The organism is Brevundimonas sp. AJA228-03 (genome assembly GCF_017795885.1).
Classification (GTDB): Bacteria; Pseudomonadota; Alphaproteobacteria; order Caulobacterales; family Caulobacteraceae; genus Brevundimonas.
The window spans coordinates 54,529-164,993 of record NZ_CP059297.1 but is presented as its reverse complement, the minus strand read 5'-3'; the positions used below and the strand labels follow the sequence as shown (position 1 = coordinate 164,993).

At 67.7% G+C, this 110,465-nt stretch carries 113 protein-coding genes, 3 tRNA genes, 1 pseudogene and 1 riboswitch (2 of these 118 only partly in view); of the genes and pseudogenes, 64 read left to right on the top strand and 53 right to left on the bottom strand.

Translation table 11 applies throughout. From position 1 onward, the window contains the following. Positions 1-547, bottom strand: partial view of a hydrogen peroxide-inducible genes activator gene (locus HZ989_RS00855; RefSeq protein ID WP_209321772.1) — the 5' portion only. It extends 341 nt beyond the left edge of the window; only the first 547 of its 888 coding nucleotides appear in the window; the start codon lies at positions 545-547; the stop codon falls past the left edge of the window. Between the two features lie 153 nt (positions 548-700). Here HZ989_RS00855 and HZ989_RS00850 point away from each other — a divergent pair, with 153 nt between their 5' ends. Beyond that, positions 701-1,255: a peroxiredoxin gene (locus HZ989_RS00850; protein WP_209321771.1), complete on the top strand. Its 555-nt coding sequence runs from the start codon at positions 701-703 to the stop codon at positions 1,253-1,255. Between the two features lie 155 nt (positions 1,256-1,410). After that, positions 1,411-1,944 carry a carboxymuconolactone decarboxylase family protein gene (locus tag HZ989_RS00845; protein ID WP_209321770.1) on the top strand — a complete coding sequence of 178 codons (534 nt, stop codon included), beginning with the start codon at positions 1,411-1,413 and terminating at the stop codon, positions 1,942-1,944. Here the strand turns inward: HZ989_RS00845 and HZ989_RS00840 are convergent. Then, on the bottom strand, positions 1,935-2,462 hold the full coding sequence (locus HZ989_RS00840; RefSeq protein ID WP_209321769.1) for a hypothetical protein: 528 nt from the start codon (positions 2,460-2,462) through the stop codon (positions 1,935-1,937). The two genes, HZ989_RS00845 and HZ989_RS00840, sit on opposite strands and share 10 nt — an antisense overlap. 49 nt (positions 2,463-2,511) lie before the next feature. Continuing rightward, positions 2,512-3,363 carry a glutamate racemase gene (locus HZ989_RS00835; protein ID WP_209321768.1) on the bottom strand — a complete coding sequence of 284 codons (852 nt, stop codon included), beginning with the start codon at positions 3,361-3,363 and terminating at the stop codon, positions 2,512-2,514. A gap of 123 nt (positions 3,364-3,486) precedes the next feature. Here HZ989_RS00835 and HZ989_RS00830 point away from each other — a divergent pair, with 123 nt between their 5' ends. After that, a complete protein-coding gene (locus tag HZ989_RS00830) occupies positions 3,487-5,652 on the top strand; it encodes a M3 family metallopeptidase (RefSeq protein WP_209321767.1) in 2,166 nt (721 codons plus the stop codon). A gap of 78 nt (positions 5,653-5,730) precedes the next feature. Here HZ989_RS00830 and HZ989_RS00825 read toward each other — a convergent pair whose 3' ends face one another. Continuing rightward, the gene (locus HZ989_RS00825; protein WP_209321766.1) at positions 5,731-7,704 is read right to left on the bottom strand and encodes an ATP-binding protein; all 1,974 of its coding nucleotides are present in this window, start codon (positions 7,702-7,704) and stop codon (positions 5,731-5,733) included. Between the two features lie 134 nt (positions 7,705-7,838). Between HZ989_RS00825 and HZ989_RS00820 the strand changes: the two genes are divergently transcribed. From HZ989_RS00820 to HZ989_RS00790, 7 genes are all read left to right on the top strand, one after another. Next, positions 7,839-9,062: a DNA recombination protein RmuC gene (locus tag HZ989_RS00820; protein ID WP_209321765.1), complete on the top strand. Its 1,224-nt coding sequence runs from the start codon at positions 7,839-7,841 to the stop codon at positions 9,060-9,062. Between the two features lie 79 nt (positions 9,063-9,141). Then, positions 9,142-9,606 (top strand): hypothetical protein, encoded by a 465-nt coding sequence (locus HZ989_RS00815; protein ID WP_209321764.1) that lies wholly within the window; start codon positions 9,142-9,144, stop codon positions 9,604-9,606. A 4-nt stretch (positions 9,607-9,610) separates the two neighbouring features. After that, positions 9,611-9,814: a helix-turn-helix transcriptional regulator gene (locus HZ989_RS00810; RefSeq protein WP_209321763.1), complete on the top strand. Its 204-nt coding sequence runs from the start codon at positions 9,611-9,613 to the stop codon at positions 9,812-9,814. Beyond that, positions 9,811-10,401 carry a hypothetical protein gene (locus tag HZ989_RS00805; RefSeq protein ID WP_209321762.1) on the top strand — a complete coding sequence of 197 codons (591 nt, stop codon included), beginning with the start codon at positions 9,811-9,813 and terminating at the stop codon, positions 10,399-10,401. Before HZ989_RS00810 ends, HZ989_RS00805 begins: the two co-directional genes overlap by 4 nt. Positions 10,402-10,460: 59 nt before the next feature. Continuing rightward, the gene (locus HZ989_RS00800; RefSeq protein ID WP_209321761.1) at positions 10,461-11,429 is read left to right on the top strand and encodes a TraB/GumN family protein; all 969 of its coding nucleotides are present in this window, start codon (positions 10,461-10,463) and stop codon (positions 11,427-11,429) included. Positions 11,430-11,634: 205 nt separating this feature from the next. After that, positions 11,635-11,895 carry a BrnT family toxin gene (locus HZ989_RS00795; RefSeq protein WP_209321760.1) on the top strand — a complete coding sequence of 87 codons (261 nt, stop codon included), beginning with the start codon at positions 11,635-11,637 and terminating at the stop codon, positions 11,893-11,895. A gap of 28 nt (positions 11,896-11,923) precedes the next feature. Beyond that, the gene (locus HZ989_RS00790; RefSeq protein WP_209321759.1) at positions 11,924-12,178 is read left to right on the top strand and encodes a BrnA antitoxin family protein; all 255 of its coding nucleotides are present in this window, start codon (positions 11,924-11,926) and stop codon (positions 12,176-12,178) included. An 18-nt stretch (positions 12,179-12,196) separates the two neighbouring features. Here HZ989_RS00790 and HZ989_RS00785 read toward each other — a convergent pair. From HZ989_RS00785 to HZ989_RS00760, 6 genes are all read right to left on the bottom strand, one after another. Continuing rightward, a tRNA-Gly gene (locus HZ989_RS00785) sits at positions 12,197-12,270 on the bottom strand. A 114-nt stretch (positions 12,271-12,384) separates the two neighbouring features. Beyond that, entirely contained in the window at positions 12,385-14,052 is a 1,668-nt protein-coding gene (locus HZ989_RS00780; protein WP_209321758.1) for an amidohydrolase, read from the bottom strand. 62 nt (positions 14,053-14,114) lie between these two features. Further along, positions 14,115-16,085 carry a M1 family metallopeptidase gene (locus HZ989_RS00775; protein WP_209321757.1) on the bottom strand — a complete coding sequence of 657 codons (1,971 nt, stop codon included), beginning with the start codon at positions 16,083-16,085 and terminating at the stop codon, positions 14,115-14,117. Positions 16,086-16,138: 53 nt separating this feature from the next. Further along, positions 16,139-17,389, bottom strand: coding sequence for a multidrug effflux MFS transporter (locus HZ989_RS00770; protein ID WP_209321756.1), 1,251 nt, complete (start codon positions 17,387-17,389; stop codon positions 16,139-16,141). A gap of 82 nt (positions 17,390-17,471) precedes the next feature. Then, the gene (locus HZ989_RS00765; protein WP_209321755.1) at positions 17,472-17,783 is read right to left on the bottom strand and encodes a hypothetical protein; all 312 of its coding nucleotides are present in this window, start codon (positions 17,781-17,783) and stop codon (positions 17,472-17,474) included. An 80-nt stretch (positions 17,784-17,863) separates the two neighbouring features. After that, positions 17,864-17,948, bottom strand: a tRNA-Leu gene (locus HZ989_RS00760). Positions 17,949-18,051: 103 nt separating this feature from the next. On the opposite strand from HZ989_RS00760, the gene HZ989_RS00755 reads away from it, so the two are divergent. Both HZ989_RS00755 and HZ989_RS00750 read left to right on the top strand, forming a co-directional pair. Further along, the gene (locus HZ989_RS00755; protein WP_245162413.1) at positions 18,052-18,990 is read left to right on the top strand and encodes a RimK family alpha-L-glutamate ligase; all 939 of its coding nucleotides are present in this window, start codon (positions 18,052-18,054) and stop codon (positions 18,988-18,990) included. Then, on the top strand, positions 18,987-20,030 hold the full coding sequence (locus HZ989_RS00750; RefSeq protein ID WP_209321754.1) for an LLM class flavin-dependent oxidoreductase: 1,044 nt from the start codon (positions 18,987-18,989) through the stop codon (positions 20,028-20,030). Before HZ989_RS00755 ends, HZ989_RS00750 begins: the two co-directional genes overlap by 4 nt. A gap of 124 nt (positions 20,031-20,154) precedes the next feature. Here HZ989_RS00750 and HZ989_RS00745 read toward each other — a convergent pair whose 3' ends face one another. From HZ989_RS00745 to HZ989_RS00720, 6 genes are all read right to left on the bottom strand, one after another. Beyond that, positions 20,155-20,697, bottom strand: coding sequence for a CcdC protein domain-containing protein (locus HZ989_RS00745; RefSeq protein WP_209321753.1), 543 nt, complete (start codon positions 20,695-20,697; stop codon positions 20,155-20,157). A 67-nt stretch (positions 20,698-20,764) separates the two neighbouring features. Continuing rightward, positions 20,765-21,772 (bottom strand): fumarylacetoacetate hydrolase family protein, encoded by a 1,008-nt coding sequence (locus tag HZ989_RS00740; RefSeq protein WP_209321752.1) that lies wholly within the window; start codon positions 21,770-21,772, stop codon positions 20,765-20,767. Between the two features lie 10 nt (positions 21,773-21,782). Further along, positions 21,783-22,514: a hypothetical protein gene (locus tag HZ989_RS00735; protein ID WP_209321751.1), complete on the bottom strand. Its 732-nt coding sequence runs from the start codon at positions 22,512-22,514 to the stop codon at positions 21,783-21,785. A 90-nt stretch (positions 22,515-22,604) separates the two neighbouring features. Continuing rightward, positions 22,605-22,877: a hypothetical protein gene (locus HZ989_RS00730; RefSeq protein WP_209321750.1), complete on the bottom strand. Its 273-nt coding sequence runs from the start codon at positions 22,875-22,877 to the stop codon at positions 22,605-22,607. Further along, complete coding sequence (locus tag HZ989_RS00725) at positions 22,868-23,338, bottom strand: isoprenylcysteine carboxylmethyltransferase family protein (protein WP_209321749.1); 471 nt, start codon at positions 23,336-23,338, stop codon at positions 22,868-22,870. The genes HZ989_RS00730 and HZ989_RS00725 overlap by 10 nt, the downstream gene beginning before the upstream one ends. A gap of 33 nt (positions 23,339-23,371) precedes the next feature. Continuing rightward, a complete protein-coding gene (locus HZ989_RS00720) occupies positions 23,372-24,448 on the bottom strand; it encodes an isoaspartyl peptidase/L-asparaginase family protein (protein WP_245162412.1) in 1,077 nt (358 codons plus the stop codon). 35 nt (positions 24,449-24,483) lie between these two features. Between HZ989_RS00720 and HZ989_RS00715 the strand changes: the two genes are divergently transcribed. Beyond that, positions 24,484-24,684, top strand: a complete 201-nt coding sequence (locus HZ989_RS00715; RefSeq protein WP_209321748.1) for a hypothetical protein — start codon at positions 24,484-24,486, stop codon at positions 24,682-24,684. Here the strand turns inward: HZ989_RS00715 and HZ989_RS00710 are convergent, their stop codons facing one another. Then, positions 24,685-24,852, bottom strand: coding sequence for a hypothetical protein (locus HZ989_RS00710; protein ID WP_245162411.1), 168 nt, complete (start codon positions 24,850-24,852; stop codon positions 24,685-24,687). Positions 24,853-24,871: 19 nt separating this feature from the next. Continuing rightward, entirely contained in the window at positions 24,872-25,984 is a 1,113-nt protein-coding gene (gene hppD / locus HZ989_RS00705; RefSeq protein WP_209321747.1) for a 4-hydroxyphenylpyruvate dioxygenase, read from the bottom strand. A 157-nt stretch (positions 25,985-26,141) separates the two neighbouring features. Here hppD and HZ989_RS00700 point away from each other — a divergent pair, with 157 nt between their 5' ends. The 11 genes from HZ989_RS00700 to aguB all read left to right on the top strand — a co-directional run bounded on the left by HZ989_RS00700 (position 26,142) and on the right by aguB (position 40,308). Then, a complete protein-coding gene (locus HZ989_RS00700) occupies positions 26,142-26,717 on the top strand; it encodes a YqaA family protein (protein ID WP_209321746.1) in 576 nt (191 codons plus the stop codon). 308 nt (positions 26,718-27,025) lie between these two features. Next, positions 27,026-27,934, top strand: a complete 909-nt coding sequence (gene cysD, locus HZ989_RS00695) for a sulfate adenylyltransferase subunit CysD (RefSeq protein WP_209321745.1) — start codon at positions 27,026-27,028, stop codon at positions 27,932-27,934. Beyond that, positions 27,934-29,814 carry an adenylyl-sulfate kinase gene (cysC, locus tag HZ989_RS00690; RefSeq protein ID WP_209321744.1) on the top strand — a complete coding sequence of 627 codons (1,881 nt, stop codon included), beginning with the start codon at positions 27,934-27,936 and terminating at the stop codon, positions 29,812-29,814. Before cysD ends, cysC begins: the two co-directional genes overlap by 1 nt. 522 nt (positions 29,815-30,336) lie before the next feature. Beyond that, positions 30,337-31,497, top strand: a complete 1,161-nt coding sequence (locus HZ989_RS00685; protein WP_209321743.1) for an outer membrane beta-barrel protein — start codon at positions 30,337-30,339, stop codon at positions 31,495-31,497. 285 nt (positions 31,498-31,782) lie between these two features. After that, positions 31,783-32,250: a hypothetical protein gene (locus HZ989_RS00680; protein ID WP_209321742.1), complete on the top strand. Its 468-nt coding sequence runs from the start codon at positions 31,783-31,785 to the stop codon at positions 32,248-32,250. Positions 32,251-32,636: 386 nt separating this feature from the next. After that, positions 32,637-33,524: a capsular biosynthesis protein gene (locus tag HZ989_RS00675; RefSeq protein WP_245162410.1), complete on the top strand. Its 888-nt coding sequence runs from the start codon at positions 32,637-32,639 to the stop codon at positions 33,522-33,524. A 95-nt stretch (positions 33,525-33,619) separates the two neighbouring features. Next, complete coding sequence (msrA, locus tag HZ989_RS00670) at positions 33,620-34,246, top strand: peptide-methionine (S)-S-oxide reductase MsrA (protein WP_209321741.1); 627 nt, start codon at positions 33,620-33,622, stop codon at positions 34,244-34,246. Between the two features lie 176 nt (positions 34,247-34,422). Continuing rightward, positions 34,423-37,845: a TonB-dependent receptor gene (locus tag HZ989_RS00665; protein ID WP_209321740.1), complete on the top strand. Its 3,423-nt coding sequence runs from the start codon at positions 34,423-34,425 to the stop codon at positions 37,843-37,845. A 164-nt stretch (positions 37,846-38,009) separates the two neighbouring features. After that, positions 38,010-39,014, top strand: a complete 1,005-nt coding sequence (locus HZ989_RS00660; protein WP_209321739.1) for an agmatine deiminase family protein — start codon at positions 38,010-38,012, stop codon at positions 39,012-39,014. Next, positions 39,011-39,406 (top strand): four helix bundle protein, encoded by a 396-nt coding sequence (locus tag HZ989_RS00655; protein ID WP_209321738.1) that lies wholly within the window; start codon positions 39,011-39,013, stop codon positions 39,404-39,406. Before HZ989_RS00660 ends, HZ989_RS00655 begins: the two co-directional genes overlap by 4 nt. Before the next feature lie 83 nt (positions 39,407-39,489). Then, on the top strand, positions 39,490-40,308 hold the full coding sequence (aguB, locus tag HZ989_RS00650; RefSeq protein ID WP_209322998.1) for an N-carbamoylputrescine amidase: 819 nt from the start codon (positions 39,490-39,492) through the stop codon (positions 40,306-40,308). Here the strand turns inward: aguB and HZ989_RS00645 are convergent. From HZ989_RS00645 to HZ989_RS00625, 6 genes are all read right to left on the bottom strand, one after another. Further along, entirely contained in the window at positions 40,305-41,258 is a 954-nt protein-coding gene (locus HZ989_RS00645; RefSeq protein ID WP_209321737.1) for a right-handed parallel beta-helix repeat-containing protein, read from the bottom strand. The genes aguB and HZ989_RS00645 overlap by 4 nt on opposite strands. A gap of 7 nt (positions 41,259-41,265) precedes the next feature. Next, positions 41,266-42,072: a phosphatase PAP2 family protein gene (locus HZ989_RS00640; protein WP_209321736.1), complete on the bottom strand. Its 807-nt coding sequence runs from the start codon at positions 42,070-42,072 to the stop codon at positions 41,266-41,268. Further along, entirely contained in the window at positions 42,069-42,569 is a 501-nt protein-coding gene (locus HZ989_RS00635) for a hypothetical protein (protein WP_209321735.1), read from the bottom strand. Before HZ989_RS00635 ends, HZ989_RS00640 begins: the two co-directional genes overlap by 4 nt. Before the next feature lie 68 nt (positions 42,570-42,637). Further along, the gene (locus tag HZ989_RS15240; RefSeq protein WP_256435876.1) at positions 42,638-42,769 is read right to left on the bottom strand and encodes a hypothetical protein; all 132 of its coding nucleotides are present in this window, start codon (positions 42,767-42,769) and stop codon (positions 42,638-42,640) included. A 53-nt stretch (positions 42,770-42,822) separates the two neighbouring features. Next, positions 42,823-43,875 (bottom strand): deoxyhypusine synthase, encoded by a 1,053-nt coding sequence (locus tag HZ989_RS00630; protein ID WP_209321734.1) that lies wholly within the window; start codon positions 43,873-43,875, stop codon positions 42,823-42,825. A 112-nt stretch (positions 43,876-43,987) separates the two neighbouring features. Continuing rightward, positions 43,988-45,253 carry a type III PLP-dependent enzyme gene (locus tag HZ989_RS00625; RefSeq protein ID WP_209321733.1) on the bottom strand — a complete coding sequence of 422 codons (1,266 nt, stop codon included), beginning with the start codon at positions 45,251-45,253 and terminating at the stop codon, positions 43,988-43,990. A gap of 396 nt (positions 45,254-45,649) precedes the next feature. On the opposite strand from HZ989_RS00625, the gene phnC reads away from it, so the two are divergent. Genes phnC through HZ989_RS00605 form a run of 4 tightly spaced genes read left to right on the top strand, consistent with a single transcriptional unit; the run spans position 45,650 to position 49,402 of the window. Further along, on the top strand, positions 45,650-46,474 hold the full coding sequence (gene phnC, locus HZ989_RS00620; RefSeq protein WP_371812962.1) for a phosphonate ABC transporter ATP-binding protein: 825 nt from the start codon (positions 45,650-45,652) through the stop codon (positions 46,472-46,474). Beyond that, positions 46,471-47,490, top strand: a complete 1,020-nt coding sequence (phnD, locus tag HZ989_RS00615; RefSeq protein WP_209321732.1) for a phosphate/phosphite/phosphonate ABC transporter substrate-binding protein — start codon at positions 46,471-46,473, stop codon at positions 47,488-47,490. Before phnC ends, phnD begins: the two co-directional genes overlap by 4 nt. Then, entirely contained in the window at positions 47,487-48,293 is an 807-nt protein-coding gene (gene phnE / locus HZ989_RS00610; RefSeq protein ID WP_209321731.1) for a phosphonate ABC transporter, permease protein PhnE, read from the top strand. Before phnD ends, phnE begins: the two co-directional genes overlap by 4 nt. A gap of 35 nt (positions 48,294-48,328) precedes the next feature. After that, positions 48,329-49,402 (top strand): substrate-binding domain-containing protein, encoded by a 1,074-nt coding sequence (locus HZ989_RS00605; RefSeq protein ID WP_209321730.1) that lies wholly within the window; start codon positions 48,329-48,331, stop codon positions 49,400-49,402. A gap of 3 nt (positions 49,403-49,405) precedes the next feature. Here the strand turns inward: HZ989_RS00605 and HZ989_RS00600 are convergent, their stop codons facing one another. The 3 genes from HZ989_RS00600 to HZ989_RS00590 form a co-directional block, all read right to left on the bottom strand. Next, a complete protein-coding gene (locus tag HZ989_RS00600) occupies positions 49,406-50,491 on the bottom strand; it encodes a glycosyltransferase family 1 protein (protein ID WP_209321729.1) in 1,086 nt (361 codons plus the stop codon). A gap of 95 nt (positions 50,492-50,586) precedes the next feature. Then, positions 50,587-50,916, bottom strand: coding sequence for a type II toxin-antitoxin system YafQ family toxin (locus HZ989_RS00595; protein ID WP_209321728.1), 330 nt, complete (start codon positions 50,914-50,916; stop codon positions 50,587-50,589). Then, positions 50,909-51,175 carry a type II toxin-antitoxin system RelB/DinJ family antitoxin gene (locus HZ989_RS00590; RefSeq protein WP_209321727.1) on the bottom strand — a complete coding sequence of 89 codons (267 nt, stop codon included), beginning with the start codon at positions 51,173-51,175 and terminating at the stop codon, positions 50,909-50,911. Before HZ989_RS00590 ends, HZ989_RS00595 begins: the two co-directional genes overlap by 8 nt. 99 nt (positions 51,176-51,274) lie before the next feature. Between HZ989_RS00590 and putA the strand changes: the two genes are divergently transcribed. The 4 genes from putA (at position 51,275) to HZ989_RS00570 (ending at position 59,508) form a co-directional block, all read left to right on the top strand. After that, on the top strand, positions 51,275-54,415 hold the full coding sequence (gene putA / locus HZ989_RS00585; RefSeq protein ID WP_209321726.1) for a bifunctional proline dehydrogenase/L-glutamate gamma-semialdehyde dehydrogenase PutA: 3,141 nt from the start codon (positions 51,275-51,277) through the stop codon (positions 54,413-54,415). Between the two features lie 383 nt (positions 54,416-54,798). After that, positions 54,799-57,219: a TonB-dependent siderophore receptor gene (locus HZ989_RS00580; RefSeq protein ID WP_209321725.1), complete on the top strand. Its 2,421-nt coding sequence runs from the start codon at positions 54,799-54,801 to the stop codon at positions 57,217-57,219. A gap of 79 nt (positions 57,220-57,298) precedes the next feature. After that, positions 57,299-58,618, top strand: coding sequence for an aminotransferase class V-fold PLP-dependent enzyme (locus tag HZ989_RS00575; protein WP_209321724.1), 1,320 nt, complete (start codon positions 57,299-57,301; stop codon positions 58,616-58,618). Between the two features lie 296 nt (positions 58,619-58,914). Beyond that, entirely contained in the window at positions 58,915-59,508 is a 594-nt protein-coding gene (locus tag HZ989_RS00570) for a hypothetical protein (protein WP_209321723.1), read from the top strand. Positions 59,509-59,518: 10 nt separating this feature from the next. Here HZ989_RS00570 and HZ989_RS00565 read toward each other — a convergent pair whose 3' ends face one another. Then, positions 59,519-60,451 (bottom strand): hydroxymethylglutaryl-CoA lyase, encoded by a 933-nt coding sequence (locus tag HZ989_RS00565; RefSeq protein ID WP_209321721.1) that lies wholly within the window; start codon positions 60,449-60,451, stop codon positions 59,519-59,521. Then, on the bottom strand, positions 60,448-62,136 hold the full coding sequence (locus HZ989_RS00560; RefSeq protein ID WP_209321719.1) for a glycosyltransferase family 39 protein: 1,689 nt from the start codon (positions 62,134-62,136) through the stop codon (positions 60,448-60,450). Before HZ989_RS00560 ends, HZ989_RS00565 begins: the two co-directional genes overlap by 4 nt. Before the next feature lie 96 nt (positions 62,137-62,232). On the opposite strand from HZ989_RS00560, the gene HZ989_RS00555 reads away from it, so the two are divergent. Both HZ989_RS00555 and HZ989_RS00550 read left to right on the top strand, forming a co-directional pair. Next, positions 62,233-62,964: a glycosyltransferase family 2 protein gene (locus tag HZ989_RS00555; RefSeq protein ID WP_209321718.1), complete on the top strand. Its 732-nt coding sequence runs from the start codon at positions 62,233-62,235 to the stop codon at positions 62,962-62,964. Between the two features lie 94 nt (positions 62,965-63,058). Beyond that, positions 63,059-63,484, top strand: a complete 426-nt coding sequence (locus HZ989_RS00550) for a hypothetical protein (protein WP_209321716.1) — start codon at positions 63,059-63,061, stop codon at positions 63,482-63,484. 148 nt (positions 63,485-63,632) lie between these two features. On the opposite strand, the gene HZ989_RS00545 is transcribed toward HZ989_RS00550, so the two are convergent. From HZ989_RS00545 to HZ989_RS00535, 3 genes are all read right to left on the bottom strand, one after another. Beyond that, positions 63,633-63,980: a hypothetical protein gene (locus HZ989_RS00545; protein ID WP_209321714.1), complete on the bottom strand. Its 348-nt coding sequence runs from the start codon at positions 63,978-63,980 to the stop codon at positions 63,633-63,635. Continuing rightward, a complete protein-coding gene (gene phaR / locus HZ989_RS00540; RefSeq protein ID WP_209321713.1) occupies positions 63,977-64,630 on the bottom strand; it encodes a polyhydroxyalkanoate synthesis repressor PhaR in 654 nt (217 codons plus the stop codon). The genes HZ989_RS00545 and phaR overlap by 4 nt, the downstream gene beginning before the upstream one ends. A gap of 80 nt (positions 64,631-64,710) precedes the next feature. After that, positions 64,711-65,421, bottom strand: a complete 711-nt coding sequence (locus tag HZ989_RS00535) for a hemolysin III family protein (RefSeq protein ID WP_209321712.1) — start codon at positions 65,419-65,421, stop codon at positions 64,711-64,713. Between the two features lie 183 nt (positions 65,422-65,604). Here HZ989_RS00535 and HZ989_RS00530 point away from each other — a divergent pair, with 183 nt between their 5' ends. The 11 genes from HZ989_RS00530 (at position 65,605) to HZ989_RS00480 (ending at position 74,931) form a co-directional block, all read left to right on the top strand. Beyond that, a complete protein-coding gene (locus HZ989_RS00530; RefSeq protein WP_209321711.1) occupies positions 65,605-66,780 on the top strand; it encodes an acetyl-CoA C-acetyltransferase in 1,176 nt (391 codons plus the stop codon). A gap of 204 nt (positions 66,781-66,984) precedes the next feature. Further along, entirely contained in the window at positions 66,985-67,908 is a 924-nt protein-coding gene (locus HZ989_RS00525; protein WP_371812961.1) for a class I SAM-dependent methyltransferase, read from the top strand. A 169-nt stretch (positions 67,909-68,077) separates the two neighbouring features. Next, positions 68,078-68,812: a pseudouridine synthase gene (locus HZ989_RS00520; protein ID WP_209321708.1), complete on the top strand. Its 735-nt coding sequence runs from the start codon at positions 68,078-68,080 to the stop codon at positions 68,810-68,812. 87 nt (positions 68,813-68,899) lie between these two features. Continuing rightward, positions 68,900-69,151, top strand: a complete 252-nt coding sequence (locus HZ989_RS00515; RefSeq protein WP_209321707.1) for a type II toxin-antitoxin system Phd/YefM family antitoxin — start codon at positions 68,900-68,902, stop codon at positions 69,149-69,151. Next, a complete protein-coding gene (locus HZ989_RS00510) occupies positions 69,148-69,564 on the top strand; it encodes a type II toxin-antitoxin system VapC family toxin (RefSeq protein ID WP_209321706.1) in 417 nt (138 codons plus the stop codon). The genes HZ989_RS00515 and HZ989_RS00510 overlap by 4 nt, the downstream gene beginning before the upstream one ends. After that, a complete protein-coding gene (locus tag HZ989_RS00505) occupies positions 69,561-70,193 on the top strand; it encodes a phosphoribosylanthranilate isomerase (protein ID WP_209321704.1) in 633 nt (210 codons plus the stop codon). Before HZ989_RS00510 ends, HZ989_RS00505 begins: the two co-directional genes overlap by 4 nt. Positions 70,194-70,275: 82 nt before the next feature. Continuing rightward, entirely contained in the window at positions 70,276-71,460 is a 1,185-nt protein-coding gene (gene trpB, locus HZ989_RS00500) for a tryptophan synthase subunit beta (RefSeq protein WP_371812990.1), read from the top strand. A gap of 5 nt (positions 71,461-71,465) precedes the next feature. Then, a complete protein-coding gene (locus HZ989_RS00495; protein WP_209321701.1) occupies positions 71,466-71,870 on the top strand; it encodes a hypothetical protein in 405 nt (134 codons plus the stop codon). Continuing rightward, entirely contained in the window at positions 71,867-72,697 is an 831-nt protein-coding gene (gene trpA, locus HZ989_RS00490; protein WP_209321700.1) for a tryptophan synthase subunit alpha, read from the top strand. Before HZ989_RS00495 ends, trpA begins: the two co-directional genes overlap by 4 nt. A 9-nt stretch (positions 72,698-72,706) precedes the next feature. Continuing rightward, positions 72,707-73,603, top strand: coding sequence for an acetyl-CoA carboxylase, carboxyltransferase subunit beta (accD, locus tag HZ989_RS00485; protein ID WP_209321699.1), 897 nt, complete (start codon positions 72,707-72,709; stop codon positions 73,601-73,603). Positions 73,604-73,653: 50 nt separating this feature from the next. Next, positions 73,654-74,931, top strand: coding sequence for a folylpolyglutamate synthase/dihydrofolate synthase family protein (locus tag HZ989_RS00480; RefSeq protein WP_209321698.1), 1,278 nt, complete (start codon positions 73,654-73,656; stop codon positions 74,929-74,931). Positions 74,932-74,962: 31 nt separating this feature from the next. Here HZ989_RS00480 and HZ989_RS00475 read toward each other — a convergent pair whose 3' ends face one another. Then, the gene (locus HZ989_RS00475; protein ID WP_209321697.1) at positions 74,963-76,633 is read right to left on the bottom strand and encodes a thiamine pyrophosphate-dependent enzyme; all 1,671 of its coding nucleotides are present in this window, start codon (positions 76,631-76,633) and stop codon (positions 74,963-74,965) included. A gap of 74 nt (positions 76,634-76,707) precedes the next feature. Between HZ989_RS00475 and HZ989_RS15285 the strand changes: the two genes are divergently transcribed. Continuing rightward, entirely contained in the window at positions 76,708-76,761 is a 54-nt protein-coding gene (locus tag HZ989_RS15285; RefSeq protein WP_245162494.1) for a hypothetical protein, read from the top strand. A gap of 64 nt (positions 76,762-76,825) precedes the next feature. Here HZ989_RS15285 and HZ989_RS00465 read toward each other — a convergent pair whose 3' ends face one another. Next, the gene (locus HZ989_RS00465; RefSeq protein ID WP_209321696.1) at positions 76,826-78,184 is read right to left on the bottom strand and encodes a M28 family metallopeptidase; all 1,359 of its coding nucleotides are present in this window, start codon (positions 78,182-78,184) and stop codon (positions 76,826-76,828) included. Between the two features lie 133 nt (positions 78,185-78,317). Here HZ989_RS00465 and HZ989_RS00460 point away from each other — a divergent pair, with 133 nt between their 5' ends. From HZ989_RS00460 to HZ989_RS00410, 11 genes are all read left to right on the top strand, one after another. Further along, positions 78,318-79,364 carry a S1/P1 Nuclease gene (locus HZ989_RS00460; RefSeq protein ID WP_209321695.1) on the top strand — a complete coding sequence of 349 codons (1,047 nt, stop codon included), beginning with the start codon at positions 78,318-78,320 and terminating at the stop codon, positions 79,362-79,364. 160 nt (positions 79,365-79,524) lie between these two features. Continuing rightward, positions 79,525-80,295 (top strand): RNA methyltransferase, encoded by a 771-nt coding sequence (locus HZ989_RS00455; protein WP_209321694.1) that lies wholly within the window; start codon positions 79,525-79,527, stop codon positions 80,293-80,295. A gap of 203 nt (positions 80,296-80,498) precedes the next feature. Continuing rightward, positions 80,499-80,882, top strand: a complete 384-nt coding sequence (locus HZ989_RS00450; RefSeq protein ID WP_209321693.1) for a VOC family protein — start codon at positions 80,499-80,501, stop codon at positions 80,880-80,882. 38 nt (positions 80,883-80,920) lie between these two features. Beyond that, positions 80,921-81,148, top strand: coding sequence for a hypothetical protein (locus HZ989_RS00445; RefSeq protein WP_209321692.1), 228 nt, complete (start codon positions 80,921-80,923; stop codon positions 81,146-81,148). Further along, positions 81,145-81,549, top strand: a complete 405-nt coding sequence (locus HZ989_RS00440; protein WP_209321691.1) for a type II toxin-antitoxin system VapC family toxin — start codon at positions 81,145-81,147, stop codon at positions 81,547-81,549. Before HZ989_RS00445 ends, HZ989_RS00440 begins: the two co-directional genes overlap by 4 nt. Positions 81,550-81,685: 136 nt before the next feature. Further along, positions 81,686-81,925, top strand: a complete 240-nt coding sequence (locus HZ989_RS00435) for a hypothetical protein (protein ID WP_209321690.1) — start codon at positions 81,686-81,688, stop codon at positions 81,923-81,925. A gap of 86 nt (positions 81,926-82,011) precedes the next feature. After that, positions 82,012-82,626 carry a superoxide dismutase gene (locus tag HZ989_RS00430; RefSeq protein ID WP_209321689.1) on the top strand — a complete coding sequence of 205 codons (615 nt, stop codon included), beginning with the start codon at positions 82,012-82,014 and terminating at the stop codon, positions 82,624-82,626. Positions 82,627-82,735: 109 nt separating this feature from the next. Then, positions 82,736-83,683 carry an MBL fold metallo-hydrolase gene (locus HZ989_RS00425; RefSeq protein ID WP_209321688.1) on the top strand — a complete coding sequence of 316 codons (948 nt, stop codon included), beginning with the start codon at positions 82,736-82,738 and terminating at the stop codon, positions 83,681-83,683. Between the two features lie 166 nt (positions 83,684-83,849). Beyond that, complete coding sequence (gene rpsD / locus HZ989_RS00420; RefSeq protein ID WP_013270528.1) at positions 83,850-84,467, top strand: 30S ribosomal protein S4; 618 nt, start codon at positions 83,850-83,852, stop codon at positions 84,465-84,467. A gap of 143 nt (positions 84,468-84,610) precedes the next feature. After that, a complete protein-coding gene (locus tag HZ989_RS00415) occupies positions 84,611-85,693 on the top strand; it encodes a hypothetical protein (protein ID WP_209321687.1) in 1,083 nt (360 codons plus the stop codon). An 86-nt stretch (positions 85,694-85,779) separates the two neighbouring features. Next, positions 85,780-86,160, top strand: coding sequence for a hypothetical protein (locus HZ989_RS00410; protein WP_209321686.1), 381 nt, complete (start codon positions 85,780-85,782; stop codon positions 86,158-86,160). A gap of 1 nt (position 86,161) precedes the next feature. Here HZ989_RS00410 and HZ989_RS00405 read toward each other — a convergent pair whose 3' ends face one another. The 8 genes from HZ989_RS00405 to map form a co-directional block, all read right to left on the bottom strand. Then, positions 86,162-87,217, bottom strand: a complete 1,056-nt coding sequence (locus HZ989_RS00405) for a sensor histidine kinase (RefSeq protein WP_209321685.1) — start codon at positions 87,215-87,217, stop codon at positions 86,162-86,164. 220 nt (positions 87,218-87,437) lie between these two features. Then, on the bottom strand, positions 87,438-87,863 hold the full coding sequence (locus HZ989_RS00400; protein WP_209321684.1) for a thioesterase family protein: 426 nt from the start codon (positions 87,861-87,863) through the stop codon (positions 87,438-87,440). A gap of 3 nt (positions 87,864-87,866) precedes the next feature. After that, on the bottom strand, positions 87,867-88,232 hold the full coding sequence (gene grxD / locus HZ989_RS00395) for a Grx4 family monothiol glutaredoxin (protein WP_371812960.1): 366 nt from the start codon (positions 88,230-88,232) through the stop codon (positions 87,867-87,869). Between the two features lie 80 nt (positions 88,233-88,312). Beyond that, positions 88,313-89,215 (bottom strand): aldo/keto reductase, encoded by a 903-nt coding sequence (locus HZ989_RS00390; RefSeq protein ID WP_209321683.1) that lies wholly within the window; start codon positions 89,213-89,215, stop codon positions 88,313-88,315. Positions 89,216-89,221: 6 nt separating this feature from the next. After that, entirely contained in the window at positions 89,222-89,467 is a 246-nt protein-coding gene (locus HZ989_RS00385) for a BolA family protein (protein ID WP_209321682.1), read from the bottom strand. Positions 89,468-89,534: 67 nt separating this feature from the next. After that, positions 89,535-90,056, bottom strand: a complete 522-nt coding sequence (locus tag HZ989_RS00380) for a GNAT family N-acetyltransferase (RefSeq protein WP_245162409.1) — start codon at positions 90,054-90,056, stop codon at positions 89,535-89,537. An 8-nt stretch (positions 90,057-90,064) separates the two neighbouring features. After that, entirely contained in the window at positions 90,065-90,808 is a 744-nt protein-coding gene (gene radC, locus HZ989_RS00375) for a DNA repair protein RadC (protein ID WP_245162408.1), read from the bottom strand. A gap of 48 nt (positions 90,809-90,856) precedes the next feature. Next, the gene (gene map / locus HZ989_RS00370; RefSeq protein ID WP_209322993.1) at positions 90,857-91,687 is read right to left on the bottom strand and encodes a type I methionyl aminopeptidase; all 831 of its coding nucleotides are present in this window, start codon (positions 91,685-91,687) and stop codon (positions 90,857-90,859) included. A gap of 145 nt (positions 91,688-91,832) precedes the next feature. Between map and HZ989_RS00365 the strand changes: the two genes are divergently transcribed. Beyond that, positions 91,833-92,585, top strand: a complete 753-nt coding sequence (locus HZ989_RS00365) for a molybdopterin-binding protein (protein ID WP_209321680.1) — start codon at positions 91,833-91,835, stop codon at positions 92,583-92,585. 47 nt (positions 92,586-92,632) lie between these two features. Here the strand turns inward: HZ989_RS00365 and HZ989_RS00360 are convergent, their stop codons facing one another. The 3 genes from HZ989_RS00360 to HZ989_RS00350 form a co-directional block, all read right to left on the bottom strand. Continuing rightward, positions 92,633-94,171 carry a DEAD/DEAH box helicase gene (locus HZ989_RS00360; RefSeq protein ID WP_371812959.1) on the bottom strand — a complete coding sequence of 513 codons (1,539 nt, stop codon included), beginning with the start codon at positions 94,169-94,171 and terminating at the stop codon, positions 92,633-92,635. Between the two features lie 279 nt (positions 94,172-94,450). Further along, positions 94,451-95,143, bottom strand: coding sequence for a DUF1345 domain-containing protein (locus HZ989_RS00355; RefSeq protein ID WP_209321678.1), 693 nt, complete (start codon positions 95,141-95,143; stop codon positions 94,451-94,453). Then, on the bottom strand, positions 95,143-96,720 hold the full coding sequence (locus HZ989_RS00350) for a carboxylesterase/lipase family protein (RefSeq protein WP_209321677.1): 1,578 nt from the start codon (positions 96,718-96,720) through the stop codon (positions 95,143-95,145). The genes HZ989_RS00355 and HZ989_RS00350 overlap by 1 nt, the downstream gene beginning before the upstream one ends. A 161-nt stretch (positions 96,721-96,881) precedes the next feature. Here HZ989_RS00350 and HZ989_RS00345 point away from each other — a divergent pair, with 161 nt between their 5' ends. Then, positions 96,882-99,017 carry a malate synthase G gene (locus HZ989_RS00345; protein ID WP_209321676.1) on the top strand — a complete coding sequence of 712 codons (2,136 nt, stop codon included), beginning with the start codon at positions 96,882-96,884 and terminating at the stop codon, positions 99,015-99,017. On the opposite strand, the gene truA is transcribed toward HZ989_RS00345, so the two are convergent. The 3 genes from truA to HZ989_RS00330 all read right to left on the bottom strand — a co-directional run bounded on the left by truA (position 98,999) and on the right by HZ989_RS00330 (position 101,152). Beyond that, the gene (gene truA, locus HZ989_RS00340) at positions 98,999-99,748 is read right to left on the bottom strand and encodes a tRNA pseudouridine(38-40) synthase TruA (RefSeq protein ID WP_209321675.1); all 750 of its coding nucleotides are present in this window, start codon (positions 99,746-99,748) and stop codon (positions 98,999-99,001) included. The two genes, HZ989_RS00345 and truA, sit on opposite strands and share 19 nt — an antisense overlap. Next, positions 99,748-100,674 carry a methionyl-tRNA formyltransferase gene (fmt, locus tag HZ989_RS00335; protein WP_209321674.1) on the bottom strand — a complete coding sequence of 309 codons (927 nt, stop codon included), beginning with the start codon at positions 100,672-100,674 and terminating at the stop codon, positions 99,748-99,750. Before fmt ends, truA begins: the two co-directional genes overlap by 1 nt. Before the next feature lie 178 nt (positions 100,675-100,852). Further along, a complete protein-coding gene (locus tag HZ989_RS00330) occupies positions 100,853-101,152 on the bottom strand; it encodes a hypothetical protein (protein WP_209321673.1) in 300 nt (99 codons plus the stop codon). A 36-nt stretch (positions 101,153-101,188) separates the two neighbouring features. Here HZ989_RS00330 and HZ989_RS00325 point away from each other — a divergent pair, with 36 nt between their 5' ends. Further along, positions 101,189-101,860 carry a DsbA family oxidoreductase gene (locus tag HZ989_RS00325; protein WP_245162407.1) on the top strand — a complete coding sequence of 224 codons (672 nt, stop codon included), beginning with the start codon at positions 101,189-101,191 and terminating at the stop codon, positions 101,858-101,860. Positions 101,861-101,872: 12 nt separating this feature from the next. Here the strand turns inward: HZ989_RS00325 and HZ989_RS00320 are convergent. The 4 genes and pseudogenes from HZ989_RS00320 to thiC form a co-directional block, all read right to left on the bottom strand. After that, positions 101,873-101,976: transfer RNA gene (locus HZ989_RS00320), tRNA-OTHER, on the bottom strand. A 7-nt stretch (positions 101,977-101,983) separates the two neighbouring features. Continuing rightward, positions 101,984-102,469: a helix-turn-helix domain-containing protein gene (locus tag HZ989_RS00315; RefSeq protein WP_209321672.1), complete on the bottom strand. Its 486-nt coding sequence runs from the start codon at positions 102,467-102,469 to the stop codon at positions 101,984-101,986. 228 nt (positions 102,470-102,697) lie between these two features. Further along, positions 102,698-103,933 carry an abortive infection family protein gene (locus HZ989_RS00310; RefSeq protein ID WP_209321671.1) on the bottom strand — a complete coding sequence of 412 codons (1,236 nt, stop codon included), beginning with the start codon at positions 103,931-103,933 and terminating at the stop codon, positions 102,698-102,700. Between the two features lie 96 nt (positions 103,934-104,029). After that, positions 104,030-106,051: pseudogene (gene thiC / locus HZ989_RS00305) on the bottom strand (phosphomethylpyrimidine synthase ThiC). 85 nt (positions 106,052-106,136) lie between these two features. Further along, a riboswitch (TPP riboswitch) is annotated at positions 106,137-106,245 on the bottom strand. A gap of 84 nt (positions 106,246-106,329) precedes the next feature. Between thiC and HZ989_RS00300 the strand changes: the two are divergent. Beyond that, the gene (locus tag HZ989_RS00300) at positions 106,330-107,334 is read left to right on the top strand and encodes a D-cysteine desulfhydrase (protein ID WP_209321670.1); all 1,005 of its coding nucleotides are present in this window, start codon (positions 106,330-106,332) and stop codon (positions 107,332-107,334) included. A 13-nt stretch (positions 107,335-107,347) separates the two neighbouring features. Here the strand turns inward: HZ989_RS00300 and HZ989_RS00295 are convergent, their stop codons facing one another. Next, positions 107,348-108,142 (bottom strand): hypothetical protein, encoded by a 795-nt coding sequence (locus HZ989_RS00295; protein WP_209321669.1) that lies wholly within the window; start codon positions 108,140-108,142, stop codon positions 107,348-107,350. Positions 108,143-108,339: 197 nt separating this feature from the next. Here HZ989_RS00295 and HZ989_RS00290 point away from each other — a divergent pair, with 197 nt between their 5' ends. The 3 genes in view from HZ989_RS00290 to HZ989_RS00280 are tightly spaced (at most 40 nt apart) and all read left to right on the top strand, a layout consistent with a single transcriptional unit that may run on beyond the window. Continuing rightward, positions 108,340-109,005 carry an aspartate/glutamate racemase family protein gene (locus HZ989_RS00290; protein WP_209321668.1) on the top strand — a complete coding sequence of 222 codons (666 nt, stop codon included), beginning with the start codon at positions 108,340-108,342 and terminating at the stop codon, positions 109,003-109,005. Positions 109,006-109,045: 40 nt separating this feature from the next. Further along, positions 109,046-109,984 carry a nucleoside hydrolase gene (locus HZ989_RS00285; RefSeq protein ID WP_209321667.1) on the top strand — a complete coding sequence of 313 codons (939 nt, stop codon included), beginning with the start codon at positions 109,046-109,048 and terminating at the stop codon, positions 109,982-109,984. After that, positions 109,981-110,465, top strand: partial view of a ribokinase gene (locus tag HZ989_RS00280; RefSeq protein ID WP_209321666.1) — the 5' portion only. It continues 361 nt past the right edge of the window; 485 of the gene's 846 nt are visible here — the first part of the coding sequence; its start codon is at positions 109,981-109,983; its stop codon lies off the right edge, out of view. The genes HZ989_RS00285 and HZ989_RS00280 overlap by 4 nt, the downstream gene beginning before the upstream one ends.

Sequence of the window (110,465 nt, the reverse complement as noted above, 5' to 3'; positions counted from 1 at the left end):
TGTCCCCGGGCCGGGCCAGCGGATGCCCGACCGGGGCGACGGCCAGAATTTCGTCGTCGCCGATCCGGGCGTGCTCGATGCCGGGCGCGTCATAGGGCAGGGCGATGACGGCGCAGTCCAGCTGCCCCGCCTTCAGCCCCGCGATCAGCCGGGGCGTCAGATCCTCGCGGATGAACAGGCGCAAGTCCGGATAGTCTGCCTTCAGGCCGGGCAGGGTGGCTGGCAGCAGGAAGGGCGCGACGGTCGGGATGATCCCCATGCGCAGCCGCCCCGACAAGGGTCGCCCGGCATTGCGCGCGGCCTCGACCAGGTCTTCGGTGCGGGCCAGAACGTCTTCCGCCCGCCGGCAGGCCTCGGCCCCGACCGCCGTCAGCTGGACGTTGCCCCGCGTGCGCTCGACGACGGGCGCGCCGAGAACCCTCTCCAGCTCCTGCACCCCGGACGACAGGGCGGGCTGGCTGACGTGCGCCGCCTCGGCGGCGCGACTGAACGATCCGTGCTCGGACAGGAGCTTCAGATACTGCAGCTGGCGCAGGGTGGGGAGCATAGGCGCGATCTCTCTGGGTCATAGATATTATCTATGATGCGTCCGGGTTCTATCCATTGACTTTGTGCAGCGCAACAACCATTTCGCACTTGCGGTCAGCCCTCCCCGGCGATCGCCTCATGACATTCGATCTCATCCGGAAGGGATACAACCATGCTCGGCGTCGGCGAACATCTGCCAGAATTCAAGGTCATCGGCGTAAAGCCCGGCTTCAACAGCCATGAAGAAAACGGCGTCTCGGCCTTCGAGCCGATCACCAACGCCTCGTTCGAGGGCAAGTGGAAGGTCATCTTCTTCTATCCGAAGGACTTCACCTTCGTGTGCCCGACGGAAATCGCCGAGTTCGCCTCGCTGGCGCGCGACTTCGAGGATCGCGACACCGTCGTCCTCGGCGGCTCGACCGACAACGAATTCGTCAAGCTGGCCTGGCGCCGCGACCACGCCGACCTGTCGAAACTGCCGATCTGGCAGTTTGCTGACAACGGCGGCAAGCTGGTGCGCGCCCTGGGCATTCTGGACGAGGCCGAGGGTGTCGCCCTGCGCGCCACCTTCGTGGTCGATCCGCACAATGTGATCCAGCACGTCTATGTCACCAACCTGAACGTGGGCCGCGCCCCCGCCGATACCCTGCGGGTCGTCGACGCCCTGCAGACCGACGAACTGTGCGCCTGCAACCGCCCCGTCGGCGGCGAGACGCTCGCGGCGTAAGAGCCAATCCTCCCCCGTTGGGGGAGGTGGCGCGGCGCGCTTTCGCGAGGTGACGGAGGGGGCTGACCTCAGACGCGCTGTCCGGGTTGGCCCCCTCCACCACTTCGTGGCCCCCCTCCCCCGATGGGGGAGGATTTCCGATTCAAGGATCCTTCATGTCCATCGATTCTCTGCGCGACCTGATGCCTGCCTATGCCAGGGACATCTCGCTGAACCTGTCGTCGCTGGCCTCCGAAACCGTGCTGAACGACCAGCAGAAGTGGGGCTGCTTCCTGGCCTCGGCCCATGCGGTGGGTGTCGCCCCGGTCGTCCGCGCCATCGAGGCCGCCGCCGCCGAAAAACTATCGCCCGAGGCCCTCAACGCGGCCAGGGCCGCCGCGGCCATCATGGGCATGAACAACATCTACTACCGCTCGCTGCACCTGATGAAGAACCAGGAGTACACGACGCTTCCGGCCCGGCTGCGGATGAACATCCTGGCCAATCCGGGTGTCGAGAAGATGGATTTCGAACTGTGGTCGACGGCCGTCAGCGCCATCAACGGCTGCGGGGCCTGCCTGGACGCCCATGAGGGCGAACTGCGCAAGCATGGCGTGCCGGCCCAACAGGTCCAGACGGCGCTCCGCATCGGCGCGGTCGTCCATGCCGCCAGCCGGATCGCGGCTTCGGAGACCGCGCTTCAGGGCTGAGGCGGCGCGCCGTATTCGATCTGATGGATCAGGCGGGCGAACGCCTGGTCCATCACGGCGTTCACATCATCGGCCATTACACCGAGGCCGGGACCCTCGACCACGAAGTCGATGCTGACCCGGCGACCGCTGTTTCCGGGGTCCGAGCCGAAGGTCAGTTCGGCCTTCGTCGTCTTGCCGTGCAGGGGACCGAGCGGGGCGTTCATGACGACCCTTTCGGCCGTGATGTCCGTCACGACGGCATGTTGGAACACCGTGCCATCCGCCAACCGCTCGCACCAGCAGCCGCCATCCTCGAACGTCAAGGACAGGTTGGCGCTCTGTCCGCTATAGGTGTGCGCCGGGTCCCACCACGCCGGCAGGTTCGAGACGGCGGTCACCACGCCCTCCGGTGTCGTCTCCACGTCGACGGCGAAGCGCAGGGTAAAGGCGTCGGCGGAGCGTGAGACCACCTCGGCGGAGGCTGGCGCGGCCAGGGCCATGGCAACCGAGGCCATAAGGGCGGTCATGCGGATCATCGGGCGTCCTCCCGGCCCCATCGGGCGATGAAGACGGCCGTGCGTCAAGTCAGGCGGCCTCGAAACTCAGCGGCGCGCCCCAGAACTGGCTGACCCGGTCCGATTGCGGCCCGGTCTTGCCGGTGGTCAGGAAGGTGCGACGCCCGGCGTCGCCCAGGGCGTATTCGGGGTGGCGGTCGAAATACCGCTCCAGGGCATCGGCGACCGCGCTGGGCTGGTGGATCAGCGTCGTGGTGTCGGGCAGGGCGGCGGCGAACAGGTCGGCCACGATCTCGTAGTGGGTGCACCCCAGGATGGCCGTATCGGGGTGGCGACCGATCCGGCGCCGCAGGGCGTCGACATGGTCGGCCACCACGACGCTCAGCTCCTCGGTCGGGGCCCCCAGTTCGATCAGCCCCGCCAGGCCAGGGCAGGGTTCGGAGAAAACGGCCAGGTCCTCGCGCCGCTTGTCGATCTCGATCTCATAGACGCGGCTGATGGCGGTGGCGGCGGTGCAGAAGACGCCCGTGATGTCGATGGCCTCGACCTTGTCCCCGAGACGTTCCGCCTCATAGGTCCAGGGCAGGCCGGTCGCCGCCTCGATCGTGGGTACGATGATGCCCAGCACATTGACCGGACGCCCGTGCCGTCTGGCGGCCTCGCCCACCCAGGTCTGCTGCAGACGACGCAGGGCGACGGCCGATGCCGTATTGCAGGCCAGGACGACGACGCTGGCCCCGGCCTCGAACAGGCGCTCGCAGCCGCTGCGGGTGATCTCGACGATCTCCTCGCCGCTTCTGGATCCGATCGGCGCATTGGCCTGATCCGCCAGATAGACGAGATCGCGCCCGGGAAAACGCCGGGTCAGTTCCCGGTGGACGGTCAGCCCGCCCACGCCGCTGTCGAATACGCCTATGGCCATGGGAGCGGCGTTTAAACCGCGCTTGCCTTGTCGTCCAACGCGATTACAGCCTGTTCAGGTGACGGTCGGGTGGCCAGAGCCTAGACTGGGGCCCACGCCGGCAACGATGAACAGGAAATCCGCATGCACAGACGCCAGGTTCTTATCGGGGGCGCCAGCCTGATGGCCCTTTCCGGATGCGCCACCTCAGGGTCGGGCGCGGGCGAAGCCAGCGCCATGACCCCCGCGCAGGAGGCCGGGATCGCCCGCGCCGTCCTGCCCGCCCAGTCTCCGCGCGCCGAACTGCTGCAGCCGTGGACGGGCCGCTATGACGGCACACCGCCGTGGGACAAGGTCACGCCCGCCAGGCTGCGCGAGGCGATCCTTGAGGGAATCGCGCTTCAGCGCGCCGACATCGCGGCGATCGCGAACAATTCCGATCCGGCCGGCTTCTACAATGTGATCGTTCCGCTGGAACTGGCGGGTGAACCTCTGGACCGGGCGACCAACCTCTATGGCGTGATGACTTCCAATATCGGCGGCGAGGCTTGGGATGCGCTCGACACCGAAATCTCGCCTGTGCTGTCGGCCGCCTATGACGAGATCACCTTCAACGACGCCCTGTTCCAGCGGATCAAGGCCGTCGCCGACAATCCGGAAGGTCTGAGCCCGCAGCAGCGCCGGCTCGCCGAACGCCGCCGCGATGCCTTCATCCGCTCGGGCGCCAATCTGGACGCGGCCGGCAAGGCCGAGCTGGGCCGGATCAATACCGCCCTGTCCGGGGCCTTCACCCGCTTCGGCCAGAAGGTCGTGGCCGACGAGAACGCATGGACGGTGATCCCGACCGCAGCCGGGGTCGCGGGTCTGCCCGAGTCCAACAAGGCCGCCGCCGCCTCGGCGGCCCGCGCCCGGAACATCGACGGCTGGATCATCATGAACACGCGGTCCAGCGTGGACCCGTTCCTGACCTTCGCCGACGACCGGGCCGCACGCGAGCAGGTCTGGAAGAGGTTCGTCAATCGCGGTGACAACGGCGACGCCAACGACACCAATGCGACGATCGCCGAGATCGTTCGCCTGCGCGACCAGCGGGCCAGGCTTCTGGGCTACCGCAACCACGCGGAATGGCGGATGCAGGACACCATGGCCAGGACCCCGGCCGCGGCCAAAGACCTGATGGACCGGGTCTGGGCCCCGGCCAGGGCGCGGGTGGCCGAAGAGGTCGCCGACATGCGCGCCATCGCGGGCTTCGACATCGAACCGTGGGACTATCTGTATTTCGCCGAGAAGGTGCGGAAGGCCAAATACGATCTCGATCAGAACGAGCTGAAGCCCTATTTCGAACTGAACGCCGTCCGCGCCGGATCCTTCTACATGGCCGAGTGCCTCTATGGCTTCACCTTCACCAGACTGCCCGCAGGGTCGGTACCGATCTTCGAGCCCGACGTCGTCACCTACGAGGTGCACGACAAGGCCTCGGGCCGTCTGATCGGCCTGTACTACACCGACGACTATGCCCGCGCGGGCAAGCGGTCAGGGGCCTGGATGACGACCTATCGGTCGTTCTCGCAGCTCACGGGATCGAAGGTCATCCTGGCCTCGAACAACAACAACTTCACCAGGCCCGAGCCGGGCGAACCGGTGCTGCTGTCGCTCGACGACGCAGAGACGATGTTCCACGAGTTCGGCCATGCCCTGCACTATCTGTCGTCGGTGGTGACCTATCCGTCCTATGGCGAGACGCCCCGCGACTTCGTCGAGTATCCGTCCCAGGTGCACGAGCACTGGGTGCTCAGCCGGCCGATCCTGGACGGCTATCTGAAGCACTACCAGACGGGTGCGGCCATGCCCCAGGCCCTGGTCGACAAGATCCAGTCAGCGGAGACCTTCAACCAGGGCTATGCCACCGTCAGCTATCTGTCTTCGGCCATCGTCGACATGGACCTGCATACCCAGGCGACGCCGCCGACCGACATCGATGCGTTCGAAAAGGCCTCACTGGCCCGGATCGGCATGCCGAAGGAGATCGTGATGCGGCACCGCCTGCCGCAGTTCAATCACCTGTTCACGTCGGATGCCTATTCGGCCGGCTACTACAGCTACCTGTGGTCCGAGACGATGGACGCCGACACCTGGGCCTATTTCGAGGACTCGGGCGATGTGTTCAATCCGGACATCGCCGGACGCTTCAAGTCGATCATGCTGGCGCCCGGCAACACGACCGACCGCGCCGACGCCTATCGCCGGTTCCGCGGCCGCGACGTCGACGTGACCGCCCTGCTGAAGGTGCGGGGCTTCCCGGTCAGCTGAAGCTTGATGGCGTGAGGCGGAACCGCGAGCCGGTTCCGGCTCGGCCGATCAGGGGAGTCAGAGGCAGGCGGGCGCGGTTCAGGCCGCGTCGGCTGCTTCGGTGGCGGCGGGTCGGGGACGCGCGTGCTCGACCAGGGCCGCCATCAGGGCCCTGGGATCGACCGGTTTTGCAACATGCCCCTGCATTCCGGCATCCCGGCATTGTCTGATCTGTTCGGGCAGGACGTTGGCGGTCAGGGCGACGATCGGCGTATCGTGCCCGGCAACGCCCGAGGCGCGGATGGCGCGGCTCGCGGTCGGGCCGTCCATGACGGGCATCTGCATGTCCATCAGGATGAGATCGTAGGGGCGGGCCGCCGCGGCCGCCACGGCCTCCTCACCGTTCTCGACCATGTCCAGCGAGACGTCGAAAGAAGACAGAAGCGCCTTGATCAGGGTGCGGTTCGCCGCATTGTCCTCGGCCAGGAGAATTCGGAGCGGACGATCAAGGTCGCCCTCATCCGCCTCGGTCGTGGCTGTCGTGTCGGCCGAGGCGAAGGGGAGGGCCGCTCGGAACCAGAAGGTCGAGCCCGTCTTCCCGTCGCTGCGCGCGCCGATTTCACCGCCCATGATGTCCATCAGGCGACGCGAGATCGCCAGGCCCAGACCCGTACCGCCGAACCGGCGCGACACGGACCCGTCCGCCTGGGTGAAGCGCTCGAACATCTGCTCGATCTGGTCCGGCGCCAGCCCCAGACCGGTGTCGGTTACCGAGGCCGACAGTACGGCCGTGCCCTCGTCGTCCGTCTCGATGGACAGGATCAGCCGGACGCTGCCCTTTTCCGTGAACTTCACGGCATTGCTCAGAAGGTTCAGCAGAACCTGCCGCAGCCGGGTGACATCGCCCACCAGTCGGGCGTCACCGGCCACACCGCCGCACAAGGTTTCGCACGTCAGGACCAGTCCCTTGGCCTCGGCCTGGTCGCGCAGCAGGGCTGTCGCGCCTTCCGCGAGGGCCGCCGCCGAGAACGGTTCCAGATCCAGCGTCAGCGCGCCGGCCTCCAGCTTGGAGAAATCCAGAATGTCGTTCACGACCGTCAGCAAGGTCTCGCCCGCAGTGCGGATCAGATCCAGATAGCCCCGATCACTTGCCGACAGATCGCCGCTCGCGCCAATCAGGCGTGAGAAACCCAGGATGCTGGTCAGGGGCGTGCGCAGTTCGTGGCTCATGTTCGCCAGGAATTCGCTCTTTGCCTGGGAGGCGGCCTCGGCCTCGGCCCGCGCCGCCCGCAGCGCCGCCTCGGTCTCCTTGCGCGACCCGATGTCGCGAACGACGTCGACGATCTCGGTCAGCTCTCCCGCGCCGTTCAGAACCAGGCGGGGGTTGGCCTCAAGCCAGACCAGACGGCCATCCTTGTGGCGGGCCTGGTATTCATAGCCTTCCGGGCTGATCAGTTCCTGACGCCGTATCCGGTCCTGCAGCATGGCACGGATGCGCACAAAATGGTCCCGGGGCACCAGGTCCGACGGGGCCATGCCGACCATTTCCGCCGGCGAGTAGCCCAGAAGGGAGCGGGATGCAGGCGAGGCATAGGTGATGCCGGACGTCAGTCCGGAGCGGACCACCATGTCCGACGTGTGCTCGGCCACGAAGCGGAAGGCGCGCTCGGCATCGAACAGCGCCGCGTCGTCGACCTGATCGGTGATGTCGGTGACCATGCCGACCACCCAGCGTCGACCGGCCTCGTCGGGCGGCTGGCGCTGGGCCCAGTTGACGATATGCCTGCATTCGCCGGTCGGCCGGATGACGCGATAGCGCATGCGGAACGGCTCGTCCGAGCTGAACATCTTGGGCCAGCTGCGGGCCACGATATTCGTGTCGTCGGGATGATAGAGGTGGAAGATTTCGTGGGGTTTGGGCACCCCGAGGGCGGGATCCAGACCGAAGATGTCGAACATCGACGGCGACCACCAGGTCGTGCTGGCGTCCAGCACCCGCCACCAGCCGACGCCCGACCGCTTCAGCGCCGTCAGGCCGATCGCGTTTGCCTCGATGTCCGGATCGTCGTGCATCAATGTCTACCGTGGCCCAGGCGTTCACCATAAAACATGAAGGCCTTCCAATGGATGAACGGCGGTCGATGGCGTTCGCGAGGTCATTCGTCGGCAGGCTTTTCTGGTCTGGCGACTCCCGCTAGGAACGGAGCATGAACATGCTCACCCTCGGACTGACGATCCTTTGTGTCCTGCTCGCCGCCGGAATGATCCGGGCTTGGCTGGGCTGGCAGACGGCGAAGGGCGCGCTGGCCATGGCGGTCGAGCGGGCGGAGCTGATCGAGAAGAGCCGCGAGACGATGGGCGATCTGCTGCGCGCCCAGGCGGCGCAGTCGGCCCAGACGATCGCGGACCAGATGGTGAACCGCGCCACCGAAACCTTCCAGGCCCAGGACCGGGTCGCCCGGGAACGGATGGAGGCGCAGCTCAAGCCGGTGGCCGAGACCCTGGCCAAATTCGAGACCCAGGTCGCCGCGCTGGAAAAGGCGCGGGCCGAGGAGACCGGCACCCTGAAGGAACAGCTGTCGGCCCTGATGATCGCCTCCAGCGCCACCCGCGACGAGGCGAAACGCCTGACCGAGGTCCTGCGCGGCAACACCGGCCGTCGCGGCCGGTGGGGCGAACAGACGTGCCGCAATGTGCTGGAAGCGGCGGGCATGGCGGGTCGCTTCGACTTCGACGAACAGTCGTCCAGCGCCAATGACGAGGGTCGCCAGATGCGGCCGGACTTCCTCGTGCGGCTGCCCGGCGGGGGCCTGTTCGTCATCGACGCCAAGGTTCCCCTGGCCTTTCCCGATGCGTCCGAGCCGGACGACGAGGCGCGCGACGCGGCCATGTCGGCGCGCAATGCGGCCAGCATCAAGAGCCATGTGCGCGATCTGGCGGCCAAGGCCTATCAGGACCAGTTCAAACCCAGCCCCGACTTCGTCGCCCTGTTCGTGCCGTCCGACGCCTTCCTGTCGGCGGCGCTCGACCGCGAGCCCGAGCTGATGACCGATGCGATGGCGCGCCGCGTCATCATCGTCACGCCCTCGACCCTGTTCGCCCTGTGCAAGGCCGTCGCCTATGGCTGGCGGGCCGAGGAACAGTCGAAGAACGCCGACGAGGTCGCGAAACTGGGCAAGGAACTCTACAAGCGGCTGTCGGTCATGGGCGGCCATGTCTTCGGCGTCGGCCGGGCGCTGGAACAGGCCGTCGGCAAATACAACCAGTTCGTCGGCTCGCTGGAGAGCCAGGTCATGGTGTCGGCCAAACGGTTCGAGGACCTGCAGGTCGACCACGAGGGCAAGGACCTTCCGGCCTTGACCGCAATCGACCACGCCCCGCGTCCCGTGACCCGGCCGGAGCTGGTGCACGACAAGACCGCACGGTCCTGAGTCGGCCCCAGGACAAGCTCGCTTGACATGCCCGCGTGCGTGTGTAAAACACCCTTGTCAAACGCAAGGGGCGAGACTCATGAACCGAACGGTCGCGAAGATCCTGATCTGGTCGGTGATCGGCTGCGTGGTCCTGTTCGGTGCGGCTTACGGCATCGGCTTCTATCTGGGCTCTCGCGACGCCGGTGCGCCCGGGGCGGCAGATGGGCCCGAGGTCCCCGCCTGGCTGTTCTTCATCGTGGTTTCCATCGTCATGGCCGGGTCGATCTGGGTCGGAGCCATCTGGATGCGTTCGATCGACGAGGCCGCACAGGAGGCACACAAATGGGCCTGGTACTGGGGAGGCAGCTGCGGCATGGCCGTCGGTGCCGTCTTCGCCCTGGCATCCATGTTGCCCCAGGCGGCTGATCTGGCCCTGCCTTCGCTCTGGGAGGGGCGCACCGATCCGGCCGCCTATTTCGCCGCCGGCGCCGCCCTGATGGTCCTGGTAATGACCGGCGGCTACACGATCGCCTGGGCCGTCTGGTGGTTGAGGCGCCGGTGACCCCATGAACAACCATCTGAAAGTGCTGCGCGCCGGGCGGAACTGGAGCCAGGCCGATCTGGCCGCGGCCCTGGGTGTCTCGCGCCAGACCGTCAATGCCCTGGAGACCGGTCGCTATGACCCCTCCCTGCCACTCGCCTTCAAGATCGCCCGGGTCTTCGAACAACCCATTGAATCCATCTTTTCGGACACAGGAGCCTCGACATGATGTCCCGTTCTGAAGCCACCCACCAGCCGATGATCGTCAGGATTCTCGGCATCCTCGCCCTGGGCGCCATCGGTGCCCTGACCGGGTTCGGTTTTGCCAGCATCGTCGAGGTCGAGCAGGGGGCGTCCTGGGCCGACAGCCTGGCGCTGGCCATGGCCGTCGCCCTGCTGGCCATCGCGGTCCTGAGCGCCCTGACCCTGATCCTGCGGCCGTCGACCATGCCCAGGGGCTGCGGCATCCTCCAGATCATCGTCTTCCTGCTGGCCGGTGTGATGTTCCTTGCGCCCATCTATGGGCCGACCTGGATGAATGCCGACGTCGTCTTCGGTGGTATCGTGGTGCTCCTGGTGGTCCAGAGCGTCGCCAATCTGATGCTGTGGCGCGCGGCCGACGAGATGCTGCGTCAGGTCATGGCCGAAACCAGCGCCATGGCCTTCTGGGCCCTGCAGACCGCCCTGTTCCTCTATGCCGCTGCCGAACGGCTGGGGCTGGTCGACACCATCAGCGGCTGGGGCCTGACCGGCATCCTGATGGCGGTCTACCTGATCGCCTCGATCGTCGCCGCTGCCCGTCGCGGCATCCACTGAGCCGCACACCCGCCTTCGTTGCCTTCCTCTGTCTCCACCCTGATCGAAAGGATCGGACCATGACGCTCGCCTCCCACATCAAGACCGCCCTCGGCCGGATCGCCCGCCTTGCGACCGGGACGGCCCTGGGCCTCGGCCTGACCGCCAGCCTGCTCGGATCGCCCGGCCAGGCCTTCGCGCACGCTGCGGCGCCCGCCACCCAGACCACCGTTGTTCCAGCCTCCGGACAGGGTCCGGCGCTGTGGGTGATCCGCGACGCGGATTCCACCCTCTATCTGTTCGGCTCGGTCCATGTCCTGCGACCGGAAACCCCGTGGGGCACGGCCAGGGTCGATGCGGCCTTCGACAGCGCCGATCGCGTCATTCTTGAAATCTCCAATCCCGACGACCAGACCGCGATCCAGCCTTTGATCCAGCAGTATGGCCTCTCGCCCGCCCGGCCCCTGTCCAGCCTGCTGACCCCTGCCGAGATCGCCCAACTGGATGCGGCGGCCGGGACCATCGGGGCGACGGCGGCCCAGCTCGACCCCCTGCGACCCTGGCTGGTCGGCCTCACCCTGTCGGTGGCCCCCCTGGTGAAGGCGGGCTACGATCCCCAGTCGGGTGTCGAGCTGATCCTGAAGGCGCGCGCCGAGGCTGCGGGCAAGCCCGTGTCCGGTCTGGAGACCATCGACAGACAGGTCTCCATCCTGGCCGGCCTGTCGGAGGAGACCCAGCTGGCCTTCCTGCGGGCCACGCTCGACGAAGTCGAGAATGCCACGGCCGAGCTGGACGCCCTGGTCGGGGCCTGGGCGACCGGCGACGTGGCCTCGATCGAGCGCCTGGGCGTCGACAAGATGCGGGACCAGTCCGAAGAAATCTATCAGGCCCTGCTGGTGCGGCGGAACACCGACTGGGCGGGGCAGATCCAGACCCTGCTCGAAGGGTCCGGCACGGTCTTCATCGCGGTCGGCAGCGCCCACCTGGCCGGCGACGACAGCGTCCAGTCCATCCTGGAACAGCGCGGCGTGGAAGTGACCCGCGAATAGGTCGCATCCGTCCAGCACACATCGACGAAGGCCCGGCCACCGCGCCGGGCCTTTTCGTGTCAGGAGAAAGCCGCGTGCTCAGCCAGCGAGGCACTGCACGTCCCGCGATCGCGATCGCGACCGTCTGGCACTGGCCTGAAATCTGACGGTTTTCGTATACACAAAAACCGTTTGACGCTGCCGGTTTTCGTCTATACAATAACTCATGGACATTGAGTTCGACGCCGCCAAGGACGCCGCCAACATCGCCAGACACGGCGTGTCGCTGGCTCTCGGCGCTTGTATGGACATGGACACCGCCGTCATCGATCGGGATGACCGCCGCGACTATGGCGAGGTCCGCTTCAATGCTCTGGGCCGGATCGAGGGTCGGGTCTACGCCATGACCTTCACCGTCCGCGACGCCATCCGGATCATCTCGCTCCGCAAGGCCAACCCCAGAGAGCAACGCCGCTTCGTCCGATAGGGGCGGGCGACCGATCACGGAGGATCACATGACCGACGACGACACGACCCCGGAATTCACCGACGCTGTGATGGCCCGCGCGCGCCCGGCGCGCGAGGTGCTGTCGCCCGAGGTGATGGAGGCGTTCCGGAACAAGGGTGGGCGGCCGAGGGCCGTCGCCGCCAAGGTGCCGGTGTCCCTGCGCCTGGACCCCGACGTCGTGGAGGCCTGGAAGGCGACCGGCACGGGCTGGCAGACCCGCATCAATGACGCCCTGCGACGGGCGATGCCGCGCGCGTCCTGACCGGCTGGCCGTGGGACCTGGAGCGGGCGGCGGGAATCGAACCCGCACGAAAAGCTTGGGAAGCTTTCAGGCTACCACTACATCACGCCCGCGGAAGCCCGGGCAAACTAGCGGAATACGTCCGGGGCTCAAGCCGAAACACGGACCGGGTGCCTGTCCCGTCTCGCCGGGCTGGCCCGGGTGCGGGCGGGGGCAGGGGTCCGCCATCAGGGCCGCTGATAGACGACCCTTCCGTCAACGACCGTCAGGGTCGCGTGGCCGTGCGGGATGTCTGCTTCGGGCACCGTCATCAGATCGATGTCGAAGGCAGTGAAGTCCGCGCGCTTGCCCACCTCGATCGTACCGAGCTCGTTCTCCCGGAAACTGGCATAGGCGGGCCACAGGGTGAACATCTTCAGCGCCGTGGCGCGATCCACCGCCTCGGCCGGCCGCCAGTCCGGGCCCTGGACGCCGTCCAGATCGCGCCGGGCGACGGCGGCATAGAATTCGATCAGCGGATCGCCCCGCTCCACCGGCGCGTCCGACCCGCCGACGACGATGACGCCCAGATCGATCAGGCTGTGCCAGGCATAGGCCCCGTCCAGCCGGGCATCGCCCAGCCGCGCAGGCGCGAAGTGGAAGTCTCCGATCGCATGGCTGGGCTGCATCGAGGCGATGATCGGCAGGTCCCTGAATCGGTGATAGTCAGAGGGCCGGACGATCTGTGCATGCTCGATCCGCAGCCGCACGTCGGCACCGTTCGGACGCTCGGCGGCCGGTACGGCCTCCAGGGCGGTCGCATACCATTCCGCCACCGAGGCATTGCCGCGATCGCCGATGGCGTGGGTCGCGAGCTGGATGCCGGAGCGCAGTGCCTGTTCATAAAGCGGCACGATCTGGTCCGTCGTGATCTGCATCAGGCCCGTCGTCTCCGGTGCGTCCGAATAGGGGGCGAACAGGGCGGCCCCGCGCGACCCCAGCGCCCCGTCGGCATAGTATTTGACCGCCCGGGTGATGATCCGGCCGTCGGGCGTCTGGCGCGGACCCGAGGCGAACAGGGCCTGGGCCCCGTCGGGGGTGACGCTGTTATAGATCCGCAAGGGGGCCTCGCCCGCCTCGGCCATGGCCTCCAGCAGGGGGATGTCCCGCCAGGGCGCGCTCATGAAATGCACGCCGGTCCAGCCATAGGTGGCCTCGACGCGGAATCCGGCGCGATAGGCCTGGCGCGTCTGCTCCGGATCGGCCTGGGGCATAAGCGGGGCCAGAAGCTGCTCGGCCGCATCGACGAACAGGCCGGTCGGACGGCCGTCAGGGCCTTTCAGTATCTCGCCGCCAAAGGGGGCCTCGGTCCGGGCCGTGATGCCCAGCCGCTCCAAGGCGGGGGTGGAGGCGACCGAGGCGTGACCGTCGGCCCTTTGCAGCAGGACGATCCGGCCCGGCGCGGCGGCGTCCAGATCGGCGGCGGTCAGGAAGCGGGCCCCGTTTGCGCTTTCGGGCCAGCGCGTCTCGATCCAGCCGCGCCCGACGATGACGCCCTCGGGGTGGGCGTCCGCCCAGGCCGTCAGGCGCGCCATGGCGTCCACGACCGAGGTGGAGCCCTCCAGATTCAGCGTCAGCTCGCGCCAGCCGATGCCGTCCAGATGGGCGTGGCCGTCGGTGAAGCCGGGAAACAGCGTCGCGCCCTTCAGGTCGATGACCGGCAGGCCCTCGGTCGAGGGCGCGCCGGCCGCCGGTCCGGCATAGGCGATGCGACCGGCCCGCGCGATGACGACCTCGGCCGTCGGCGAGGCCTCGACGCCGGTGTGGATCGTGCCGCCCCGGATGACCAGATCCTGGGCCCTGGCCGGCAGGGCGAGGACGGCGAAGGCGGCGGCGGTCAGGATCGGTCGAAGCATGGGGCACCGGATGCGGGTGGAATGATAGTCTGCCTCCCCGTTATGGGGCGGCCGGCAGGTCGTCAGCCAGCCGGAACGCCGACCACATCGTCCACCGATCCGGTCGTGACCGGGTGATAGCCGGGCCGGGCCTCGGCATAGATGCGGGTGGCGATGGGTCGGCCCCAGTCGCCTTCGGCCCACAGGGCGGTGAACAGAGGCAGGACGAATTTGCGACGTCCCTGCGAGGTCAGGAACCGCTCCAGCGTGGGTACGGCGGGCTGATAGCGGTGGGCCACCGCGATCTGAAGCCAGCTGAACAACACCTCGGCATTGCCCTCGCTGCGCAGGTTCAGGGTCGATTCCATGTCCGCCAGCCGGGCGGGAGTCAGCCAGTCCCGACCGGCGGCCAGGCCCTCGGGCCGCCAGTTCAGGAAATGCTGGCGCTCCTGCGTGGACCACCGCGCCCACGGGATGGCCGAGGCCGGACCCTTGTCGGCGAAGAAGGCCTTCGCCGCGCCATCCACGGCGGTCAGGGCGGTCGAGACCGGGGCCTGGGCATTCGACGGGAGGCCGGGCAGATAGACCCAGGCATCCAGCTGCAGCTGCTGTTCCAGGCCGGCGTCGCCCCTGACCAGATTGGCGCGGATGTCGGCGAGGAAGCCCGCCGCGGTCATCGGCTGGAAGGCGTGACGTTCGAAATAGCCCTTCAGCCAGGCGTCGAAGGTCTCGCGGCCCACGATACGTTCGATGGTGCGCAGAAAGGCGGCGCCCTTCTCATAGGGAATGTCATTGAGCCCGGCGTCCGGATCGCGGCCGGTCAGATCGACGTGCAGCCGGGTGTCGGCGGCGGGCATCTTCGCGAGCGCCGCCTGCAGGTCCGCCCAGCCCAGCACCTGAAGCATCAGGGCGCGGTCGCGGCCATAGACCGCCTCCATGATGCGGTTCTCGAAATAGGTGGTCGTGCCCTCGTTCAGCCAGATGTCGGCCCAGGTGGCGTTGGTCACCAGATTACCCGACCAGCTGTGCGCCAGCTCGTGCGCCACCAGGCTGACCAGAGACTTGTCACCCGCCACGACGGTGGGGGTGGCGAAGGTCAGGCGCGGGTTCTCCATCCCGCCGAAGGGGAAGGAGGGCGGCAGGATCAACAGGTCGTAGCGACCCCAGCGATAGGGGCCGTACAGGGCCTCGGCCGCATCGACGAACTGGCCCATCTCGGCGAACTCGGCCCTGGCGGCGTCCAGGCGGCCGGGCTCGGTCCAGACCCCCACGCGGTCGCCTTCGCCGGCGAAGCCCAGGTCCCCGACCGCCAGGGCGATCAGATAGGGCGGGACCGGATTGGTCATGCGGAAGCGCCAGCTGTGCGACCCCGCCGGTGCGCCGTCGCCCGCCTTCTCGCCCTCGGGGGTCAGCATTTCGGCCGACATCACCGCCTTCAGCGCCTCGGGCACGGTGATGTGGGCGGACCAGGTCTGGCGGATGCCGGGGCTGTCCTGGGTCGGCACCCAGGTGCGGGTCAGGATCGCCTGGCCCTGCGAAAACAGGAAGGGCTGTTGCCCGCCCGCCGTCTGGGCCGGGGTCAGCCACTGCAAGGCGGCGGCGTCGGGGCGGGTGGCATAGCCGACGACGATCTTCTGGACCTTGCCCTCCTCGAAGGCGGGCACGGTGACGGTCAGGGACTGGCCCAGGATGGGGTCTTCGGCCCCGATCGTGAACTGCAGCGGCGTGCCCTTGTCGTCCGCGACCGAGCGAATCTCCAGGTTGCGGATGTCGAGGATGACCTGGGTCGCACCCGTCTGGCCGGTGACGTCCAGGGTCGCCGTGCCGCTCAGCGTCTTCGTCCCGAAGTCGGCGGTCAGGTCCAGGGCGACATGCTTGACCCGCGCGATCCGGGGCTGGGCATGGGAATGGATGTCTTGCTCATAGGTCACCGGCGCGGTCGCTGAAGCGGGCAGGGGTGGCATGTCCGACTTCGGGTCGTTTCCGGCGCAGGCGGCCAGGGCGGTGGCGACGGCGAGCATGGAAACCATGCCGATCAGGCGGGCGCGGGACATCAGGCGAACTCCGGGACTTGGGGTGGCGAAGGGAGCCCCAAAGCCCGGAAAGATCAAGAGGCTGCGGGCATCGGCACCGGGTTGCGGGCGACGAACAGCCGACCCCGCTCGGCATAGAGCACGCACAGCAGGGCGACGATCCCGCAGGCCGTGATGCCCACGGTCATCGGCACGACGCTACCGTCGAACTGCTGACCGATCAGGAACCCCGTCAGGGAGCCGATGATGGTCGAGATGAACCCCTGGGCCGAGGAGGCTGTGCCCGCGATATGGCCCATCGGTTCCATCGCCATCGCCCCGAAATTGCCGGCCAGCAGCCCGAAGCAGAACATGGTGCAGGCCTGCAGGATGCCGAAGGTCCAGATCGTCTCGTGGCCGCTCAGGGTCACCGCCATGTGGAGGGCGCCGAAGGTGATGAAGCCCAGCAGCGCCGTATGGCCGATCATGCGCGACCCCAGCCGCTCGACCAGTTTCGCATTGACGAGGGAGGCCACGGCGATGCCACCGGCGATGCAGGCGAAGATGGTGGTGAACAGGCCCGGCGCATCGAAGACGTCGAAGAAGATCTGCTGGGACGAGTTGATGAAGCCGAACAGCGCCCCGGTGATCGCCGTCATGGCCAGGGTGTAGCCGATGGAGATGCGGTTGGTCAGCGCCTCCCGGAACGCGCCCGCAATGCGCGCGGCCTCGATCGGCTGGCGATCGGCGGGGTGCAGGGTCTCGGGCAGGCGCAGACCCGTCCACAGCATCAGGGCGATGCCGGCGAAGGCCAGGACGCCGAAGATCGCCTCCCACGGCGCGATCAGCAGGATCGCCTGACCCAGCGACGGCGCGATGATCGGCACGCCCAGGAAGACGAGCAGGCTCAGGCTCATGACCCGCGCCATGGTCCGGCCGGAATAGCGATCCCGCACGATGGAGACGGCCAGCACCCGCGTCGCGGCAGACCCCAGACCCTGACCGATGCGGGCCAGGATCAGGGTCTCGAAGGTCGGGGCCAGCATGGCCACCACACTGAACAGGACGTAGATACCCACCCCGACCATGATGATCGGCTTGCGGCCATAGCGGTCGGCCAGGGGCCCGTAGACGATCTGCAGGGAGCCAAAGCCGAGCAGATAGGCGGTGATGACCCACTGGCGGGTGTTGGCATCGGCGACGCCGAGCGCCTCGCCGATCTGGGGCAGGGCGGGCAGCATGGAGTCGATCGCCAGCGCATTGAGCGCCATCATCAGGGCGATCATGCAGACGAACTCGGGAAAACCCGGCCCCTTGGCGGGCGATGCGGCATCAGGCTGGGTCATGGGCCACCACATGCGGCCGGGATGAGGTTGTCGCAACCCTCGACGCGCTCACTTTTCGCAACTGCGAAATGAAGCCCCTGGATCAGGGGGTGAACTGGATCGTCAGGGCGAACTGCAGCTCGCGGGGGCCGGGCGCGACGTCACTGCCGTTCATCAGGGCGACGGCCGCGGCGCCGAACCCGAGGCCGGGATGGGTCTCGCCCAGCACCATGCAGCCATCGACCCTGCCGTCGGTATGGGCCGTGCATTCCACTGTCACGGCGACGCCCTCCAGCACCGGCGCCGGATCAGCCACCCTCGATACCGGCTGGACGCGCTGATGGATCAGGGCGTCACCGGGCCTGGCGACGCCGGGGTCGACGGACAGGGCAAGGGCGATGACGAGGGCGATCATGGGACGAACCTTTTCACTGGTTCATCAATGTTTCGTAAAGGACTGCGTTCCCCGACCCGCGTCGTCGCCGTCCGATCGTGTGGTGCCCCCGGTCGGACTCGAACCGACACTCCTCTCGGAACCGGATTTTGAGTCCGGCGCGTCTACCAATTCCACCACAGGGGCCTGTGCCACACGTCATAGAGGGCGGCAGCGCGCGGCGCTACGTGAGCGGGCAAATTTTGTGCCGCCCTTGCGTTCCAGCAGGGTGTAACGCATCTGGCCGTGCATGAGTGATACGCTTCCCGATCTGGCCGTCGTCTATGAGCATCCGGAGTGGTTCGAGCCGCTGTTCGCGGCGCTGGATCGGCACGGCGTGACCTATGTGAAGGTGCCGCTGGCGGGCCACACCTTCGACCCGGCCGCCAGCCCCGCGCCCGCGACCGTGGTGTTCAGCCGTGTGGCGATGTCGTCCTTCCTGCGCGATCCGGAACACCCGATCTTCTACGCCCAGAGCCTGTTCGAGCACTGGCAGGGGCAGGGGACGCGGGTGGTCAATGCGTCGGCCCTGCACATCGATACGTCCAAGGCGCGGCAGATGTCGTTGATCGCGCGGCTGGGTCTGAAGGGTCCTGCGACGCGGGTCGCCCACCGTCAGGCCGATATCCCGGCGGCGGCCGAGGGGCTGCGGTTCCCGGTGCTGGTCAAGGCGGACATCGGCGGGGCCGGGGCGGGGATCACCCGCTATGAGACGCCGGAGACACTCGCCGAGGCCGCGGGCGAGGCATGGTGTCCGGCGGGCGTCAACGGTCTTTCCCTGATCCAGGAATATGCGCCGCGCCGGGACGGCAGGATCACCCGCGTCGAGACGCTGAACGGCAGATACCTCTATGCCATCGACATCGAGAGTCCGGGCGACGCCTTCGACCTGTGCCCGGCCGACGCCTGTCTGGTAAGGCCCGGTGCCCCGACCCTGACCATGACCAAGGTGACGCCACCATCCGAGATCATCGCGGCCGTCGAGCGACTGGCCGTCGCGGCCGGGCTGGAGGTCGGGGGCATCGAATATCTGATCGACGACCGCGACGGCAGCGTCCTCTTCTACGACATCAACGGGCTGTCGAACTTCGTGGCCAGGCCGGTCGAGGTTCTGGGCTTCGACCCGCACGATGATCTGGTCGACTGGCTCAAGGGTATCGTGGCCGAGGAAAAGGGCAGGCGGGCATGAGGTACGGCTACTGGGCTCCGGTCTTCGGCGGCTGGCTGCGGAACGTCGGGGACGAACGCGAGGCCTCGTGGGAAAACGCCTCGCGGCTGGTCAGGCGGTCGGAGGCCCTGGGCTACGACCTGACCCTGATCGCAGAGCTGAACCTGAACGACATCAAGGGGATCGAGGCCCCGGCTCTCGACGCCTGGTCGACCGCGGCGGCCCTGGCGGCGGTCACCGCGACGATCGAACTGATGGTGGCGGTGCGGCCGAACTTTCACCAGCCGGCCCTGTTCGCCAAGACGGCCGCCAACATCGACCGGATCTCGAACGGGCGGCTGGCCCTGAACGTCGTCTCGTCCTGGTGGGCGAAGGAGGCCGAGAGCTATGGCCTGCAGTTCGACCAGCACGACGACCGCTATGCGCGGACGACCGAGTGGCTGCAGGTGCTGGACCGGCTGTGGCGCGAAAAGCGCGTCGATTTCGACGGCAAATACTACACGCTGAGGGACGCCATCGTGGAGCCCAAGCCGACCTCGACGCCCGAACGCCCGCGCCCGGTCATCTATGCGGGCGGCGAATCCGAAGCGGCCAAGACCCTAATCGCCCGGCACTGCGATGCCTATGTCATGCACGGCGACGAACCCGAGCATATCGCCGCCAGGATCGCCGACATGAAGACGCGGCGCGAGGCCTTCGGTCTGCCACCCATGTCGTACGGCATGGCCGGCTATGCGATCGTGAGGGACAGCCAGGGCGAAGCCGACCGCGAGCTGGAGCGGATCACGACCATACCGGGCCTCGCCGAGGGATCGCCGCCCGCCGGTTTCGCCAATTTCGACCAGTGGCTGAGTGGCACCGAGCTGGAGCGGGAGCTGAAGATCCGCGAATACAGTGTCTCCAACCGCGGCCTGCGCCCCGGCTTCGTCGGCACGCCCGAGACCGTCCGTGAACGGATGGAAAAATTCGAGGCCGCCGGACTGGATCTGGTGCTCCTGCAGATGTCGCCACAGGAGGAGGAGATGGAGCGGTTCTCGGCCCAGGTGATACAGGCCAACTAAGCGTCCCGGCTTCGCCGTCGCGGCCTATCGGTGGTCGGTCATCTGGAAATTCGTGCGGAAAGCGATCCTGCGAACCGGCAGGGTGAGAATCCGCATGTGTTTGCGCCTTGCGGCCAGAAGACGGTCAGACGGCGGACGCAGCCTCGACATGGTCGTCCGGCTTGCCGGCCATGATGCGGCGGGCGCGGATGAACATCTCGACGCGCTGCGCGATGACCATGGCTGCGGCGAACAGCAGGAAGGCATCCTGGATCGCCAGGGCGTTCAGGTGCCAGTCGCTGGCGTGGGTCTCCAGCCAGGGCCGCAGCAGGGACCGGCTGGCGATCAGGGCGACGATCAGGATGATCCCGAGCCGTGAGGCCTGGGCCAGCAGGGTGCCGTCGGGCGCGCGCTCGATCGTCGTCATGCGCCCGCGCTGATAGCCGGCCGCCGCCCCCAGAACCAGACCACCGGCCAGGATGGCCCAGGCGTCGATGCCGAAGGGGGCGTGGCTGGCACCGGGGGCCATCGACATACCCCAGAGCCCGAAGCCGATGCCGACCGCGACCAGCATCGGCACGATCCACATGTATTGAACGCGCAGGGGGCGGGGCTTCTGGTGGCGCAGAAGGATGACGAGCAGGGCGATGCCGATCCCGATCAGGGGGCCGTATTGTTGCGGTGTCATCGAAGGCCTCCCGTTTTCATCCGGACGCTAACATGACCACAGTGTGCGGCAAGCGTCGGCGGAAGGCTCAGACCGCTTCCACCACCTGTTCGATGGCCCCGAAGATCGAATGGTGGCGCGCATCCAGCATCTCGATCCGGACCGTGTCGCCATGTTTCAGGAAGGGCGTTACCGGGGCACCGGTGGCGATCGTCTCCACGGTGCGGACCTCGGCGATGCAGGAATAGCCGAGGCCGCCTTGTGACACCGGTTGGCCGGGGCCGCCGTCGGCTCCCCGGTTGGACACCGTGCCCGAGCCGATGATGGTGCCGGCGACCAGGCTGCGGGTCCTGGCCAGATGCGCGATCAGGACGCCGAAGTCGAAGGTCATGTCGACGCCGGCGTCGGCGCGGCCGAATTCGGCTCCGTTCAGATGGACCGACAGGGCGCCGTGCAGCTTGCCGTCCTGCCAGCGATCGCCGAGGGCGTCGGGTGTGACGAAGACGGGTGACAGGGCGCTGGCGGGCTTGGACTGGACGAAGCCGAAGCCCTTGGCCAGTTCGCCGGGGATCAGGTTGCGCAGGGACACGTCGTTAACCAGGCCGACCAGCCGGATGAGATCGCGGGCCTGATCGGGCGTCGTTCCTTGCGGCACATCGCCGGTGACGACCACGATCTCGGCCTCCAGATCGCAGCCCCAGCTTTCGTCGGCCAGGCGAATGGCGTCGCGCGCGCCCATGAATTGGTCCGAGCCGCCCTGATACATCAGGGGGTCGGTCCAGAAGCTGGCGGGCATCTCGGCCCCACGCGCCCTGCGCACCAGTTCGACGTGGTTCACATAGGCCGAACCGTCCGCCCACTGATAGGCGCGGGGCAGGGGGGCGGCGGCGTCGCGTTCGTGGAAGCGTCCACGCGGTACGGCTTCGTGCTCCAGGCTTTCGGCCAGGGCCCGCAGCAGGGGCTCGCAGCGCGCCCAGTCATCCAGCGCCGCCTGAAGCGTCGGGGCGATCAGGAAGGCATCGGTGAACCAGGCGAGATCATTGGAGACGATGACCAGACGGCCGTCGCGGCCGTGCTTCAGGGATGCGAGTTTCATGGACACAGGTCTAGGGGGTTTTCACCGCGCGCGAAACCGCCGACGTCACCGGCGGGGGGGCCGACAGCTCCCGGCGGGCGGCCTCGAGCTCGGCGATGCGAGCCTCCTTCAGCCGCCAGTGATCGTTCAGGTCGGATACGGCCTGGCGGATGGCCTGGCGGCGTTCGGCCTCGGTCGGCACGGGTTTGGGCTTGTCGTGACCGGGCTTGGGGGTGGGTGCCGGCGCAGGCGCCGGCGCATGGATGATCACATGCCGGGCCCGCTCGATCACGACGGTCGAGCCCGAGGCGTCGACGTCCTGCCCATCGTGGTCGTCATCATGCCCGCCGCCGTGGTCAGGGGTATGATGGTGGTCGTGGGCCCCGGCGTGAGCATCGTCATGCGGAGCCTCGTCGAGGGCCGCGTCGAGCGCTTCCAGGCCCGTCAGCCCGCCGGTCAGTGTCAGCGTCCGACCCAGCCGGGTCTCGATCGTCCGGGTCAGGTCGCGGGCCTTGTCGCGCAGGGAATCGGAATGGGCGGTCATGGCCGCGCGGATGGCCTCGTCGATGTCCTTCCAGATGGCGGCGGTGGCGCTGGCCGAGGTTGGCTGGCGATGCTGCGCCAGCCACCAGCCCACACATCCGGCCAGGAGGAGCAGCAGCAGGCCGATCCCCAGGACCAGCGGTGGCAGGTCCAGGATCAGGCCGTCGGTTGACGGGGCATAGACGGCGTCGGCGGGTGGGAAGTCCTGCGAATAGCTCATCTGGCCCTCCGTGCGGTGTCGTGGCCAATCATGGATCAGCGACCGGCGTCCCGCCAGCGAAAGGTTAACGGATCGGGCCGAAGCCTGCGGTCAGCCGGGCGCATGCAGAATGGCGCGGGCCTCGACGCCGGTCCTGGCCACCGCGTCGCGGACCTCGACCTCGACCACGATGGCTCCGGCCGGATCGACCGCCCACAGATAGCGACGTTCCACCTCGACCGTGCGGCCGGACGGCGCGAACCCCTCGAAACTGTCGCCCCAGGGGGTGATCCGCTTCAGCTCGGGCCAGGTCAGCGAACAGGCCGCGTTCAGCTCTTCGGTCGCCATGGCGGTCAGTTCGTCGGGCGCGGGCGTCACAGCCATCGGCGCACCGTCCGCCGATAGTCGGCATAGGCCGGTCCAAAGCGGGCCAGCAGGTATCGCTCCTCACGCTGGATCACGAAGCGGTCGATCACCAGCAGGCATGGCACCAGCAGGATCAGCGCAAGCGGACTGTCCACAGCCAGGGCCAGGCCAAGGTAGATGATGGCGAAGCCGACATAGATCGGGTTCCGGGACAGGGCATAGATGCCGGTCCGGACCAGGGCGGTGGACGGCTTCCAGGGCTGGACGGCGGTGCCGGCGCGGCGGAACAGACCGGCCGCCCAGGCCTCGATCGCCAGACCGATCAGAACGGCCGCCAGGGCCACTCCGCTGCGCGCCACCGTCGGAAGACCGAGCGACGCCTCTCCGATCAGGCGACCCAAAGCCCAGCCGATGCCAAGGAAGCCAAGAAAGATCAGCGGCGGGGGCGCGACGACGCCCGGAATATCCTTGTCCGCCATGTCAGCCCTCCGCGCCCTGTCGCTGGCCCGGCATCATGGGCGAGGCTCATCGGAATAGATGGCCACGGTCAACGGAGCGTCCGGCCCGATCGATCCGCGATACATGCCCGAGGTTGTCATGGCGAAGGCGGGGATCCCTTGCGCATCCATGACGATGACGCCGCCATAGCCGCCCAGCGACAGGGCGTCCTCGACCTCGGCCTGGGCCCCAACCTGCCCGCTCGCGCCGTCGGCGATACGGGCGCAGATGTCCCGGGCGACCGAGGCGCGGATGTAGTATTCGCCGTCGCCGGTCGCCGAGACCGCGCAGCCGTCGCGGTTGGAGGCATAGGTGCCTGCGCCCAGCACCGGCACGTCGCCGACCCGGCCCCAGCGCTTGCCCGTCATCCCGCCGGTCGAGGTTCCGGCGGCAAGATGCCCGGCGCTGTCCAGGGCGACGGCCCCCACGGTGCCGAACTTGCGCTCGTTCAGCGGCGGCATGCCGGGATCGCCGGCCGCCAGCCCGCCGACCGGCGCGGCGGGCGCTCCAGCGGGCCGTGCCGGGATCGGCAGGCCGTGTTCGCGCAGATAGCTCTCCAGCCCCTGCCAGCGCCGCTCGGTGAAGAAAAAGGACGGATCGACCTGTTCCAGCCCGACCGAGGCGGCAAAGGTGTCGGCCCCCTCGCCGATCAGCATGACGTGAGGGCTCTGTTCCATCACCGCGCGCGCCGCCGCGATCGGGTGGCGGGTGGTGGTCAGGCCCGCGACCGCCCCGGCCGTCAGGTCCGCGCCGTTCATGACCGCTGCGTCCAGTTCGTTGCGGCCTGCCGCGGTGAAGACCGCGCCGCGCCCGGCGTTGAACAGGGGATCGTCCTCCATCAGCTGGATCGCGGCCTGGACCGCATCCAGCGCCGTGCCGCCGTTGCGCAACACCTCGGCCCCGGCCTCCAGCGCCCGGGCCAGCGACGCGCGATAGGCCGCGTCCTGCTGGGGCGACAGATCGGCGCGTTCGATCACACCGGCCCCGCCGTGAATGGCGAAGGACCAGGCCGGCCGATCCTGCGCCACGGCAGGGGCTGTCATGAACAGGCCTGCGGCCAGGGCGAGAACGTACAGCTTCAGATTGTGCATTGGCGTGACTTCCCTGTTGACGCTATAGTGTGGCCATGTCCGAGATCACTGACATCGTCGTTCCGATGCTTCGCAGACTCGAGGAGGATCTGGCCAGCGTGAAAGACGACATGCGCATGATCAAGGTGCGCATGACGGGCGTCGAGGAAAACATGGCAGGCCTGAACCGGCGCATGGACAGGCTGGACGTCAGGGTCGAACGCATCGAGCGCCGACGGGATCTCGTCGAGGCCTGATCAGTCGACCCGTTTGTGGTGCGACCATTTCCAGACGCGGTAGCCGACGATCGGCGCGAAGCCGCCGACCAGGGCACAGCCGAGGACCATCCAGAACCCGCCGCCCAGGCCGAATTCGCCCACCAGCCCGCCCACGACCGCCGCCGCGACGGGGCCGAGGAAGGGCATCCAATGAGGCGGGGCGACCTTAATGGGCGTCGACCTTGATGACGCCCCGGCGGATCTGGTCCAGCTCGATGGAATCGAACAGGGCCTGGAAATTGCCGTTGCCGAAGCCCTCGTTGCCCTTCCTCTGGATGATCTCGAAGAAGATCGGGCCGAAGGTGTCCTGGGTGAAGATCTGCAGCAGCAGGCCCTCCTCGTCCGACCCGTCGATCAGGATGCGGTTCCGGCGCATGCGCTCCACATCGTGCCCGTGGTTGGGCAGGCGTTTGTCGATCAGCTCGAAATAGGTCTCGATCGTGTCCTGGAACCGGACGCCGCGCTCGCGCATCGCCTCGACGGTGGCGAAGATGTCGTCGGTCGCCAGGGCGATGTGCTGGATGCCCTCGCCGTTGTAGCGCTTCAGGAACTCCTCGATCTGGGAGTTGTCGTCCTGGCTCTCGTTCAGCGGGATGCGGATGGCGCGGTCGGGCGCGATCATGGCCTGGGAGAACAGGCCTGTCGCCTTGCCCTTGATGTCGAAATATTTCTGCTCCTCGAAGGCGAAGACGTCGCCGTAGAAGCCGGACCAGGTCCGCATCTGGCCACGCTTCACATTGTGGGTCAGGTGATCCAGCAGGTGCAGGCCGACATTGTTCCGGCGCTCCGCCTCTTCCCAGCCCTCGATCTCGTCCCAGGTGTCGTAAAGCGACCCGGCTTCGCCATAGGCGTCAATGATGTACAGCAGGGACCCGCCAATGCCGCGCAGCACATAGGCCCCCTCGCCGAGGGCGCCGCCATTATGGGCGTCGGCCGGATGGGCTCCGCGCGACACCGCGGCGTCATAGGCAGCCCGGGCATCGTTGACGCGGAAGGCCATGCCATTGGCGGACGGGCCGTGGTCGCGGGCAAATGCGCCGGCGTGACCTTCTGGTCTCGTGTGGACCAGGAAGGTGATGTCGCCCTGCTTCATGCGGACGACGCCGTTCTTCGGGTTCACATGGGTCTGGACGAAGCCCATGATCTCGATCTGCCGGATCATGGCCTGGGGGTCGGGGCCGGTGAACTCCACGAACTCGAAGCCGTCCACGCCCAGCGGGTTCTCGAGAGCGGGAATCGTGGCGTCCGGCGTCGCGGTATGCGCGGTCAGGTCGTCCATCGTGCGTCTCCTGATATCGTTTATTGACCGGGCACCCCGGCTGTTGGCGCGGAACCTAGTGTCGCAAGGGCCACAAGCCAAGCCGGGCCGTTCGCACATCGTCGTGCGTCACATCTTCAGGTCGCAGCAGGCCCCGTCACCTGCTAGAGCGGATTCCATGCTGAGAAAGATGTACGACTGGGTCTTCACCCTGGCCCGCAGTCCCCATGCCGAAAAGGCGCTGGCTGCCGTGTCGGTCGCCGAGGCGTCGATCTTTCCCATTCCCATCGAGGTCATGTTGGCTCCGATGATCCTGTCGCGGCCGGAGCGGGCCTACCGGTTCGCGGCCATCGCCTCGATCGGCTCGGTGATCGGCGGCGTGCTGGGCTATCTGATCGGCTTCTACCTGACCGACCTGGGACAGTGGCTGATGCGGCTGCTGGGTCACGCCGACGGCCTGGCGGAGTTCCAGCACTGGTATGACCGGTTCGGCGTCTGGGTCATTCTGATCAAGGGTCTGACGCCGATCCCCTACAAGCTGGTGACCATCGCCTCGGGCCTCGCCCATTTCAACTTCGGCATCTTCTTCCTGGCTTCGGTCGTGACGCGAAGCGCGCGATTCTTCATGGAGGCCTGGGTGCTGAAGACCTGGGGGCCGGCCATGCTGGAGGTCGTCGAGCGTCGCCTGGCGCTGTGGAGCGTGGTCGGCCTGGTCGTCTTTATCGGCGGCTTCGCGGCGCTGAAGCTGCTCTAGAATGTCCTCCGCCGGCGGCCCGGCAGGGTGTACGCCAACCGGTTCCTGGTCGGCTGTGAATGGATCATGCCGGGGCCTTGCGCGCCCGCCATACCGCTGGGCACGGAACCGGGCCCGACGCCGGGTGTGTTGGCAGGCGGACGGTGACCGAGGCGTTGAAATGCCATATGAAGCCACGTCCCATCGTCGCCCCGCCCCGATGGTGCCTTGCTTCGACCGGACGGTGGCTCTCTCGCCCGCCGTTTTCGTGCGTCCCGTTTGCTTTCGATTCCAGGGCTGAAGTCAAAAATGGTCGTTAGGTAAGACATTTGGCCACCTATCTGCTCGCCCACCTGCGTCGTCTCGAAAGCGAGGCCATCGAGATCATTCGTGAGGTCGCCGCCACCGCCCGCAATCCGGTCATGCTGTATTCGATCGGCAAGGACTCGGGCGTCATGCTGCACCTGGCCCGAAAGGCCTTTTTCCCTGCCCCGATTCCCTTCCCGCTGCTGCACATCGACACGACCTGGAAATTCCGGGAGATGATCGAGCACCGCGACGCCATCGCCGACCTCTATGGCGTACGCCTGATCGTCCACATCAACCCCGACGGCGCGGCGCGCGGCATCGATCCGGTCCGGTCCGGTGGCGAGACCCATACGCGGGTGATGAAGACGGAAGCGTTGAAACAGGCGCTGGAACAACACGGCTTTGACGCGGCCTTCGGCGGGGCCCGCCGGGACGAAGAGGCCTCGCGCGCCAAGGAGCGCATTTTCTCGGTCCGGAATGCCGCCCACGCCTGGGAGCCCCGTCTCCAGCGGCCGGAGCTGTGGCGGCTCTACAATACGCAGATCGATCCGGGAGAGTCCCTGCGCGTCTTCCCCCTGTCCAACTGGACCGAACGCGACGTGTGGGAATACACGCGCGCCCAGGACATTCCGGTCGTCCCCCTCTATTTCGCCGCCCCCCGCCCGACCGTGGTCCGTCAAGGCCGGTTGATCGTCCGCGACGACGACCGGATGCCCCTGCTCCCGGGCGAGGTGCCCGAACTCCGCCACGTCCGGTTTCGCTCGCTGGGTTGCTATCCGCTCAGCGCGGCGGTCGAGTCAGACGCGACCACCGTCGACGCCGTCATCGCCGAGCTCGACGTCAGCCGCCATTCCGAACGACAGGGCCGCCTGATCGACGGCGAGGGCACGGCCTCGATGGAGATGAAAAAGCGCGAGGGCTATTTCTGATGGACCGTTCGGCCATCGCCGTGCGCCCTGCGCCCCCTCCCGCCGGATCGCGCGATCTGCTGCGCTTCCTGACCTGCGGTTCGGTCGACGACGGCAAGTCGACCCTGATCGGTCGCCTGCTTTTTGAACTGGGTCAGGTGCCGGAGGATCAGCTGGCCACCCTGATCCGGGACTCCCGGCGCTTCGGCACCGACGGCGATGCGGCCGACTATGCCCTTCTGCTGGACGGACTGTCGGCTGAACGCGAGCAGGGCATCACCATCGATGTCGCCTATCGCTATTTCAGCTCGCCGCGCCGCAGCTTCATCGTCGCCGATACCCCCGGTCACGTGCAGTACACCCGAAACATGGCGACGGGGGCTTCGACCTGCGATCTCGCGGTCATCCTGGTCGATGCCACCAAGGGCCTGTCGGAACAGACCCGCCGCCACAGCCGCATCGTCGCTCTGTTCGGCATTCGTCAGGTCATCCTGGCGGTCAACAAGATGGATGCGGTGGGCGACGACGCGGCCGTCTTCGACGCCATCCGGACTGCCTATGCCGAGGTCGCCCTGGAGCAGGGCCTGACCCACGTCACCGCCATCCCCGTCAGCGCCCGTCACGGCCACAACCTGGTCCGTCACTCGGCCTCCACCCCCTGGTACACCGGCCCGACCCTGATCGAGGCGCTGGAGGCGGCGGAGACCCAGCCACCCGGCCGCGACGCGCCGTTCCGCCTTCCGGTCCAGTACGTCAGCCGCCCGGATGAAAAGTTCCGTGGCTACAGCGGCTCTGTTGGCTCCGGCCGGATCGCCGTCGGTGATTCCATCATTGTGGCCCCCTCGGGCCGCACCGCCGACGTCGCCCGCATCGTCCGCGCCGGCGAGTGGGCCGACACCGCCGAGGCCGGGGACGCCGTGACCCTGGTGCTGGATCGCGACATAGACATCGCCCGTGGCGACGTCCTGGCTCCGCCCACCGACCGCCCGGCTGCCGTCGACCGGTTCTCGGCCCGTCTGCTATGGATGGACGAAGCCCCGCTGGACCCCGCCCGCAGCTATCTGCTCCGCATCGGAACCGCCCTCGTCCCCGCCCGTCTGACCGCCACGGACGAGATCGTGGCCCTGACCATGAACGAGATCGGCGACCGGATCATCCACACCACCGGCCGCGTCGCCTTCGACGCCTTCGCCGACCATCCCGGCACCGGGGCCCTGATCCTGATCGACCGGGACACCCATGCGACGGTTGCCGCCGGGACGGCGCTCGCCGCCCTCGACCAGCCGACCGACATCCACCGCGTGGCCCCCGCTGTCGATCGCGCGGCCAAGGAGCGGCGCAACGGACATTCGGGCGGCGTCGTCTGGCTGACGGGCCTGTCCGCCTCGGGCAAGTCGACCATCGCGGCGGCTATAGAGCGCCGCTTGTACACCATCGGCGTCCGTACCGCTGTGCTGGATGGCGACAACCTGCGTCACGGAGTCAATCGCGACCTGGGATTCTCCGACGCCGACCGCAGCGAGAACGTCCGCCGCGTCGCCGAGGTCGCGCGGCTGTTCGCCGACAACGGCGTCGTCGCCATCTGCGCCCTGATCTCGCCCACCCAGATACAGCGTGCCCAGGCGCGGGACATCTGCACGGATATCCCCTTCCTGGAGGTGTTCGTGGATACGCCGCTCGAACTGTGCCGCGCCCGCGATCCCAAAGCGCTCTATGCCCGCGCCGACGCCGGGGCCGTCATCGGCCTGACGGGCGTCGGCTCGACCTACGAACCGCCGCAGTCCCCCGACCTGACCCTGCCGACCGCCGAACTGACCCCCGATGAGGCGGCGCGGGCGGTCGAGGACTGTCTGGCGTCGCGGGGCGTGATTCCACCTCAAGCGATCGTGCCCGGAGCCTGATCGGCTGAGGTGGAATCGCTTGGCGAGTCCGCCGATGCCGTGACTCAGGCTCCAGAGCTGAGCGAGGGCCTGATTCACGCGTTCGGCTGGGCCCACGACGGGGGTCCACCTCAAACGATCATGCCCTGGCTGTTCAGTCCCGGATTATGGGGGACCCAGTTTAACTGAGTGCACACACCGGGCGGGATTATGGGACAGGGTCTACACGGTTGCGCCACGACCACGCACGCTGTCCGAGCGGCGATACGGCGATCGAAGGCTCCGGTCGCGGAGATCGCCAGGTGTCACGGACCAAACCCCAGGACCGTGAGGAAGTGGTGCGGACGCGCCTTCGTCCACGATGACCCAGGCCGTGGTTTCGCCCGACGCCGCCGATTTCTGCTGTAGCTTCAACGCCACGGTCAAGCGACTGCCGGTCGTCGTGGCAATCGGGGTATCGACCTCGCGCGGCAACGCTGTTAAGAGCCCCTTGGCGGTGAGACCGCCGCATTGATCAATTGTGGCTGCGGAGGGCTCACACCCATGCGTTTCAAGACCTTGTTCCTGGCTTCCAGCGCGGCGGCGGCATTTGCCCTGGCCGCTGGTTCTGCGTCGGCTGAGCCGGATGGCTGGTATGGGGCGGTAGACGCCGGTTATCAGTTTATCGATGACATCAACGCCGAGTCTTCGGTGACGGGTCAGAACCTGAGCTTTGAAGTGAACGACGGCTGGGCTGCGTTTGCGCGTCTGGGCTATCGTTTTGACGCCAACTGGCGGGTGGAGCTGGAGGGCGGCTATCGCTCGGGCGACATCGGCAAGGTTCGCGCGGTTTCGGGTCCGAACGGCATCTGCAATGTGACGCCGGCCTCGGGTCCCTGCTTCTCGCCGGAAGGCGACATTGAATCCACCACGCTGATGGCCAATGTCATCTATGACATCGGTGGCGAGTACGGTGGCGTTCGTCCGTTCGTGGGTCTGGGCGTCGGTGTGAACCGCGTCGCGACCGACTTCGCCGGTCGCTATCGCCAGGGTGCCGGCACGATCGTGGCCGACGACAGCTCGACCAAGTTCGCGGCCCAGGCCATTGCCGGCCTGAGCTATGCCGTGGGTGACCGCGCCAACATCGACCTGACCTACCGCTATCTGACGGGCGATGCCGAGTTCGACACCGTGTCGAGCCCGGCCACGCGTAACCAGGGCACGTTCGAAGGCGACTATGACCAGTCGCACACCGTGACGCTGGGCCTGCGCTATGCGTTCGGTGCCGAGGAAGCGGCTCCGCCGCCGCCCCCGCCGCCGCCGCCGCCTCCGCCCCCGCCGCCGCCTCCCCCGCCGCCGCCTCCGCCGCCTCCGCCGCCTCCGGCTCCGACGGCGCGTGAGTTCGTGGTGTATTTCGACTGGGATCGTTCGGACCTGACGGCCGAAGCCCGCTCGGTGGTGACCCAGGCTGCGACCTACGCCAGGTCGGGTCGTCCGACGCGCGTTCTGGTCGTCGGTTACGCCGATACGTCCGGCTCGGCCGCCTACAATGTGGGCCTGTCGAACCGTCGTTCGCGCACCGTGGCCGATGCCCTGGTCGCCCAAGGTGTCAACGGCGGCGTGATCGCCCTGGACGCCAAGGGTGAAACCAACCTGGCCCGTGCGACCGCCGACGGCGTTCGCGAGCCTCTGAACCGTCGCGCCACCATCGGCATCAACTTCTAGGACTGTCTGCCTGGCCCGGCCCGGATCTGACGATCCGGGCCGGTGCCGACCAGCCGGTTGCCGATGAGCGACGAACACATCACCGCCGGGTCCTGCGAGGGGCCCGGCGGTTTTGTTCTGGCACCCTGTTCAGGACAATCCGGGGTCTCAGGACAATCCGGGGTCTGACGATATGTGTCGATAAGCCCGCGGTTATTCGGCAATTCTGTGAAACCCGACCCAGCCTTTTCGCTTTTCCGGACAAGCCGGTTGATCCCGGCGGTTCGGAGCGCGACAAGGAGACCCATGTCAAAGCTCAGCCTCGACGATCGTGTTTCCGACCGAAGCCGCTTGCGCCGTCCGCGCGAGCCGCGCCTGAGCATGGTCGACCTCCGCATCCCCTCGCGTCGCCATGCTTCGCCCGTCGACCGCCGCGTCCGCCCGGATCGTCGCGCGGCCAATGACGTCGCCCCCGTCCTCCAGCCGCTTCCGGCCCCGGCGGCCCCGGCCCCGACCCTGCGTCGGCCGGACGAGGTGCGCCTGCCCCGCCCGCCCCGGCAGGGCGCGACCGCATGGCCCGTCCTGGGGTCGATCAGGGATCGGACCGGCGGGCTCGCGCCGGTGCCCCCGATCTGTCGTCCCGCCGCTTCTGATCGTGACCGCGCCGTTCGGTCCGTTCGGCCGGGTGCTGGCGGGCGAGCTGGAGGGCGGGGCGCAGGTCCGGCGCCGATCTTCAACATCGGCGACCTGGTCTACTGGCGTCGCGAGGGCTGACCTTCGACGGCGACGTGCGCGACTGGCCCGCCCATCTGGCCGGGCTGGTGGCCACCCGGCCTGACCGACCTTGATCGTGTTCGGCGGGCGGCAGCCTACACCAGGCCGTCCTGACCCAGGCCGACGCCCTCAAGGCCCTGGCGGCGGAGGCGGCGGAGGCCGTGGCGAGTGGCGAGTGGCGCGTGGCGAGAGGCCGGCGCCGTCTCCAGCGCCTCCACGGCCCAGGCCGCCAGTGACCTGAAAGAGCCGCTTTCCTCGCCACTCGTCACTCGCCACTCGCCACGGACCTCTGCGGCGCGAGCGTTAGCGGTGCGGCGTCAGCCGCCCACGACCGCGCTCAGGCAGCGAGCGCCCGCGGCGCGAGCGGTAGCGCCCTCAGGATCTGGGTGCTCGAGAACGGCTATTTCCGGCCGGACTGGATCACGGTCGAGCAGGACGGGGTCAATGCCCGCTCGGCCTGGCCCGCCACCGCTCGGCCTATGATCCGCCGATCCCGAGATCCTCCCGGCCCGGCCGGTGGGCGCGCCCTGCCGCACCATGTGGCCATCAGCTGGTATCACTTGCACCAGTTCCTGGTCCGGCCGTTCGCCTTCCGGCGCTATGCCCAGCCCTATACGACCCCGGCCTGGCTGCAGTGCGCCAGCCATATCCGGCGCTATTTCGGCCTGATGCTGCGCGCCTCGATCGAGGCCGACGCCCAGGCGATCCGGGCCCGCGGCCCCTTCTTCATCGCCTGCCTGCAGCGCGAGGGCGACGCCCAGCTGCTGCGCTACTCCCACTATGCCGACAACACCGCCTTCCTCGCCGAGGTCCTGACCTCCTTTGGCAGACACGCGCCCGCCGACGCCCGGCTGGTGGTCAAGAACCATCCGCTGGATCCCGGCCTGGTCGACCTGCGCCGCATGACCCGGGTCCTGGCCATCGAGCGCGGCATCGCCGACCGCGTCGACTTCATCGACGGCGGCAACCTTGCCCAGCTGTGCCGCGCCTCCAGCGGCATGGTGGTCAACAACTCCTCGGCCGCCCTCTCGGCCCTGGGCTTCAAAACCCCCGTCAAGGTCCTGGGCGAGGCCTTCTTCGACTTCGACGGCCTCACCGACCAGCAATCCATCCACGCCTTCTGGACCAAACCCGCCACCCCCGACCCCGACCTGTTCACCCGCTTCCGAGCCCACGTCATCAACCAGACACAGGTCAACGGAAACTACCACGAACCCAGAGCCCTCATCCCAACCGCAATCGCCATCGCAAACCGATTCCAGAACGCAGAATAGACGGGCCGATCAGCCGTCAAGCGTGGCGATGTATCCCGTGGCGGGCACCATGCGTATCGGGTTCAGTCCATTCGGCCTTTCCGGAGTCTTCGCCCATGCCCGCCCTGACCCGCTTCGCCGCCGCCGCCGCCGTCCTGCTGGGGGCGTGTTCGCAGGGCGAGCCGGCCGGCGCCCAGCCGCCGGTCGTCCAGACCGGGCCGGACAGTGGCCGACGCGAGGTCGCCGTCTTCGCCGGGGGCTGCTTCTGGTCGGTGGAATCGAACTTCGAGCACATGCCGGGCGTGGTCTCGGCCGTGTCGGGCTATGCGGGCGGCACGTCCCCCAATCCGACCTATGAGGCGGTGTCGCGCGGCAATGATCATGTCGAGGCGGTGCAGGTGACCTATGATCCGGCGCGCATTTCCTATCGCCAGCTGGTCGACCGGTTCTGGCGTACGATCGATCCGACGGACGCCAACGGCCAGTTCTGCGATACCGGACCGGCCTATGGTACCGCCGTCTTCGCCACGCCGGCGCAACGACCGGTCGCGGAGGCCTCCCGTGCCGCCGCCGTCGCCGTGATCGGTGCGCGCCGGTTCACCACGCCGGTCCGGCCGGCCGGGCGTTTCTGGCCGGCGGAGGCCTATCATCAGGATTTCGCGCGTCTGAACCCGGTCCGCTACGGTGGCTACAGCCGGTTCTGCGGGCGCGAAGCCCGGTTGAGAGCCGTCTGGGGCCGCTGAGCGCCGCGACCTGCCGACACTGTGGCGCCCGTGTCACCCCCGATCCCTGTCACGCGTCTGTCACATTAATGTCGTCCGACGGTTCGGTTTGCGCCGTAGATCGGGCCGCATCCCGACGGGCCTGTGCCCGGTCGGCCATGGGGCGCGCTCGCCCGAACTGTGGGGATACAGACAAAATGACGAACCGCTCTCGGGCGTTCTGGGCCGGCACCGCCCTCGTGACGTCGCTCGCGATGTCCACTGCCGTCTATGCGCAGGAAACCACCTCGGCCATCCGCGGCACGGTCGCTACGGCCGACGGGCTCCCGATTTCGGGTGCCAGCATCCGCGTCGTCCACGAGCCTTCGGGCACGACCACGACGACCCTGACCGGCTCGGACGGCGTGTTCGACGCCCGCGGCCTTCGGGTCGGCGGTCCGTACACGGTGTCGGTCGGGGCCGAGGGCTATGCCGCCGACTCGCTGGATGGCGTCATCATCGGTGCCGGTGACACCCTGCGCCTGAACTTCGACCTGGAAAGCGCCTCGGCCGTGGACGACATCGTCGTCATCGGCGCGCGCGACGTGACCGCCAACAACACGGGCGTCAGCTCCACCCTGGACGCCGACGACATCGCTGGCGTCGTCTCGATCAACCGCGACATCCGCGACCTGGCCCGCCGCAACATCCTGGTGTCGAGCAATGCGCGCGACAACGGCGGCATCTCGATCGCCGGCTCCAACCCGCGCACCAACCGCGTGTCGATCGACGGCATCGCGGCCCAGGACGAGTTCGGCCTGAATGGCGGCGGCCTGCCGACCCGTCGCGGCCCCGTGTCGCTGGACGCGGTCGAGCAGTTCACGGTCAGTGCCGTGCCGGTCGACGTCGAGAACGGCGATTTCAACGGCGGTGCGCTGGATGTGGTTCTGAAGTCCGGCGGCAACGATTTCCACGGCACGGCCTTCGTCAACTATCTGAACGACGGTCTGGTCGGCGATTCGATCCGTGGCGCCAACATCCCGTCGCAGGTCACCCAGACCAACTACGGCTTCTTCGTCTCCGGCCCCCTCTGGCAGGATCGTCTGTTCTTCTCCAGCTCGTACGAATTCTACGAGTCGGTCGATCAGACGGCGATCGGACCGGCAGGTGCCGGGTTCTCTAACTCGATCATCGGCATCACCCAGGCCAACATCGATTCCTTCATCAACGACTTCAACACGATCTATGCCTCCGACTTCCCGATCGGCAACATCGATCGCACCAAGCCGATCCTCGACGAGAAATACACCGTCAAGCTGGACTGGAACATCACCGACAACCAGCGTCTGTCGGCGACCTATCGGAACGCCGAGTCGTCCCTGACGGCCGGCGGTGGCAACCGGACCAGCCTGAGCACCACGACGGCGGCTCTGTCGTCGCAGTGGTATGTGACCGGGGAGAACGACGAAGCCTATGCGGTGGAGCTGAACTCCAACTGGACCAACAGCCTGTCCAGCCAGATCCGCTACAGCGAGCGGAACTACGTCCGCCTTCAGCAGCCGCCCGGCGGCCAGATCTTCTCCGATGTCACCGTGTGCGGCGACCTGAACCGTACCATCACCAACAACGTGATCACGTCGTGCACCCCGACGTCGCAGTATCGCTTCGGTCCCGACCTGAACCGTCACGCCAACTATCTGGAAACGTCCAATAAGACCCTGCTGGCGAAGGCCGAGTACGCGCTGGGCGATAACCTGTTCAAGATCGGCTACCAGGGCCAGGAAATCGAAGTCTTCAACATCTTCGTGCCCAACTCGCGCGGCACCTACTATTTCGACTCCCTGACCGACTTCCGGACCGGCCAGGCGTCGCGTCTGGTCTATACGAACGCCATCACCGGAAATGCCAACGACGCCGCAGCGGTGTTCAAGTATCGGCTGAACTCGGTGTTCGCCCAGGACACGCTGGAACTGACCCCGAGCCTGACCATCCAGGCCGGCGTCCGTTACGACTGGTACAGCAGCGACGCCAAGCCCGCCTACAACGCCAACTTCGTGGCGCGGAACGGCTTCTCGAACCAGTCGACCTACGACGGCATGGAAATCCTGATGCCGCGCGTCTCGGTCGAGTGGGACACGACCGACTGGCTGACGATCAACGGCGGCGTGGGCCTGTTCTCGGGCGGACTGCCCGACGTTCTGCTCTCGAACGTCTTCTCGGTCACGGGCGTCCTGACCTCGGGCATCCAGATCGAGCGAAATGCCGACGGCACCTTCCGTGAAACCACGGGCGTGGCCGGCTTCACCCCTGCCATCGGTGCCGCGGCGCTGAACCTCAACCTGGCCGACCCGCGCACCTTCTACGACATTCCTGCGGCCGTTCGGGCCCTCCAGGGCGGCGCGGTGGCCTCGCCGGTCTCGGAAGTGAATGCCTTCAGCCCTTCGTACGAACTTCCGTCCGACTGGCGCTACTTCCTCAATGCCACGGTCGAGGCGCCGGAAGGCTGGGCGTCGGGCTTCCTTCCCGAATATGCCTCGCACGCGCTCGACAACTGGCGCCTGAGCTTCGACGCCGTATTCACCGAGGCGAACAAGTCGGTCGTGTTCCGCGACACCCGCTCGCAGGTCCTGCGCGTGAACGGTGTTGCACAGTTCACGCCGGACGGTCGGGTTCGCTACGATGGCGTGACCGGCACGACCGCGCAGCGCACGGCTTTCGGCATCACCTCGACCAACCCGGGCTCATTGCGCGATATCGTCGCCTTCAACGGCAATGAGGGTGAATCCTACACCCTGGGCGTCAGCGCCTCGCGCAGCTTCGACAACGGCCTCGACGTTCTGGTCGGGTATGCCTTCCAGCAAAACGATGACCAGACGGCCAGCCTGCGCAACGGCACGACCGCCGGTGGCCTCTATGGCAACGGTGTCTCGCGCTTTGATCCGAACATCGAGGACTACGGAACCTCGTCCGAAGAAATCCAGAATCGCTTCAAGGCCGAACTCAACTATCGCCACAACTTCTTCGGCGACTACGAGACCCGCTTCAACCTGTTCGGTGAAATCCGCGACGGTCGCCCGATCAGCTTCACGATGGGCGACGGCACCTCGCCGCGCAGCCCGACCTTCGGTGTGAACCGTGGTGGTCAGCTTCTGTATGTCCCGGACTTCGGCAATGATGCGAACCCGAACGACCTGCAGGTCGGCAACGTGTTCTTCATCGACGCCACGACCCGCGATCGCTTCCGCGCCCTCGTCGACACCTTCGGCCTGCCCTACGGCCGTGTCCTGCAGAAGGGCGAAGGCACTGACGACCAGCCGGAGATCTACCAGCTGGACTTCCAGTTCAGCCAGGAACTGCCGGTCGCCTTCCTGCCGGGCCGCCTGCGCTTCACCGCCGACGTCCAGAACGTCGCCAATCTGCTCAACGACGAATGGGGTATCATCGAGGAGTATGGCAACCTCGAAACCCAGAACCTGATCACCGCGCGTTGCGCCGACGCTTCCGGCGTCGTGGCACCGACCGGCAGCCCGGTCTGCACGACCTATCAGTATTCGACGCCCAGCCCCACGGCGGATGTCATCGGCCGGAACCAGAGCGCCTCTCTCTGGGCCATCCAGCTGGGCCTGCGTTACTCGTTCTAAGGCGCGGTCGCCTCGGCGATCACGACGACAGGAGGGCGGTCCGGCGACGGGCCGCCCTCTTTCGTTTGGGGCATCGCTGTTGAACCGGGGGACGGGGATGGCTATCTGGCCCGCCTGCCCGGCGTCTCCGGGTTCGCCGTTCGTCTGAAAAGGCTCCTGCCGCCATGCCGATGTCCCCCATCCCCGCCGAATGGTCGCCCCACCGGGCGATGTGGGTCGGATGGCCCAGTCATGCAGAGCTGTGGGAGGATAATCTCGCGCCGGCCCAGGCCGAGGTCGAGGCCCTGGTGCGGGCCCTCGCCGGACCGGGCCGCGAGCAGATAAGGCTGATGGTCGGTAACGACGAGGCCCTGGCAGATGCGCAGGCCCGGTTCGAGGGCGTTGCGAATGTCGATATCGTCGCCGGTCGCTTCGGCGACATCTGGCTGAGGGACACCGGGCCGATTTTCGGCGCGGGCTCGACCCGGGCCGCCGCCTTCCGCTTCAACGGCTGGGGCGGGAAATACGACCTGCCCCACGACGACACGGTGGCTGGACAGATCGGCGCGGCGTCCGGCGTCCCGCTGGACCGCCACGCCTTCGTGCTGGAGGGCGGGGCGCTGGATCACGACGGCGCGGGCACCATCCTGACTACGCGCCAGTGCCTGCTGAACCCCAATCGCAATCCCGGCTGGAGCGAGGCAGCGGCCGAGGCCGCGCTCGCAGAGGCTCTCGGGGCCCGCAAGGTCGTCTGGCTGGGCGACGGCCTGCTGAACGACCACACCGACGGCCATGTCGACAATCTGGCCCGTTTCGTCGCCCCGGGCGTCGTCGCCCTGCCCATGGCCTTTGGCCGCAACGATCCGAACGACGATGTCTTCGATGCCGCCGCCGCTGCCCTCTCGGCCGCGACCGACGCCGAAGGCCGCCCCCTGACGCTGTTGCGCCTCCCGTCGCCCGGCTTCGTCGGCGACGAGGACGAGCGCCCGGTGCCCGCCAGCCATATGAACTTCCTGATCGCCAACGGCGCGGTCATCGTCCCGACCTATGGCAACGCCACGGCGGCGCGCCTGGCCTGCGAGGGTCTGGCCACCGTCTTCCCGGACCGGGAGATCATCCCCCTGCCGTCCACCGCCATCCTGTCGGGCGGCGGATCCTTCCACTGCATCACCCAGCAGGAGCCGGAATGAGTGGCGAGGGGCGAGTGGCGAGTGGCGAGGTTCGCCACTACCGCGATCTTGTCGTCTGGCAGAAGGCGCTGATATTCGTGGAACGTGTTTATGCGGTCAGCCGCAGCTGGCCAGCTGACGAACGGTTCGGTCTCACCGGCCAGGTGCGTGGGGCTGCGGTGTCGGTTCCAAGCAATGTCGCCGAAGGATGTGGTCGCCGCTCGACACCTGCGTTCATCAATCATCTCGCCATTGCCCGTGGCTCATTGGCAGAGGTTGAAACTCAGCTGATCCTCGCCGAACGCCTGGGCTATCTGCCTGCCGATGAACGCGATGCTGTGCTCGCCCTGGCGGATGAAATCAGCCGCATGCTCGCATCCCTGATCACCAAATTGGAGGAGCGCCGAAAGTGACTACCCTCGCCACTCGCCACTCGCCACTCGCTACCCCTCGCACCATCACCGTCGCCGCGCTCCAGTCCGGCTATGGCGAGGACATGGCCGCCAACATCGTCCGCACGGCCGATCTGGTGCGCGAGGCGGCGGGGAAGGGGGCCCAGGTCATCCTGCCCTCGGAGCTGTTCCAGGGGCCCTATTTCTGCGTCTCGCAGGAGGAGCGATGGTTCGGCACGGCCTATGCCTGGCGCGAGCATCCGGCCGTGATCGCCATGGCCGAGGTCGCCAGGGATCTCGGCGTCGCCATTCCCGTCTCGATCTTCGAGCGCGAGGGTCCGCACTATTTCAACTCCATCGTCATGCTGGACGCTGACGGCTCGGCCCTCGGCGTCTATCGCAAGAGCCACATCCCCGACGGCCCCGGCTATCAGGAGAAATACTATTTCCGGCCGGGCGATACGGGCTTCAGGGTCTGGGATACGCGCTTCGGGCGGATCGGCGTCGGCATCTGCTGGGACCAGTGGTACCCCGAAACCGCCCGCGCCATGATGCTGATGGGGGCCGAGATCCTGATGTATCCGACCGCCATCGGCTCGGAGCCGCATGACGGGGAACTGGACACGGCCGATCCCTGGCGGCGCGCGATGCAGGGTCATGCCGTGTCCAACGTCGTGCCGGTCGTCGGCGCCAACCGCACGGGGCGTGAGCAGGTGACCGAGGCCGGTCAGCTGTTCTACGGCTCGTCCTTCATCGCCGACCATCGCGGCGATCTGGTGGAGAGCTTCGGCCGCAACGAGCAGGGCGTGCTGGTCCACACCTTCGACCTCGACTACATCGACCGGCACCGCGCGGCCTGGGGCTTCTTCCGCGATCGCCGCACCGACCTCTACGGCGCCCTGGTCGCGCCCCGACCGGCTTAGAAGGGTCGCCAGCCGAAGCGGATCAGGTTGTCCCCGACGACGTTGCGATCGGCATGGTCGCCGTCGTCGGCGCTGGAACCGAACGGCCAGCCGGTGTCGGCCGCACAATAGCGCCTTCGCCCTTTGCGCGACCCGACCACCACGGCATTGGGCCACAGCCAGCGCGCGCCGGTGAAGGTGTTGCCGGTGATGACGTTGTCGGACGGGGTCTGGTGCCGGATGACGCCGTCCTCGCCACAGTTGCGATACAGGAACACCCCGCCGCGTCCGCCCAGGGCGAAAGTGTTCGCCTCGACCCGATTGCGCGCCGAGCCGTCGACGGCGATCTGCTCGCGACCCGTGCGGATGCGGAAGGATACCCGGCGGATCGTATTGCCGGCGCTTTCCGCATCCAGATAGACGGCCGTCGAGACCGACCGTCCGGAAACCCGGGAACCCTCGAACGTCAGGTCCGTCACCCCGGGTCCGACATAGAGGGGAATCGATCCGGTCGCGATCAGGGTCAGGTCCGTCAGCCGGATGCGCGTCGGCGCGGCCGCCTGGGCCGCCGTCGTATGGTCGGGTGTCCGCGAGGAGGCCCGCAGGCGGTCCACCTCCGCACCCGCCCCCATGCCGCGCACCCGGATATTGCCATGGACCACGCAGCCATCCAGCGTGACGTCGGTCGGTCGGCTCCACCCTGAGGAGGTCGTCACCGACTGGATCAGGACCGTCGGGGCCCGGACGCTGGAGGCCAGGCCCGCCCGCCCGATCTGCGCACCGTTGCAGGCGATCCCCGCGCCGGACGATGCGGCCCCCTCGAACACGACCCGCCGCGTCACCGACTGTCCGGCCGTCAGGGTCGCGCGACAGGTCAGAACGATCGGCATGGGCGCATCGGCCGTCAGGGCGGCGATCTCGTCGCCCCTACAGGCGCGCGCCTCGACTACGGGAGGAAGGTCCGGCGGCATCAGGCGGTCAGGGCAGGGGCGTGGCCAGGGCCAGCCGCTCGGCCGCACAGGCGGGGCTGGTCAGGCCGGTGGCGCGCACGCGGTCCAGATCGGCCCGGGCGGCGTCGATGGCGGGCGCGAAGGCCGGATCGGCGGCCTCGGCCGCGACGACGGCGATGCCCAGGGCCCGGCCCGCTTCCACGTCTGACGGATAGTGCATGGCGCAGACCAGGCGACTGATCCCGATCTGGCGACCCATCTCGCGCGCTGCGGCGGCGCGATCCGGGGCCAGCCGGGCGAACACCTCGCCATAGGCTGCTCCCACCGACGCGCTGCCGGAGGGGTAGGAGGCGCTGGCGCGTCCGGCCGCGGAGACGACCTGACAGGACCGGCGTCCGGCATCCACGCCGACGGGCCGCGGCCGGAACGCGCGGGCCTTGCCCAGTTCCGCCGCGGCATTGGCATCGACCAGCACCCGGTCCAGCAGGGCGACCAGCGACGGGGCCAACTCGGCCGTCAGTTGCGCGCCGACGACACAATCGAAATGGGAAACGGCGATCGCGGGACGCAGCTCGGCATGGCGCGTGGCCAGGGTCCAGCGGTCGGTGTCTTCCAGCGCCCGCAGCCGTTCGGAGGCCGCCGCATCGGCCAGGGCCCCGGGCGATCCCTCGAAGGGCGGCGGTGGCACGGCATCGACCAGGGTCTGCAGCGCGCCCGAACCGAGAAATGCTGCGGGGGTGGCGGCGGTCGCCCGCATCGTTGACGGGGCCTGGGCCGCGCAGGCCCCTCCGAGGCCGGTCAGCGCGATGACGGCGGCGACGACGAACCGGTTCACCCCCCGGCGCTCCAGCTCAGCTGCACGGACGTCTGGCCCCCTTCGACGGGCGATGCGACCACCTGCAGATTCGCCCCGGCATCGGCCTTGGCCGCGCCATAGGACCGGGCGTCACCCATGTTCATCGCCATGACCGACGACAGGCCCGCCGCCTCGGCCCGGGCGCGATAGAATTCGACGACGGTCGCGGGGTCCGCATCGGTGCGGAAGGCCACCAGCCCGCCGGGGCCGGCGGCGCTCGTGGCGACGGTGGGCGGTGCCTCGATCTCTCCGCCGGGATACAGGACGGCAAAGGCCGGTGCCCCCTCGACGATCGGCCGGGCCGCGGGAGAGGCGGTATCGGCGGGGGGTGTCATCGGGGTCTCCGAGGCGACCGTCGCCGTCGGCGGTGCGGCGGGCGGTGGCTCTGCGGTCACCGTTGAATCGACCCCCGTCCGGTCGCAGCCCGCCAGTCCGGCCGCGCTCGCCATCAGTGCGACCGCTACAATACGCTTCATCCCGGGACGTCCTGAAAGACTTTTCGTTGCGGTTACCGTGACCTATCGGTGCGGCGACAGCAAGGCGATCAGCCCCCGACGGGATCGGTCTCGGCGTCGCCTTTGCCCCCGGCCCGCCCCTCCTCGGCCATGGTGCGATCCACGGACGCCTGATCCGGGTCGTCGTCCGACCCGCTCTCGGCCCCGCCCTCCAGCGTCACGGCGCCGACGCGCGCGCTACCTCCCCCCGGTGGGGGAGGCTTGTCGTGCGCCTCTATTTCCCGAACAGCTTGGCCCAGCGGCGCTTGTCGCGGTTCTTCCAGGCGCCCCGGTGATAGGCGTCGGAGCCGATCAGCGGCACCACCGTGGTGGCTTCGGCGAAGACCATCTGTTCGTGGGTGGTCTGGACCTTGCCCCACGAGGCCGCCTCCTTCAGCGTCGAGGACGAGCAGGCCCCGTCGCGGACGTCGGCGACCGTGATCTGGACCGCATAGCGGTGCATCTCGGCCTCGATGCCCAGGATCTCGGCGCAGACGACCGTGTCCTGGGCGAAGTTCTTCGGCACACCCCCGCCGACCATGAATAGGCCGGTGACGCCCGCCGCGATCTTGATGTCGGTCAGTTCGCGGAAGTCGGCGACCGCATCGATCATCAGATAGGGCTTGCCCTCTGCGATCCGCTCCTTCTGGTGCTTGACCAGACCGAACCCGGCCGAGGAATCGACGAAGGCCGGGCAGAAGATCGGCACGCCCTCTTCATAGGCGGTCTGGATCAGCGAGCCCTCTTTCTTCGCATTCCCTTCCGACAGCCACTTGCCCATCTCCCAGATGAACTCGCGGCTGGAATAGCCGCGCGGCTCCAGCCGGTTGCAGATTTTCAGGATGGTGTGGTCGCAGGCCTGGAGTTCTTCCTCGTCGATATAGGTGTCGTAGATCCGGTCGATGTAGTTGTCGCGCAGGACGTTGTCGTCCACCTCGCCGGCGGCCTGGTAGTGTTTGAAGCCCAGGGCCTCGAAGAAATCCATGTCGACGATGGAGGCGCCCGTGGCCACCACGGCGTCGATCATGCCGAACTTCACCATGTCGCGGTACACGTGCATGCAGCCGCCGGCCGAGGTCGAACCGGCCAGGATCAGCCACGGCGAGCACGAACTGTCCTCAAGGGCCATGTTGAAGATGTCGGCGGCGCGGGCCGTGTCGCGCGAGCTGAACGACATCTTGCGCATCGAATCGATGATCGGCCGCGCGTCGAAGCTGGTGATGTCGACATGCTCGACAACGTTCTGCAGCAGCTCGGCCTTGGTATTCTTCTGAACGGGTGCGTTCATCTCGCGGGTTTCCCTTTGGTTTGAGCGCCCGTCGTCAAAAGAAACAGCGGCCCGGACGGAGCGACGGGCCGCTGCTGATTAGAACGTCAAGGTGACGGTTTTGGCCCCGGATCTAGCGACGTGCCTTCCTGCGTTGACCCGCCTTGCCCTTGGGACGTGACAGCCGCACGACCTTGCGGGCCTGCTCTTCCGCCGTGGTGCGCACGGTCGGGATGGAGCGGGGGGCCAGGCCGTACAGCGACGCCATCGGAGCGTCCTCGACCGCGGCGAGCTCGTGCTCGCCGTAGCCGTTGAAGCCGGTCGACATGGCGACGCCATAGGCCCCCAGCATGCCGATCTCGATGAAGTCGCCTTCCCGGATATCGGCCGGCAGCCAGAACGGACCCGGCATGTGGTCGATCGAATCGCAGGTCGGTCCATAGAACTGGAACGGCTTCAGATCGGCCGAGGTCTCGCCGTCCCGGACCAGCTTGGTCGGGAAGGGCCAGCGCGAGTGGGTCGCATCGAACAGCGAGCCATAGGACCCGTCGTTCAGATACAGGGCGTCGCCCTTGCGCAGGTCCACACGGGCCAGGATCGACGAGGATTCGGCGACCAGCGCCCGGCCGGGCTCGCACCACAGCTCGGTCGTTTCCGACACGGGCATTTCGTTGAAGCCGCGATGGATGGCGTCGGCATATTCGCTCATGTCCGGCGGGACCATGCCCGGATAGACGGACGGGAAGCCGCCACCGATGTCGACGATGTCCACGATCACGCCCGCGCGGGTTATGGCACGACCGACCTGGGCCATGGCGGCCTGATAGGCGGTCGGACGCATGCACTGCGACCCCACGTGGAAGCAGACGCCCATCAGCCCGTCCCTGACCGCCCGGCGCGTGGCCAGCAGCAGGGCCGGAGCCTGGTCGGTGGAGACGCCGAACTTGCCCGACAGCGAATAGGCCGCGCCGTCGGCCGAGACCGCCATGCGCACCAGCAGGTTCAGATCGCTCGCCCCGCCGGTGGCGTCGAGGATCTTCTGCAGCTCGTCCTCGCAATCGAGCGAGAAGGTGCGGACGCCGTGGTCGAAATAGGCCCGGGTGATCGCGGACCGGCTTTTGACCGGATGCATGAAGGCGATGCGCGCGTCGGGATCGACCGAGCGCACGAGTTCGATCTCGGCGATCGAAGCCGCATCATAGCCTTTGACGCCGGCATCCCGCAGGGTCTCGATGACCCAGCGCGACGGGTTTGCCTTCACGGCATAGAAGACGTCAGCCTTGAGATTATCCTGGAACCAGCGCGCCGCTACGGAAACCGAACGCGGCCGCACGAGTGCGACGGGACGTTCAGGGGACCGCTCGCGGACCAGGTCCAGGGGAAATTGATACGTGCGCAATTCACGTAAACCCCTGTAATTGTTAAACCCAGCCGGCGTTAGCAGCGCAAACGTGTAGACCTACGGGGTCCGCCGGAGCGGGCGATATGGGGTCATCGGCCTGTCATGTAAAGCGGTAATTTGTGACGCGGTTCGGCGCGGGGCCGTGTAGACCTACGGGGTCCGCCGGAAGGCGCGATGTAGGGTCACGGGACTGTCATGTAAAGAGGTTTTTTTGTGGCAGGATGACGCGGCCGGTCAGCTGCTCCGAACCCGGATTGTCTTTGATTTCAACGTCGCATCCCCGTCGCCTCCGTCATGCTGGACGACGGTGCGACCCCCGTGGCATGAAGGCTTGCCGGACCGCGTCACTCGCGGCATTCGGCGCCTGTTTCCACAGCCGCCGTCAGCGAGTTCATGAGTTCATCCGCCGTCAGCTCCGCGCCCGGCCCCCTCATGACCCGGATGGTCGTGGTCCGCGACGTGTCCAAATCCTTCGGGGCCCGCAAGGCGCTGGACGGCGTCAGCGTGTCCGTCGCGGCCGGAGAGATGGTCGCCCTGATCGGTCCCTCCGGATCGGGCAAGTCGACCCTGCTGCGCTCCATCACCGGCCTCCAGTCGATCGATCCCGGAAACGGCCAGATCGACGTCTTCGGCGTCTGCGTGCAGAGGAACGGTCGCCTCACCGGGGCCGTCCGCGCCGCGCGCCAGAAGGTCGGCATGATCTTCCAGCAGTTCAACCTGGTCGGCCGGCTCACCCTGTTCTCCAACGTCATGCTGGGCGCACTCGGCCGCCTGCCGGTCTGGCAGGGCCTTCTCGGTGCCTGGCCGTCCGCCGACAGGGACCACGCCATGGCGGCGCTCCACCGCGTCGGCGTTTCGGACTATGCCGCCCAGCGCGCCAACACCCTGTCGGGCGGCCAGCAGCAGCGCGGCGCCATCGCCCGGGCCCTGGTCCAGGGCGCCCAGGGCATCCTGGCCGACGAACCCGTCGCCTCTCTGGATCCCGTTTCGGCCCGCAAGGTGATGGAACTGCTGGTCGAGCTGAACCGGCGTGACGGCCTCGGCGTCATCGTCACCCTGCACCAGGTCGACTATGCCATCCGCTACTGCGACCGCGTCATCGCCCTGAAGGCCGGAAAGATCGTCTACGACGGCCCCTCGACCGGCCTCGATACGCCCACCCTCATCGACATCTACGGTCCCGAGTTCGAGGACGCGTTCTGGGAAGCCAAAGCATGAGCCGGACCCGCAAATTCGCCGCCGGAGTGATCGCCGGTGCCCTTCTGACGGCCATCGGGATCGGCATGTCGTCGTGCGGCGGCAACAGCGACGACGCCAGGCCGGGCGGCGCCCCCACGGAGATCGACTTCGCCATCCTGTCGGCTGAAAGCCAGGCTTCGGCCGGCCCCCTGTGGCAGCCACTGCTGGATGACATGTCGAAGGCCATCGGCGTGCCGGTAAAACCCTTCTTCGGCTCCAACTATACCGTCCTGGTCGAGGCCATGAAGGGCAACCAGACCCAGGTCGCCTGGCTGTCGGCCAAGCCCTCGGTCGAGGCTATCGACCGCGCCGACGCCGAGGTCATCGCCCGCACCGTCGACAAGGCGGGGTCCGACAGCTATCGCTCCACCATCATCGTCAAGACGGGCTCCGGCATCACCCTGGATCAGGTCCTGGCCTGCGGAAAACGGTTCGACTTCGGCATCGGCGACGCCGTGTCGACCTCGGGCACGCTCGCCCCCATGACCTTCCTGTTCAACGCCCGGACCCCGCCGATCGACCCGGCGGTCTGCTTCAAGACGGTCCGCTCCGCCAACCACCAGGCCAATGCCTTCGCCGTGGCCACCGGGGTGGTCGATGTCGCCACCTCCAACACGGTCAACACCGTCTTCCTGACCCGCGAGAACCCGCAGATCGCCGCCCAGATTCAGGAGATCTGGCAGTCCCCGCCGATTCCGGAATCGGGCATCGTCCTGCGCTCGGACCTGGATCCCGTCATCAAGGAAAAGATCCGCAGCTTCTTCCTGACCTATGGCCAGGGCGAGGGCGTAGAGGCCGATCGCCAGCGTCAGGTTCTGGCGGGGTTGAACTATTCGCAGTTCCGCGCTGCCGATAACTCCTACCTGAACCCGGTCCGGGAGATGATCGCCGATCAGCAGCTTTCCGACGCCCGCAGATCGGGTGATACGGCAGGGGTGGCGGCCGCCGAGGCCGAACTGCAACGTCTGCGCTCGTTGCGCGAGGTCCAGCCTTGAGCGTCACGCCGGCCGCCGTCATTCCAAAGGCCCCGTCCAGATCTCTCGGTGCGTGGGGGCTCGACGTCCTGGTCTGGGGCGGCGTAGCGGCTGTCCTCGTCTACAGCATCGGTGACGTCGATCTGAAGAATGTGGGCCGACTGTTCGCCAATAACGAGGCCACCCGCAGTTTTGCGATCGAGCTGCTTCGACCCGATTTCACGGACTGGAAGCTGTTCGTCGAAAAGATGTGGGAGACGATCCAGATCGCCCTGTGGGGCACCTTCCTGGCCGTGTTCGCCGCGGTCCCGATGGGCCTGGCGGCGGCCCGCAACGTGTCGCCGATGTGGGTGGTGACGCCGGTGCGCCTGGTGATGAACCTGCTGCGTTCGGTCCCGGATCTGGTCATCGGCCTTCTGTTCGTGGTCGCCGTGGGTCTGGGACCTCTGCCCGGGGTTCTGGCCATTGCGCTGAACACGGCCGGTGTCCTCGCCAAGCTGTTTTCCGAAGCCGTCGAGGCGATCGACAAGGGTCCGGTCGAGGGTGTGCGGGCGACCGGGGCGACGGGTCTGCACGAGATCGTCTGGGGCATCATTCCCCAGGTGGCGCCGCTCTGGACCTCGTTCGCCCTTTATCGCTTCGAATCGAACAGCCGTTCCGCGACGATCCTCGGCGTGATCGGGGCCGGGGGCATCGGCCAGCTTCTGTATGACCGGATGAACGGCTTCAGGTTCAGCGAGGTCGCGGCCATCGTGGTCATCGTGGTCGTTGCCGTGACCCTGATCGACATGCTGTCACAGGCCATGCGCAAACGTCTGCTTTAAGCGTCGCAGATTCGTCGCTCCGAAAGACCGTGCTGATGTCGACCACCCTGCCTCGCCGCCTCTTTTTCACCGCTGCCGCGGTGCTGGCCCTGTCCGTTGCCGCCTGTAGCCAGGGCGGGCCCCAGGCCCCGCGCGACGGCATCTGGGCGGCCGGATCGTCGACCGTCTTTCCGTTCGCCACACGGGTCGCCGAGAATTTCGCCCGCAACAACCCCGAGGCCTCGCCGCCGCGCGTCGAGGCGCTGGGCACAGGCGGCGGCATCCAGGCCTTCTGCCAGGGCATCGGCCCCTCGACCCCCGATATCGCCAACGCCTCGCGCCAGATGAAACAGTCCGAGTTCGACAAATGCGCCGCGAACGGCGTCACCGACATCATCGAGCTGAAGATCGGCTATGACGGCATCGTCGTCGCCACCGCCCGCACCGGCAACAGCTTCAACTTCGAACTGAACGATCTGTACGAGGGCCTGGCCAAGGAAGTCCCGGGCCCGAACGGCACCTTCGTCCTGAACCCGGCCCGCACCTGGAACGAGGTCAATCCCGGCCTGCCCAACCAGCGTATCCAGGTCTATGGCCCGCCACCCACGTCCGGCACCCGCGACGCCTTCCTCGAGCTCGGCATGACGCCGGGGGCCAAGCTGGTCCCGGCTGCCGCCGCCGTCGAAGCCGAGGACAAGGACCGGTTCGAAAGCCTGGCCCATACCGTGCGCGAGGACGGGGCCTGGATCGACTCGGGCGAGAACGACAACGCCATCCTCCAGACCCTGACCCGCACGCCGGGATCGCTGGGCGTGTTCGGCTTTTCCTTCCTCGAGCAGAACCTCGACACGGTGAAGGCCGAGACCATTGACGGCGTCTATCCGACCGCAGAGGCCATCGCCGACGGCTCCTATCCCCTGGCCCGCAGCCTCTTCATCTATGTGAAGAAGGCCCACATCGGCGTGACCCCCGGCCTGCAGGAGTTCCTGATCGAGTTCACGTCCGAGGCGGCCGTGGGGCAGGGCGGCTATCTGCAGGATCGCGGTCTGGTGCCGCTGCCGGAGCCGGAACTGGTTGCCCAGCGGGGTATCGCCACGGCGCTCAGCCCCATGGCGCGGCCCGAAAAATAGGGCTCAGGCCGCCGCGCGCCTGCGCACCCGCGCGATCCGCCTCAGCCGCCGCCAGAACCGCCCGCGCTGGGGCTCCGGATAGGGCTCCAGATTCTGCACGAACTGTTCGGCCGAGGCGCGCCAGCTGAAGGTTTCGGCATAGGCGCGGACCACGTCGCGGTCGCACTCCAGCGCCTTCATGCAGGCGGTCTTCAGGTCCTCGTCGATGGCCCCGGCGTTCGATCCGGGGATCAGGTCGATGGGCCCGTGCGCCGGATAGGCGGCGACCGGCGTGCCTGCGGCCATGGCCTCCAGGATGACCAGACCGAAGGTGTCGGTCCAGCTGGGGAAGACGAACACGTCCGCATCCCGGAAACAGCGCGCCAGCTCCTCGCCGAACCGCGCCCCCAGGAACCTGGCCTCCGGATAGCGGGTCTCCAGATCGGCGCGCGCCGGCCCGTCGCCGACGATGATCTTGGTGCCCGGCAGGTCGGTCTCCAGAAAGGCCTCGATATTCTTCTCCACCGCCACCCGGCCGACGTTCAGCCAGAACGGCCGCGCCCAAGTCTTGCCGCCCAGACTGTCGAAGATCCGCTCCAGATCGGGCCGGAACTGTTCGGTGTCCACGCCCCGCGTCCAGGGCGAGATGTTCTTGAACCCATGCTCTTCCAGCTCGGCCTTCAGCGTCGGCGTGGCCACCATCAGCCGTCCCGACGGCTTGTGGAACCACTTCATATAGGCATAGCCGACCTGCACCGGCACCGGGAAGCGCGCGGAGATATATTCAGGGAATTTCGTATGATAGCTGGTGGTGAAGGGCAGTTTCCACTCCACGCAGATGCGTCGCGTGGCGATGCCGATCGGCCCTTCGGTGGCGATATGGACGGCTTCCGGCTCGATGGCCCGCAGCCGCTCGCGGATTTCCTCTTCCGCGCCCAGGGCCAGGCGAATCTCCGGATAGGTCGGGGCCGGAATGGTGCGGAACTGGCTGGGCTCGATGACCTCGATCTCATGGCCCATCGCGCGGCATTCGGCCACGGTGCGGGTCAGGGTGCGGACGACGCCGTTGACCTGGGGCTCCCAGGCGTCAGTGGCCAGAACGATGCGCATGGGTGGGCGGTGGCTCGTGCCGAGTTAACAAGGCAGCAACCTCTAGCGGCTTGCGGGCCGGAAGGCGAGATGGATCACCGCGCGGCCTTCGCGGCCTATTCGTTGAACAGATCGGCGTGGGTTCCGATGCGGGCGAAGTATGCCGTGCCGCCTTTTCCTTCCGAGTCATCGATGAGGTAGATCAGCAGGAAGTCGCCGCCGATATGGCATTCGCGATAGCCTGCCCAACCGCCCTTCAGGGGATGATCCTTCCACTCGGCAGGGAGAGGGGCGTCATTGGCGATCAACATCAGGATAACGGACTTCAGGCGATGCATATCGTAGCGGCCTGAACCGGATAGTCGCTCCCAGTCCTTGCTGAATGCCTTTGTGTATTTTGCCGCGCGAGGGTGGACGGCGCGTTTGTCCCGCGAGCCCTTAGTCATTGAGGGATTCGAACAGGGCCTCCGCGCTTTCAAAGCCCGCCGCGCCAGATTTGCGCATGGCATCGATCTCCGCCATCGCCTCGAGGGTCGTAGCATTGGGCACCTTGAGTTCCAGCGGGAAGGCCTGATCCGCCACGATGCGGTGGTACAGCAACCTCACGGCGTCGGCCGCCGACAGCCCGATGGCGGCCAGGGCGGCATTGCCTTGCGCCTTGAGGTCTTTGTCCATCCGGACGTGCAGCATCGCGGTCGCGGCCATGACGATCTCCTGTATCTCAAATGAGAGACATAATCCCGGCGTCGCGTGGCGGCAATCGGGTCGGTGGCGCCGGCCATTTGATCGGGGTAAGAGCCCGCCATGCACGCACACGTCACGCCCCCGGTCGCGCTCTCGCAGGACTGGGACACCCTGGACCACGGCAAGTTCGCCGACGAGCCGACGCGCATCGCCGCCCTGCTGGCCACCGCGCCCCTGACCGGCTCTGACCGTGCCGCCGTCGTCGCCGACGCCGTGGCCCTGGTCGAGCACGCGCGCCGCAGCCAGAAGAAACAGGGCGTGGTCGAAAGCTTCCTGCAGGAGTTCAGCCTCGGCACCCGCGAGGGTCTGGCCCTGATGTGCCTGGCCGAGGCCCTGCTGCGCACCCCCGACGAGGACACCCGCGACCGCCTGATCGCGGAAAAGATCGGTTCCGCCGACTGGGCCAGCCATCTGGGCCAGTCCGACAGCCTGTTCGTCAACGCCTCCACCTGGGGCCTGATGCTGACCGGGCGGCTGGTCGATGCCGACGAACAGGCCAAGACCGACCTGCCGGGCTTTCTCACTCGCGTCGCCGGCCGGCTGGGCGAGCCGGTGATCCGCCAGGCCGTCGCCGCCGCCGTCCGCATCATGGGCGAACAGTTCGTCGTCGGCCGCACCATCGAGGCGGCCCTGAAGCGCGCGAACCGTGAGGGCTGGCTGTGCAGTTTCGACATGCTGGGCGAGGGGGCGCGCACGGCCGCCGACGCCGAACGCTATGAAACCATCTATGCCGACGCCATCACCGCCGTCGGCAAGACCGCCCGGGGGCAGGGGCCCGAAGCCGGCCACGGCGTCTCGGTCAAATTGTCGGCCCTGTCGCCCCGCTATGAGGCCACGCACGAGGACCGCGTCTGGACCGAGCTCTATCCCCGCATCCTGCGCCTGGCCCGGATCGCGGCGGGCGCCGACATCAACTTCACCATGGATGCGGAGGAGGCCGACCGCCTGGCCCTGTCGCTGAAGCTGCTGGACCGGCTGGCGCACGAACCGTCGCTGGGCAACTGGACCGGGCTGGGCCTCGCCGTCCAGGCCTATCAGAAGCGCGGGCCCGAGGTCATCGCCCGCGTCGCCGACCTCGCCCGGACCTCCGGCCGTCGCCTGATGGTCCGGCTGGTCAAGGGCGCCTACTGGGACACCGAGATCAAGCGCGCCCAGGTCATGGGCCGCACCGACTATCCGGTCTTCACCACCAAGGCCGCGACCGACCTGAACTACCTCGTCTGCGCCCGCGCCATGATCGAGGCGGCCCCGCACCTCTATGCCCAGTTCGCCACCCACAACGCCCATTCCCTGGCCGCCGTCCACCGCATGGCCCGCGACGCCGGTGTGAAGATCGAGTTCCAGCGCCTGCACGGCATGGGCGAGGCCCTGTACGAGGCCGCCGCCGAGACCTTCGGCACCCCTGACACAGGGCTGACCGTCCGCGCCTATGCCCCCGTCGGCGGGCATGAGGATCTGCTGCCCTATCTGGTCCGTCGCCTGCTGGAGAACGGTGCCAACTCGTCGTTCGTCCACGCCCTGCTGGACGAACGGGTGCCCCCCTCCGCCGTCGCCGCCGACCCCGTCGCGGTGGTTCAGGCCCACCCCGACCGCCACGCGAAAATCCCGACCCCCAAGGACATGTATATGGACCGCCAGAACTCGCCCGGCCGCGACTATTCGCAAAGGGCGGACCGCGATCGCCATGCGGCCGCCCTGGCCCGCGTCGACGCCGAACGCTTCCTGTCCGGCCCCCTGATCGAGGGCGCCCTGGCGGCGGGCGAGAACCCCCGTGACGTCACCAACCCCTACGACCGGACCCGGGTCATCGGCCGGGTGTCGGAGACCACGGCCGAGGACATCGACCACGCCGTCGAGCGGGCCGGGCACGCCCAGATCGCCTGGGACCGGTCGGGCGGCACCCGCCGCGCGCGCGTCCTTCGCGCCATGGCCGATGCGCTGGAGGCCGATCTCGACCGTCTGGTCGCCCTGCTGTCACGCGAGGCCGGCAAGACCCTGAACGACGGCGTGGCCGAGGTGCGGGAGGCGGCCGACTTCTGCCGCTACTATGCCCTGCTGGCGGAAAAGGACTTCGGCGGCCCGACGACCCTGACCGGCCCGGTGGGCGAAACGAACAGACTGGTCCTGCACGGGCGCGGCGTCTTCGCGGCCATCAGCCCATGGAACTTCCCGCTGGCCATCTTCACCGGCCAGATCGCCGCGGCCCTGGCCGCCGGCAATGCGGTCCTCGCCAAGCCCGCCGAACAGACCCCGCTGATCGCGGCCGAGGCCGTGCGGCTGTATCACAGGGCCGGGCTGGATCCCGACCTTCTGGCCCTCGTCCCCGGCCGGGGCGAGACGGTGGGCGCGGCGCTCGTCAGCCACCCCGGCATCGACGGGGTCGCCTTCACCGGCGGCACCGATACGGCCGGCGCCATCAACCGCGCCATCGCCGCCCGGCCCGGCCCGATCCTCCCCTTCATCGCCGAGACCGGCGGGCTGAACGGCATGTTCGTCGACACCACGGCCCTGCGCGAACAGGTCATCGACGACGTCATCGGCTCGGCCTTCGGCTCGGCCGGCCAGCGCTGCTCGGCCCTGCGCATCCTCTATGCGCCGAAGGATTCGGCCGACAGTCTGATCGAGGGACTGAAGGGGGCGCTGGCGGCCCAGGTCCTGGGCGACCCCGCCGATCCGTCCACGGACATCGGTCCGGTCATCGACACCGAAAGCCGCCAGGCGCTGGAGGCCCACATCGTCCGCCTGTCGAAGGACGCGAAGATCCTCGCCCGCGCCACCCTGCCGTCGGGCACCGAACGCGGCGACCTGTTCGCCCCCACCATCGCCGAGATTCCGTCCCCGGACTATCTGCAACGCGAGGTCTTCGGCCCCATCCTGCACATCTACCGCTACGACCCCGCCGAGCTGAAGTCCGTCGCGGGCAGGCTGGCCGCGCGCGGCTACGGCCTGACCCTGGGCATCCACAGCCGCATCGAGGCCTTCGCCGAGGAGGTCACCGCCCTGGTCCCCGCCGGCAACGTCTATATCAACCGCGGCATCACCGGCGCCGTGGTCGGCGTGCAACCCTTCGGCGGCGAGGGCCTGTCGGGCACGGGCCCCAAGGCGGGCGGGCCGAACAGCCTGATCCGCTATGGGTCGGAAAAGGCGATCTCGAACAACATCTCGGCCCAGGGCGGGGACCCGGCGCTGTTGAACTTGTAGGGGCGTACCTGGCTCGGAGCCAGAAAGCAGACACCACGAACGTCTGCCACAGGTGGACAGCGGACATGGCCACGGGGAGGGACGACGGCGGTTGTGCGCAAATCACCCCTTCACCGGGATACGGAACGGCGCACGTGGCCATGCGGGGAAAGTCACGTCGTTTCCTCACACTCACAATGTCGCGCGCTCAGCCAGCGAATCTGATCCTGACAACGCTGCGCCGTCAGAGGGGTGGCCGCAGGCTATAAAAAGTTCGCGCAGTCGTCTCGCAAATGCGCTGTGACTGCCGTGGCGATGTCATCGCGCTCGTCTAGCGCCGCTCTTGGGGAGGTGTTGGGTCCGGCCGGGGTCGGCGATGTCCTCTCACACGGGGGAACATCAAGATGAACACTTCAAGCGTATCGACAAATGCGGTCCGACTGCTGGCAGGCACTGCCTTGCTCGGAGTCCTGGCGGCTACGTCCGGACTGGCCCACGCTCAAACCCGCGAAGTCACCGAACCGACGACCCTGGACTCGGTCATCGTGACCGGCACGCGCGATGCCGGCCGCACCCTCTTTGAGACCTTGTCCCCGGTTGATGTCGTTGACGGCGAAGCGATCGACGCAACGGTCTCGAGCGACCTCTCCGACAGCCTGGCCCAGTTGATTCCGTCATTCATCGTGCAGCGATTGCCCGCTGCCGACGGTCTTGCCTTCGTTCGCCCCGCGACCCTTCGGTCGCTTTCGCCCGACCACACTCTGGTCCTGCTGAACGGAAAGCGGTTTCACCGCTCCGCCTTGCTGGGCTCGCGAGGAGCCCAGGGTCCGGACCTGTCGCAGATCCCGTCCTTCGCGATTTCGCGGGTTGAGGTTTTGCGCGACGGGGCCTCGGCCCAATACGGGTCAGACGCGATCGCCGGGGTGATCAATATCGTTCTGGACGATACGCCCGGTCTGCGCCTGTTCACCCAATACTCCTCCTATTTCGAGGGCGATGGTGCCAACCCCCAGGTTGGCATTCAGGCTGGCCTGCCGATCGGAGACCGTGGCTTTGTGTCCGCCACGCTGGAATACTCCGACGCCGAGGCGACATCGCGCACGCGCCAGCGCGCCGACGCCATTGCCTTTCAGACCGCCAATCCAACGCTGAGCGTTCCCAACCCGGTCCAGCGCTGGGGGCAGCCGGATCTGCAAACCCTTCGCCTGGCGCTCAATGGCCAGGTGGGGATCACCGAGGCGATCGAGGCCTACGGCTTTCTGACCTATGGCCAGGGTGAGGGGACCACGGACTTCAACTGGCGCAACCCGGCCGGGACCCCGAATGTCTACCGCGCCTCGACGGCCTTCCCGGGCTTCCTCTTCAACTCCGTCTACCCGACCGGCTTTACCCCACGCTTCGGACAGGACGACAGCGACCTGCATCTTGTGGGCGGCCTGCGTGGCCACGGCGATGTCTTTGATTGGGATCTCAGCGTCTCGAACGGCCAAAGCGAGATCGATTACCGCCTGACCGAATCGCTCAACGCGTCTCTCGGGCCGTCGAGCCCGCTGTCGTTCCGGCCGGGCGTGCTGCGCCAGGAAGAAACCAACCTCAATGCTGACTTTGTCTATCGGTGGGCCCTCGGCGGCCTGGCCGCGCCGGTCAACGTGGCCTTCGGGGCCGAACGGCGTGAGGAAGTCTATGAGGTTACGGCAGGCGATCCGGCCTCCTATGCGATCGGGGCCGGCGCCAATACAGGTCTGGCCTCGGGCTCGAACGGCTTTCCCGGTTATTCGCCCGACCAGGCCGGGCGCTGGAGCCAGGACAGCTGGGCGGCCTATATCGATATCGAGGCTCCCGTGACCGAGCGCCTGACGCTGGGCGCCGCAGTTCGTCAGGAAGATTTCTCGACCTTCGGCAGCACAACTGACGGCAAGCTGTCGGCGCGCTTCACAGTGACTCCGAACCTGGCGCTCAGGGCTTCCGGGTCCACCGGCTTCAGGGCACCGACGCCGGGCCAGGTCAACTCGACACGGACGTCCCAGGGCCTGGATACGGTCACGCTGCAGGTCTTCACCTCCGGCCGGCTTTCTCCGGAGAACCCGGTCTCGCAGTTCTTCGGGGCCCGACCGCTTGAGCCGGAAGAGGCCGAGAACCTGACCGCCGGACTGACGTGGCGGACCGACTACGGCTTCTCGGGTTCGGTCGATTTCTACCGCGTGGATCTGACCAACCGCTTTGGCCAGTCTTCCAGCTTTGCGGTCACGCCGGCGGTGCGCGCCCAGCTGGTCGCCGCACGCGTCCCCGGCGCCAACACCTTCACCTCGATCAGCTTCTTCACCAACGATTTCGATACCCGGACCCAGGGTGTCGACATCGTGGGGGCCTATGAACGCCAGATCGGCGACGGTCAGTTCGATCTGGACATCGCCTATAATTACAACGACACCGAGGTTACAGGCGGGACATTGAACGCCAGCGCGACCCAGCGCCGACTGTTCGAGGAATCACGTCCACGCCATAATCTGACGGGGACGGCGACCTATGCGGTGGGTCGCTGGGAACTGCTCGGGCGGGCCCGTTACTATGGCGAATGGACGGATTCGACCGGCAACGCGGTCGGAGACATCTTCCAGTCGTTCGGAGCGCTGACCCTCTTTGACGTCGCCGCCACCGCCGACCTGACCGAGGCCGTGTCGGTTCGCATCGGCGCCGAGAACGTCCTGGATACCTATCCCGATGAGGCGGTGTTCCAGGCCAGCCGCGGTCTGATCTATTCGCGTAATGCGCCCTACGATACCGACGGTGGCCAGTATTATGTTCGCTTGGATGTTCGCTTCTAGGACCTTCCGAAGCGTGTAGGGCACTGTGGGGCGGGGTTCAGCCGGGACCTCGCCCCTCTTGGTATCTGGAGATCGACCCATGGGTTCACTCACGCGCCGCGCCCTGGTCACCGGCGCACCATCGGTGGCGCTGGCCAGCCTGGCTGCGCAAGGATCCAGTCAAGCCGCCCAGTCCATCACTGCTGGCGTGGTCACTACGGCGGCTCAAGACGAGACCTTCTGGACTGCCATTCAGGCCCAGTATGACGTCAACCGCGCCATCGTACCGCTCGAGAACGGCAACTGGGGCGTCATGTCGCGACCTGTGCAACAGGCCTATGCCGAAAACCTGCAGCGGGTGAACTATGACAACACCTTCTATGCGCGTCGCAGCTACGGCGCAGATCTGGCCGCAGTTGGCCAGCGGCTGGCGGACGTCCTCGGGGTTTCGCCCGACGAGATCGCCTTTACCCGCAATGCCACCGAGGCCCTGCAGGCGCTGATCGGGGGATACAATCGTCTCTCGCCTGGAGACGCGGTCCTCTACGCTGATCTTGACTACGACGCGATGCAGACCGCCATGCGCTGGCTGGCCGAACGCCGTGGGGTCGAGGTGGTTCGGATCGCACTTCCGGAGCCTGCCAGCCGCGAGGGCCTGATAGAGGCCTATGCCGCCGCGCTCGATGCCAACCCGCGCATCCGGATGATGCTTTTGACCCACCTCAGCCATCGCACCGGACTGGTCCTGCCTGTCGCCGAGATCGTCGATATGGCGCGTACGCGGGGTGTCGACGCCATCGTCGACGTCGCCCATGCGTGGGGACAGATGGATTACGCCCTGCCCAGTCTTGGCGCTGATTTCGTCGGGCTCAATCTGCACAAATGGATGGGCGCGCCGCTAGGCGTGGGGGCGCTCTATATCCGGCGAGAGCGTCTCGGGGATATCGATCCCTTCATGGGTGAAGACAGTCCTGCGCCCGGGTCTGCAAGCGCGCGGGTTCATACCGGGACAGCGAACTTCGCCGCCTATCTGACGGTGCCCGCCGCCCTGGATTTTCAGGGCCGGATCGGCGCTGGCCGAAAAGCGGCTCGTCTGGCCTATCTGCGCAACCTTTGGGTCGAGCCCTTGCGCGACCATCCCGGGATCGAGATCCTTACCCCGGCTGATCCTTCTCTCAGCGCCGGGATTACGGCCTTCCGGCTGGCGGGCCAGACGACGGTGGAACAGAACCGCGCCGCTGCAGACCAACTGCTGGAACGCTTCGGTGTCTACACGGTCCACAGGGCTGGTGCGGCTAGCGGTGCCTGCGTGCGTGTCACACCCGCTCTGTTCAATACCGTCGAGGACATGGTGCGCCTCCGCGATGCACTCAGGACAATGGCAGATGAGAGGGTGCTGTCAGGTGTTGCCACCCGTTAGCGAACGATCGGTCACGCTTCGCACAATGAGGTTCGGGCGCAAGCGGGCAGGGCTGAAACGTCAGATTCTGACCCGGAGCGCCGGTGCGGAGTGTCCGCCTTTCAATATCGCTCCAATGACCCACCGCACCGGCTGAAAGCAGACCTTCCGAAGATCTCTTTCGGGTCGGGAGCGGACATCGCCTGCCCGGTCCGACGCCGCATCGTGTCGCGGTGTTTTTGAAGGCAACGCAATACTGGACGTCCCTTCCAGATGGGCCGACCGATTCTGACGCACCCCCGTGCCACCCTGCCGGCATGTCCGACCCCTACCGCATCCGCAGCCCCGAAACCTGGGACGCCGCGCGTCTGGCGTATCTGGAGGGGTGCAGTGCCGACGAGGTGTGCGGGCGGTTCGATCTGGGGCTGTCGGCCTTCAGGAAGCGGGCGAAGGCGGAGGGCTGGCGCCGGGCCGATCAGGCGGAGGACGAACCCTTCGAGGACGCAGACGACGCCGCGGACAACGGGGGCGACCTGCCGGACATGGACGATCAGGCCCTGGCCGATCTGGCCCGTCGCCGGATGGGAGTGGCGGCGCGGCGCGGGGCTGTGACCGAGGCCCTGCGCTGGGCGCGTCTGCGCGACTTCGCCCTGCGCCAGATGCGGGATCAGCAACGGCTCTGTGCCCGCCTCTCTGCCCGCCTCTCTGCCCCCGATCCCGACGACGCCCCGCCGCCGCCGCCTCAACCCGCTGAAGCGCCGCGCGAAAAAGCCGTGGCCATCCTCGCCCGCGCCCGCGCCGATCTGCAGAAAGTGCACAAAGTCCACTCGAATTCGGGCGAGGCGCCGCGCCTCAACCGCAGCGACCGCCGCCGCCTCAAGCGGATGCGGAAACAGACCGGCCCGCCGTGAGGTCGGACCGTCAGACCCCCCAACCGCCCGCCCGGCTGAGCGCGCTCGGCGTCGGGCGACCGATCCTTTCGCCGATCCACCGCGCGGCGCGGATCAGCGCGTCCAGGTCATAGCCGGTCGCATACCCGGCCCGCTCCAGCATATAGACCAGGTCCTCGGTGGCGACGTTGCCGGTGGCCCCGGGCGCGAACGGACAGCCGCCGATGCCGCCGACCGAGGCGTCCAGCACATCGACCCCCGCCTCGACCGCCGCATAGGCATTGGCCACCCCGGTGTTTCGGGTGTCGTGGAAATGCAGGCGCAGGGTCGCCTCGGGCGCGGCGGCGCGGGCCGCCTCGATCTTCCGGGTCACGCTCCACGGATCGCCCACGCCGATGGTGTCGGCCAGGCCGATCTCGACGACCCCCAGCGCGCCCAGTTCGCCGACCAGATCGGCGACCTGACCCACCGACACCTCCCCGTCGAACGGACAGCCCCAGACGCACGACAGGGTCGCCGACAGCCCCGGCACCGGCGTGTCCGCCCCGTCCGAATTGTGCCGCCGCGCGACGATCTCCGACAGCATGGCCACCTGGGCCCGCACATCCAGCCCCTGGTTCTTCAGCCCGAAGCCGTCGGTGACCGACAGGGACACATTGACCTCGTCCACCCCGGTCCCCAGCGCCCGGTCGTAACCCTTGCCGTTCAGCACCAGGCCGATGCGGCTGCGACCGGGGGTGGGGGCCCCGTCCTTGCCGGAAAGGGCGGCCATGACCTCCTCGGCCCCGGCCATCTGGGGCACCCGCCCGGGATGGACGAAGCTGACCGCCTCGATCCGCCGCGCCCCCGCCGCCTCCAGCCGCGTGACCAGCTCGGCGCGCGTGGCCGGGTCCAGCACCGCCGTCTCGTTCTGCAGCCCGTCGCGGGGGCCGACCTCGACGATCTGGATCGGTCGCGGGCTCATGACCTCGGCTCCGTCCCCGCCCCGGGCGGCGCATAGACGGTCAGGCGCACGTCGTCGCCGGTGGAATAGTTGTGGCCCGTCACCACCGCGACCGCCCGGCCCGGCACGGCGGTCCCGGCCGTCGCCGCGCGAAAGGCGTCCGCGTCCCCGTCCTCGACGATGGCCGGCCGCCCCTCGGCCAGGGCCCGGGCGGCCCCCGCCGCATCGGTCAGTTCGGTGGCGCGGCCGTTCAGGAAGACGAAGCTCGGCTCATGGAAGGTGGTGATCGCCACCGGTCCGGGGACCAGGCCCTGCTTGGGCGCCAGGCCGTGGTCGATCAGCGCCGCCTCCAGCCGGGGCGCGATAGCCAGCGGCCGCAGCTGCCGGATCGTCCCGGCCAGGGCCGCATGGGCCAGAACACCGAAGCCGATGGCGATCAGCAGCCCGGTGACCGCCGCCCGGTTCAGCAGCAGGAAGCCGCCGATCAGCGCCGCCGTGACCGCGCTGACGATGGTGATGGTCGCCCAGGTCTGGGCCGTGGAGGTCCCGAAGGCCGTCAGGCCATAGACGGTGATCCCGCTGATCACGACGGCCCCGAACACCGCCAGCCCCGCCCCGGAGCCGCGTGACACCTTGCCGATCGGCCGCGTCAGGGCCGCCGCCATCAGCAGGGCGAGGGCACCGAAGGTCGGCAGCGTATAGTGGAACAGCTTGGTCGGCGTGGCCTCGAAGATCAGCCAGGCCGGCACCAGCCAGCAGACCAGGAACCGGATCGCCGGCTCGGCCCGACGGCTCCACCCGCTCGACAGGGCCGCCGGCAGCAACAGGGTCGCCGGAAACAGCAGCAGCGGCGACAGCAGCAGATAGTAGCCGGGCCAGGCCCCGTGGCTCTCCTGACCGCTCGCGACCTTGGACGCCATGTCGCCGATCAGGGCGTCGCGCCAGAATCCGCCGTCGGTGGCGATGGTCACCGCGATGGCCCAGGGTCCCACGATCAGCACGACCAGCGGAATGCCCCAGCCCCAGCCCAGCCGCTTCAGCCAGGCCCAGCTGCGATCCCAGATCGACAGCGACAGGGCGGCGGGCACGATGACCAGTAGGCCGATCGGACCCTTGATGAGGATGGACAGCCCCAGCCCCAGCCACAGCATCAGCTTGTAGGGCCGCTGCACCGGATCGCCCTTCACCAGTGGCGCGGCCTTCGAGGCCATATACAGCCGCGCCAGTCCGGCCATGGCCAGGGTCACCGACCCGCACAGCATGGCGTCGGTCTTGGCGATCCCGGCCTCGGACGACAGCAGGAAGGTGGTCCCCAGGATCGCCCCCGCCAGGAATCCCGCCCGCGCCCCGAAAAGGGCCGACCCCATCCAGGCACAGGCCCAGGCCGCCAGCATGGCTCCCAGCAAGGACGGGATGCGATAGGGGGCGATGTCCCGGTTCTCGACCCTCGATGTCAGGGAGACGGCCCCCGCCTGCATCCAGTAGATACCGACCGGTTTCTTCCAGCGCGGCTCGTCCTGGAAGCGGATGTCGACATAGTCGCCGCTCTCCAGCATCTGCGAGGTCGCCTGGGCATAGCGGCTCTCGTCGCGGTCCAGCGGCGGCAGCAGCAGCAGCGACGGCAGGCCGGCGATCAGCGCCAGCAGCGCCGCCAGCAGCGGCCCACGCCATCCGGCGATATAGCGATCCAGGTCGGGTCGGGTCATGCGACGTTGCTAACACGAAGATCGACGGGGCGTCATGGCTCAAGCTGCGCGCCTGCCCCGTGGCGCTGATCCCCGATTCCCGGCTACAGACGAACCATGAGCAGTGCCGAGACCCCCGATATCTCCGTCGTCGTCCCCGTCCACAACGAGGCGGGCGCGGCCGGACCCCTGGCGCGCGAGATCGCGGCCGCCTTCGCCGGACGCTCCTATGAGATGATCTTCGTCGACGACGCCAGCCGCGACACCACCCTGGCCGAGCTCCGCGCCCTCGGCGCCGAACTGCCGACCCTGCGCGTCCTGGCGCACCAGACCAATGCGGGCCAGAGCCGGGCCGTCCGTACCGGCGTGCTGGCGGCCAGGGGCGCGATCGTCGTCACCCTGGACGGCGACGGCCAGAACCCGCCCGCCGATGCCCCCGCCCTCGCCGATGCCCTGATCGCCGCCCCGCCCCGGGTCGCCCTGGTCGGCGGGGTGCGCCAGAAGCGTCAGGATTCGGAGGCCAAGCTGTGGGCCTCGCGCTGGGCCAACCGGATCCGCAAGAACCTGCTGGGCGACGACGCCGACGACACGGGCTGCGGTCTGAAGGCCTTCCGCCGCGACGTCTTCCTGCGGCTCCCGTATTTCGATCACATCCACCGCTACCTCCCGGCCCTGGTGATCCGCGAGGGGTATGAAAACCGCTACCTGCCGATCAGCCACCGCCACCGCGAGACGGGCCAGTCGAAATATACCAACTGGGGGCGGCTGCGGGCCTCGTTCACCGACCTGCTGGGGGTGATGTGGCTGAAGTCGCGGTCGCGAAAACCCGGGCCTGTCACGGAGTTCTGACTTCGTCCGACAGGCGAGCGAGCATGGCCGTATGCATCGAACCGGGGTATGTATCGTTAACAAGCTCGGCTGTTGAACCCCGAAGGACCGATCCATGCTGATTGCGCTGCCTCTGCTGGCCATCCCGGTGGTGCTCTACAATCTGGTCGTGCTGTTCGGAGCCGGGAACGGAGGGCTGGCCGCCGCCGACGAGACCCTGCATCAGGCGATGTTCTCCATCCCCATGACATCGGGGGCCAGCTGGAACGTCAGCGTGGGCGACCTGATCCTGTTCCTGTCGCTGATCCTGCTGTTCTTCGAGCTGCTGAAGTCGACCTCGAGCCAGAAGGTCGCCATCGTCAATCACGCCCTGTCGATGGTCGTGTTCGTGGTCTGCCTGGTGGAGTTCCTGCTGGTGCGCGGCTTCGCGACCTCGACCTTCTTCCTGATCATCACCATGGTGATGCTGGACGTGCTGGCCGGCTTCATCGTCACCATCATCTCGGCCCGCAAGGACCTGGACTTCGGCGCGGGCGGCTGACGCCGTCGGCCTAGAGCAGGGCCGTGAAGATCAGGGAGACGACCAGAACGTCAAAGGCGCGGGCGGCGAAGGACAGGGTCATGGCGGGGTCCGAAAGGCGACAGGTCGCCTAACCGACTGCAAGGTCCGGGCCAGCCCGGCCGGGGCGTCAGACGTCCGTCTTCCTGACCAGGCCCGATGGCGGGCGCCGGTCGTTCTCGCCCGAATATTCGTTGCCCAGATAGCTGGCGCGGGCCGAGTTCAGCACCGGGGGCCCGCCCTTCAGACCCTTCCGCTGCCCCTTCTGACCCATCAGCTGGGCAGAGAAGGCCGCCGCCGGATCGGCCGGAGCCGTCGCCTCGGCAGCCCTTGCCGGGTGGTGGGGTTCATCCACGACCTCGCCGACCGGCACCAGCTCGCGGCTGTTCGAGCCCGCCCGCCGTTCCGCCTCGCGTCGCTGGGCTGCGCGGCGATCGCGCTCTGCCACGGGGCGGACGGGGCGGACGCCGTCGGTCATGCCTTGTCCGGGCCCCTGGGGGCAGAGGCGAGGCGGTCGATCTGGGCCCGCATCTCGTCCATCTGGCGACGCATCTCGTCAAGCGGATTGGCGGCCACCGGCTCGGCCGGAGCGGGCGCGGCGGCCTCTCCCCCGGTGCGGCCATAGGCGAAGGCCGGGAACATCTTCATGGCGTTCTCGAACATGGCCATGTTCTGCTTGACCGCCGCCTCCATCAGGCTGCCGCCTATCAGGCCACTGGCAGGCGTGGCCCCGAAGGCCCTGGTCATCTGGTCGCGGAACTGTTCCTGCTGACGCGAGAAGCTCTCCAGCGACATCTCCAGATAGCTGGGCAGGACCCCTTCCATCTGACCGCCATAGAAGCCGATCAGCTGGCGCAGGAACTGGACCGGCAGCAGGGCCTGGCCCCGGCTTTCCTCCTCGAAGATGATCTGGGTCAGGATCTGGCGCGTCAGCTCCTCGTTGGTCTTGGCGTCGAAGACCACGAAGTCGGTGCCCTCGCGGACCATGGTCGCCAGATCCTCCAGCGTCACATAGGCCGAGGTCGAGGTGTTGTAGAGGCGCCGGTTGGCGTATTTCTTGATCACCACGGCGTCGCCGGCCCTGCCGGTGTCCTTGGTCTTCTTGCCGGGGGTATTGCTGTCAGCCACGGGGGCGTTTCCTCGCTGTTGCAGTCCGCGTTATCCCGCAGCGCGAAGCGGGACGCCAGTGGGCATGTGACGGTTCGGTATCAGGCCAGGTTGGGGGCCAGGACCACCCCGACCAGAACGGCGGCCCAGTGAACACCCGCGCCCGCGACCACGAACCCGTGCCAGATGGCCCGGCGATACTTCACCTTGGGTGAGATGAAGATCAGCACGCCCGACGTGTAGATCAGCCCGCCCAGCACCAGCAGGGCCAGGGCGACCGGATTGACGGTGTCGATCATGGGCTTCAGCGCGATGACGGCCAGCCAGCCGAACACCACATAGACCCCGCTCCAGAAGGTGTCCGAGATCCGGGGCGCGACCAGCTTGGCACCCACACCGGCAAAGGCGATGGCCCAGACCACGACCGTGAAGCCGATGGCCCACCATCCCTCGAATCGCTGGGTCGTGAAGGGGGTGTAGCTGCCCGCGATCATCAGGAAGATCGCCGCCTCGTCCAGCCGCCTCAGCACCGGCCGCGCCTTGCCGGGTCGGGTCAGGTTGTAGACGGTGGAGGCTGTCAGCATGGCCACCAGACACAGGGCATAGACGCCGGTCGCCGTCGCGGCGGCCACCCCGCCGTAGATCGCCGACAGGATGGCCAGGACCAGACCGCCGACCGCCGCCAGCGTCAGGCCGACGACGTGGACGACCAGATCGGCGGTGTGTTCGGCGCGCGACTGGTAGTGCTCCTCCAGATCGATCTGATCGGGGGTGCAGATGCGGGCGGCGTGGCGCTTCAGAATATGCAGCATGGGTCACCATCTCGGCGGTTCTGCCTGACGTTGCCCGGATAGTGACGCAACCTCATGACTTTCACCTGAACGAGAATCCCACAGGTGACGAATGCCGCGCGATGCGGCAGAAACGCCACGAAACCCTACCCCCGGCCTAACGGGCACCCCGCCCGTCAAGACCCGATCAAGGACACCCCGCTCATGACCGACGTCGTCATCGTCTCCGCCGCCCGCACGCCCGTGGGTTCCTTCCTCGGCGCCCTGTCGTCCCTGCCGGCCTCCAGGCTGGGCGAGATCGCCATCAAGGCCGCGCTGGAACGGGCCGGCGTCGATCCGGCCGAGGTGGACGAGGTCATTCTGGGCCACGTGCTGCAGGCCGCCGCCGGTCAGGGGCCTGCGCGCCAGGCCTCGATGGGGGCGGGCATTCCGAAGGAAACCCCGGCCTGGAGCCTGAACCAGATCTGCGGTTCGGGTCTGAGGGCCGTCGCCCTCGGCTATCAGCAGATCGCCCTGGGCGATGCGAAGATCATCGTCGCGGGCGGCCAGGAGAGCATGAGCCAGGCCCCGCATGCCCAGCACCTGCGCACCGGCCACAAGATGGGCGATGTCGCCTTCACCGACACCATGATCAAGGACGGCCTGTGGGACGCCTTCAACGGCTACCACATGGGTCAGACGGCCGAGAACATCGCCGAAAAATACCAGATCAGCCGCGCCGACCAGGACGCCTTCGCCCTGGCCAGCCAGCACAAGGCCGAGGCCGCCCAGACGTCCGGAAAGTTCGACGAGGAGATCGTCCCCGTCGTGATCCCGGGCAAGAAGGGTGACGTCACCGTCGACAGGGACGAATACATCCGCCACGGGGCGACGCTGGAATCGATGGAAAAACTGCGTCCGGCCTTCACCAGGGACGGCTCGGTCACCGCCGCCAACGCCTCGGGGCTCAACGACGGCGCGGCGGCTATGGTGCTCATGTCGGCCGATGACGCGAAGGCGCGGGGTCTGGAACCCCTGGCCACCATCCGCTCCTGGGCCACCGCCGGCGTCGATCCGGCCATCATGGGCACCGGTCCGATCCCGGCGTCCCGCAAGGCGCTGGAAAAGGCCGGCTGGACCGTCGCCGACCTCGACCGCGTCGAATCCAACGAGGCCTTCGCCGCCCAGAGCCTGTGCGTGCTGAAGGAACTGGGCCTCGACCCCGCCAAGGTGAACGTCAACGGCGGGGCCATCGCCATCGGCCACCCGATCGGAGCCTCGGGCGCCCGAATCCTGACGACCCTGCTGCATGAGCTGAAGCGCTCGGGCGGCAAGAAAGGCCTTGCGACCCTGTGCATCGGCGGCGGCATGGGCGTGGCCATGTGCGTGGAGCGCGCATAGTTTCCCTCTCCCGGAGGGAGAGGGCTTGAGGTTCGGAGAGCGCAGCGATCCGCAAACCGAAAGGGTGAGGGGTCAAGACCTCACCGGTTCACAACGCAACCCCTCACCCTTTCGCGCCAGGACGGCGGCTTCGCCTCCGTGCGCTCAAGCCCTCTCCCTCTGGGAGAGGGAGGCCTGAGGCGCTATGCAGCGCCGATGACGACAATGATCCTCTACGGCCGCCCGCCGCTGGTCTTCGATCCGCCCGGCACCGCGACCCAGACCTCGCCCCTGATCCCCGGCTCGACGGCGCTGGAAAGCCTGCCCGACGACTCTGTCGAGGGCGCCATGATCTACGCCCCGCCCGGTGTGCTGGAGCGGCGCTACACCCTGGCCCAGGCCCTGCGCGCCCTGAAGGTCGGCGGGCGGCTCGACGTCATGGCGCCCAAGGACCGGGGCGGGTCTCGTCTGAAGAAGGAACTCGAGGCCTTCGGGCTGGAGGTGGGTGAGAGCGCCAAGGCTCACCACCGGCGTTGCGTGGTGGTGAAGCCCGGGCGCGTGACGGGGATCGAAGAAGCGATTGCTGGGGCATCACCTCAAACCTTTGAAACGGATAACGGACAAATCCTGTGGACCCAGCCCGGCGTGTTCGCTTGGGATCGCATTGATGCGGGATCTGCGTTTCTCGAAGGTCAGCTTCTGCACCAAGGCAGCGACATGGGTCTGAAGGGCGCTGGAGCAGATCTGGGGTGCGGGACAGGCGTTCTTTCTTGGTCGATCCTTGACGAATTTTCAAAGGTCACTTCCTTGCGAATGATCGACATTGATCGCCGAGCGATCGAGATGGCCAAGAAGAACGTGATCGATCCAAGAGCACAGTTCGAATGGGCAGACGCCCGCTCCATCGAGGGCACCGGGGATTTGAACTTCATCGTCATGAACCCCCCGTTCCACGACGGAGGGGCCGAGACGAAGCGGTTGGGACTGGCCTTCATCCAGAAGGCGGCCCAGATGCTGACCAAGGGCGGCGAGTTGTGGATGGTGGCCAATCGCCACCTCCCTTACGAGGCCGAGCTGAAGGCGTTGTTCAAGCGGGTAGAGCCGATCGGCGACAACGGCGCGTTCAAGGTCTTTTGGGCTCAGAAATGACCGCCGTTTCCTCCCTTTCGTCATCCTCCGGCGAGCGCAGCGAGACCGGGGGACGCAGCGGCGCCGAAGGCGATCTGTTCTCGCACGCTGTATCGACCGCTAGTCTCCGCGACAGTTTCGCGCTCTCGCGCGCCGCTGGGTTCCGGGTCTTCGCTGCGCTGCGCCCGGAATGACGAAGGAAAAAACATCCCGCGTGGATAAGCTGCTGGGTTCTCTCGGCTACGGCTCGCGCTCCGAGATCGCGCGGCTGGGCAAGGTCGGCGGTATCGTGCTGGACGGGGCCGACCTGACCGATGTCTCCAGACGGATCTCTGTCACCCCCGACCTGCCGGACCGGATGCAGGTCGACGGTCGCCCGCTGGATCCGCCCGCCGGCCTGGTGCTGATCCTGAACAAGCCGCTCGGCATGACCTGTTCGCACAAGGAGGACGGCGATCTGGTCTATGACGTCCTGCCCGACCGCTGGCGGCGGCGCGATCCGGCGATCTCGACCATCGGGCGGCTGGACAAGCAGACCTCGGGCCTGCTGCTCCTGACCGACGACGGCGACCTGCTGCACCGGGTGATCTCGCCGAAGCGCCATGTCGCCAAGGTCTATCGCGCCACCCTGGCCCGGCCGCTGGATGGTACCGAGGGCGATGTGTTCGCGGCCGGAGGTCTGGTGCTGGAGGGCGAGGACAAGCCCCTGGCCCCGGCCGTGCTGGAGGTTCTGTCGCCGACCGAAGCCCGCCTGACGGTGACCGAGGGCCGCTATCACATGGTGCGGCGGATGTTCGCGGCCGTGGGCAACCACGTCGAGGCCCTGCACCGGGAGCGGGTCGGCGGGCTGGCGCTGCCGGACGACCTGGCCCCCGGCGCGTGGCGGCTGGCGCGCGAGGGGGAAATCGGATCGATCTTCGCCTGACAGGACCGGCATTCGTGCCTCACTCCGACGGGGGGTGTGACCGGGACTGATCTGGACGATGGCCATGCAGATGGCTATGTTATGAGGATGAGCGAATACTCGATCGCCATGGCGAAGGACCAGCTGCCGCGAATCATCGATCGGATGCTGGACGGCGAAGCCGTGACCATAACACGGCGGGGTCGTCCTGTTGCGCGAGTGATCCCGATCGAGCCTGAACGTCCGGCCACCCGGCGTATCGACGTTCAGGCGCTCCGGCGCCTCCGCGAAGCCGGTTCGACGGGAAAGACTCCCGTCATCGACACGGTTCAGGCCATGCGTGACGACTACCGCTATTGAACGTCGTCCTGGATACGAGCGTGCTGGTGGCGGCATTCACCGAGGATGCCCATTCCCTCCAGGCTGAAGCGTGGCTGGACCGGGATGCGCCTTTCCTGGTTTCGGACTGGGCGGCGGCGGAGTTCAGCGCAGCGATCCGGACCAAGGTCCGCCAGGGATATCTCAAGGTCGAACTCGTCCCTGAAGTTGAAGCCATCTTCGATTCATGGACACGCGATCAGGGCGGCAAATATCCTGTGCAAGCGAGCGATCACGTGTCGGCGCGGCTGCTGGTCGTCCGGCATTACAGGCTGCGCGCTCCCGACGCCCTGCATCTCGCGATCGCCCTGAGGCTGAATGCTGCATTCGCAACCTTCGATCGGTGCCTGCAACAGGCGTCGCTCGCTGAAGGTATGCCGGCATTCGCTCCATGACCCGGGTCAAGATCTGCGGCCTGACCACACCCGACACCCTGGACGCCGCCCTGGAGCATGGCGCGGCCTTCGTCGGCGCGGTGTTCTTCGCCCGTAGCCCCCGCAACATCACGCCCGAGGATGCCCGGCCCCTGTTCGAGCGGGTGCGCGGCCGGGCCGCGATCGTGGCGGTGACCGTCGATGCCGACGACGACCTGCTGAGCCGCATCGGGGCCCACCTGCGGCCCGACTTCGTCCAGCTGCACGGGCGCGAGAGTGTGGCCCGGGCGCATGAGGTGCGGCGGCTCACGGGGGCGGGGATCGTCAAGGTCCTGTCGGTCTCCACGCCGGCCGATCTCGACGCCGCCGACGTCTGGGAGGACCACGCCGAGCACCTGATGTTCGACGCCCGGCCGCCCTCCGGCTCCGACCTGCCGGGCGGGGTCGGAGCCCGTTTCGACTGGGCCATGATGCGGGGTCGGGCCTTTCGCCACGACTGGTTCCTGGCCGGGGGTCTGACGCCCGACAATGCGGTTGCGGCTGCGGCGATCAGCGGCGCTCCCCTGCTGGACGTGTCCTCTGGCGTCGAAAGCGACCCCGGTGTTAAGGACGCGGCCCGGATCGCGGCCTTCCTGAAGGCTGTGGCCTGATCATTTCCCCCCGCCGCATTTCCGGCACGCCCTTGCGTGAAAGCTGTCGCCCGTGAACGCCATCATCCCCAACGAATATGCGATGCCCGACGGCGAAGGCCGGTTTGGCCCCTATGGCGGCCGGTTCGTGGCCGAGACCCTGATGCCGTTGGTGCTGGAGCTGAACCACGCCTATGAGCGCTGCAAGGCCGATCCGACCTTCCAGGCCGAGCTGGACGACTATCTGACCCACTATGTCGGCCGGCCCAGCCCGCTGTATCTGGCCCAGCGCCTGACCGACCACTACGGGGCCGCCAACATCTGGTTCAAGCGCGACGAGCTGAACCACACGGGTGCGCACAAGATCAACAACTGCATGGGCCAGATCCTGCTGGCCATGCGGATGGGCAAGAAGCGGATCATCGCCGAGACCGGCGCCGGCCAGCACGGCGTCGCCACCGCGACGGTCTGCGCCCGCTTCGGCCTGCAATGCGTCGTCTACATGGGTGCGGCCGACGTCCAGCGTCAGTCTCCGAACGTCTTCCGCATGAAGCTGTTGGGGGCCGAGGTCATCCCCGTCACCTCCGGTCGCGGCACGCTGAAGGACGCGATGAACGAGGCGATGCGGGACTGGGTCACCAATGTCGAGGACACCTACTATCTGATCGGCACGGCGGCGGGTCCGCACCCCTATCCCGCCATGGTCCGCGACTTCCAGTCGGTGATCGGCAAGGAGACGAAGGTCCAGATGCAGGCCCGGCGCGGCAAGCTGCCCGACGCCGTGGTCGCGGCCATCGGCGGGGGGTCCAACGCCATCGGCCTGTTCCACCCCTTCATAGGGGATGCGGGTGTGCGGATGATCGGCATCGAGGCGGCCGGGCGCGGTCTGGACGGCCCCGACCATGCGGCCTCGCTTCAGGGCGGCCGCCCCGGCGTGCTGCACGGCAACCGGACCTATCTGCTGCAGGACGCCGACGGCCAGATCCTGGAGGGCCATTCCATCTCGGCCGGTCTCGACTATCCCGGCATCGGCCCCGAGCACGCCTGGCTGAAGGACATGGGCCGGGCCGAATACCGCGCCGCCACCGACGCCGAGGCGCTGGAGGCCTTCCAGCTGTGCTCGAAGCTGGAGGGGATCATCCCCGCCCTGGAACCCAGCCACGCCCTGGCCCGCATCGGCGAGATCGCCGCCGAGATCGGTACCGGCGGCGACGTCGTGCTGAACATGTGCGGACGCGGCGACAAGGACATCTTCGCCGTGGCCCGGCATCTGGGCGTGGAGCTTTAAGAACCATGATTCTGCTGTCCCTTCTGGCGGCCTTGACCCAGACCGTTCCCGCCCTGCCGGTGGTCCTGCCGACCGTCGCCAATGCCCGGGCGGATGCGACCTGCGGCGGCCGCACCGCCCTGACCGCCATCGCGACCTGTGTCGCGACGACGCAAGGTGCCGCAGAGGCGGCGATGGAGGCCTATGACGCTGACTTCCAGCGTCAGGGCTGGCTGGCCGCCGACGGTCGCGACAACCGCATCGTCTATGTCCGCCGGAAGGAGGGCGGTGGCTGCGACGCCTTCCAGGTCCTGGCCTTCGCAGGTCAGAACACCGCCGATCCGGCCGGTCCCGCGTACCTGGCTTTCGCCGTCGTGCCCGGCGACGTCTGCACGGCGACCCCGGCTTCCCCGGTGACGCCCGCGTCATGACCACCTCCCGTATCGACGCCCGTTTCGCCGCGCTGAAGGTCGAGGGCCGGGCCGGGTTCGTGGCCTATGTGATGGCCGGCGACCCCTCGCGGGACGAGGCCATGGCGATCCTGCGCGGCCTGCCCGCCGCCGGGGCCGACATCATCGAGCTGGGCTTTCCGTTCAGCGACCCGATGGCCGAGGGGCCGCCGATCCAGCGCGCGGCGCTGCGGGGGCTCAAGGCCGGCCTGACGCTGAAGGGCACGCTCCACCTGGCCCGCGCCTTCCGCGAGGGGGACGCCGACACGCCCCTGATCCTGATGGGGTACCTCAATCCGATCGAGTCCTATGGCTACGACGCCTTCGCCCGAGACGCGGCCGCCGCCGGGGTGGATGGCTGCATCGTCGTCGACTGCCCGCCGGAAGAGGCCGATCCCCTGACCGATGCGCTGGACGCGGCGTCGGTCTCCCTGATCCGCCTGGCCACGCCGACCTCGGACGATGCGCGGCTGGAGGTCATCGCCCGGCGCACCTCGGGCTTCGTCTATTATGTCTCCGTCGCCGGGGTCACTGGCGTGAAGGAGGCCCAGTCGGCCTCGGTCGCCCCCGCCGTCGCGCGTGTCCGCCGGGCCTCGGGCCTGCCCGTCGCCGTCGGCTTCGGGGTCAGGACCCCTGAACGCGCCGCCGAGATCGCCCGCGTCGCCGATGCCGTGGTGGCCGGATCGGTGCTGGTCGACGAGGTTGCCGCCGCCCTCGACGCGAACGAACCGGTCGCACTTCGCGTTCTGGCCAAGGTGAAGGCCCTGGCCGACGCCGTGCGCGGTGCGCGCGTCGCCGAAAACGTCTAGAGACACGGAATGGCCGAAAAGACCCCTCCCAAACCCCCCGAGAAACGCGGCGGCTGGCTCAGCCGCTTCGCCCCCGGCGTCCGCAAGATCGTCAGCCGGCGCGAGACGCCCGACAATCTGTGGGTCAAGGATCCGGACAGCGGCGACATGCTGTACCGCCCGGACCTCGAGACCGCCCTGTGGGTCACGCCGTCCGGCCGCCACATGCGGATCAACGCATCGCAGCGGCTGGGCTACACCTTCGACGGCGGTGCCTACGAACCCATCGCCTCGCCCGAGGTGGCCGAGGACCCGCTGAAGTTTTCGGACGGCAAGCCCTATCGCGAGCGGCTGATCGCGGCGCGCAAGGCCACCGGACTGAAGGACGCCATGTCGATCGGCTTCGGCGACATCGGCGGCACACCGGCCGTGGCCGTGGTCCAGGACTTCGCCTTCATGGGCGGATCGCTGGGCATGGCGGCGGGCGAGGGCTTCATCGCCGCCGCCCATGCCGCCATCGCGCGCAATGTCCCCCTGGTCTGTTTCACCGCCGCCGGTGGCGCGCGGATGCAGGAAGGCGCGCTCAGCCTGATGCAGATGGCCCGGACCACCCTGGCCGTTCAGGAACTGAAGGACGCCCGGCTTCCCTATGTCGTGGTCCTCACCGACCCGACGACGGGCGGCGTCACCGCCTCCTATGCGATGCTCGGCGACGTGCATCTGGCCGAGCCCGGGGCCCTGATCGGCTTCGCCGGTCCGCGGGTGATCGAGACCACCATCCGAGAAAAGCTGCCACCCGGCTTCCAGCGGTCGGAGTATCTGCAGGAAAAGGGCATGGTCGATCGCGTCGTCCCCCGCGCCGACCTGCCCGCCACGCTCGGCAAGATCCTGTCGATGCTGATGGGCGGACGACGTCAGGCCGCTTAGGTCGGCCCTCACGCCCTCTTCCTCATGCATAAGGTAGGGTAAGGGACAGTATGGACCCCGTTTCCGCCCGCCTGCTGGCTCGCCATCCCCAGAAGATCGACCTGTCGCTGGACCGGATGCGGACCCTGTGCGCCGTTCTGGGCCAGCCCCAGATGCAGCTGCCGCCCGTGATCCATGTGGCCGGGACCAACGGCAAGGGTTCGACCATCGCCTTCATCCGCGCCATGGCGGAGGCGGCGGGGCTGAAGGTCCATGTCTATACCTCGCCGCATCTGGTGCGGTTCAACGAGCGGATCCGGCTGGAAGGCGAGCTGATCGCGGACGCGCGCCTGTCCGCCATCCTCGACCGGATCGAGGCCGTGCGCGGCGTCGAGGCCACGGTCTTCGAAACCACCACCGCCGCCGCCTTCGTCGCCATGGCCGAGGTGCCCGCCGACCTGGCCATCATTGAGGTGGGGCTGGGCGGATCGCTGGATGCGACCAACGTCATCGACCGCCCGCTGCTGAGCGTGATCGCGCCCGTCGACTACGACCACGCCGAGTTCCTGGGCACTCGGATCGAGGGCATCGCCGGCGAGAAGGCGGGCATCCTGAAGGCCGGGGCGCGCGGCATCGTGGCCCGCCAGCAGGCGGCGGCGATGGCCGTGATCGAGGCGAGGGCGGCCTCGGTCCTGACGCCGCTGACCGTCATGGGCACGGATTTCGACGCCTGGGCCGAGCGCGGCGGCATGGTGTTTCAGGATCAGGAGCGGTTCCTCGATCTGCCCGCGCCGGGCCTGCGCGGTCCGCACCAGATCGCCAATGCGGGGCTGGCGGTCGCGGTCGCGCTGGAGCTCGACCTGCCCGAGGCGGCGATCGCGGCCGGCATTTCCGGCGCGACCTGGCCGGCGCGGATGCAGCGGCTGACCGCCGGGCCCTATGGCGAGATGGCGCGGGCGGCCGACGCCGAGCTCTGGCTGGACGGCGGGCACAATCCCCATGCCGGGCGCGCGCTGGCGGAGGCGCTGGCCGAGCGGCAGGCCCGGGCCCCGCGACCGCTGGCCCTGATCGTCGGCATGCTGGCCAACAAGGACCACGCGGGCTTCTTCGAGGCCCTCAAGGGCTCGGAGGCCCACGTCTTCACCGTTGGCTTCGACGGCGCGGCGGCGGACCCGACGGCCCTGGCGGCCGTCGCGCGAGGACACGGCCTGGGGGCCCAGAGCTCGTCCTCGGTCGAGGCGGCGCTCAGCCGGGCGCTACGGCTGGGGGCAGGCCGGGTGGTCATCTGCGGCTCGCTGTATCTGGCCGGCGAGGTGCTGGGGGCGAGCGAGGAGACCTGGCCGGTGTGAGTGCCCTTCTCCCGCAAGGAGAGAAGGAGCGTTACTTGCTCCGCAACCCCGTGATCGTGCGGTTCGGCGCGATGTCCTCGGCCGAGGTGATCAGGTGGATCAGCGCCGGACGGTCGCGCGCGGCGTCGCGGGCCGCCTGAAGTGCCGCGGGGAAGGCCCCGGTGGTGTCGCAGCGGATGGCGAAGGCTCCGAAGGCCTCGGCGTATCGGACGAAGTCCGGGTTCTTCAGATCCGTGGCCATGACCCGGCGGGGATAGTGCCCCTCCTGGTGCATGCGGATGGTGCCATAGGTGCCGTTGTCGACCACGATGACGATCATGTTGATGCCGTGCTGGACCGCCGTGGCCAGTTCCTGACCGGTCATCAGGAAGTCGCCGTCGCCCGCGACGCATATGACCTCGCGATCGGGATGCAGGGACTTGGCGGCCACGGCGGCGGGATAGCCATATCCCATCGCGCCCGACGTCGGGGCCAGCTGGGTGCGGCAGGCGCGGTGGCGATAGAAGCGGTGCAGCCAGGCGGCGAAATTCCCCGCCCCGTTGGTGACGATCGCGGTCGGCGGCAGGACCTCGCCGAGGTGGGCCATGCACTCCGACATATTGACCGCTCCGGTGACCGGCACCGGGGTCGAAAAGGCCTGATAGTGGGCATGGGCGGCCTGCGCCTGGTCATGCCAGGTGCGGCCGGGTGCCAGCGTCGCCAGGGCGTGGGCCGCCAGGCTGTTGTCGGCACAGGCGCTGGTCAGGGGCGTCCAGACCCGGCCGAGTTCCTCCGCGCCCGGATGGATGTGAACCAGGACCCGGGCGGTGTGCTCGCGGGTGAACAGGGTATAGCCCTGGGTCGGGTTCTCCCCCAGCCGCGCGCCCACCGCGATCAGCAGATCGGCGTCCTTCGCCCGATTCATCAGCTCCGGATTGCAGCCGAGCCCCAGGTCGCCGGCATAGTTGGTCCGGTCGTTGGACAGGATGTCCTTGCGGCGGAACGACAGGGCGACCGGCAGGCCCAGTCGCTCGGACCAGTCGCCGATGGCGGCGGCGGCGGCCTCGGTCCAGCCGGAACCGCCGAGCACCAGCAGCGGCCGCTCGGCCTTCGACAGGCGTTCCCCCAGATCGGCCAGAAAGGCAGGATCCAGCCCGGCCCTGGCAGGCGTCACCGCCCGGATCGGCACAGGCCCGCCCGGCGCGTGCAGGATGTCCTCGGGCAGGGCGATGACGACCGGTCCCATCCGTCCCTGCTGCGCCGTGGCGAAGGCACGTTCGACGATCTCGACGGTGCGGTCCGGGCTCTCGATCTCGGTCGCCCATTTGGCCAGGCCGCCGAACACCTCGCGGTAGTCGACCTCCTGGAAGGCGCCGCGGCCCCGGTCGGCCAGGGCGATCTGGCCGACGAACAGGATCATCGGCGTGGAATCCTGATGGGCGGTATGCACGCCGATCGAGGCATGGGTTGCCCCCGGTCCCCGCGTGACCATGCAGACGCCGGGCCTGCCCGTCAGCTTGCCATAGGCTTCGGCCATATTGGCCGCGCCCGCCTCATGCCGACAGGTGACGACCTCGATCTCCGGATGGTCGACCAGGGCGTCCAGCACCGCCAGATAGCTCTCGCCGGGCACGCAGAAGACCCGCGTCACGCCATTGATGGCGAGGGTCTCGACGAGGCGACGGGCGGCGGTTCCGGGGGGGTGCTGGCGGGTGTCGGTCATGCGGCGCGACCTAGCAGATCGACAGGCCTCTTGGCCATGGAACCTGCAATACCGTCTCCGGCGTCGGTCGCGATGTGCAGGCCGCCGGTTCGGCCGTGACCCACGGGGCCGGGACCGCCGGGAACTGACGCGCCCGACCGGGCGGGAATGAGGACCGAAAGGCCTTCGTTCCCGCCCTGCGGATACCGGGCCCTACTGCGCCGCAGGCCGCCCGCCCTCGGCCCATTCGGGCGTGAAATCGCCCTCCGCCAGTTCCGACAGCGGCTCGACCAGCGACTGTATCGCAGCGGTCATGAAGTCGAAATTGATGTTGGCGATCGTGTCTTCCGGCGTGTGATAGGTCGGAATGGTCGCCCAGCCCGAGATGGTGTGGGCGACGATGCCACGCAGGGCCAGGGCATAGTTGTCCGACCGCTGGAAGAAGTTCTGCTCCGGATAGGGGTCCGGCCCGATCAGTGCCCCGCGAGCCTTCAGCTCCGGCCCGAAGTTGGAGCGCTCGAACCCGGTCATCATCATCACGCCCGCCGGAAGCTGCGGGTCCTGATCTCCAATCATCTCGATCTCGAGATTGGCCTTCAGCCGCTCCAGCGGTACGGGCGGCTGATCGACGAAATAGCGCGAGCCGAGCAGGCCCGCCTCTTCCGACCCATAGGCGACAAACATCACATTCATCCGGTGTGGTCCGGTGCCCGAAAGCGCGCGCGCCAGCTCGATCACCGCCACGGTGCCCGACGCATCGTCGTTGGCGCCATGCATGACCACACCGTCCGACCGGACGCCGAGGTGGTCCAGGTGTGCCGAGACCATCAGCACCGGGCCGTCCGGCTCGGTACCCGGCAGCCAGCCGATGGCGTTGGTCGTCATGCCGTCTTCGACCGTCGTGGCACCGGGATCGAAGGATGCCGCGCCTCCCTTGGCCTTCAGGCGGTCCCAGGCGTCCGGCGCGACGACCAGGACGACGGGACCGGCGCGGGCCGGTGTCCCGGCCAGGCGGATGACGGGATCACGCGCGCCGTTGTCCGAGGTGGCCTGGGCCAGGACATCGGTCCGTCGCAGCAGGATCAGCCCGGCCCCGCTGCCCATGGCGGCCCCGAACAGGGCCCGGACGCCGGGGCCTTCGGGCGGGGCGATCATCAGGGTCGCGGCTCCCGAGGGGAGGGCGGCGGGATTTTCGGCGACCGTGATCGCGCCGGATGCGGCCGTCAGCCCCCCGGTCAGAATCGCGAAGTCCGCGCCCTGGCTCAGGGTCGTCCCGCCGACCGTGACCGTGGCCGCCCCCGACGGCGTGATCCGGGTCACCGGCGCCTTCTGCAGATAGCCGTCCATGCCGGGCACGGGGGTCAGGCCCGCCAGACGGAACTGGGCGGCGACATAGGCGGCGGCGATGGCCTCGTCCCGGGTCGCGCTGCCGCGTCCCTGCAGCTCGTCGCCGGCCAGGAAGTTCATATGCGCCTCGACGGCATTGCGCGCGATGGTCGTGGTCTGCTGCGCCAGGGCCGGCTGGGCCATGAGGGCGATCAGGGAGACGGCGACGAGGGACAGGCGTTTCATGGCGGTCTCCGTGTGGATCAAGGCGTCAGCGTTAGGGGGTCCATCGGCGGGCGGTCAAATGAATCCCTGTTTAGTCTGGACGACCGCCCCGCGCAGTTCTAACCGGCGTTTCGAACCTGTATCGGAGCTCGCCATGAAACGCCTCGCCCTCGCCGCATCGGTCATGGCGCTGGCCGGAGCCGCTGCCCTGGGTTCCGCGACCGTCGTGGATGCCTGGGGCGCGACGGGGCACCGCACCATCGGCGTCGCGGCGGTCCGCGCCCTGCCCGACGAACTGCCCGCCTTCCTGCGCACGCCCGGCGCGGCTGCCGAGGTGGGCGAACTGTCGCGCGAGCCCGACCGGACCAAGGGCGCAGGCCAGCCGCACGACCGCGAGCGCGACACGGCCCACTTCGTCGATCTGGACGACGACGGCCACGTCATGAATGCGCGCGGCCCGACCCTGTCCGAACTGCCCGAGCTGAAGAGCGAATACGACGCTCAACTGCTGGCGGTGGGTATCGAGGTCAATGATGCGGGTTACCTGCCCTATGCCATCATGGACGGCTACCAGCAGCTGGCGCGGGACTTCGCGACCTGGCGCGTGCTGAATGCGGCCGAGGCGCGCGAAACCGATCCGGCGAAGAAGGCCTGGTACCGCCAGGACCGCGAGCGGCGCGAGGCCCTGATCCTGCGCGACCTGGGATACCTGTCCCATTACGTCGGCGACGGGTCGCAGCCGCACCACCTGTCGATCCACTACAACGGCTGGGGCGACTATCCGAACCCGGAAGGCTTCACCAACGCGCGCAGCACCCACGGCGCGTTCGAGGGGGGCTTCGTAAGCCGCAACGTCCGTCTGGACGCGGTCGAGGCGGCGATGCCGGCAGCGAATCTGGACGGCTTCGACCTGCGCGCGCGCGTGGCGACCTATCTGATCGACACACTGGGCCAGCTGGTGCCCTTCTATCGGCTGGAGAAGACCGGCGCGTTCGCGGCCGATGCCGCGGGCGAACCCCTGGTGTCGGGCGTCGCCTTCGCCGATGCGCGGATCGCGGCGGCGGCGGCGGAACTGCGCGACCTGACCATTCTGGCCTGGCGTGACGCTGGCCGTCAGTCGATCGGCTGGCCTTCGGTCAAGGTCGCCGACGTCGAGGCGGGCACGGCCGATCCCTGGCTGGCCATGATCGGCGAGGACTGATCGCTTCTCTACTCCGCTCATCCCCGCGAAAGCGGGGACCCAGTTCTGTGGGCGATCGACCTTACAAGTGGTGTACCGGGGCTGATCCAGCGCTCCATGCCTCGCAAAAGCACTGGGTCCCCGCTTTCGCGGGGATGAGCGGGAGGTTAGGGGTGGTGCGATGATCCATACCCCCCCCGTCGTCATCCTCGACCGGTCGCAGATGGCCGAGAACATCGGCGCGGTGGCGCGGGTGATGGCAAATTTCGGGCTCGACCGGCTTCGGCTGGTCACGCCGCGCGACGGCTGGCCCCAGGAGCGGGCCTGGGCGACGGCGTCCGGGGCCGACTGGGTGCTGGACGGCGCGACCGTCTTCGACAGCGTGGCGGCCGCTACCGCCGACCTGAACACCGTCTTCGCCACCACGGCCCGGCCGAGAGAGACCCGCCAGCCGGTCCGCACCCCGCGCGAGGCCTCGCGCCTGCTGTATGACGACACGGCGTCCGGCCTGCAGGTCGGCCTCCTGTTCGGCGGCGAGCGGGCGGGGCTGGAAACGGCCGACATCGCCCTGTGCCAGGGCATCGTCACCATCCCCATCGACCCGCGCCACCAGAGCCTGAACCTGGCCCAGGCCGTCGCCATCACCGCCTATGAGTGGCGCACCCTGGTGCTCGACGCCCCGCCGCCCAACTTCCGCGAAGGCGACCCGCCGGCCCCGGGCGAACTGGCCGTCGGCATGTACGAACATCTGGAGCGGGAACTGGACGCCGCCGGCTTTTTCCATCCGCCCGAGAAGACCCGGTCCATGAGCCAGAACCTGCGGGTCATGCTGGGCCGCGCCGCCTTTACCGCGCAGGAGGTCGCGACCTTTCGCGGCGTGATCCACGCCCTGTCCAGGGGCAGGGGGCGGGTGCTGGAGCGACTGGCGCGACAGGCGGCGGACAAGATCTGAGCCTGAAGGACCGGACCTTTTCCATCGCCGACCTTCATGCCCCGGCGCGACGAACGCTGCCGCGACCGATCTTCGACCAGATCCACCAGGCCTTCGACCTGATGCATGCGGGCGACCGCGTCCGCAGCGTGTTGGTCTCTCAGGTCCGTTGCATTGAAAAACGGGCTCGGCTAGCGTCGCTGTATCAAAGCCGGGAGATCACCATGTTCACTCACGTCACCGTCGGTGCCAATGACATCGAGGCGTCGAGGCGCTTCTATGATGCCGCGCTCGGGGCGCTCGGGGTTGATGCCGGTGCCGGCCCCGACGCCAGGGGTCGCTACTGGTGGCGCACGCCGCGCGGGGCTTTCGCCGTCGGCGCGCCGATCGACGGAGAGCCCGCCTGCCATGCCAACGGCGGGACCATCGGCTTTGCGGCGAAGGATGCCGATGCGGTCAAGGCCTTCCACGATGCGGGCGTCGCCGCTGGTGGCACGGCCATCGAGGATCCCCCCGGCCAGCGCCAGGGTCCATTCGGCACCCTGAATCTGGCCTATCTGCGCGATCCGTCGGGCAACAAGATCTGCGCGATGCACCGGGCGGGCTAGCGGCTGGATCGCTTGCTAGCGGCATGCTATCATGAAGTATGGCCCAGGTCCTCGTCCGCGATCTCGATGATGGCATCGTCGCCCGCCTGAAGGCGATGGCGAAGGCTCAGAACATCTCCCTCGAACAGAAGTTCAGGGACATGGCGGCTCGGGAGGTCCTGGCGGTCGAAGAGCGGTTCGAGGAAATCTCCCGACGGTCCCGGGAGCAGACTCGCGGCTCCAAACTGGATTCGACCGCCATCATCCGTGCAGACCGGGATCGGTGAGCGCGGTCTTCGACGCCAGCGTCGTGGTGAAGTGGTTCCTCGATGACCCGCTTGCCGAAGCGGCCCGCGAGGCGCGGCTGGCGTTCAGGCCCGCGGTGGCACCGGACCTCATGCTGATCGAGGTGGCCAATGCCTTGCGGCGCTACGTCGTTCAGGGCGAGCTGCAGGCAGGTGCCGCGTTGGAGAATTTGTCAGTGACCAGGCAGGTGGTCGAGCTGTTCGATCATGAACCGTTGCTGGACGAGGCCTTCTCCCTGGCCTGTCGACTGAACCACTCCATGACGGATTGCCTCTACGCCGTGCTGGCCAGACGTCTGAATCTGCCGTTGGTGACAGCCGACGGCAAGCTCGCCCGAAAGCTGGCGTCGCTGGATGGGCTCGATGTCCGGATGATCGGTTGATGACCCTCCAGACCCTCAAGACCCACGCCATCCACGGCGGCACCCTGCGCTGAATGAGGCACGACAGCCCCGCCACCGGCACGCCGATGACGCTGTCGGTGTGGTCTTCCACGCGGAACGGCTTAAGGCCTGACCCATGACCGAAGCGCCCGCCGACCCGCCCGATTACGAACCGATGTTTGGTGCCCTGTGCACGGAACTGGGTATCTGCCTGCACATCAAGGGCCAGGCCAGGGTCGTGGCCGCCCTGCCCGAGGGGCTGGATGCCGCGGTCAAGGCCGTGTTCGCCGCCGAAGGCATCGACTTCCTCAATGCGTCCGGCAGCCTGAAGCGCGATGTGCGCGACTGCCTGAAGGTGCATCTGCCTGAGGCATGAACGAAATCGGCCGCGAAGCGCTTGGGTCCCGGGCCTGACGGCCTGAATCCCGTCCAGCCTTCACCCCCCTGCCAAGGAGCCTCCCCATGGCCTTCACCCTGCCGCCCCTGCCCTATGCCCATGATGCGCTGGAGCCCGCCATCGATTCCGGGACGATGACCTTCCATCACGGCAAGCATCACCAGGCCTATGTCGACAGGCTGAATGAGGCGGTCGCCGCCGACGCCGCACTGGCCGACCATGCGATCGAGGACCTGCTGAAGAGTGTGTCGACCCTGCCCGTGGCCGTGCGCAACAACGGCGGCGGGCACTGGAATCACAGCCTGTTCTGGGAACTGCTGGCCCCCGTCGGCCAGGGTGGCGAGCCCTCGGCCGGACTGGCCGCCGCGATCGACCGCGACCTGGGCGGGCTGGAAAAGTTCAGGACGGATTTCAATGCGGCCGGTGCGGCCCGGTTCGGCTCCGGCTGGGCCTGGCTGATCGTGCAGGACGGAAAGTTGAAGATCACCTCGACGCCCAACCAGGACAATCCGCTGATGGACGTCGCCGATGAGAAGGGCGCAGTCGTTCTGGCCGCGGACGTCTGGGAACACGCCTACTACCTGAAATACCAGAACCGCCGGCCTGACTATCTGAAGGCCTTCTGGACGGTGGTGAACTGGAACAAGGCCAACGCCCTGTTCGCGGCCGCGACGGCCTGACGGATCCAGAGGCGGGCTGTGGGGCAAACTTCACGGTCCGCCCATCTGGCGCATCGCCGGTCGCGCATTATCTCAGCGACGCCGTCGTTTCCCTGCGCTGAGGTTTTCCATGATCCCCCATTTCAAGATCGCCGCCGCCGGCCTCGTCCTGTCCACCGTCCTCGCCGCCGGTGCCTGTTCGAAGTCCGAGGAGGCCAAGGCACCCGCCGCGCCGGCGTCCGCCGCACCCGCAGTGACCGGTGATGTCGCCCGCTTCAGGATCGGGTCGCTGGAAGCCATCTCCCTTCGCGACGGCACCCTGGTCGTTCCCAACGACAACAAGGTCCTGGGTGTCGGCCGCACCCCGCAAGAGGTCGCGGCGGTCCTGACCGGAGCCGGTGCACCCGGGGACAGCATCAGCCTGTCGATCCAGCCGTTGCTGGTCCGCACGGGCGAGCGTCTGGTCCTGATCGACACCGGCGTCGGTTCCGGCCTGGGTGGGGCGGGCGGCAAGCTTCAGGCCAGCCTGACAGCCGCCGGCGTCGATCCGGCCGACATCACCGAAGTCCTGATCTCGCACAGCCACGGCGACCATGTCGGCGGCCTGGTCGGGGCGGAGGGACAGTTGCTGTTCCCCAATGCCGTGATCCGGATCGAGGCCAACGAGTGGGACTTCATGCGGGCCAACCCGGAACTGAAGTCGGTCAGCGAGGCTATCCTGCCCAAGGTCCAGGTGTTCCGTTACGGCTCCGAGGTCGCGCCGGGCATCACGGCGGTCGAGATCGCCGGCCATACGCCGGGCCATTCGGGCTTCGAGATCGTGTCGGGTGCGGAAAAGCTGCTCTATATCGGCGACGCCATGCACTCCTCGATCATCTCGGTGCAGAAGCCGGAGTGGCAGATCGCCTTCGACAACGACGCGCCCGTCGCCACCGCCAGCCGTGTCGCCCTGGACGAGCGCGCTGCCGCCAACACTCTGCGTCTCTACGGCTATCACTTCCCGTATCCGGGCGTCGGCCGCATCGAAAAGGCCCGCGACGCCTGGCGCTGGGTGCCGGAAGCCGCGCCGGCCAGCTGAGCCCGTCGGCCTTGACCTGAGGAGGGCGGGCCGCCATAAGGCCCGCTTTCCCGCGCCCGGCTCCTGTCGGCTGCGTGAAATCCACTACGGACGATGCGTGGACCGCCGTTGAGATCGCCCTTCCATTCGGGGAGGGGCCGGGCCGCATCATTTTGAAGAGACCAGAATGTCCAAGCGCCACAGCGCCAAATACAAGATCGACCGCGCCATGGGTGAAAACCTGTGGGGCCGTGCCAAGAGCCCGGTCAACAAGCGTTCCTACGGCCCCGGCCAGCACGGTCAGCGCCGCAAGTCCAAGGTTTCCGACTTCGGCCTGCAGCTGAAGGCCAAGCAGAAGCTCAAGGGCTACTACGCCAACCTGACGGAAAAGCAGTTCCGCAAGACCTATGACGAGGCCGCCCGTCGCAAGGGCAACACCTCCGAGACCCTGATCGGTCTGCTGGAAGCCCGTCTGGACGCCACCGTCTATCGCGCCAAGTTCGTGCCGACCCCGTGGGCCGCGCGCCAGTTCGTCAACCACGGCCATGTGACCGTCAACGGCAAGAAGGTGAACATCGCCTCCTACACGCTGAAGCCGGGCGACGTCGTCGAGGTCAAGGAAAAGTCCCGCAACATGGCGCTGGTCCTCGAAGCCCAGCAGTCCGGCGAGCGCGACATTCCCGATTATCTGGAACTGGGTGACCGCGGCTTCTCGGTCCGCTTCGTCCGCTTCCCCGAATTGGCCGATGTGCCGTTCGCGGTGAAGATGGAACCGAACCTGGTCGTCGAATACTACAGCTCGTAAGGGTTCTGACCGCGCCCCTGGCGGGTCCATGAGATCGAAGGCCCCGGAGCAATCCGGGGCCTTTGCGGTTCCGCATTACGCACTGTTCATTTGCGCCGACGCGTAAAGCACGCTTTCCATAGTCATCCGACAGGGAGGGTGTCATGGATCGCAGACAGGTGCTGGCCGCAGGTGTGGCCATCGGGGCCTTGCCGGGCCTCAGCTGGGCACAGGGGGCTGAACCCGCGTGGGTCAAGCTGCCGACCGAGCCGTATCGCGGCAAGCAGGACGACGTGGTCTTCGTTGACGCCCTGACCGGCTGGTACGGCAACGGCGCAGGCAAGCTGTTCAGGACGACGGATGGCGGCCAGAGCTGGATACAGATCCTCGACCGGCCCGGCACCTTCGTCAGGGCCCTCGGCTTCGTGGATGCGAACCTGGGGTTCCTCGGTAATATCGGACCCGACTACTTCCCGGGCGTGACCGATACGACGCCGCTCTATCGAACACGCGACGGCGGAGCCTCGTGGGAACCTGTGACGATCGACGGCCCGGCCGTGACCGGCATCTGCGCCATCGACGTCCACAAGGCCTCCTTCATCAATGCGGGCGTTCTGGACCACAGGGTGACGATCCGCGCCGGCGGCCGGGTCGGCGGGCCGGCGCTTCTGGCCACCTCGCGCGACGGGGGCGAGACCTGGACGTCGGAAGACCTGTCGGCCCTCACGGCCATGATCCTGGATGTGCATTTCGTCGATGAGCGGATCGGCTTCATCTGCGGGGCGTCCGATACGAACGTCGAACAGTCCCGCGCCGTCATCCTGCGGACCGGGGACGGCGGACGCAGCTGGTCGAGGGTTCACGAGGGCACGCGGCCGTTCGAACTGACCTGGAAGATGAGCTTCCCCACCGAGACGACCGGTTATGTGACCGTGCAGAGCTACAACCCCGATCCGGCAGCGACCCAGAGGGTTTTCGCAAGGACGACGGACGGGGGCCTGAGCTGGTCGGAAATGCCCCTGGTGGACAATGCGGCGGTGCGCGCGTTCGGCGTGGGCTTTGTCGACGAACGTCATGGCTGGATCGGGGCGGTGCCGAATGGCTTCGAGACCCGCGACGGCGGCACGACCTGGGTTCCGGTCCAGATGGGCAATGCGGTCAACAAGGTGCGGATCGTGCCGAACGGATCGGGCGTGGCGGTATTCGCGATCGGCGTCGACCTGCACCGGCTGGACCTGCCGGGCTGAGGCGCTCGTCCGGTCGGAGAAAATCAGGTGCGAAAGCGGCCGAACTGGGTGATGATGCCCCATACTGGCTGAACAGGATCCGGGACATGGCTCCCTTCCGCGCCCTCGCTGCAGTCGCCCTGCTTGCGCTGACCACCTCCGGCTGTGCGATGTTCCACCAGGATGCGCCGGAGCGGACGGCCGCGATGCCGGGCCAGCTGGAGCCGATCCACGCAGCGGCGATCGCCAACGATCTTGCGGTGTTCCGGGTCAGTTCGAACGGCTGCACCGACAAGGACGACCTGATGCTGGTCGTGGACCGTATGCGCAGCGGCTCGATCATCACCCTGCGCCGCATCGACGAGGACCGTTGCGACCATCCGATGGCGGATGGGGTCGAACTGCAATGGTCGTTCGAGGAGCTGGGCCTGGCCCCGGGCACAAGGGTGTCGGTCAACAATCCCTACCTATTGCCGCCGACGACCTGATCTAGACGGCGCTGCCGGTCGCCTCGATGGCCGACAGCGGGCTGTGGATCACCGAGACGAGCGTCCCGTGGCTGTCGCTCTCGACCTGGATGCGGGCCTTGAGCTGTTTCGACAGCGCTTCGACGATGCTGGTGCCGAGGCCCGGCGTCGCACTGGCCGCGTCCCTGGGCATGCCCACGCCGTCGTCCTTGATCGAGAGCGTCCAGTCTGGCCCATGGCTTCGATAGCCCACGACAATGGATCCGCTGCGGCCGCCGGGGAAGGCGTGCTTCAATGCATTGATGACCAGTTCGGTCACCACCAGACCCAGGCTGACGGACACGTCGGCATCGGTGACACTGTCGTCGACCTCGACCGTCAGAGTGAGCCGCGTCGGGTCGTGGATCATCGAGGCGGCGATGCTCTTGCACAGCTGGGTGAAATAGGGCTCCAGCTCGACGGCTCCGAGACGTGAGGCGGCCAGCTGCTGCTGCAGGGTGGCGACCGACATCACGCGGCTGTGGGCGTCGCGCAGGTTGATTCGGGTCTCTTCGGACGTCGTCTTTCTGGCACTCTGCAGGATGACACTGGCGATGATCTGCAGACTGTTGGCGACGCGGTGCTGGAGCTCCTGAAGCAGGATCGCCTTTTCACGCAGCAGGTCGTTCTTCTGCTGTTCGCCTTCGCGGGCGGCGGTGACGTCCTCAATGGTCATCAGCAGGCGGACGGGGTCGGCGTCCGAGTATTTCAGGCGCTGGGCATTGATGACGAGCTTGCGGACGCCCGCCCTTTTGCCCTTCAGGTCCATCTCATAGGCCGCGATGGCGGCGTTGCCCTTGGCTGTGGCTTCCAGCAGGACGCGCAGCTGTGGCTTGTTCCATTCGCCGGTCCCGACCTCACCCAGGAAGCCGCCGACGATCCGGTCCGGGTCAATGTCGAAGGCCACGCAGAAGGAGGTGCTGGCGGCGATGATCTTCAGCGTCTCGTCGAGCAGCAGCAGGGGGGGTCTGGACGAACCCACCACGGCCAGCGCGAGACTGAGGGGACCGTCGGGATGCAGAGGCGGGTGGGCAGCCACGGCTGACCCTTCAGGTGATCCGGAGCCTCGCGGAGCGAAAGACATACCCGGCCGAGATTTTTGGAGATTGGCAGCGACCGATTTTCAGGTGCCAACTGAAGTCATTGCGGAACCTATCGCGCCTCAGGAGGCCGGACGCAATCCGAAAGACTCGCGCTCCATGGAGCGCGAACGGCCGGTCAGCCTAACGCTTGCTTATGGCAGACCTTGCCTTGATCGGTCAGCGGCGTTCGAAGGTCGGCAACATGGTCGCTGGAATGCGGGTCGGGCGCAGGGTCGCGGCTTCGACCAGACACCATTCCGATACACCCTGCGCGCACAGGCGACCCTCGCCGTCCTCGATGCGGACAAAGCGGGCGAAGCGCGGGCCGTGGGGGTCACCGACCCAGGTCCGGGCGATGGCGGTGGCATCGGGCTTGAGCGCGCGGAGGTAGTCGATCTCGTGCCTCAGGGCGACCCAGGACCATTTCGCGCGGGTTTCGGCGTCAAAGCGGGCGTTCCAGTGGGTCGTGCCGGCGTCCTGCAGCCAGCCGACATAGACGACATTGTTGACGTGGCCGTTCTCGTCGATGTGCTCTGGCCGGATTTCGAGCGGCAGCTCGAAAATCTCCCGATCGGCCCTGGGCTCCAGGACGGTGCGAGCCACGGCTCAGGCCTCCCCGAGCGGCACGCCCCTTTCGACCATCAGGGCGGTCAGTTCTCCGGCCTGGAACATCTCCTTGACGATGTCGGAGCCGCCCACGAACTCGCCCTTCACATACAGCTGCGGGATGGTGGGCCAGTCGGTAAAGGTCTTGATGCCGTCGCGCAGGCCGTCGTCCTGCAGCACGTCGACACCGACGAAGGATGCGCCGATGTGATCGAGGATCTGGACCGCATGGGCCGAGAAGCCGCAGCGCGGGGAATCGGGCGTGCCCTTCATGAACAGGACGACCGGATGTTCGGCCACCGTCCGGGCGATGAAGGCATGGATCGGATCGGCGGGGGTCGCGGTATCGAGAGCCTGGTTGGACACGGAGGGACGCCTTTCGTTGCAGGCGTCAGCTAGGGTCGGCGACCTCGGTGGTCAAGGGTCGGCACATCACCAGAACGCGATCAGGCCGCGACTCTGGCCATCTCGATCTGGGCGGAAAGGCCATGCGGCATCTCCTTCTCCGGCACCGCGGCCAGGGTGTTCAGCCGCTCGATGTCGTCGGCGTTGATGAGGACGCTGCAGACGGAGGAATCGCTCATGGCGTGGGCCAGGCAGATGGCCTCTGCGGTCCAGCTGGGCGTGCGATGCAGGAAGGCGAAGGAGCCCACGCTGGCCAACGGATCTTGCTTCTGCCGCCCGCCAAAGCCGAACAGGCCCTTCTTCGGCTGGTTGAGCGTGATCGCCTTCTTTTCGGTGTTCAGGCTGTCGGGGAAATAGCCATAGGCCAGGATCGCCATGTCCTGCTCGCGCGCCACCCGCATCCGCGAGCGCACCCGCCAGTCGGAATTGACGTGGAAGGGCGTGGCCAGGACGTCGAATGCCCCGGTCGAGACATAGGTGTCCATGACCGGGGTCTCGCCCGAGATGCCCAGATATCGAACACGACCGGTGGCGCGCAGCGCCTTCAAGGCGTTCAGCGACGACTGCGGCAGTTCATGCTCGCCGGGTTCTTCGAGCAGGGCCATGTCGATCCAGCCCAGCCCCGAGATCTGCAGGACCCGATCGATGGCTACGGTCATGCCCTCTGCCGTGAAGTCGCGAGCGGAGCCGCGCCGACCGTCCCCCGCCCCCAGTTGCAGGCTGACGTTCAGCAGCTTGCGCTCGACGTTGACCAGGGCCTGACCCAGGACCTCGGCCAGGACGGGATCGGCGGTTTCCAGCCGGTAGGCATTGATGCCCGCTTCCAGGGCGCAAAAGATCAGGTCGCTGGCGGCACCCTTGCCGCGCGCCAGGCTGTCGTGGCCAAGGCTGAGAGTCAGGGTCGAGATGGCGGCGCCGGAAGCGCCGAAGGGCCGGTAACGCATGTCGTGTCAGCTCATCATGTCAGGGGGAGCGGAGGTTTCGAGGGCGAGGGCGTGCAGTTCGCCGCCCATATGGCCCTTGAGCGCGGCATAGACGAGCTGGTGCTGTCTCACGCGCGGCAGGCCGGCGAAGGCGGTAGAGACGATGCGGGCCTTGTAGTGATCGCCATCGCCCGCGAGATCATCGATGACGATCTCGGCGTCGGGAAAGGCCTCGGTCAGATAGGCGTGAAGGGTTTCGGCGGGCATCGGCATGACATCTACAATGCGCGATAAACCTTAATGTGAGGCTACGGTCCTGTCGGCCTCTCGCGCGGTCGCCCTACCTCGGCCCGGACGGGTTGATCCGTTCCATCAGGATCGTCGGCTCGTCGCGATAGATGCCGTCGGCATAGCGGACGTAGCCGACATGGCCCGCAAGGCGCAGGGACGCCAGGTTAACCGGCGCGATCATGCAGACGGTGCGCGGCGCCTTCAGCACAGCGTCAGCCCATGCGAGCGCGGCGGACACACCCTCTCTGGCCAGACCCTGACCCTGAAACGCCCCGCCGATGCCCCAGCCAAGCTCTGGTGCCCCCATCGGCGGGACCACGTCGCGATGGTAGTCCAGCACCCCGACCGAACCGACATAGGCACCGGTCTCCGTCAGCCGCATCGACCAGTTGCCACGCCCCAGCACCGACCAGTGGCCGATATCGCGCAGCAGGCGGAACCACACCTCCTCCGCCGACAGGTTCCGTCCGGTGATGTGCCGGGTGAAGGCCGCATCCTGCCACAGCAGGACAAGGTCGTCGTAGTCGGATACGGCGACCGGCGTGAGTGTCAGGCGGGCGGTGGACAGCACAGACCCTGTCACATCAGCCCCAGCTGCTTGAAGCTGGTCACGCCCTCGCGACCGACGATCAGGTGGTCGTGGACCTCGACGGCCAGGGACCTGGCGGCCTGGACGATCTGTCGGGTCATGTCGATGTCGGCGCGACTGGGCGTCGGGTCGCCGGACGGATGGTTGTGGACCAGGATCATGGCGGCCGCGGAGACCTCCAGTCCGCGGCGCACGACCTCGCGCGGATAGACCGGGGCGTGATCGACCGTGCCCCGGTTCTGGACCTCGTCGAGGATCAGCTGGTTCTTCTTGTCGAGATACAGGACCCGGAACTGTTCGCGCGGCTCATGCTGGAGCGCGAGGCGGACATAGGCCAGCAGAGCCGACCATGACGAGATCACCGGGCGCTTTGTGGCCGGTTCCCTGGCCACGCGCTGGGCCACCTCGTGCAGGGCGGCGAGGTCGAGCGCCGTCTCCATGCCGACGGACTTTGTCCGGCCCTTCGTGTCCTCGGTGCGGACGGTCATCAGGTCCTCCACGCTGGCGGCGAGGACGGCGGCGAGGGAGCCGAAGCGGGAGAGGAGCGCCTTGGCGATCGGCTTGACGTCGCCCTGCGGCTGGCTCCGGAACAGAAACAGCTCCATCAGCTCGTAATCCGGCAGATGGGTCAGGCCGGCGGTGCGGGCGCGATGGCGCAGGCGTTCCCGGTGACCGGCATGATGGGGCGGGGGTTTGGGCACCGTCCGGGCGATGTCTTCGCTCTGATCCGTCACACCGGTCCCCACAATCGCAGGTTCAGGCTAGCGTTTACGCCGCGCCGTTCAAGCCCCTGCGGCCGCCGGGTTGAACAGGCCCATGGGACTGGCGGTGAAGATCTCGACCCCGTCCTCGGTAACGCCCACGGTGTGCTCGCACTGGGCAGACAGGGACTTGTCACGGGTGACAGCGGTCCAGCCGTCGGACAGGACCTTCACGTGCGGCTTGCCCAGGTTCACCATCGGCTCGACGGTGAAGAACATGCCCGGTTTCAGCACCGCGCCCTCGCCCTTGCGCCCGTAGTGCAGGACGTTGGGGCTGTCGTGAAACAGCCGTCCGATGCCGTGGCCGCAGAAGTCGCGCACGACCGACATGCGGGCGGCCTCGACATGGCGCTGGATGGCGAAGCCGATGTCGCCGAAGGTGTTGCCGGGCTTCACCTGTTCCAGGCCGAGCGCCAGGGATTCATAGGTGACGTCGATCAGCTTCCGGGCGCGGGCGTTGACCTCACCCACCGCGAACATGCGGCTGGAATCGCCGTGCCAGCCATCGACGATAACGGTGTGGTCAATGTTGACGATGTCGCCGTCCTTCAGCACCCGATCGCCGGGGATACCGTGGCACACCACGTGATTGATCGAGGTGCAGACGGTCTTCATATAGCCCTTGTAGCCCAGGCAGGCGGGCAGGCCGCCGCGGTCCAGGGTGTACTGGCGGATGCGGTCGTCGATCTCCCGGGTCGTGACGCCCGGCACCACATAGGGCGTGATCATGTCCAACGCGTCGGCCACCAGACGCCCGGCGATGCGCATGCCCTCGAAATCGTCGGGCTCGTACAGGCGGATGGCGCTGGTGCGGACCAGGGTCTCGGTGTCCAGCTCGGGCGTTTCATACATGGTCGGGTCTCGGGCACGCTGGAACCAGCGTTTCGGGGGTGACATGGCGAGCCTAGCACGGAATCTCAAGCCGATTCAGGGCGGCGCGAAAGGGCGAGGCGTCGCGACGCCTTGCGGCCGGACCAATGTGGCGTAGGTGAGCGGCATGGAACACACATCCCCGACCGCCGCCGTCCTGATCATCGGCGATGAAATCCTGTCCGGGCGGACGGCCGACACCAATCTGAACACTATCGCCCGGTTCCTGGCGGCCCTGGGGATCGACCTGCTGGAGGCACGCACCGTGGGCGACCGGCCCGGGCAGATCATCGAGGCGCTGAACGCGCTGAGGGCCGCTCACGACTATGTTTTCACCACCGGCGGCATCGGGCCGACGCACGACGACATCACCGCGGAGTGCGTGGCCGAGGCGTTCGGTGTGGCCATCGGCGAACGGGACGACGCCCTGGCCATTCTGCTGCGGCGCTATGGCGATGAACTGAACGAGGCGCGGCGGCGGATGGCGCGGATTCCCGACGGCGGGGTGCTCATCGCCAATCCGGTCACGGACGCCCCCGGATTCCAGATCGGCAATGTCTTCGTCATGGCGGGCGTGCCCAGGATCATGACAGCGATGCTGGAGGACCTGGTGCCCCGGCTCCGGACCGGGGCCGTGGTCCATGCCCGGACGCTCAGGGTCACCGGTGTGGGCGAGGGGGTGATCGCGGCACCGCTGGCCGAGGCGGCCGGGGCCAGTCGCGACCTGTCGTTCGGCAGCTATCCCTTCGGGGCGGGCTCGGACGGGGAAGTCGGAACCAATCTGGTGGTGCGCGGTCGCGATGCGGCGGCGGTCGAGGCCGCGGTGGAAGCCCTCGCGGCGACGCTGGGGGCGACGGGGATAGCGACGCGCCGTCAATAGTCTCCTCCCCGTTCGCAAAGCTGCGAATGGGGAGGAGACAGCAGGCATCAGCCCTTGGCGACGTAGCCCTTGCCACCGTTGGACGGACGACGGCCGCGGGGGCGGCGGCGGATTTCGCCGTCGGGCCTCGTTTCACTGACCGGGCGATTGGCAGAGGCGGCCGAGCGGGCGCGGTCGGCCGCGAGCGGGTCGAACGGCACGACACTGACGATCGAACGGTCGCCGTTGTGGCCCCGGTTCTGGTCGCGTCCGCCGCCGTCACGCGCGCCATCCCGGTTCGGGGCACCCTTGCCGCGAATGCGGTGCGGCTGGCCGCCGTGCTCCTTCTTGACGCCATCGCGCCGCGGGTTGCGGTTGCGACCCTCGCCACGGGGCTGATCCTCGCGGTCGGGCATGGTGGCCTTGGTGCCGACGCCGGCGGCCATGATCGACTGGTCCAGCAGGCCCAGCGACTTGTCGTTGCGCCGGTCGGTGGCGGGGATCTTCTGGCGGGTGACCTTCTCGATGTCCTTCAGCAGCTTCATCTCGTCGCCGGCGACGAAGCTGATGGCCGAGCCGTCGGCCCCGGCGCGGGCCGTCCGGCCGATGCGGTGGACATAGGCTTCCGGCACGAAGGGCAGTTCGAAATTCACCACGTGCGAGACGCCGTCCACGTCGATGCCGCGGGCGGCGATGTCGGTGGCGACCAGCACGCGCAGCTTGCCGGCCTTGAAGGCGGCCAGGGTGCGCTCACGCTGGGGCTGGGACTTGTTGCCGTGGATGGCACCGGCCTGGACGCCGCCGGCTTCCAGATAGGCCGCGACCTTGTCGGCACCGTGCTTGGTCTTGGTGAAGACCAGGCAGCGGGTGAAGTTGTCGTCGGCGAACATTTCCGTCAGCAGGGCGCGCTTCCGGCCCTGTTCGACGTGGATGACCGACTGGTTGATGCGCTCGACCGTGGTCGACTGCGGCGTCACCTGGACCTTGACGGGCTCCTTCAGAAGCTCGCCGGCCAGCTTGCCGATCTCGGTCGGCATGGTGGCCGAGAAGAACAGGTTCTGGCGCTTGGCCGGGATGCGGCTGACGATCTGGCGGATTGGCTTGACGAAGCCGAGGTCCAGCATCTGGTCGGCCTCGTCGAGGACGAAGATCTCGGTCGAGGACAGGTCCAGGGTCTTCTGCTGCATGTGATCCAGCAGACGGCCGGGCGTGGCGACCAGCACGTCGAGGCCGGCCTGGATGGCACGTTCCTGCGGGCCGTATTTCACGCCGCCGAAGACAACCGCGACCTTGAAGCCGAGGTGGCGACCATAGGCCTTGAAGCTGTCGGCGATCTGGCTGGCCAGTTCGCGCGTCGGCGACAGGATCAGGCAGCGCGTGGTGCGCGGCAGGGGAGCGACGCGGTTCTCGGCCAGGCGATGCAGGATCGGCAGGGCGAAGGCTGCGGTCTTGCCGGTGCCGGTCTGGGCGATGCCCAGCAGGTCCTTGCCGAGCATGACCGAGGGAATGGCCTGGGCCTGGATGGGGGTGGGGACGGTGTAGCCCTCGGTGGTGAGGGCCTGCAGCAGGGCCTTGTTCAGGCCGAAGGACTCGAATGTAGTGGTCAAGGTAGGCGTTCTTTCGCGTGCGGCGACGCGCATCGGCCGGGCATTGACGCCAAAGGACCGCGCGCCGCCAATCCCGACGGATCGCCAGAGTGGCGGTCGCGGGCTTGATCGGGCGCCGCCCCGCGTGTCCGGGCAGCGAATGAATCTTGAGGGCCGGCCGCTGCTACAGTCAGGTCTTCGCTGGGGAGGAAGACCCACACGCGCTGGAGCGCACCGGGGATCGCCAGAGTGCGACGGGGCGGCAGATGGGCCGTTGTTGCGGCAAAGTCAAGGCGAGGCTCAGATCAGGCTGACCGCCAGGTTCACCGCCAGGGCCACCAGAACGGTGTTGAAGACAAAGGCGGTCACGCTGTGGACCGTGGACAGGCGGCGGATGCGCTGTTCGGAAATCTGGATGTCGGCGGTCTGGCTGGCGACGCCGATCACCAGCGAAAAATGCAGGAAGTCCCAGTAGTCCGGCTCCGTTCCGCCTGGAAAGATCAGGCCGCCGGTGTCCGCGTTCGCCTCGTCCGGCGCATAGAAGCGGTGGGCGTAGTGCAGGGCGAAGATGACATGGACGAACAGCCACGACAGAGCCTCGGTGCCGAGGATCAGGGCGGCGGCGGTGGCCTGGTTCTCTCCGGTGGCCGAGGCGGCTTCGGAGACCACGACGACGACGCTGGCCATGGCGGCGAGCAGGCTGAGCGGCAGGACCGCGGTGCCACCCTCGTCCAGATCGGCGGCGCGCTGACGAATGGCGTCGACCGATCGGGCGCGCGCCATCTTGATGAAGGTCAGCATCAGGAACAGGGCCACGCCCGCGTCCCAGCCGCTGGCCAGGCGCACCGTCCAGCGCCACTCCGACGGGGACGCCAGGGTCACCACGATGGCGAGCAGGAGTCCGATCAGCAGGTGGCCATGGAGCCGGAACAGCCGGGGCCCGGACTTCGCCACGGCAGGCGGCGCGGCGGGCTTCGACGGCTTTCGGGGCATCAGGTTCCCGGCTGGACATAGGGGATGGCGGCGAACAGGCGGCGTTCGCCACCGCGCGGATCGTCCTCCATCCGGGCCGGTTCGTCCATGATCATCGTCTGGCGGCGCGTAAGGTCATAGGGGGTCCAGGCCGGCAGGCTGGTGTGGTTGGGATCCCCGTCGCGGGCCAGGGCGACGAAGGCCTGCGACAGGCGGTCGGCCATCCCCTGTGCCTCCGGGCCCTGGGCGCGGCTGCCGGTCGCCATGACGTTGTCGAGGGCCAGCGGGATGTCGTCGGTGTGCATGGCCCCGCGACGCCCGCCGTCGATGGGGGACGTCCAGTCCAGCTGATAGACGAACGCGGGCGAACCCGATGCCGCGCGCGCCTCCGCCTCGATGATCGCCCCGCGCCAGGAGCGCGCGGCGGTGGTGGCGGCGAAGAAGACGTCGGACGGCGTGTAGGCCGGATACATGCGGCGGTAGGCGGCGATGACCGGCTCGGGCGCGACGTCGATGCGGAACTCGCGGTTGGTCATCTTTCCGGGCAGGTCGTCCCAGGTCAGGCTGAAGTTCGCGGGATCACCGCCCAGGAAGGCCTTGGTCTCGTCGTGGGTATTGCCGATGATCATCGGGATGTGGGCCGACTGGGCAGGGGCGTCGGGATAGAAGGGATGGCGTCGCAGGCTGCGGTCATCCAGCACCGGGCCGAAATAAAGGCCGCCGAAGCCCAGCACGGGGTCGGTCGCCTCGGTCGCTTTCAGGATGTCGGCGACCGGCAGGGTCGCGGCCTCGGCGGCGCGGTCCCTCGGCAGGCCCAGGGCGTCGAGGAAGACTTCGGCCCGTCGGGTGGCATTCCAGGGACCCGAGGCGGTGACCTGCTGGCCGCTCATGGTGGCAGCGCGGTGGAACAGGCCCGCCGCGGCCGGGGTGGCCATCATCGTCGCGATCTTGGCCCCGCCGCCCGACTGGCCAAAGACCATGACGCGGCCGGGATCGCCGCCGAAGGCCGCGATGTTGTCGCGCACCCACTGCAGCGCCAGGATCAGGTCCAGCTGCCCGGCATTGCCGCTGTCGAGGAAGGGCGCGCCGACGATCCGCGCCAGATAGGCATAGCCCAGGGGCCCCAACCGGTGGTTGACGGTAACGGCGACCACGTCGTTGCGTCGGGCCAGTCGCGTGCCGTCGTAGAGCGGGCTGGACCCCGAGCCGCTCGAATAGGCTCCGCCGTGGATATAGACCATCACGGGTCGACGCCCGGCGTCCAGGCCCGGCGACCAGATGTTGAGGAACAGGCAGTCCTCGGCCTGGTTCGGCTCGGAACTGCCTTGCGGACTGGCCGGGCCATAATCGAAGGCCTCGACCGGGCTGGTCCAGGGCGTGGGTCGCGCGGGTGGCTGGAACCGGCGCGGCGCGGTGTCGGCCCCGTAGCGAATCCCCTTGAAGACGTTCACGCCCGCATCCCGCTGGCCCCGCACCGGGCCATGGGTGGTGGGGACGACGGGATGGATTCCCTGCGCCCCGGCGGACGTGGTCAGGAACGGCAGGGCGAGCCCTGTCACCAGGACGGAGCGGCGGTCTGGGGCAGGTCTGCGATCCACGGCGTCTTCCTCCGGACTTTTCGGCAGACTAGGCCTGTGCTCCTCGCATTGTCACCGGTGTCATCTTCGGATGGGCTTGCAGGTCCGCCCTGGCCCCGCTCTAGTGCGATCACGCATTGTTACGAGCCGCCTCCCCGCCTGGCTCGCGCTGGAGAGACCGCATGACCCACAACGACCGTGCCGGCCTGTCGGTCGATCGACAGCTGTCGGCCTTTCTGGAGGACGAGGTGCTGCCCGGGCTGGGCATCGCGGCGGACGCCTTCTGGGTCGGCGTGGCCGGGGTGTTCGCGCGGTTCGCACCGGAGAACCGCACCCTGCTGACGCGGCGGGACGCCTTGCAGGCCCGGATCGATGTCTGGCACGCGGCGAGGAAGGGTCAACCGCACGATCCCGTAGCGACCGAGACCTTCCTGCGTGAGATCGGATATCTGGTCGAGGAGCCCGCGCCGTTCCAGATCACGACGCGGAACGTGGACCCTGAACTCGCCATCCTGGCCGGGCCGCAGCTGGTCGTGCCGATCCTGAATGCCCGATTCCTGCTGAACGCCGCGAACGCGCGCTGGGGCAGTCTGTATGACGCTCTGTATGGCACCGACGCGCTTGGGGATCTGCCGCCGGGTGGGGGTTACGACACGGCGCGCGGGGCGCGGGTTGTGGCGCGGGCCAGGGCGTTTCTGGACGAGGCGGTTCCGCTGCAAACCGGGTCCTGGGCCGATGCGGACGAGCGCTTCGCCCACGCCATCGCCCTGAAACATCAGGACCAGTTCGTCGGCAGGACGGAGCGGGGGGTCCTGTATCGCAACAATGGCCTGCACATCGAGGTGGTGTTTGACCGGAACCATCCGATCGGGGCGACTGACCCGGCCGGGATCGCGGACGTGATCCTGGAATCGGCCCTGTCGACCATCTGCGATCTGGAAGACTCTGTCGCCGCCGTGGACGCGGAGGACAAGGTCGCGGCCTATCGCAACTGGCTGGGGCTGATGAAGGGCGACCTGAAGGCCAGTTTCCAGAAGGGTGGCCAGACGCTGGAACGGACCCTGGCTCCCGATCTGACCTATGTCGCCGACGACGGATCGAGCCGTACGCTCAAGGGGCGATCGTTGCTCTTTGTGCGGAATGTCGGGCACCTGATGACCAATCCGGCCATCGTCCTGCCGGACGGGTCGGAGGCGCCCGAGGGCATTCTGGACGCCATCGTGACCTCGCTGATCGCCCTGTACGACCTGAAGGGGCCCGTTTCAGGAAAAGGGCGGGGGTTCACCAACTCGGCGGCGGGGTCGGTCTATATCGTCAAGCCGAAGATGCACGGGCCGGACGAGGCGGCCTTCACCAACGCCCTGTTCGACGCCGTCGAGGACCTTCTGGGTCTGGCGCGCCACACGATCAAGGTGGGGGTGATGGACGAGGAACGCCGCACCAGCGCCAATCTGGCGGCCTGTATCCATGCGGTGAAGGACCGGATCGTCTTCATCAACACCGGCTTCCTGGACCGGACTGGAGACGAGATCCACACCGCCATGCAGGCCGGGCCGATGGTGCGCAAGGCCGACATCAAGGCCTCGAAATGGATCGCGGCGTATGAGGCGCGCAACGTCGCCATCGGTCTGGCGTGCGGCCTGTCGGGCCGGGCACAGATCGGCAAGGGGATGTGGGCGGCGCCCGACCGGATGGCCGACATGCTGGAGCAGAAGATCGGCCACCCGCGGACCGGGGCGAACACGGCCTGGACGCCGTCGCCGACGGCCGCGACCCTGCATGCGCTGCACTATCACGCCGTCGATGTGTTCGCGGTGCAGAAGGCGGTCGCGCAACGGCCGATACCGGGGCTGGAGGACCTGCTGACGCCGCCGCTGGCGAACGGGGCCAACTGGTCGGAGCAGGAGGTCGCCGACGAGCTGGACAACAACGCCCAGGGCATCCTGGGCTATGTCGTGCGCTGGATCGACCAGGGCGTGGGCTGTTCCAAGGTGCCGGACATCCACGATGTCGGGCTGATGGAGGACCGGGCCACGCTGCGGATCAGTTCCCAGCATATCGCCAACTGGCTGCTGCACGGGGTCTGTACGGCGGATCAGGTCGAGGCGGCCTTCCTGCGGATGGCGGCGAAGGTCGACGGGCAGAATGCGGGCGATCCGCTGTATCGTCCGATGGCGGATGATCCGGAAGGGTCGCTGGCCTTTCAGGCGGCGCGGGCCCTGGTGTTCGAGGGGCTGAGCCAGCCGAACGGCTATACCGAGCCGCTGCTGCATGCCTGGCGCCAGCGGGCCAAGGCGGCTCAGGCCCCGGCGTCGTAGGCCACGCCCGTCAGATAGAGGCCGTCGGCGGGCGAGACGGGGCCGCAGGCGGTGCGGTCGCGGGCCGCCAGCGCCGTCTTCACGGCCTCAGGTGCCCAGCGGCCGAGACCCACCTCGACCAGGGTGCCGGTCATCGAGCGGACCTGACGGTGGAGGAAGGACCGGGCCTCGAACACCAGATGGATCTCCTGTCCCACGGCGGTGACGCGGGCGACGTCCAGGGTCTTCTCGGGCGACTTCGACTGGCAGGCCAGGTCGCGGAAGGTGGTGAAGTCGTGGTGGCCCACCAGATGATCCGCCCCGGCCTGCATGGCCGCGACATCGAGGGGGCGGCGGACGTGCCAGACCTTGCCGCGCTCCAGCGCCGGGCGGCCGGGGCGGTTCAGGATGCGGTAGAGATAGCGCCGCCCGGTGGCCGAGAAGCGGGCGTGCCAGTCGTCGGGCACGGCCCGGCAGTCCAGCACGGCCACGCCCTCTCTCACCATATGGGCGTTCAGGGCGTTCATGACCGTGGCGGCAGGCCAGTCCCGATCGAGATCGACGTGGGCGACCTGTCCGGTGGCGTGGACGCCCGAGTCGGTGCGGCCGGCGGCGGCGATGCGGACGGTCTGGCCGCAGAAGGCCGTGACCGCAGCCTCGACCACCCCCTGGACCGTCGGCAGGCTGTCCTGGGCCTGGAAACCCGCATAGGGGCCGCCGTCGTACTCCAGCGTCAGCCGATAGCGGGGCATCAGCCCAGCATCGTGCCGACGGGCAGGGGAAAGCCCCGCAGGAAGTCGGCCGGATCCTGCGCCGCCTTGCCCTCGCGCTGGACCCGGAGCAGGCGCACGGCGCCGTCACCGGTGCCGATCAGCAACGCGTCGTCGAGGACCTCGCCCGGCGCGCCCGCGCCCTTCAGGCTCGGCATCGACATCAGGGCCTTGACCCGGACGGGGCCATCCGGACCGGGAGCCTCGAACCAGGCACCGGGGAATGGGGACAGGCCCCGGATGTGGCCGTCCAGTTCGGCGGCGGGGCGGGTCCAGTCGATGCGAGCCTCGGCCGGGGTGATCTTCCGGGCATAGGTCGCCTCGCCGACCTGTTCCGTCTCGGTGACGCCGCCGCGCTCGATGGCCGCCAGGGCGCGGGTCCACAGGGTGGCCCCCGTCGTGGCCATGCGGTCGGCCAGGGTGGCGGCCGTATCGTCGGGGGCGATCGGCAGGACCTCGCTGAGCAGGATGGCCCCCTCGTCGAGGCCCTCCGACATCCGCATGATCTGGACCCCGGTCTGGCGGTCCCCGGCCATGATGGCCCGCTGGATCGGCGCGGCCCCCCGCCAGCGCGGTAACAGCGAGCCGTGCAGGTTGAAACAGCCCAGCCGGGGCGCCGACAGCACCGCAGGCATAAGGATCTGGCCATAGGCGACGACGCAGGCGGCATCGAGGTCCAGGCTCCGGAAGGTCTCGATCGCGTCCGGGGCCTTCATCGAGGCGGGCGTGAAGACCGGCAGGCCCATGGTCTCTGCAAAGGCGTGGACCGGAGAGGGCGTCAGCTTCTGGCCCCGGCCCTTGGGCCTCGGCGGCTGTGAGTAGACGGCCACGACCTCATGGCCACTGGCGATCAGTTCGGCCAGGGACGGCACGGCGAAGTCGGGAGTACCCATGAAGGCGAGGCGCATGGCCGTTCTCTAGTCGCGCGGGCCCTTCGGCGCCAGTCGGCGGAAACCGAACCCGGAGGTCGAAAAAACACCGTCCGACCCGTCCGACCCGTTCGCGTCGACCGGTCTGTTCCGTCCCCTTCTGCCGTGGATCCGGGACAAGGGTTAGCACGCCGGGACGTCAGAATCGGTCGTAGGCTCAGTCCAGCCGCGCGATACGCCCGATCCGGAGCGTGCCGACGCTGAGGTCGTCGATGTGCAGCCGCCGCACACGCGCCCGGCCGACGGCCAGGCTGCCTATGGCCAGGGCACCGATCGCGAGGGCACCGACCGCCAGCGCCCCGAGCGCGAAGGCCCCGATCGCCAGCGCCCCGCCGGACCCGGCACCCGGTGCGGCCGGTGGTGCGACGACGGGCGGGGTCTCGGCCTCGGGCGTATCGGTGGGTGCGGTCTCGATCATGGCGGTCGAACGTTCCAGGCGGGCGGAAGGGGTCACCATATCATTCTCGACCCGCAAGGGGAGAAGGATGGCTATATGCCCCCCATGACAAAGACCCTGCACATCGATTTCGTCTCGGACGTCGTCTGCCCCTGGTGCGTGGTGGGGCTGGGCGGGCTGGAGGCGGCGCTCGTGACCCTCAAGGCCGAAGGCATCGAGGCGGACATCCATTTCCAGCCGTTCGAGCTGAACCCCGGCATGGCGGCCGAGGGGGAGAATACGGCTGAGCACATCGCCCGGAAGTATGGCTCGACCCCCGAACAGTCGGCCGCCAACCGGGCCATGATCACCGAACGCGCGGCCGAGGCCTGGGACGGTTTCGAGATGCGGATGGGGCCGGACAGCCGCATCTGGAACACCTTCGACGCCCACCGGCTGCTGCACTGGGCGGCCACCGTTGGACCGGCCCGGCAGCGGGCGCTGAAGGAAGCCCTGTTCCGCACCCATTTCACCGACGGACGGTCGCTGGCCGATCCGGTGGTGCTGGCCGATGCGGCGGCGACCGCCGGGCTGGACCGGGCCAAGGCCGTCGAGGTCCTGGCCGACGACCTCTATGCCGCCGAGGTGCGCGAGGCGGAGGAACTGTGGCGGTCGCGGGGGATCAACGCGGTGCCGGCCGTGGTGGTGGAGGGGAAATGGCTGATCTCCGGCGGCCAGCCGGCGGGGGTGTTTGAGGAGGCGTTGCGGAAAATGGCGGGGGAGGGGTGATGTGAGAGTGGTAGGCGGCGGCGGGACTTGAACCCGCGACCTTCTCGTCCATACTAGAGGCGCGAACCATGAAGTATGTAGAAAACGAGAGCTCTATCCGGCTGAGCTACGCCGCCATAATTCTCAAGTATTTGCAGCGACCAGTTTCAGCTTTGGCTTCTTCCGGGCGACACGGTCACGTTCTTCCTGATCGCGCTTCGCTCGATCAGCGAGCTTCTCCTTAGCGAATGGCAACGAGGCAGCGATCAGTCCCTCGAAGCTGTAGAGATTGGTGTCGCTGCCGAAGCGGGTGTTGCGCCTTTCGGTCCGGGTGAGCAGACCTAGTTCCTGCAGGGCTTTGACTCGCTTTTGGACGGTCCGGCCTGAGACGCCGACCGCACGCGCAACCGTCTCTACTGACGGGCATGGAAGATTATCCGCGTGCCACCAATAGTTCGAGAGGTGCAGAATGATGTTCATATCTATGGCATCGAGCCCAAGGGCCTCCTGTTTCTCTATGATGATGCTCGGGATTGCGTTCCAACCCGCTTCCATCAGCGGCTTGGTCCACTTAGCCTCGTTACGACGGAGCGCTTCTGACTCCGCGCTCTTTGGCAATGATTTGGTCATGTGTGACCCCTTTCGCCGACAGAGATGTGCCGTACCGACTTGGAGATCAAGAGCTTGGGGGGCGTCTTTCGGTTCGCCGGGGGGCGACTCTCGGGACGGGGGTTGGGTGAACCGTGGGCCGGGGAGTGGGCGTCGCCTGGTTCACCCAAAATAGGACGCACCATTAGGACGACCGGCTACAGTACAACACGTCAGAGCAATAGGATAACCAACCGGGCGACCCCCCGTTCACCCGGGCTCCACCTTTTCGCTTCCTGTCTGGCGCGCTTGGTGGGTTTCCGTCGCAAAGTCGATGAAGGCGACGGCTGAAGCTACGGCCAGCCTTGCGTGCCTCGGCTCCAAGCCGCGGTGTTTTCCGTCTCGGCCATGCCCGGTGCCGTAGAGGCCCCGCAGTTCCGCAAGATACGAAGTCAGCGACGACAAATTTCGAAGGATCAACCGGACGGTCTCAGCTCCTCGTGCTTGATCGGGAATCCCCTCGGGGACCAGCTTGAGTTCTTTGGCCAATGCCTTGGTAAGGTCGGGGAGCGTGGCTCCAGTCGAATACGGGATGTTCCGTTTCGTCAGGATCGACTTGCAGCATGACTCGACAAGCTCTTTTGCCGTCCCAATCGCTAATGCCGGGTCGCGATCGACCGCGTTTTCCAGCCGTTCGATCTCCTTTTGCATCCAGCCCGCGTCGAGAGCGTCAGCTACTGACCGGGCTCTGGAAACGTGGCGTTGTCCTTGGCCGCTTAGCTTCCTGCCGATGAAGCGGGGGCGACCCGCGATTTTCTCTTCCTCAGCGAGGGTCCAACCAACAGGTCGAAGCTGGTCGTTGATGTGTTGAACTAGCTGAAGTGCTTCGTTGCGATCAGGGCGCACCACCGGGTGAACCATTTCGCACAGGAACCGGATAAAAATATCGCTTGGGCCGTTGAGCAGGCGAAATCGAACGTCGCCGTAAATCCAGTCGTCACTCCAATCCTCGGGATTGTTAACGCGGTGCTGCCAAATATCTCCCGCTGCGTCGCCGAAACGGGAATCGGTCGACGGAAGCTTGGCCAAGTCGAATATCCGAGCCAAGAACGCGACCTCGTCTATGCGTCCTGCCCAGGCGACATTCTCGATCCGAAACCCGTCGAAAATGTTACGTCGCGTGTGCTCAGGAATTTCCGCTGCGGACTCGCGCCAGTTGGCTGATTTCTGAAGCTGCGGACGTATCTTGGCACCGTACCAATCTCGGGAGTCGCTACCGACGATGGACTTAAAGCGCGTGTCGATCTGATCTTCGAGCAGCTCTCGCCTGTCTCCTAGCTTAACGAAACGCTCGGGTTCTACATAAAGGTAAATCGTCCAAATCGTGGTTCCGCCGTTCCAGTTGTCGAATCCGGTCTCTTCAATTGCGGGTTCAGCCGTACGGAGAATTTCGGCCGATTCAGCCATTCCTTCGGCGGTCAGCATCAGGGCTGCGGTCGCGAGCATTCCTTCGATGTCATCGCTAAGCTTAGGCAATCCATGCCCTCTTAAAAGTGTGCATGTGGTGGGAACTAACTGCGGTGGAGCAAGCGGCTTGACCCCTCACACCTTCACCTCCACCACCCCGCCCCCGGCCCGGAATTTCGCGCTCATCTCCGCCATCCCGGCCTCGGCCGTGGCGGGGTCCAGCAGCGAACCGCCCGCGTCGTTCTGCGCCGCCGCGTCCCTGCGGATGTCCTGGCTGATCTTCATCGAGCAGAATTTCGGGCCGCACATGCTGCAGAAGTGGGCGGTCTTGTGGGCTTCCTTGGGCAGGGTCTCGTCGTGGTATTTGCGGGCCGTCTCGGGGTCGAGGCCGAGGTTGAACTGGTCTTCCCAGCGGAACTCGAACCGGGCGCGTGACAGGGCATCGTCGTGCAGGCGGGCGGCGGGGTGGCCCTTGGCGAGGTCGGCGGCGTGGGCGGCGATCTTGTAGGTGATGACGCCGTCCTTGACGTCCTGACGGTCGGGCAGGCCCAGATGCTCCTTGGGCGTGACGTAGCAGAGCATGGCCGTGCCGAACCAGCCGATCATGGCCGCGCCGATGGCACTGGTGATGTGGTCGTAGCCGGGCGCGATGTCGGTGGTCAGGGGCCCCAGGGTATAGAAGGGCGCCTCGTGGCAGTGTTTCAGCTGCTCATCCATATTGGCCTTGATCTTGTGCATCGGCACATGGCCGGGGCCCTCGATCATGACCTGCACGTCCTCGCCCAGGCGCTTGTCAGTTCGCCCAGGTGTAGCAGCTCGGCGAACTGGGCCTCGTCATTCGCATCGGCGATGGAGCCGGGGCGCAGGCCGTCGCCGAGGCTGAACGACACATCATAGGCCCGCATGATGTCGCAGATCTCCTCGAAATGCTCATACAGGAAGCTCTCGCGGTGATGTGCGAGGCACCATTTGGCCATGATGGAGCCGCCGCGTGAGACGATGCCGGTGACGCGTTGGCGCCGTGAGGGGCACGTAGGGCAGGCGCACGCCCGCGTGGATGGTGAAATAGTCGACGCCCTGTTCGGCCTGTTCGATCAATGTGTCGCGGAACACCTCCCAGGTCAGGTCCTCGGCGACGCCGTTCACCTTTTCCAGCGCCTGGTAGATCGGCACGGTGCCGATGGGGACGGACGAGTTGCGGATGATCCAGTCGCGGATGTTGTGGATGTTGCGGCCCGTCGACAGGTCCATGACGTTGTCGGCCCCCCAGCGGGTGGCCCAGACCAGTTTGTCGACCTCGTCGTCCACGCTGGACAGGACGGCCGAGTTGCCGATGTTGGCGTTGATCTTCACCAGGAAGTTCCGGCCGATGATCATCGGCTCGACCTCGGGGTGGTTGATGTTGTGCGGGATGATGGCCCGGCCGCGGGCGATTTCGTCGCGCACGAACTCCGGGGTCACATAGTCCGGGATACTGGCGCCGAAGCTCTCGCCGTCGCGCAGTGACGAGTGGCGAGTGGCGAGTGGCGAGGAGTCGGGCGACATCGCCTGGATCGTGGAGCCATCGTGGAGGGTGATTGTGGAGCCGCCTTCGCTCGCCACTCGCCACTCGCCACTCGCCACCTGCTCCCGCCTCAGGTTCTCGCGGATGGCGACGTATTCCATCTCGGGGGTGATGATGCCGGCATTGGCATATTCGTACTGGGTCACCGGGCGGCCGGGGACGCCCTTGAAGACCCTGTGGCGGCTGGTGTCGAAGCGGGGGGCGAGGGTCTTGCCCGAGGCGTGGCCGTTGTCCTCGGGCTTCACCTCGCGCGGAGTGGCGACGGGGGCGATGTCGCCGCGGTCCAGCTGCCAGCTGGATTTGACCAGGGGAAGGCCCTTGGTGATGTCGATGGTGACCGACGGGTCGGTATAGGGGCCCGAGGAGTCATAGATGGTCACCGGCGGCTCATTGGCCGAGGGGTGCAGGGCGACCTCGCGGAACGGCACGCGGATGTCGGGATAGAGTTCGCCCTGGACGTACACCTTGCGCGAGCCGGCGCGCTCGCCGGTCGGGATGGTGCCGGTCTCCTTCATCACCTGCTCGCGGGCGTCTTTAAGCGGGAGGTCCACATTGGGCTCTTGCGGCTCGGTAGGGGTGACGTGGATGTTCATGGCGGCCTCTGTGCGTTGAGGTCTGCCGACTCCGGGTACAGATCGCTTTCTCACCGTGCATTCCGGCGAAGGCCGGGGTGCACGGATGGAAAAGACATTCCCATCCCTTCGCCGGCATGACCCGGATCAGGTTCGACGGGTCAGGCGGATACGCCAATCTCAGCCGCTGACCTGCGGCTCCCCGGAGAACTCGGCGACGATAGGCCCGGCGGCGGCGGGTGTCCATTCCCGGGGCGGGGCACCGGGTGTTAGGGAAGGGGACAACCGGAGCCCGATCCATGCACCTCGCCCGCTTTCCCCGTCTGCGCCTGGCGCACCTGCCCACGCCGCTGGAGCCCCTGCCCCGGCTGTCGGAGGCGCTGGGCATCGACCTGTGGATCAAGCGGGACGACTGCACGGGTCTGGCGGGCGGCGGCAACAAGACGCGCAAGCTGGAGTTCCTGCTGGGCGATGCCATCGAGCAGGATGCCGACACCCTGATCACCCAGGGCGCGGTGCAGTCCAACCATGTGCGCCAGACGGCGGCGGCAGCGGCGGCGACCGGCCTGAAGTGCGAGGTCATCCTGGAGGAGCGGACGGGGTCGAAGGCGGTCGACTATGTCCATAACGGCAATGTCCTGATGGACCGGCTGTTCGGGGCGACGATCCGCTCCGTGCCCGGAGGATCGGACATGCCGGCCGAGCTGGAGAAGACGGCCGAGGAGGTCCGGGCGCGCGGCGGGCGGCCCTATGTGATCCCGGGCGGCGGGTCGAACGCGATCGGGGCGCTGGGCTATGTCGACTGCGCACGCGAGATCGTGGTGCAGGCCGATGAACTGGACCTGGCCATCGACCGGATCGTGACGGCGACGGGCAGTGCGGGGACCCATGCGGGCCTGGTCGCCGGTCTGGCGGTGCTGGGAGCCGACATTCCGGTGCTGGGCATCGGGGTGCGGGCACCGAAAGAAAAGCAGGAAGCCAATGTGCTGAAGCTGGCGAAAGAGACCGCCATGCTGCTGGGCCATGCGGACCGGGTGAAGGATTCAATGGTGGTGGCCGATTGCGACTATGTCGGCGCCGGCTATGGCCTGATCGACCAGGCGGTGGTGGATGCCCTGGTGCTGGCCGCGCGGACCGACGGGATCGTGCTGGACCCCGTCTATACCGGCAAGGCGATGAAGGGGCTGATCGCCCTGGCCCGGGCCGGACGGTTCGAGGGCGAGCGGGTGGTGTTCCTGCACACCGGCGGGGCCCAGGGCCTGTTCGGCTATCAGGGCGAACTGGACGCGATGTTCGGAGCCTAGACCGCGTGCCGTATCAGGGGACCGGCGCGGCCCCCGGCGGCGGACCGGGGAAGGGCGGGAAGGCCAGGGGGTCTACGGCTGCGCCCGGCGAACCGGCGGCGACCGCATCGTAGAGGGCGGTTCCGACGGGCGTATAGGTGATCGCCTCGACCGCCGCGAACATCGCGAACATGGCCCCGATGCCCCAGATCCAGGCGGGGTGGACGCGTCCATTCCGCATCAGGTCGGCAAGGACGCCGATCAGCGGGAAGACGAGGGTGGCGACGAAGGTCGCTTCCCAGCCCCAGGGGATCAGCAGGGGCATGGGCAGCAGTCGCCCGAGCGCCGGTCCCATCAGGATGGCCATGGCACAGTAGTGCAAGCGCTGATGCCAGGGTGTTGCGCGCCGCAAGGCGATGGCTGCGATGGTCAGGGCGATGAACGCGATCAGGGAAACCGGATCGAAGACCAGGAAATGCAGCGGCCTGAAGAAGAAGGGTACATCAGCCTCGCGGATCATATTCACGGTGACGAGGCAGCCCAGAACCAGCATCGGCACCAGCCAGGCGGCGGCGATCCATCCCAGCGGCCGATGCAGCCGGACCTGGCCCGTCGCGATCAGGAGGTTCTGGAGAAGGAAGATGACGACCCAGCCCATGAAGACGATGGCGTGGGCGTGAACGAGGGGCGGCGCCTGGAAGCTGGACCGACCCATGGCCAGCTGCAGCGAGAACCCGGCGAAGATCACCAGCACCATGGCGATCGCGCTGATCAGGAAAAAGCGCTTGCCGTCCCGGGTGCCAGCCTGCGTGACGTTCGATGTGGTCATAACCATCCCCCGATGAGGTTCCCAGCCTAGGGCCGGATGTGTCGGACGTCAAAACCGCAAATCGGCGTGATGTGGGCCCGCTGTTCATTCCGGGCCCGTGCGACCATGGTTGCAGGTGTTCAGAATCTGAAGGTGCGTTGCCCCGATGGGCCGCGCGCCGTGCAAAAGATCCTGTTTCCAATGATCGGGCGGATGCGATGAGCAAGATACTGGGTGTCCTGGGCGGGATGGGGCCGGCGGCGACCGTCGCGTTCCTGGCGCGGGTGCAGGCGCTGACGCCCGCACAGGGCGACGCCGATCACATCCGGGTGGTCATGGACATGAACCCCCAGGTGCCGGACCGGAATACGCGGCCGGGCGAGGCGGAGGCCGAACTGGCGGCGATGGCGTCGCGTCTCAAGGCGGCGGGTGCCGAAGTCCTGGCCATGCCATGCAACACCGCCCATGCGCAGAAGGCGGGGATTCTGGCGGCCGGCCTGCCCTTCATCGACATGATCGCGACGACGGTGGCGGTGGCCGGGGGATACCATGCGAGGTCCATCGGCATCCTGGCGACGCCGGGCGGCGAGGGGCTGTATCGGGCGGCGCTGGAGGCGGCGGGGGTAAGGCCCGTCCTGCTGACGGGGGCGGACCGGGAGGTTTTCATGGCCTGCGTCTACGGGGTGAAGCGGGGCGATACGGGGCCTGCGAACCGGGCGGAGATGGCAGGCCTGGCGCGGGTGCTGGTCATGGCCGGGGCCGATGCGATCATCGCCGGATGCACGGAGGTGCCGCTGTTGCTGGGCGCCGAGGAGGTCTCGGTGCCGCTGGTGGATTCGGCCGAGGTCCTGGCGCGTGCCTGCGTGGACGCGTGCCTGCGCTGACGGCTTGCCCGATCCGGTCGTCATCGGCATGGATCGGCGGATGAAACCACAGAGTTTGATCATCGACTGCGACCCCGGGGTGGACGACGCTATCGGCCTGTTGCTGGCCTTCGCCTCGCCCGAGCTGGACATCAGGGCGATCATGACCGTGGGCGGAAACGTGCCGGTCGCGCGGACCAGCCGCAATGCCCGGATCATCCGCCAGATCGCCGGACGCGAGGATGTGCCTGTCTTTGCCGGCGCGGGCGTGCCGCTGGGACGCGAACCGGCGGGGGCGAGCGAGTTCCACGGGGCCGAGGGGCTGGGCTGGCTCGAGGTGTTCGAGCCGGATGCTCCGCTGGCGGACGGTCACGTGGCGGACGCCCTGACGCGGATCGTGATGGACGAGCCGGAGGGGTCGGTCGCGCTGGCCCTGATGGGGCCAATGACCAATCTGGCGCTGGCGATGAAGGGCGAGCCCCGGCTGGCGGCCCGGCTGGGGCCGGTCGTGGCCATGGGCGGGGCGCGGTCCGAAGGCGGTAACGTCACCGCGTCCGCCGAGTTCAACATCTGGGCTGACCCGGATGCGGCGGCCGAGGTGTTTGCCTCGGGCTGCAAGATGGTCGTCCTCGGGCTGGACGCGACGCATCAGGTGCGGGCGACGGAGGACCGGATCGCGGCGCTGGAGGCGGTCGGCGATGCTCGGGCGACGACGGCGGCGAAGCTGCTGCGGTTCTCGCAGAGCATCGAGCGGGAGATCGTCGGCTGGGACGCGGCCCCGCTGCATGATCCGTGTACGGTGGCGTGGCTGTTGCGGCCCGAACTGTTCCGGCTGGCGCCGTGCCGGATCGAGGTCGAGACCGGGAGCGAACTGACGCGTGGCCATACGGCGGTCGAGTTCCGGGTCGATGGAGCGACCGCGCGGCATCACTGGGCGACCTGGGCAGACGGGCAGGGGGTGTTCGATCTGCTGACCGGGCGGTTGGGGGGTGGAGCATGAACATCACCGTCGTCGGCTCGATCAACCTGGACCTGGTCGCCAGCGCGCCGAGCCTGCCTGAACCCGGGGAGACGGTGACGGGGGCGACCCTGGCGCGGCATCCCGGCGGCAAGGGGGCCAATCAGGCCCTGGCGGCCCGCAAGCTGGGGGCGGAGGTGCTGCTGATCGGGCGGGTCGGTGACGATGTCATGGCGGACGAGGCGCTGGCCCTGCTGGACGCGTTCGGGGTCGAGCTGTCGGGCGTCGAGACCGACGTCGACGCGCCCACCGGCGTGGCCCTGATTGCCGTGGACCCGTCCGGCGAGAACCAGATCGTCGTCGCGGCGGGGGCCAACCACACGATCACCAATGCGCAACTGCCGGCCCGGATCGAAAGCCCGCTGATCGTCCAGCTGGAGCTGCCGATCGCCATGGTCGAGGCGGCCGTCGGGCGGGCGACGGCGTTCGTCTGCGCCAACCTGGCACCCGCGCAGCCGGTGTC

Excerpts from the sequence above, each read along its gene's own strand:
- hppD (WP_209321747.1), bottom strand. The coding sequence starts at position 25,984 with ATGGACGACCTGACCGCGCATACCGCGACGCCGGACGCCACGATTCCC.
- HZ989_RS00810 (WP_209321763.1), top strand. The coding sequence starts at position 9,611 with ATGAACAACCATCTGAAAGTGCTGCGCGCCGGGCGGAACTGGAGCCAG.
- HZ989_RS00290 (WP_209321668.1), top strand. The coding sequence starts at position 108,340 with ATGAGCAAGATACTGGGTGTCCTGGGCGGGATGGGGCCGGCGGCGACC.
- HZ989_RS00605 (WP_209321730.1), top strand. The coding sequence starts at position 48,329 with ATGTCGACCACCCTGCCTCGCCGCCTCTTTTTCACCGCTGCCGCGGTG.
- HZ989_RS00735 (WP_209321751.1), bottom strand. The coding sequence starts at position 22,514 with ATGAGCTATTCGCAGGACTTCCCACCCGCCGACGCCGTCTATGCCCCG.
- HZ989_RS00555 (WP_209321718.1), top strand. The coding sequence starts at position 62,233 with ATGAGCAGTGCCGAGACCCCCGATATCTCCGTCGTCGTCCCCGTCCAC.
- HZ989_RS00445 (WP_209321692.1), top strand. The coding sequence starts at position 80,921 with ATGGCCCAGGTCCTCGTCCGCGATCTCGATGATGGCATCGTCGCCCGC.
- HZ989_RS00595 (WP_209321728.1), bottom strand. The coding sequence starts at position 50,916 with ATGACTAAGGGCTCGCGGGACAAACGCGCCGTCCACCCTCGCGCGGCA.
- HZ989_RS00800 (WP_209321761.1), top strand. The coding sequence starts at position 10,461 with ATGACGCTCGCCTCCCACATCAAGACCGCCCTCGGCCGGATCGCCCGC.
- HZ989_RS00435 (WP_209321690.1), top strand. The coding sequence starts at position 81,686 with ATGACCGAAGCGCCCGCCGACCCGCCCGATTACGAACCGATGTTTGGT.
- HZ989_RS00780 (WP_209321758.1), bottom strand. The coding sequence starts at position 14,052 with ATGCTTCGACCGATCCTGACCGCCGCCGCCTTCGCCGTCCTCGCCCTG.
- HZ989_RS00770 (WP_209321756.1), bottom strand. The coding sequence starts at position 17,389 with ATGACCCAGCCTGATGCCGCATCGCCCGCCAAGGGGCCGGGTTTTCCC.
- HZ989_RS00750 (WP_209321754.1), top strand. The coding sequence starts at position 18,987 with ATGAGGTACGGCTACTGGGCTCCGGTCTTCGGCGGCTGGCTGCGGAAC.
- HZ989_RS00520 (WP_209321708.1), top strand. The coding sequence starts at position 68,078 with ATGACGAAGGAAAAAACATCCCGCGTGGATAAGCTGCTGGGTTCTCTC.
- HZ989_RS00820 (WP_209321765.1), top strand. The coding sequence starts at position 7,839 with ATGAACATGCTCACCCTCGGACTGACGATCCTTTGTGTCCTGCTCGCC.
- cysC (WP_209321744.1), top strand. The coding sequence starts at position 27,934 with ATGGACCGTTCGGCCATCGCCGTGCGCCCTGCGCCCCCTCCCGCCGGA.
- HZ989_RS00805 (WP_209321762.1), top strand. The coding sequence starts at position 9,811 with ATGATGTCCCGTTCTGAAGCCACCCACCAGCCGATGATCGTCAGGATT.
- HZ989_RS00655 (WP_209321738.1), top strand. The coding sequence starts at position 39,011 with ATGAGTGGCGAGGGGCGAGTGGCGAGTGGCGAGGTTCGCCACTACCGC.
- HZ989_RS00635 (WP_209321735.1), bottom strand. The coding sequence starts at position 42,569 with ATGAAGCGTATTGTAGCGGTCGCACTGATGGCGAGCGCGGCCGGACTG.
- accD (WP_209321699.1), top strand. The coding sequence starts at position 72,707 with ATGGCCGAAAAGACCCCTCCCAAACCCCCCGAGAAACGCGGCGGCTGG.
- HZ989_RS00700 (WP_209321746.1), top strand. The coding sequence starts at position 26,142 with ATGCTGAGAAAGATGTACGACTGGGTCTTCACCCTGGCCCGCAGTCCC.
- HZ989_RS00715 (WP_209321748.1), top strand. The coding sequence starts at position 24,484 with ATGTCCGAGATCACTGACATCGTCGTTCCGATGCTTCGCAGACTCGAG.
- trpB (WP_371812990.1), top strand. The coding sequence starts at position 70,276 with ATGCCCGACGGCGAAGGCCGGTTTGGCCCCTATGGCGGCCGGTTCGTG.
- HZ989_RS00680 (WP_209321742.1), top strand. The coding sequence starts at position 31,783 with ATGTCAAAGCTCAGCCTCGACGATCGTGTTTCCGACCGAAGCCGCTTG.
- phnC (WP_371812962.1), top strand. The coding sequence starts at position 45,650 with ATGAGTTCATCCGCCGTCAGCTCCGCGCCCGGCCCCCTCATGACCCGG.
- HZ989_RS00580 (WP_209321725.1), top strand. The coding sequence starts at position 54,799 with ATGAACACTTCAAGCGTATCGACAAATGCGGTCCGACTGCTGGCAGGC.
- HZ989_RS00630 (WP_209321734.1), bottom strand. The coding sequence starts at position 43,875 with ATGAACGCACCCGTTCAGAAGAATACCAAGGCCGAGCTGCTGCAGAAC.
- HZ989_RS00450 (WP_209321693.1), top strand. The coding sequence starts at position 80,499 with ATGTTCACTCACGTCACCGTCGGTGCCAATGACATCGAGGCGTCGAGG.
- HZ989_RS00830 (WP_209321767.1), top strand. The coding sequence starts at position 3,487 with ATGCACAGACGCCAGGTTCTTATCGGGGGCGCCAGCCTGATGGCCCTT.
- HZ989_RS00850 (WP_209321771.1), top strand. The coding sequence starts at position 701 with ATGCTCGGCGTCGGCGAACATCTGCCAGAATTCAAGGTCATCGGCGTA.
- HZ989_RS00600 (WP_209321729.1), bottom strand. The coding sequence starts at position 50,491 with ATGCGCATCGTTCTGGCCACTGACGCCTGGGAGCCCCAGGTCAACGGC.
- aguB (WP_209322998.1), top strand. The coding sequence starts at position 39,490 with ATGGCCGCCAACATCGTCCGCACGGCCGATCTGGTGCGCGAGGCGGCG.
- HZ989_RS00355 (WP_209321678.1), bottom strand. The coding sequence starts at position 95,143 with ATGCCCCGAAAGCCGTCGAAGCCCGCCGCGCCGCCTGCCGTGGCGAAG.
- HZ989_RS00660 (WP_209321739.1), top strand. The coding sequence starts at position 38,010 with ATGCCGATGTCCCCCATCCCCGCCGAATGGTCGCCCCACCGGGCGATG.
- HZ989_RS00285 (WP_209321667.1), top strand. The coding sequence starts at position 109,046 with ATGAAACCACAGAGTTTGATCATCGACTGCGACCCCGGGGTGGACGAC.
- HZ989_RS00725 (WP_209321749.1), bottom strand. The coding sequence starts at position 23,338 with ATGGCGGACAAGGATATTCCGGGCGTCGTCGCGCCCCCGCCGCTGATC.
- HZ989_RS00645 (WP_209321737.1), bottom strand. The coding sequence starts at position 41,258 with ATGCCGCCGGACCTTCCTCCCGTAGTCGAGGCGCGCGCCTGTAGGGGC.
- HZ989_RS00530 (WP_209321711.1), top strand. The coding sequence starts at position 65,605 with ATGACCGACGTCGTCATCGTCTCCGCCGCCCGCACGCCCGTGGGTTCC.
- HZ989_RS00840 (WP_209321769.1), bottom strand. The coding sequence starts at position 2,462 with ATGATCCGCATGACCGCCCTTATGGCCTCGGTTGCCATGGCCCTGGCC.
- HZ989_RS00465 (WP_209321696.1), bottom strand. The coding sequence starts at position 78,184 with ATGAAACGCCTGTCCCTCGTCGCCGTCTCCCTGATCGCCCTCATGGCC.
- HZ989_RS00835 (WP_209321768.1), bottom strand. The coding sequence starts at position 3,363 with ATGGCCATAGGCGTATTCGACAGCGGCGTGGGCGGGCTGACCGTCCAC.
- HZ989_RS00430 (WP_209321689.1), top strand. The coding sequence starts at position 82,012 with ATGGCCTTCACCCTGCCGCCCCTGCCCTATGCCCATGATGCGCTGGAG.
- HZ989_RS00385 (WP_209321682.1), bottom strand. The coding sequence starts at position 89,467 with ATGCCGATGCCCGCCGAAACCCTTCACGCCTATCTGACCGAGGCCTTT.
- HZ989_RS00515 (WP_209321707.1), top strand. The coding sequence starts at position 68,900 with ATGAGCGAATACTCGATCGCCATGGCGAAGGACCAGCTGCCGCGAATC.
- rpsD (WP_013270528.1), top strand. The coding sequence starts at position 83,850 with ATGTCCAAGCGCCACAGCGCCAAATACAAGATCGACCGCGCCATGGGT.
- HZ989_RS00410 (WP_209321686.1), top strand. The coding sequence starts at position 85,780 with ATGGCTCCCTTCCGCGCCCTCGCTGCAGTCGCCCTGCTTGCGCTGACC.
- HZ989_RS00390 (WP_209321683.1), bottom strand. The coding sequence starts at position 89,215 with ATGCGTTACCGGCCCTTCGGCGCTTCCGGCGCCGCCATCTCGACCCTG.
- HZ989_RS00795 (WP_209321760.1), top strand. The coding sequence starts at position 11,635 with ATGGACATTGAGTTCGACGCCGCCAAGGACGCCGCCAACATCGCCAGA.
- HZ989_RS00790 (WP_209321759.1), top strand. The coding sequence starts at position 11,924 with ATGACCGACGACGACACGACCCCGGAATTCACCGACGCTGTGATGGCC.
- HZ989_RS00590 (WP_209321727.1), bottom strand. The coding sequence starts at position 51,175 with ATGGCCGCGACCGCGATGCTGCACGTCCGGATGGACAAAGACCTCAAG.
- HZ989_RS00730 (WP_209321750.1), bottom strand. The coding sequence starts at position 22,877 with ATGGCTGTGACGCCCGCGCCCGACGAACTGACCGCCATGGCGACCGAA.
- HZ989_RS00710 (WP_245162411.1), bottom strand. The coding sequence starts at position 24,852 with ATGCCCTTCCTCGGCCCCGTCGCGGCGGCGGTCGTGGGCGGGCTGGTG.
- HZ989_RS00575 (WP_209321724.1), top strand. The coding sequence starts at position 57,299 with ATGGGTTCACTCACGCGCCGCGCCCTGGTCACCGGCGCACCATCGGTG.
- HZ989_RS00535 (WP_209321712.1), bottom strand. The coding sequence starts at position 65,421 with ATGCTGCATATTCTGAAGCGCCACGCCGCCCGCATCTGCACCCCCGAT.
- trpA (WP_209321700.1), top strand. The coding sequence starts at position 71,867 with ATGACCACCTCCCGTATCGACGCCCGTTTCGCCGCGCTGAAGGTCGAG.
- HZ989_RS00495 (WP_209321701.1), top strand. The coding sequence starts at position 71,466 with ATGATTCTGCTGTCCCTTCTGGCGGCCTTGACCCAGACCGTTCCCGCC.
- HZ989_RS00755 (WP_245162413.1), top strand. The coding sequence starts at position 18,052 with ATGAGTGATACGCTTCCCGATCTGGCCGTCGTCTATGAGCATCCGGAG.
- putA (WP_209321726.1), top strand. The coding sequence starts at position 51,275 with ATGCACGCACACGTCACGCCCCCGGTCGCGCTCTCGCAGGACTGGGAC.
- HZ989_RS00525 (WP_371812961.1), top strand. The coding sequence starts at position 66,985 with ATGATCCTCTACGGCCGCCCGCCGCTGGTCTTCGATCCGCCCGGCACC.
- HZ989_RS00565 (WP_209321721.1), bottom strand. The coding sequence starts at position 60,451 with ATGAGCCCGCGACCGATCCAGATCGTCGAGGTCGGCCCCCGCGACGGG.
- HZ989_RS00295 (WP_209321669.1), bottom strand. The coding sequence starts at position 108,142 with ATGACCACATCGAACGTCACGCAGGCTGGCACCCGGGACGGCAAGCGC.
- HZ989_RS00815 (WP_209321764.1), top strand. The coding sequence starts at position 9,142 with ATGAACCGAACGGTCGCGAAGATCCTGATCTGGTCGGTGATCGGCTGC.
- HZ989_RS00460 (WP_209321695.1), top strand. The coding sequence starts at position 78,318 with ATGAAACGCCTCGCCCTCGCCGCATCGGTCATGGCGCTGGCCGGAGCC.
- HZ989_RS00455 (WP_209321694.1), top strand. The coding sequence starts at position 79,525 with ATGATCCATACCCCCCCCGTCGTCATCCTCGACCGGTCGCAGATGGCC.
- HZ989_RS00550 (WP_209321716.1), top strand. The coding sequence starts at position 63,059 with ATGCTGATTGCGCTGCCTCTGCTGGCCATCCCGGTGGTGCTCTACAAT.
- truA (WP_209321675.1), bottom strand. The coding sequence starts at position 99,748 with ATGCCCCGCTATCGGCTGACGCTGGAGTACGACGGCGGCCCCTATGCG.
- HZ989_RS00765 (WP_209321755.1), bottom strand. The coding sequence starts at position 17,783 with ATGATCGCCCTCGTCATCGCCCTTGCCCTGTCCGTCGACCCCGGCGTC.
- map (WP_209322993.1), bottom strand. The coding sequence starts at position 91,687 with ATGTATGAAACGCCCGAGCTGGACACCGAGACCCTGGTCCGCACCAGC.
- phnD (WP_209321732.1), top strand. The coding sequence starts at position 46,471 with ATGAGCCGGACCCGCAAATTCGCCGCCGGAGTGATCGCCGGTGCCCTT.
- HZ989_RS00310 (WP_209321671.1), bottom strand. The coding sequence starts at position 103,933 with ATGCTCGCGACCGCAGCCCTGATGCTGACCGCCGAAGGAATGGCTGAA.
- HZ989_RS00505 (WP_209321704.1), top strand. The coding sequence starts at position 69,561 with ATGACCCGGGTCAAGATCTGCGGCCTGACCACACCCGACACCCTGGAC.
- HZ989_RS00570 (WP_209321723.1), top strand. The coding sequence starts at position 58,915 with ATGTCCGACCCCTACCGCATCCGCAGCCCCGAAACCTGGGACGCCGCG.
- msrA (WP_209321741.1), top strand. The coding sequence starts at position 33,620 with ATGCCCGCCCTGACCCGCTTCGCCGCCGCCGCCGCCGTCCTGCTGGGG.
- HZ989_RS00345 (WP_209321676.1), top strand. The coding sequence starts at position 96,882 with ATGACCCACAACGACCGTGCCGGCCTGTCGGTCGATCGACAGCTGTCG.
- HZ989_RS00325 (WP_245162407.1), top strand. The coding sequence starts at position 101,189 with ATGCCCCCCATGACAAAGACCCTGCACATCGATTTCGTCTCGGACGTC.
- HZ989_RS00740 (WP_209321752.1), bottom strand. The coding sequence starts at position 21,772 with ATGAAACTCGCATCCCTGAAGCACGGCCGCGACGGCCGTCTGGTCATC.
- HZ989_RS00745 (WP_209321753.1), bottom strand. The coding sequence starts at position 20,697 with ATGACACCGCAACAATACGGCCCCCTGATCGGGATCGGCATCGCCCTG.
- HZ989_RS00845 (WP_209321770.1), top strand. The coding sequence starts at position 1,411 with ATGTCCATCGATTCTCTGCGCGACCTGATGCCTGCCTATGCCAGGGAC.
- HZ989_RS00825 (WP_209321766.1), bottom strand. The coding sequence starts at position 7,704 with ATGCACGACGATCCGGACATCGAGGCAAACGCGATCGGCCTGACGGCG.
- HZ989_RS00415 (WP_209321687.1), top strand. The coding sequence starts at position 84,611 with ATGGATCGCAGACAGGTGCTGGCCGCAGGTGTGGCCATCGGGGCCTTG.
- HZ989_RS00480 (WP_209321698.1), top strand. The coding sequence starts at position 73,654 with ATGGACCCCGTTTCCGCCCGCCTGCTGGCTCGCCATCCCCAGAAGATC.
- HZ989_RS00300 (WP_209321670.1), top strand. The coding sequence starts at position 106,330 with ATGCACCTCGCCCGCTTTCCCCGTCTGCGCCTGGCGCACCTGCCCACG.
- HZ989_RS00365 (WP_209321680.1), top strand. The coding sequence starts at position 91,833 with ATGGAACACACATCCCCGACCGCCGCCGTCCTGATCATCGGCGATGAA.
- HZ989_RS00665 (WP_209321740.1), top strand. The coding sequence starts at position 34,423 with ATGACGAACCGCTCTCGGGCGTTCTGGGCCGGCACCGCCCTCGTGACG.
- HZ989_RS00315 (WP_209321672.1), bottom strand. The coding sequence starts at position 102,469 with ATGACCAAATCATTGCCAAAGAGCGCGGAGTCAGAAGCGCTCCGTCGT.
- HZ989_RS00475 (WP_209321697.1), bottom strand. The coding sequence starts at position 76,633 with ATGACCGACACCCGCCAGCACCCCCCCGGAACCGCCGCCCGTCGCCTC.
- HZ989_RS00775 (WP_209321757.1), bottom strand. The coding sequence starts at position 16,085 with ATGTCCCGCGCCCGCCTGATCGGCATGGTTTCCATGCTCGCCGTCGCC.
- HZ989_RS00330 (WP_209321673.1), bottom strand. The coding sequence starts at position 101,152 with ATGGTGACCCCTTCCGCCCGCCTGGAACGTTCGACCGCCATGATCGAG.
- HZ989_RS00545 (WP_209321714.1), bottom strand. The coding sequence starts at position 63,980 with ATGACCGACGGCGTCCGCCCCGTCCGCCCCGTGGCAGAGCGCGATCGC.
- HZ989_RS00425 (WP_209321688.1), top strand. The coding sequence starts at position 82,736 with ATGATCCCCCATTTCAAGATCGCCGCCGCCGGCCTCGTCCTGTCCACC.
- HZ989_RS00720 (WP_245162412.1), bottom strand. The coding sequence starts at position 24,448 with ATGCACAATCTGAAGCTGTACGTTCTCGCCCTGGCCGCAGGCCTGTTC.
- fmt (WP_209321674.1), bottom strand. The coding sequence starts at position 100,674 with ATGCGCCTCGCCTTCATGGGTACTCCCGACTTCGCCGTGCCGTCCCTG.
- HZ989_RS00685 (WP_209321743.1), top strand. The coding sequence starts at position 30,337 with ATGCGTTTCAAGACCTTGTTCCTGGCTTCCAGCGCGGCGGCGGCATTT.
- HZ989_RS00560 (WP_209321719.1), bottom strand. The coding sequence starts at position 62,136 with ATGACCCGACCCGACCTGGATCGCTATATCGCCGGATGGCGTGGGCCG.